107 protein-coding genes (2 of these 107 running past the window's edge) are annotated in these 115343 nt (G+C 42.5%); 22 read left to right on the top strand and 85 right to left on the bottom strand.

Annotation, left to right across the window (positions count from 1 at the left end; all coding sequences use genetic code 11):
* Nucleotides 1–823, top strand: the 3' portion of a protein-coding gene (brnQ, locus tag ZOBGAL_RS08670) for a branched-chain amino acid transport system II carrier protein (protein ID WP_013993192.1). The gene continues 464 nt to the left of window position 1, outside the view; the window shows 823 of its 1287 coding nt (coding positions 465–1287); its start codon lies beyond the left edge, outside the window; its stop codon occupies nt 821–823.
* A 43-nt stretch (nt 824–866) separates the two neighbouring features.
* Here the strand turns inward: brnQ and aqpZ are convergent, their stop codons facing one another.
* From aqpZ to ZOBGAL_RS08655, 4 genes are all read right to left on the bottom strand, one after another.
* Nucleotides 867–1556 (bottom strand): aquaporin Z, encoded by a 690-nt coding sequence (gene aqpZ / locus ZOBGAL_RS08665; RefSeq protein ID WP_013993191.1) that lies wholly within the window; start codon nt 1554–1556, stop codon nt 867–869.
* A gap of 157 nt (nt 1557–1713) precedes the next feature.
* Nucleotides 1714–1887 (bottom strand): hypothetical protein, encoded by a 174-nt coding sequence (locus tag ZOBGAL_RS23670; protein ID WP_013993190.1) that lies wholly within the window; start codon nt 1885–1887, stop codon nt 1714–1716.
* A 3-nt stretch (nt 1888–1890) separates the two neighbouring features.
* Nucleotides 1891–2661: an exodeoxyribonuclease III gene (locus tag ZOBGAL_RS08660; protein WP_013993189.1), complete on the bottom strand. Its 771-nt coding sequence runs from the start codon at nt 2659–2661 to the stop codon at nt 1891–1893.
* 9 nt (nt 2662–2670) lie between these two features.
* A complete protein-coding gene (locus ZOBGAL_RS08655; protein ID WP_046287833.1) occupies nt 2671–3963 on the bottom strand; it encodes an aminopeptidase P family protein in 1293 nt (430 codons plus the stop codon).
* Nucleotides 3964–4343: 380 nt separating this feature from the next.
* On the opposite strand from ZOBGAL_RS08655, the gene ZOBGAL_RS08650 reads away from it, so the two are divergent.
* The gene (locus tag ZOBGAL_RS08650; protein ID WP_013993187.1) at nt 4344–7232 is read left to right on the top strand and encodes a beta propeller repeat protein; all 2889 of its coding nucleotides are present in this window, start codon (nt 4344–4346) and stop codon (nt 7230–7232) included.
* A gap of 374 nt (nt 7233–7606) precedes the next feature.
* Here ZOBGAL_RS08650 and ZOBGAL_RS08645 read toward each other — a convergent pair whose 3' ends face one another.
* The 5 genes from ZOBGAL_RS08645 to ZOBGAL_RS08625 all read right to left on the bottom strand — a co-directional run bounded on the left by ZOBGAL_RS08645 (nt 7607) and on the right by ZOBGAL_RS08625 (nt 12231).
* On the bottom strand, nt 7607–8152 hold the full coding sequence (locus tag ZOBGAL_RS08645; RefSeq protein WP_013993186.1) for a type 1 glutamine amidotransferase domain-containing protein: 546 nt from the start codon (nt 8150–8152) through the stop codon (nt 7607–7609).
* 91 nt (nt 8153–8243) lie between these two features.
* The gene (locus ZOBGAL_RS08640; protein WP_013993185.1) at nt 8244–8714 is read right to left on the bottom strand and encodes a very short patch repair endonuclease; all 471 of its coding nucleotides are present in this window, start codon (nt 8712–8714) and stop codon (nt 8244–8246) included.
* Nucleotides 8715–8803: 89 nt separating this feature from the next.
* Nucleotides 8804–9550: a succinate dehydrogenase/fumarate reductase iron-sulfur subunit gene (locus tag ZOBGAL_RS08635; RefSeq protein WP_013993184.1), complete on the bottom strand. Its 747-nt coding sequence runs from the start codon at nt 9548–9550 to the stop codon at nt 8804–8806.
* Between the two features lie 6 nt (nt 9551–9556).
* Nucleotides 9557–11560: a fumarate reductase/succinate dehydrogenase flavoprotein subunit gene (locus tag ZOBGAL_RS08630; protein ID WP_013993183.1), complete on the bottom strand. Its 2004-nt coding sequence runs from the start codon at nt 11558–11560 to the stop codon at nt 9557–9559.
* A gap of 2 nt (nt 11561–11562) precedes the next feature.
* Nucleotides 11563–12231 carry a succinate dehydrogenase cytochrome b subunit gene (locus ZOBGAL_RS08625; RefSeq protein ID WP_013993182.1) on the bottom strand — a complete coding sequence of 223 codons (669 nt, stop codon included), beginning with the start codon at nt 12229–12231 and terminating at the stop codon, nt 11563–11565.
* Nucleotides 12232–12516: 285 nt separating this feature from the next.
* On the opposite strand from ZOBGAL_RS08625, the gene ZOBGAL_RS08620 reads away from it, so the two are divergent.
* The gene (locus tag ZOBGAL_RS08620) at nt 12517–13407 is read left to right on the top strand and encodes a RimK family alpha-L-glutamate ligase (RefSeq protein ID WP_046287413.1); all 891 of its coding nucleotides are present in this window, start codon (nt 12517–12519) and stop codon (nt 13405–13407) included.
* A 26-nt stretch (nt 13408–13433) separates the two neighbouring features.
* On the top strand, nt 13434–14414 hold the full coding sequence (locus ZOBGAL_RS08615; protein ID WP_013993179.1) for a succinylglutamate desuccinylase/aspartoacylase family protein: 981 nt from the start codon (nt 13434–13436) through the stop codon (nt 14412–14414).
* A gap of 194 nt (nt 14415–14608) precedes the next feature.
* Here the strand turns inward: ZOBGAL_RS08615 and ZOBGAL_RS08610 are convergent, their stop codons facing one another.
* The 5 genes from ZOBGAL_RS08610 to ZOBGAL_RS08590 form a co-directional block, all read right to left on the bottom strand.
* On the bottom strand, nt 14609–15409 hold the full coding sequence (locus tag ZOBGAL_RS08610; protein ID WP_013993178.1) for a hypothetical protein: 801 nt from the start codon (nt 15407–15409) through the stop codon (nt 14609–14611).
* Between the two features lie 122 nt (nt 15410–15531).
* Nucleotides 15532–16257, bottom strand: coding sequence for a hypothetical protein (locus tag ZOBGAL_RS08605; protein ID WP_148560698.1), 726 nt, complete (start codon nt 16255–16257; stop codon nt 15532–15534).
* 215 nt (nt 16258–16472) lie between these two features.
* Entirely contained in the window at nt 16473–17084 is a 612-nt protein-coding gene (locus ZOBGAL_RS23910) for a collagen-like protein (RefSeq protein WP_013993176.1), read from the bottom strand.
* A gap of 283 nt (nt 17085–17367) precedes the next feature.
* On the bottom strand, nt 17368–18030 hold the full coding sequence (locus tag ZOBGAL_RS08595) for a helix-turn-helix domain-containing protein (RefSeq protein ID WP_013993175.1): 663 nt from the start codon (nt 18028–18030) through the stop codon (nt 17368–17370).
* 417 nt (nt 18031–18447) lie between these two features.
* Nucleotides 18448–19425: a ThuA domain-containing protein gene (locus tag ZOBGAL_RS08590; protein WP_046287831.1), complete on the bottom strand. Its 978-nt coding sequence runs from the start codon at nt 19423–19425 to the stop codon at nt 18448–18450.
* Nucleotides 19426–19537: 112 nt separating this feature from the next.
* On the opposite strand from ZOBGAL_RS08590, the gene ZOBGAL_RS08585 reads away from it, so the two are divergent.
* Complete coding sequence (locus ZOBGAL_RS08585) at nt 19538–20695, top strand: methionine aminotransferase (protein WP_013993172.1); 1158 nt, start codon at nt 19538–19540, stop codon at nt 20693–20695.
* Between the two features lie 362 nt (nt 20696–21057).
* On the opposite strand, the gene ZOBGAL_RS08580 is transcribed toward ZOBGAL_RS08585, so the two are convergent.
* From ZOBGAL_RS08580 to ZOBGAL_RS08560, 5 genes are all read right to left on the bottom strand, one after another.
* Nucleotides 21058–21711, bottom strand: coding sequence for a CoA transferase subunit B (locus tag ZOBGAL_RS08580; protein WP_013993170.1), 654 nt, complete (start codon nt 21709–21711; stop codon nt 21058–21060).
* A 122-nt stretch (nt 21712–21833) separates the two neighbouring features.
* Complete coding sequence (locus tag ZOBGAL_RS08575; protein WP_013993169.1) at nt 21834–22532, bottom strand: CoA transferase subunit A; 699 nt, start codon at nt 22530–22532, stop codon at nt 21834–21836.
* Nucleotides 22533–22648: 116 nt separating this feature from the next.
* Nucleotides 22649–25000, bottom strand: coding sequence for a penicillin-binding protein 1A (locus tag ZOBGAL_RS08570; RefSeq protein WP_013993168.1), 2352 nt, complete (start codon nt 24998–25000; stop codon nt 22649–22651).
* Between the two features lie 3 nt (nt 25001–25003).
* Nucleotides 25004–25489 (bottom strand): gliding motility lipoprotein GldH, encoded by a 486-nt coding sequence (locus tag ZOBGAL_RS08565; protein ID WP_013993167.1) that lies wholly within the window; start codon nt 25487–25489, stop codon nt 25004–25006.
* Nucleotides 25482–26723, bottom strand: a complete 1242-nt coding sequence (locus ZOBGAL_RS08560) for a PSP1 domain-containing protein (RefSeq protein ID WP_013993166.1) — start codon at nt 26721–26723, stop codon at nt 25482–25484. The genes ZOBGAL_RS08565 and ZOBGAL_RS08560 overlap by 8 nt, the downstream gene beginning before the upstream one ends.
* A 175-nt stretch (nt 26724–26898) precedes the next feature.
* Here ZOBGAL_RS08560 and ZOBGAL_RS08555 point away from each other — a divergent pair, with 175 nt between their 5' ends.
* Entirely contained in the window at nt 26899–28068 is a 1170-nt protein-coding gene (locus ZOBGAL_RS08555; RefSeq protein ID WP_046287829.1) for an MFS transporter, read from the top strand.
* A gap of 9 nt (nt 28069–28077) precedes the next feature.
* Here the strand turns inward: ZOBGAL_RS08555 and trhO are convergent, their stop codons facing one another.
* The gene (gene trhO / locus ZOBGAL_RS08550; protein ID WP_013993164.1) at nt 28078–29109 is read right to left on the bottom strand and encodes an oxygen-dependent tRNA uridine(34) hydroxylase TrhO; all 1032 of its coding nucleotides are present in this window, start codon (nt 29107–29109) and stop codon (nt 28078–28080) included.
* A 526-nt stretch (nt 29110–29635) separates the two neighbouring features.
* Here trhO and recA point away from each other — a divergent pair.
* The 6 genes from recA (at nt 29636) to ZOBGAL_RS08520 (ending at nt 35493) form a co-directional block, all read left to right on the top strand.
* Entirely contained in the window at nt 29636–30643 is a 1008-nt protein-coding gene (recA, locus tag ZOBGAL_RS08545; protein ID WP_013993162.1) for a recombinase RecA, read from the top strand.
* Between the two features lie 153 nt (nt 30644–30796).
* A complete protein-coding gene (locus ZOBGAL_RS08540) occupies nt 30797–31231 on the top strand; it encodes a hypothetical protein (RefSeq protein ID WP_013993161.1) in 435 nt (144 codons plus the stop codon).
* 102 nt (nt 31232–31333) lie between these two features.
* Entirely contained in the window at nt 31334–31906 is a 573-nt protein-coding gene (locus tag ZOBGAL_RS08535; protein WP_013993159.1) for an RNA polymerase sigma factor, read from the top strand.
* Between the two features lie 55 nt (nt 31907–31961).
* Entirely contained in the window at nt 31962–33542 is a 1581-nt protein-coding gene (locus tag ZOBGAL_RS08530; RefSeq protein WP_013993158.1) for a hypothetical protein, read from the top strand.
* A 70-nt stretch (nt 33543–33612) separates the two neighbouring features.
* Nucleotides 33613–34497 carry a LysR family transcriptional regulator gene (locus ZOBGAL_RS08525; RefSeq protein ID WP_013993157.1) on the top strand — a complete coding sequence of 295 codons (885 nt, stop codon included), beginning with the start codon at nt 33613–33615 and terminating at the stop codon, nt 34495–34497.
* A 75-nt stretch (nt 34498–34572) separates the two neighbouring features.
* Nucleotides 34573–35493 (top strand): YeiH family protein, encoded by a 921-nt coding sequence (locus tag ZOBGAL_RS08520; RefSeq protein ID WP_013993156.1) that lies wholly within the window; start codon nt 34573–34575, stop codon nt 35491–35493.
* Between the two features lie 33 nt (nt 35494–35526).
* On the opposite strand, the gene ZOBGAL_RS08515 is transcribed toward ZOBGAL_RS08520, so the two are convergent.
* A complete protein-coding gene (locus tag ZOBGAL_RS08515; RefSeq protein ID WP_013993155.1) occupies nt 35527–36267 on the bottom strand; it encodes a lysophospholipid acyltransferase family protein in 741 nt (246 codons plus the stop codon).
* A gap of 72 nt (nt 36268–36339) precedes the next feature.
* Between ZOBGAL_RS08515 and trpS the strand changes: the two genes are divergently transcribed.
* Nucleotides 36340–37308, top strand: a complete 969-nt coding sequence (trpS, locus tag ZOBGAL_RS08510; protein WP_013993154.1) for a tryptophan--tRNA ligase — start codon at nt 36340–36342, stop codon at nt 37306–37308.
* A 182-nt stretch (nt 37309–37490) separates the two neighbouring features.
* Here the strand turns inward: trpS and dprA are convergent, their stop codons facing one another.
* A complete protein-coding gene (gene dprA / locus ZOBGAL_RS08505; RefSeq protein ID WP_013993153.1) occupies nt 37491–38594 on the bottom strand; it encodes a DNA-processing protein DprA in 1104 nt (367 codons plus the stop codon).
* Between the two features lie 105 nt (nt 38595–38699).
* Between dprA and ZOBGAL_RS08500 the strand changes: the two genes are divergently transcribed.
* The gene (locus ZOBGAL_RS08500) at nt 38700–39659 is read left to right on the top strand and encodes an HU domain-containing protein (protein WP_013993152.1); all 960 of its coding nucleotides are present in this window, start codon (nt 38700–38702) and stop codon (nt 39657–39659) included.
* Between the two features lie 128 nt (nt 39660–39787).
* Complete coding sequence (locus ZOBGAL_RS08495; protein ID WP_013993151.1) at nt 39788–40300, top strand: acyl-CoA thioesterase; 513 nt, start codon at nt 39788–39790, stop codon at nt 40298–40300.
* Between the two features lie 7 nt (nt 40301–40307).
* Here the strand turns inward: ZOBGAL_RS08495 and ZOBGAL_RS08490 are convergent, their stop codons facing one another.
* The 20 genes from ZOBGAL_RS08490 to ZOBGAL_RS08385 form a co-directional block, all read right to left on the bottom strand.
* A complete protein-coding gene (locus tag ZOBGAL_RS08490) occupies nt 40308–41150 on the bottom strand; it encodes an aldo/keto reductase (RefSeq protein ID WP_013993150.1) in 843 nt (280 codons plus the stop codon).
* A 7-nt stretch (nt 41151–41157) separates the two neighbouring features.
* Nucleotides 41158–42387, bottom strand: a complete 1230-nt coding sequence (locus tag ZOBGAL_RS08485) for a murein hydrolase activator EnvC family protein (RefSeq protein WP_013993149.1) — start codon at nt 42385–42387, stop codon at nt 41158–41160.
* Complete coding sequence (locus ZOBGAL_RS08480; RefSeq protein WP_013993148.1) at nt 42377–43171, bottom strand: DUF4292 domain-containing protein; 795 nt, start codon at nt 43169–43171, stop codon at nt 42377–42379. The genes ZOBGAL_RS08485 and ZOBGAL_RS08480 overlap by 11 nt, the downstream gene beginning before the upstream one ends.
* A gap of 15 nt (nt 43172–43186) precedes the next feature.
* Nucleotides 43187–44128: a tetratricopeptide repeat protein gene (locus tag ZOBGAL_RS08475; RefSeq protein WP_013993147.1), complete on the bottom strand. Its 942-nt coding sequence runs from the start codon at nt 44126–44128 to the stop codon at nt 43187–43189.
* Nucleotides 44129–44163: 35 nt separating this feature from the next.
* The gene (gene dut / locus ZOBGAL_RS08470) at nt 44164–44598 is read right to left on the bottom strand and encodes a dUTP diphosphatase (RefSeq protein ID WP_013993146.1); all 435 of its coding nucleotides are present in this window, start codon (nt 44596–44598) and stop codon (nt 44164–44166) included.
* A 72-nt stretch (nt 44599–44670) separates the two neighbouring features.
* The gene (locus tag ZOBGAL_RS08465; protein WP_046287411.1) at nt 44671–46137 is read right to left on the bottom strand and encodes a lipopolysaccharide biosynthesis protein; all 1467 of its coding nucleotides are present in this window, start codon (nt 46135–46137) and stop codon (nt 44671–44673) included.
* 375 nt (nt 46138–46512) lie between these two features.
* Nucleotides 46513–47373, bottom strand: coding sequence for an ATP synthase F1 subunit gamma (gene atpG / locus ZOBGAL_RS08455; RefSeq protein ID WP_013993143.1), 861 nt, complete (start codon nt 47371–47373; stop codon nt 46513–46515).
* A gap of 82 nt (nt 47374–47455) precedes the next feature.
* On the bottom strand, nt 47456–49036 hold the full coding sequence (atpA, locus tag ZOBGAL_RS08450) for a F0F1 ATP synthase subunit alpha (protein ID WP_013993142.1): 1581 nt from the start codon (nt 49034–49036) through the stop codon (nt 47456–47458).
* A gap of 55 nt (nt 49037–49091) precedes the next feature.
* Entirely contained in the window at nt 49092–49631 is a 540-nt protein-coding gene (atpH, locus tag ZOBGAL_RS08445; protein ID WP_013993141.1) for an ATP synthase F1 subunit delta, read from the bottom strand.
* A 66-nt stretch (nt 49632–49697) separates the two neighbouring features.
* Nucleotides 49698–50198, bottom strand: a complete 501-nt coding sequence (locus tag ZOBGAL_RS08440; RefSeq protein ID WP_013993140.1) for a F0F1 ATP synthase subunit B — start codon at nt 50196–50198, stop codon at nt 49698–49700.
* A gap of 89 nt (nt 50199–50287) precedes the next feature.
* A complete protein-coding gene (gene atpE / locus ZOBGAL_RS08435) occupies nt 50288–50476 on the bottom strand; it encodes an ATP synthase F0 subunit C (protein WP_013993139.1) in 189 nt (62 codons plus the stop codon).
* A 38-nt stretch (nt 50477–50514) separates the two neighbouring features.
* Entirely contained in the window at nt 50515–51693 is a 1179-nt protein-coding gene (atpB, locus tag ZOBGAL_RS08430) for a F0F1 ATP synthase subunit A (RefSeq protein ID WP_046287410.1), read from the bottom strand.
* Between the two features lie 95 nt (nt 51694–51788).
* Nucleotides 51789–52133 (bottom strand): DUF6168 family protein, encoded by a 345-nt coding sequence (locus tag ZOBGAL_RS24035; RefSeq protein ID WP_367998105.1) that lies wholly within the window; start codon nt 52131–52133, stop codon nt 51789–51791.
* 44 nt (nt 52134–52177) lie between these two features.
* Nucleotides 52178–52402: an AtpZ/AtpI family protein gene (locus ZOBGAL_RS08420; RefSeq protein ID WP_013993136.1), complete on the bottom strand. Its 225-nt coding sequence runs from the start codon at nt 52400–52402 to the stop codon at nt 52178–52180.
* The gene (locus ZOBGAL_RS08415; protein ID WP_013993135.1) at nt 52380–52820 is read right to left on the bottom strand and encodes a bactofilin family protein; all 441 of its coding nucleotides are present in this window, start codon (nt 52818–52820) and stop codon (nt 52380–52382) included. The genes ZOBGAL_RS08420 and ZOBGAL_RS08415 overlap by 23 nt, the downstream gene beginning before the upstream one ends.
* A 3-nt stretch (nt 52821–52823) precedes the next feature.
* Nucleotides 52824–55376 (bottom strand): type IX secretion system periplasmic lipoprotein PorW/SprE, encoded by a 2553-nt coding sequence (gene porW / locus ZOBGAL_RS08410; RefSeq protein ID WP_013993134.1) that lies wholly within the window; start codon nt 55374–55376, stop codon nt 52824–52826.
* Nucleotides 55377–55893: 517 nt separating this feature from the next.
* Nucleotides 55894–56622, bottom strand: coding sequence for an ABC transporter ATP-binding protein (locus ZOBGAL_RS08400; protein WP_013993132.1), 729 nt, complete (start codon nt 56620–56622; stop codon nt 55894–55896).
* A gap of 54 nt (nt 56623–56676) precedes the next feature.
* Nucleotides 56677–58146 (bottom strand): DUF5687 family protein, encoded by a 1470-nt coding sequence (locus tag ZOBGAL_RS08395; protein WP_013993131.1) that lies wholly within the window; start codon nt 58144–58146, stop codon nt 56677–56679.
* A 61-nt stretch (nt 58147–58207) separates the two neighbouring features.
* A complete protein-coding gene (locus ZOBGAL_RS08390) occupies nt 58208–58927 on the bottom strand; it encodes a hypothetical protein (RefSeq protein WP_148560697.1) in 720 nt (239 codons plus the stop codon).
* A gap of 64 nt (nt 58928–58991) precedes the next feature.
* Nucleotides 58992–59330, bottom strand: a complete 339-nt coding sequence (locus tag ZOBGAL_RS08385; RefSeq protein ID WP_046287827.1) for a PadR family transcriptional regulator — start codon at nt 59328–59330, stop codon at nt 58992–58994.
* Nucleotides 59331–59457: 127 nt separating this feature from the next.
* On the opposite strand from ZOBGAL_RS08385, the gene ZOBGAL_RS08380 reads away from it, so the two are divergent.
* Nucleotides 59458–60507 carry a ferredoxin--NADP reductase gene (locus ZOBGAL_RS08380; RefSeq protein ID WP_013993128.1) on the top strand — a complete coding sequence of 350 codons (1050 nt, stop codon included), beginning with the start codon at nt 59458–59460 and terminating at the stop codon, nt 60505–60507.
* 41 nt (nt 60508–60548) lie between these two features.
* Here ZOBGAL_RS08380 and ZOBGAL_RS08375 read toward each other — a convergent pair whose 3' ends face one another.
* From ZOBGAL_RS08375 to ZOBGAL_RS08335, 9 genes are all read right to left on the bottom strand, one after another.
* A complete protein-coding gene (locus ZOBGAL_RS08375) occupies nt 60549–61334 on the bottom strand; it encodes a patatin-like phospholipase family protein (protein ID WP_013993127.1) in 786 nt (261 codons plus the stop codon).
* A 34-nt stretch (nt 61335–61368) separates the two neighbouring features.
* Nucleotides 61369–62289: a nucleoside hydrolase gene (locus tag ZOBGAL_RS08370; RefSeq protein ID WP_013993126.1), complete on the bottom strand. Its 921-nt coding sequence runs from the start codon at nt 62287–62289 to the stop codon at nt 61369–61371.
* A gap of 49 nt (nt 62290–62338) precedes the next feature.
* Nucleotides 62339–63058: an ABC transporter ATP-binding protein gene (locus tag ZOBGAL_RS08365; RefSeq protein WP_013993125.1), complete on the bottom strand. Its 720-nt coding sequence runs from the start codon at nt 63056–63058 to the stop codon at nt 62339–62341.
* Complete coding sequence (locus ZOBGAL_RS08360) at nt 63058–63831, bottom strand: ABC transporter permease (RefSeq protein WP_013993124.1); 774 nt, start codon at nt 63829–63831, stop codon at nt 63058–63060. Before ZOBGAL_RS08360 ends, ZOBGAL_RS08365 begins: the two co-directional genes overlap by 1 nt.
* Nucleotides 63821–64675 carry an ABC transporter permease gene (locus tag ZOBGAL_RS08355; protein ID WP_013993123.1) on the bottom strand — a complete coding sequence of 285 codons (855 nt, stop codon included), beginning with the start codon at nt 64673–64675 and terminating at the stop codon, nt 63821–63823. Before ZOBGAL_RS08355 ends, ZOBGAL_RS08360 begins: the two co-directional genes overlap by 11 nt.
* Nucleotides 64665–65888: an ABC transporter substrate-binding protein gene (locus ZOBGAL_RS08350; protein WP_013993122.1), complete on the bottom strand. Its 1224-nt coding sequence runs from the start codon at nt 65886–65888 to the stop codon at nt 64665–64667. The genes ZOBGAL_RS08355 and ZOBGAL_RS08350 overlap by 11 nt, the downstream gene beginning before the upstream one ends.
* Before the next feature lie 79 nt (nt 65889–65967).
* Nucleotides 65968–67410, bottom strand: a complete 1443-nt coding sequence (locus ZOBGAL_RS08345) for a SusD/RagB family nutrient-binding outer membrane lipoprotein (RefSeq protein WP_046287826.1) — start codon at nt 67408–67410, stop codon at nt 65968–65970.
* Nucleotides 67411–67449: 39 nt separating this feature from the next.
* Complete coding sequence (locus tag ZOBGAL_RS08340) at nt 67450–70668, bottom strand: SusC/RagA family TonB-linked outer membrane protein (RefSeq protein WP_013993120.1); 3219 nt, start codon at nt 70666–70668, stop codon at nt 67450–67452.
* 94 nt (nt 70669–70762) lie between these two features.
* A complete protein-coding gene (locus tag ZOBGAL_RS08335) occupies nt 70763–71473 on the bottom strand; it encodes a TIGR04282 family arsenosugar biosynthesis glycosyltransferase (protein WP_013993119.1) in 711 nt (236 codons plus the stop codon).
* 367 nt (nt 71474–71840) lie between these two features.
* On the opposite strand from ZOBGAL_RS08335, the gene ZOBGAL_RS08330 reads away from it, so the two are divergent.
* Complete coding sequence (locus ZOBGAL_RS08330; RefSeq protein ID WP_046287825.1) at nt 71841–72458, top strand: TetR/AcrR family transcriptional regulator; 618 nt, start codon at nt 71841–71843, stop codon at nt 72456–72458.
* A gap of 6 nt (nt 72459–72464) precedes the next feature.
* Here ZOBGAL_RS08330 and ZOBGAL_RS08325 read toward each other — a convergent pair whose 3' ends face one another.
* From ZOBGAL_RS08325 to ZOBGAL_RS08315, 3 genes are read right to left on the bottom strand one after another with little or no spacing between them, the layout of a single operon-like run.
* On the bottom strand, nt 72465–73514 hold the full coding sequence (locus ZOBGAL_RS08325) for a glycosyltransferase family 9 protein (protein ID WP_316932905.1): 1050 nt from the start codon (nt 73512–73514) through the stop codon (nt 72465–72467).
* Nucleotides 73501–74103 (bottom strand): DUF4254 domain-containing protein, encoded by a 603-nt coding sequence (locus tag ZOBGAL_RS08320; RefSeq protein ID WP_013993116.1) that lies wholly within the window; start codon nt 74101–74103, stop codon nt 73501–73503. The genes ZOBGAL_RS08325 and ZOBGAL_RS08320 overlap by 14 nt, the downstream gene beginning before the upstream one ends.
* A 35-nt stretch (nt 74104–74138) precedes the next feature.
* Nucleotides 74139–75077, bottom strand: coding sequence for a hypothetical protein (locus ZOBGAL_RS08315; protein ID WP_013993115.1), 939 nt, complete (start codon nt 75075–75077; stop codon nt 74139–74141).
* A 191-nt stretch (nt 75078–75268) separates the two neighbouring features.
* Here ZOBGAL_RS08315 and ZOBGAL_RS08310 point away from each other — a divergent pair, with 191 nt between their 5' ends.
* Complete coding sequence (locus ZOBGAL_RS08310; protein ID WP_013993114.1) at nt 75269–75490, top strand: DUF6341 family protein; 222 nt, start codon at nt 75269–75271, stop codon at nt 75488–75490.
* A gap of 48 nt (nt 75491–75538) precedes the next feature.
* On the opposite strand, the gene purD is transcribed toward ZOBGAL_RS08310, so the two are convergent.
* From purD to ZOBGAL_RS08190, 23 genes are all read right to left on the bottom strand, one after another.
* Complete coding sequence (purD, locus tag ZOBGAL_RS08305) at nt 75539–76810, bottom strand: phosphoribosylamine--glycine ligase (RefSeq protein ID WP_013993113.1); 1272 nt, start codon at nt 76808–76810, stop codon at nt 75539–75541.
* Nucleotides 76811–76929: 119 nt separating this feature from the next.
* The gene (locus ZOBGAL_RS08300) at nt 76930–78297 is read right to left on the bottom strand and encodes a sugar transferase (RefSeq protein WP_013993112.1); all 1368 of its coding nucleotides are present in this window, start codon (nt 78295–78297) and stop codon (nt 76930–76932) included.
* A 17-nt stretch (nt 78298–78314) separates the two neighbouring features.
* Nucleotides 78315–79055: a glycosyltransferase family 2 protein gene (locus tag ZOBGAL_RS08295; protein WP_013993111.1), complete on the bottom strand. Its 741-nt coding sequence runs from the start codon at nt 79053–79055 to the stop codon at nt 78315–78317.
* 13 nt (nt 79056–79068) lie between these two features.
* Nucleotides 79069–80313: a hypothetical protein gene (locus tag ZOBGAL_RS08290; protein ID WP_013993110.1), complete on the bottom strand. Its 1245-nt coding sequence runs from the start codon at nt 80311–80313 to the stop codon at nt 79069–79071.
* A complete protein-coding gene (locus ZOBGAL_RS22655; RefSeq protein WP_013993109.1) occupies nt 80310–81107 on the bottom strand; it encodes a glycosyltransferase in 798 nt (265 codons plus the stop codon). Before ZOBGAL_RS22655 ends, ZOBGAL_RS08290 begins: the two co-directional genes overlap by 4 nt.
* Nucleotides 81094–82317, bottom strand: coding sequence for a hypothetical protein (locus ZOBGAL_RS08280; protein WP_013993108.1), 1224 nt, complete (start codon nt 82315–82317; stop codon nt 81094–81096). The genes ZOBGAL_RS22655 and ZOBGAL_RS08280 overlap by 14 nt, the downstream gene beginning before the upstream one ends.
* On the bottom strand, nt 82314–83552 hold the full coding sequence (locus ZOBGAL_RS08275; protein ID WP_013993107.1) for an O-antigen ligase family protein: 1239 nt from the start codon (nt 83550–83552) through the stop codon (nt 82314–82316). Before ZOBGAL_RS08275 ends, ZOBGAL_RS08280 begins: the two co-directional genes overlap by 4 nt.
* Nucleotides 83553–83618: 66 nt before the next feature.
* On the bottom strand, nt 83619–84749 hold the full coding sequence (locus tag ZOBGAL_RS08270) for a glycosyltransferase (RefSeq protein ID WP_013993106.1): 1131 nt from the start codon (nt 84747–84749) through the stop codon (nt 83619–83621).
* Between the two features lie 83 nt (nt 84750–84832).
* Complete coding sequence (locus ZOBGAL_RS08265; protein WP_013993105.1) at nt 84833–85390, bottom strand: acyltransferase; 558 nt, start codon at nt 85388–85390, stop codon at nt 84833–84835.
* Complete coding sequence (locus ZOBGAL_RS08260; RefSeq protein ID WP_013993104.1) at nt 85390–86961, bottom strand: asparagine synthase C-terminal domain-containing protein; 1572 nt, start codon at nt 86959–86961, stop codon at nt 85390–85392. Before ZOBGAL_RS08260 ends, ZOBGAL_RS08265 begins: the two co-directional genes overlap by 1 nt.
* A complete protein-coding gene (locus tag ZOBGAL_RS08255; RefSeq protein ID WP_013993103.1) occupies nt 86951–88252 on the bottom strand; it encodes an oligosaccharide flippase family protein in 1302 nt (433 codons plus the stop codon). Before ZOBGAL_RS08255 ends, ZOBGAL_RS08260 begins: the two co-directional genes overlap by 11 nt.
* An 8-nt stretch (nt 88253–88260) precedes the next feature.
* The gene (wecB, locus tag ZOBGAL_RS08250; protein ID WP_013993102.1) at nt 88261–89310 is read right to left on the bottom strand and encodes a non-hydrolyzing UDP-N-acetylglucosamine 2-epimerase; all 1050 of its coding nucleotides are present in this window, start codon (nt 89308–89310) and stop codon (nt 88261–88263) included.
* A 12-nt stretch (nt 89311–89322) separates the two neighbouring features.
* A complete protein-coding gene (locus ZOBGAL_RS08245; RefSeq protein ID WP_013993101.1) occupies nt 89323–90261 on the bottom strand; it encodes a Gfo/Idh/MocA family protein in 939 nt (312 codons plus the stop codon).
* Entirely contained in the window at nt 90258–91355 is a 1098-nt protein-coding gene (locus tag ZOBGAL_RS08240) for a DegT/DnrJ/EryC1/StrS family aminotransferase (RefSeq protein ID WP_013993100.1), read from the bottom strand. The genes ZOBGAL_RS08245 and ZOBGAL_RS08240 overlap by 4 nt, the downstream gene beginning before the upstream one ends.
* Before the next feature lie 20 nt (nt 91356–91375).
* Entirely contained in the window at nt 91376–91957 is a 582-nt protein-coding gene (locus ZOBGAL_RS08235; RefSeq protein WP_013993099.1) for an acyltransferase, read from the bottom strand.
* Between the two features lie 18 nt (nt 91958–91975).
* On the bottom strand, nt 91976–92752 hold the full coding sequence (rfbD, locus tag ZOBGAL_RS08230) for a dTDP-4-dehydrorhamnose reductase (RefSeq protein WP_013993098.1): 777 nt from the start codon (nt 92750–92752) through the stop codon (nt 91976–91978).
* A complete protein-coding gene (gene rfbC / locus ZOBGAL_RS08225) occupies nt 92749–93294 on the bottom strand; it encodes a dTDP-4-dehydrorhamnose 3,5-epimerase (RefSeq protein WP_013993097.1) in 546 nt (181 codons plus the stop codon). Before rfbC ends, rfbD begins: the two co-directional genes overlap by 4 nt.
* Before the next feature lie 18 nt (nt 93295–93312).
* Nucleotides 93313–94167: a glucose-1-phosphate thymidylyltransferase RfbA gene (gene rfbA / locus ZOBGAL_RS08220; RefSeq protein WP_013993096.1), complete on the bottom strand. Its 855-nt coding sequence runs from the start codon at nt 94165–94167 to the stop codon at nt 93313–93315.
* A gap of 3 nt (nt 94168–94170) precedes the next feature.
* Nucleotides 94171–95193 (bottom strand): dTDP-glucose 4,6-dehydratase, encoded by a 1023-nt coding sequence (gene rfbB, locus ZOBGAL_RS08215; protein ID WP_013993095.1) that lies wholly within the window; start codon nt 95191–95193, stop codon nt 94171–94173.
* A gap of 10 nt (nt 95194–95203) precedes the next feature.
* Nucleotides 95204–96211: a hypothetical protein gene (locus ZOBGAL_RS08210; protein WP_013993094.1), complete on the bottom strand. Its 1008-nt coding sequence runs from the start codon at nt 96209–96211 to the stop codon at nt 95204–95206.
* A gap of 3 nt (nt 96212–96214) precedes the next feature.
* Nucleotides 96215–97900: a DUF6909 family protein gene (locus ZOBGAL_RS08205; RefSeq protein WP_013993093.1), complete on the bottom strand. Its 1686-nt coding sequence runs from the start codon at nt 97898–97900 to the stop codon at nt 96215–96217.
* A 155-nt stretch (nt 97901–98055) separates the two neighbouring features.
* On the bottom strand, nt 98056–99552 hold the full coding sequence (locus ZOBGAL_RS08195; protein WP_013993091.1) for a GH3 auxin-responsive promoter family protein: 1497 nt from the start codon (nt 99550–99552) through the stop codon (nt 98056–98058).
* A 75-nt stretch (nt 99553–99627) separates the two neighbouring features.
* Nucleotides 99628–100494 (bottom strand): M23 family metallopeptidase, encoded by an 867-nt coding sequence (locus ZOBGAL_RS08190; RefSeq protein ID WP_013993090.1) that lies wholly within the window; start codon nt 100492–100494, stop codon nt 99628–99630.
* Between the two features lie 195 nt (nt 100495–100689).
* On the opposite strand from ZOBGAL_RS08190, the gene tatA reads away from it, so the two are divergent.
* Nucleotides 100690–100872, top strand: coding sequence for a twin-arginine translocase TatA/TatE family subunit (gene tatA, locus ZOBGAL_RS08185; RefSeq protein ID WP_013993089.1), 183 nt, complete (start codon nt 100690–100692; stop codon nt 100870–100872).
* Nucleotides 100873–101232: 360 nt separating this feature from the next.
* Nucleotides 101233–103767 (top strand): OmpA family protein, encoded by a 2535-nt coding sequence (locus ZOBGAL_RS08180; protein WP_013993088.1) that lies wholly within the window; start codon nt 101233–101235, stop codon nt 103765–103767.
* A 406-nt stretch (nt 103768–104173) separates the two neighbouring features.
* Here ZOBGAL_RS08180 and ZOBGAL_RS08175 read toward each other — a convergent pair whose 3' ends face one another.
* The 3 genes from ZOBGAL_RS08175 to ZOBGAL_RS08165 form a co-directional block, all read right to left on the bottom strand.
* The gene (locus ZOBGAL_RS08175; RefSeq protein WP_013993087.1) at nt 104174–105169 is read right to left on the bottom strand and encodes a DUF4837 family protein; all 996 of its coding nucleotides are present in this window, start codon (nt 105167–105169) and stop codon (nt 104174–104176) included.
* Nucleotides 105170–105182: 13 nt separating this feature from the next.
* Nucleotides 105183–106826 carry a lytic transglycosylase domain-containing protein gene (locus tag ZOBGAL_RS08170; RefSeq protein WP_013993086.1) on the bottom strand — a complete coding sequence of 548 codons (1644 nt, stop codon included), beginning with the start codon at nt 106824–106826 and terminating at the stop codon, nt 105183–105185.
* Nucleotides 106827–106980: 154 nt separating this feature from the next.
* Complete coding sequence (locus tag ZOBGAL_RS08165) at nt 106981–108171, bottom strand: phosphoglycerate kinase (protein ID WP_013993085.1); 1191 nt, start codon at nt 108169–108171, stop codon at nt 106981–106983.
* 142 nt (nt 108172–108313) lie between these two features.
* Here ZOBGAL_RS08165 and ZOBGAL_RS08160 point away from each other — a divergent pair, with 142 nt between their 5' ends.
* A complete protein-coding gene (locus ZOBGAL_RS08160; RefSeq protein ID WP_013993084.1) occupies nt 108314–109465 on the top strand; it encodes a DNA polymerase III subunit in 1152 nt (383 codons plus the stop codon).
* Between the two features lie 62 nt (nt 109466–109527).
* The gene (locus ZOBGAL_RS08155; RefSeq protein ID WP_013993083.1) at nt 109528–109926 is read left to right on the top strand and encodes a hypothetical protein; all 399 of its coding nucleotides are present in this window, start codon (nt 109528–109530) and stop codon (nt 109924–109926) included.
* Nucleotides 109927–109982: 56 nt separating this feature from the next.
* Here ZOBGAL_RS08155 and ZOBGAL_RS08150 read toward each other — a convergent pair whose 3' ends face one another.
* From ZOBGAL_RS08150 to ZOBGAL_RS08130, 5 genes are all read right to left on the bottom strand, one after another.
* A complete protein-coding gene (locus ZOBGAL_RS08150) occupies nt 109983–110492 on the bottom strand; it encodes an OmpH family outer membrane protein (protein ID WP_013993082.1) in 510 nt (169 codons plus the stop codon).
* 378 nt (nt 110493–110870) lie between these two features.
* Complete coding sequence (locus ZOBGAL_RS08145) at nt 110871–111701, bottom strand: class I SAM-dependent methyltransferase (RefSeq protein WP_013993081.1); 831 nt, start codon at nt 111699–111701, stop codon at nt 110871–110873.
* Nucleotides 111702–112498: 797 nt separating this feature from the next.
* Nucleotides 112499–114367 carry a tRNA uridine-5-carboxymethylaminomethyl(34) synthesis enzyme MnmG gene (gene mnmG, locus ZOBGAL_RS08140; protein WP_013993078.1) on the bottom strand — a complete coding sequence of 623 codons (1869 nt, stop codon included), beginning with the start codon at nt 114365–114367 and terminating at the stop codon, nt 112499–112501.
* Nucleotides 114368–114430: 63 nt separating this feature from the next.
* Nucleotides 114431–114850, bottom strand: a complete 420-nt coding sequence (ybeY, locus tag ZOBGAL_RS08135) for an rRNA maturation RNase YbeY (RefSeq protein ID WP_013993077.1) — start codon at nt 114848–114850, stop codon at nt 114431–114433.
* Nucleotides 114843–115343, bottom strand: the 3' end of a protein-coding gene (locus ZOBGAL_RS08130) for a cell envelope integrity protein TolA (protein ID WP_013993076.1). 2961 nt of this gene lie beyond the right edge of the window; only the last 501 of its 3462 coding nucleotides appear in the window; its start codon lies beyond the right edge, outside the window; it ends in the stop codon at nt 114843–114845. The genes ybeY and ZOBGAL_RS08130 overlap by 8 nt, the downstream gene beginning before the upstream one ends.

Here is a 115343-nt window from a genome sequence, read left to right as displayed (position 1 = left end):
TTTGTTCCTTATAATAGGTACGGCCATTTTTTCCTATAATTTTGCATTTGACGAAACCGTATTTCAAAATCCGTTTTCAGAAGGTATTCTTGAGGGCTATCAGACTTTTGACGCCATAGGTGCCGTAGTAGTGGGCGGCGTGATCATCATTTCGATCAACCTAAGGAAAAAAGAAGCCACCTATGAAGAAAAGAAAGTGCTCATCAGGCGCTCAGGCTGGTTGGCAGGCCTAAGCCTCTTTCTAATTTATGCCGGACTCATTGTTACCGGGGCGCTTATGCACGGTGAATTTAGTGCCGATATTTCACGTACCGCCTTATTGGGCGGAATCAGCACCAAAACCTTGGGCGGCACCGCCAATTGGTTTTTAAGTATTTTGGTCAGTCTTGCCTGCTTTACTACCGCTGTAGGTATAGTAACGGGAACGGCCGATTTTATCAAGTATCGTTTTCACGATTCCCAAACCGTATATTTAACTACGGCCATACTAGGTTGTATTTTAGGAATAGTGATGGGCCAATTTAATGTGGGCTATATAATTGCGGTAGCCCTCCCCGCCCTTATGTTCATCTACCCGATTACCATTGTGCTTATTCTTTTAAATATAGCGCCGGATAAATTGGCTTCCCAAAAAGTGTTTCGGGCAGTGGTACTTACCACCATTATCTTTAGCATTCCCGATTTCTTGGGAAGCATTGGCTTTGCCGAAGCCTTATCGTACGTACAAACGTTCATTCCTTTGAGCACCTATAGCCTAGGATGGGTATTACCGGCAGGGGCGGTTTTTGCAATGGTCAATGTGCTCGATAAAGAACAGACCTAAACTACCCCTGCCGGCTTCACCACTTAAACTATTTTCAGTAAGCTTATTCCGCGATCTCTGGGGAAAGCGCTTTGTAAACGAGTCCTGCCAGTGCGGCACCAACGATCGGGGCCACCCAAAACAACCACAGTTCACCCAAGGCCCAATCGCCCACGAATATCGCCTGGCTCGTACTACGGGCCGGGTTTACCGAAGTATTCGTGACCGGTATACTGATAAGGTGGATCAACGTCAAACAAAGACCGATGGCCAATCCCGCAAAACCTCTTGGCGCCTGTGTATAGGTAGAACCAAGAATTACGAACAAAAAGATAAAGGTCATTACCACCTCGCACACCAAGGCCGCCATCATACTATAGCCTCCCGGGGAGTGTTCGCCATAACCGTTCGCGGCAAAGCCGCCCAATTCAAATCCGGGTTGGCCGGAAGCAATAACATACAAGATACCTGCGCCGGCGATACCGCCCAATACCTGGGCTACGATATAAGGAACCAGGTCCTTTACATCAAAACGGCCACCGATCCAAAGACCAATGGATACCGCGGGATTCAAATGGCAGCCCGAAATATGGCCAATGGCGTAGGCCATGGTCACGACCGTTAGACCAAATGCAAGGGCCACGCCCACAAAGCCAATTCCCAATTCAGGAAAACCTGCAGCCAATACTGCGCTTCCACACCCCCCTAGAACCAACCAAAGGGTACCGATAAATTCTGCTACTAATTTCTTCATTTTGAAATATTTAGTTAATGGTTATACAAAAGTACAACCCTAAGGTAGCAAAATTTTAAGTTTATTTTTGTAAGTTAAAGATTACTTTTTTATTGAACGATTTACTTTTCCCACTTCAATAGAAATTGGATTATTGAGATAAAGGGTTCTCCCCTTCTTAGTCTTTTCTACTTTTTTTAGAGAAGTAGTAAAGGGCATAGGCCACCAAGGCCAAAACTACAAATGGAAGGTAGGTACCTATGGTCAAACCTATTTCATAGGCATTATCCGGGGCCGCTTCGATTTTCTTTTCGATTTCGGAAACATCTTGCCAAAATAGAAACATACCCATACCCTAAAATGATATTTCAAGACTAATAGGGCAATGGTCGCTTCCCATTACCTGATCGTGAATTTCAGCTGATTGAACCTTGGGCCAGATAGATTCACTGACCAAAAAATAATCGATACGCCAACCAACATTACGCCCACGGGCGCCTCCGCGCATACTCCAAAAAGTGTATTTATGAAAGGTGGTCGGGTGCAAGGTTCTAAAACTATCTACCAAGTTCAACTCTTTTAATATAGCATCAAAGCCATCTATCTCTACCTGTGTAAAGCCCGAGGTTTTATTGTAATTGGACTTAGGGTTGGCCAAATCGTTGGCGGTATGGGCCACATTGAAGTCCCCCGTAATTATCAAGGGTTTGCTCTCCGACAACTTTTTAAGATAGGCCGTAAAATCCTTGTCCCATATCGACCTATAATCCAATCGCTTTAGACCACTGCCACTATTGGGCACATATACATTGACCAAATGGAATTCTTCGTACTCTACATGGGTAATCCGCCCTTCGGTATCGTGTTCCTCTTTTCCCATATCGACGGTAAAGGTCAGTGGTTTTTTCTTGGAAAGGATTGCCGTACCGGAATAGCCTTTTTTTTCGGCACTGTTACAAAACAACTCGTAATCGGAAATCCCCGCCAAGGCTTCTTTAACCTGATCGTCTTGGGCCTTGGTTTCCTGAACACAGAACACATCCGCATCAAAACTTGATACAACTTCTTCAAAGCCCTTTTTCACCGAGGCCCTTATTCCATTAACATTCCACGATACTAATTTCATAATGCGGTATTATTGGTTCATCAATTCTTCAATTTCCTCGACTTCAATAGGAATATTGGCCATTAGGTTGAACGGTTCGCCACTCTCTTGGATTACCACATCATCTTCGATACGTATACCCATTTTTTCTTCAGGGATATAGATACCTGGCTCAACGGTAAAGACCATATTGGCTTTCATAGGGGCCTTTAGTTCGCCATAATCATGGGTATTCAATCCGATATGGTGACTGGTACCGTGCATAAAGTACTTTTTATAGGCGGGCCAATCTTTGTTTTCGTTCTGAACATCGGCCTTGTCCAATAGCCCCAAGCCTAAAAGTTCGGAGGTCATCAGTTTTCCGCATTCCACGTGATACTCGGCCCAAATAGTTCCCGGAACAAGCATTTTGGTAGCTTCGTTCTTAACGCGAAGAACCGCTTCGTATACCTCCTTTTGTCGTGGGGTAAACTTTCCGCTTACAGGTATGGTTCGGGTAAGGTCACTAGAATAATTGGCATACTCGGCGGCAACGTCCATTAAAATCAGGTCCCCGCTTTTGCACTGTTGGTTATTTTCAACATAGTGGAGTACATTCGCATTGTTTCCCGATGCGATAATAGGGGAATACGCAAAACCTTTTGAACGGTTTCGAATGAACTCATGCAGCAATTCGGCTTCTATTTCGTACTCCCAAACTCCGGGCTTTACAAACTCAAGCACACGACGGAAGCCTTTTTCCGTAATGTTGCAGGCCGTTTGCATCAACTCGATTTCTTCAGGTTCTTTTACCCCCCGTATCTTTTGTAAGATAGGATTACTTTTGGCCACCTTATGGGCCGGAAACTTGCGTTTACATTCTATAATAAACCGATCTTCGCGGGTTTGGGTCTCGACGGCCTGACGATAGTGCTCGTTGGTATTGAAGTAGATGGTTTCGGCCTCCGTCATTAAATCGAAGAACACTTTATCAAAGTCTTGTAGCCAATAAATGGTTTCAATTCCTGAAACTTCGGTCGCCTTCTCCTTGGTCAGCTTTTCGCCTTCCCAAATGGCTATATGTTCATTGGTTTCACGTACAAAGAGAATTTCACGATGCTTTTTTACCGTTGCATCGGGAAACAAGACCAAAATAGTCTCTTCTTGGTCGGCACCGCTTAGGTAAAAGATATCCCTATGCTGCTCAAAAGGTAAGGTGCTGTCGGCACTAATGGGATATATATCGTTAGAGTTGAAAACGGCAATGCTCTTCGCTTGCATTTCCGCCATGAATTTTTTCCTATTCTTTACAAATAGACTACTCTTTATTTGCTCGTACTTCATATCTATTTTGAATTTGATCAAAATTAATGATTTACGACAACTCTCAAATGGTAAGGCCCCAAAGGTTTGTTAAAACCTTTGGGGCCCCTAATTTAAGTTGGTTATGTTACTTATTTGAAAGTCATCCGTTTCTGTACGAAACTTTAAACCATCATATGAATTTGAAACTTAGGTTGATTATCGTTTCAATTCCTTATTTCCAATAAATTAACAAAATTTTAAGCTCTCCTGCAACAGTATCTCATTTTTTTAACGATTTATTGCCCAACTGATCATTATAAAACGTTTTAACAGATCTACATCTCAGATTTACCGTAAACGACCCTATTTTTATATTTGAGTTTTGCTAACTTTCCTAACTATAGCAAAACTGTTTGCCCATGAAATCGTTTTTCCTTTCCCTTCTCTTTATCTGCCCTTTAATAGGCCTATCTCAAATTACGGCTACCCCAGCGGAAACCAGGGCTCAAGCCTTGGAACTCAAGGCACGTATGGCCAACCGTTCCCTAGTTAAAAACCTTCCACTAAAGAGTATCGGTCCTTCAATAATGAGCGGTCGGGTAGTAGATGTAGACGTTAATCCCGACAATCCCATTGAATTTTACGTAGCCTATGCCAGTGGCGGACTGTGGTACACGAACAACAACGGAACCTCCTTCATTCCGGTAATGGACAGCTCACAAACCCAAAACATCGGTGATATTGCCGTGCATTGGAAAACGCGTACCCTATGGGTCGGCACAGGCGAAAACAACGCCTCAAGATCTTCCTATTCGGGCATCGGCATCTTAAAGTCGACCGACCAAGGCAAGACATGGCAAAATATGGGCCTGCGCGATTCGCACCATATCGGTCGCATCCTTATAAACAATAAAAACCCCGACGAAGTTTTAATCGGTGTTACCGGACACCTGTATTCGCCAAATACCGAAAGGGGCGTCTACAAAACGACCGATGGCGGCAAGACATGGAAGAAAACCCTTTTTATTAGCGATACGGCAGGAATCATCGATTTGGCCCAAGTACCGGGCAATTTCAATATACTGTTTGCGGCCGCATGGGAAAAAGATCGTAAAGCATGGGATTTTTTAGGAAGCGGTAACGACTCGGGCCTGTACAAAAGTATTGACGGAGGAAGCACTTGGACCAAAATATCAAACGAGGGAAGTGGATTCCCGACCGGTTTCGGCGTCGGCCGTATTGGTTTGGCGGTCTATGATGAAAATACAGTCTACGCCCTCCTCGACAATCAATACCACCGCGAGAAAACTGAAGTGCCGAAATCAAAGTCGAACGGACTCACAAAAGAGGACTTCAAATCGATGTCGGCAAACGATTTTGTAAAGCTCGATGACAAAAAACTCAACGCTTTTCTCAAAACCAATGGCTTTCAAGAAAAATACCGTGCCGAGAACATTAAGCAAATGGTACGCAGTGGTGTAGTCGCCCCAATAGATATTACCAAGTATCTGGAAAACGCCAACACTTCCCTTTTTGACACCCCCGTTATCGGTGCAGAGGTGTACAGAAGTGACAACGGAGGAAAAACATGGCAAAAACAGAATGAAGACTATATCGATGGCCTGCTTTATAGCTACGGTTACTATTTTGGTGAAATACGGGTAGCGGCCTATGATGCCAACAAAATATATTTGGGAGGAGTACCCCTTATCCGATCCGACGATGGCGGAAAAACCTATATATCCATTAATGGCGATAACGTTCATGCCGACCACCACGCCTTATGGGTGAACCCCAAAATGCCGGGCCATTTGATCAATGGCAACGATGGGGGCGTCAATATTTCTTATGACGACGGAGCCCATTGGACCAAGAACAACTCCCCTGCAGTAGGACAATTTTACGCCATTAACGTTGACGACCAAAAGCCTTATCACGTCTATGGAGGACTACAGGACAATGGGGTATGGGAAGGACCGCACAATGCCAAGGAAAATTCAAGATGGCACCAGACCGGCGACTACCCTTGGAAGTCCCTTATGGGAGGCGACGGCATGCAGATCCAGATCGACAAGCGCAATCCTAAAATCGTATATACGGGTTACCAATTCGGAAACTACTATCGTATTGACAAAAGTACAGGCAAGCGCCATTACATCCAGCCGAAACATGAATTGGGTGAAGCCCCCTACCGTTTTAATTGGCAAACCCCTATTTTGCTTTCACCACACAACCAAGACATCCTTTACCTAGGCGGCAACAAGCTTCATCGTTCCATGAACCAAGGCGACGATTGGGAAGCCATTTCGCCCGACCTTACCCGAGGCGGTAAAGGAGGCAATGTGGCCTACGGCACCCTAACGGCCCTATCAGAATCTCCCTTTAGCTTTGGATTGCTTTACACCGGAAGTGATGATGGCCTGGTTCACGTATCAAAAAATGCAGGGGGCAGTTGGGAAAACATTTCAAAGAACATCAATATCCCTGAATTCAAAAACCCAAAGCATATTGAAAAAGAGGCCCATCTTTGGGTAAGCCGCGTTATAGCCTCCAAACATAAAAAAGAGCGTGTCTACCTTACACTAAACGGCTACCGCTGGGACGATTTTACGCCTTATGTCTTCAAGAGTGATGATTATGGAAATACTTGGACCTCAATTTCCGGGGGAATTCCAGATGCGCCGGTAAACGTGATCATCGAAGACCCCGAAAACGAAAACCTTTTATTTGTGGGTACGGACAACGGGCTCTATGTTTCCTTTGACCAAGGAAGTTCTTGGGAAAACTTTCAAAACGGGATGCCCAACGTAGCCGTTCATGATCTTGCCATTCAACCCACGGCCAAACACCTTCTGGTGGCCACCCACGGCAGAAGCATTTACAAAGCGGACATTGCCCCTTTACAAAAAATGACGACCGAACTCTTAGCGAAAGACCTACATCTGTTTGAATTGGAAGATATCAAACACCTTAAAAACTGGGGCAACCCAAGCGGTGCATGGGCCAAGGCGAACACGCCCGGCCTAGATATCACCTTTTATAGTGCCCAGCCCCATACGTACGAAGCCATCATTAAAACGGAAGAAGGCTTAGTCGTCAGTGAGACGGAGCTTCAAGCGGACAAAGGATTGAATATTCTCTCCTACGACTTGGCCTTCTCGAAAACGGGTTTAGAGGCATACCTTAAAAAAAACAAAGCCAAAATTGAGGAAGCAAAAGACGGAAAGACCTATTTACCAAAAGGGAAATACACCGTACAGCTCAAAGGCAACCGCACCTCGGAAGAAGCAAGGTTTCAGATCAAATGACACAAATAAAAAAGCTCCGAATCGGAGCTTTTTTTTAAGTAGGTTTTGATTTTTCCGGTGGGGACCGGGATTTCTTGTAAGCTTGCGTAGGTTAAGTAGCGGACTTGGGATTCGTTACTTGTTGGGGTTAAGTTCAAGAATTGATTTGGGGTCGTTACTCTCACTTAATTACAATGTAAATCTACGCCAGTATAGGCTACTATCTAAATTATTGTTGTGAACCGGTCCATCCGTGTTGTGAAAAACACAAGCGGTCAATTTCTTCGACAAAACACCTCTTTATCAAAGCTTTAACTTCTCTATTTCCATAAAAAAAGTCCCTGCGCAAGGCAAGGACTTTATATTACTTTCTATATGCTTTGACCTAGAATCGATTAGGCATGTTGTTCCTCATGCTTACCTTCCTTGATCTCTTCTACCAACTTAGAATTGAAGGCAGGCAAATCGTCAGGGTTCCTACTGGTTACAAAACCTTGGTCTACTACGACCTCTTCATCAACCCAATGGGCACCGGCATTGACCAAATCGTCTTTTATAGAGTGGAAACTGGTCATTTTACGGCCTTTTACCACCTCGGCACTAATGAGCGTCCATGATGCATGACAAATCGCCGCTACGGGCTTCTCTTGCTTAAAAAAATCCCTTACAAAAGTCAATACTTTCCCTTCCCTTCTCAGTTTGTCGGGATTAATGACTCCCCCGGGCAACATCAAGGCATTGTAGTCTTTTGCCGCCACTTGGTCTATAGTCTTATCCACTTTATACGAATTGGACCAATTACCATCGGCCCATCCTTTGATTTCCCCAGATTCCAAGCTTACGATATCCACTTGAAAGCCTTCTTTCTCCATGGCCTCCTTGGGAGATTTCAATTCACTTTCTTCAAATCCATTTGTAGCTAATATGGCTATCCTCTTCATAGGTATAATTTTTAATGATTTATAATTCGTTATACCGCAATTTAGGTGTAAGCATAAGGATAGCTTGACGGAAAACAAATAGATGCTTGCTCTATTGAAGCGACCGTAAATGCTGAAGTACAGCACCCAGACATCTATCCAGTTCCTTTTTTATTTCGGTTTCCCAAAACCGGAATACTTTATACCCCAACCGTTCCAATTCAACATTGACCTCTTCGTCGCGTTGAATGTTCCGCTCTATTTTAGCAATCCAAAACTCACGGTTGGTCTTAACCTTGGGCTTTCGTTCTTCCCAATTATAGCCGTGCCAATATTCCCCATCTATAAATATGACCGTCTTATACTTTTTTAAGGCGATGTCGGGCTTACCGATAAGTTTCTTATAATCGATACGGTAGCGGTAGCCTGCTGCGTACAAGGCTTTACGAAAGGCCAGTTCGGGCTTGGTATTCTTTCCTTTGATCTTGCTCATGATCTTAGAGCGCTTGGCCGTCGTGTAGAAACCCGATTCCTCGTTGAAACGGGGCACTTTAATTCGTTCTTTGGGATAGTCTTTGGGCATGGTTTAAAATAACAAAAAATCCCAAACTCCATAAAGAGAAGTTTGGGATTTTATATTGTTTTAACGGTACCGGATAGGCACTCGTATTTTTATCCTTTTACGGACGCGCTTAAATATTCGCGGTTCATACGGGCGATGTTCTTCAAGGAAATTCCCTTAGGACATTCCACTTCGCACGCACCGGTATTGGTACAGTTTCCGAAACCTTCCAAGTCCATTTGGCGCACCATATTCTGCACACGGTCTACGGCCTCTACCCGTCCTTGGGGCAACAACGCAAACTGCGATACCTTGGCCGAAGTGAACAACATGGCACTTGCATTCTTACAAGCCGCCACACAAGCACCACAACCAATACAGGTTGCCGCATCCATGGCTTCATCGGCATCGTGCTTGTTAATAGGAATAGCATTGGCGTCTACGGTATTTCCTGAAGTGTTCACGGAAATATAGCCACCTGCTTGTTGAATTCTATCAAAAGCACTTCTATCTACCACTAAATCGGTGATTACCGGAAAGGCGGTTGCACGAAACGGTTCAATAACGATCGTATCGCCATCGTTGAATTTTCGCATATGCAATTGACAGGTGGTAACCAAACGGTCAGGCCCATGGGGCTCACCATTAATCTGTAATGAACATGCTCCACAGATACCTTCACGACAATCATGGTCGAATTGTACCGGCTCTTCTCCTTTATTGATCAATTGTTCGTTGAGCACGTCTAACATCTCAAGAAAAGACATATCGCCCTCTATACCTTTTAAGGTATAATCGACTAATTCACCTTTGGTCTTAGCATCTTTTTGACGCCATATTTTTAAATTAAGCTTCATAGCTATCTATTTATAACTTCTTGTCTTCAACTCGATATTTTCGTACACCAACTCTTCCTTGTGCAAGACGGCATCTTTAGGCTCGCCTTTGTACTCCCAAGCGGAAACGAACTTAAAGTTTTCATCGTCACGTAGCGCTTCACCTTCAGGGGTCTGGTATTCTTCCCTAAAGTGACCTCCACAAGATTCGTTTCTAGTAAGGGCATCTTTAGCGAAGAGTTCGCCTAGTTCTAGGAAATCGGCCACACGGCCCGCTTTTTCCAATTCTTGGTTCATTCCATCGGCCTTACCGGGTATTTTTACATTCTCCCAAAAATCGGCCCTTAGGGCGGCAATCTCTTCAATGGCCTCTTGAAGCCCTTTTGCGTTTCTTGCCATACCACATTTATCCCACATGATCTTTCCTAGTTTCTTGTGGTAATAATCTACGGAGTGCTGTCCACTACCCGACATCAATTTTTGCAAACGCTCTTTTACCGCAGCTTCTGTAGCTTCAAACTCGGGCAAGTCGGTAGGTATGGCACCAGTTCTAATATCTTTCGACAAATAATCGCCGATAGTATATGGCAATACGAAATAGCCGTCAGCAAGACCTTGCATCAGTGCCGAAGCCCCCAAACGGTTGGCCCCGTGATCACTAAAGTTCGCCTCGCCCGCACAGTAGCAACCCTCTATGGTAGTCTGTAGGTTATAATCGACCCATAGTCCGCCCATGGTATAGTGAACCGCTGGATATATCATCATTGGAGTTTCATACGGATTCTCGTCAACGATTTTTTCGTACATCTGAAAAAGGTTTCCGTATTTGGCCTCGATGACCTTTTTACCCAAGCGTGTTATTTCTTTCTCATCAGGATTCTTGATACCGTGAGTAAGGGCCTCTTCCTTACCGTAACGTTGAATGGCCGAAGCAAAATCCAAATAAACGGCCTCCCCGGTTTTATTCACTCCGAAACCGGCATCACAACGTTCTTTTGCTGCACGCGATGCCACATCACGAGGCACCAAGTTTCCGAATGCGGGATATCTTCGTTCTAGGTAGTAATCACGATCTTCTTCTTTTAGTTGGACTGGTTTTAACCGACCTTCCCGAATGGCAATGGCATCATCGATACGTTTTGGCACCCAAATCCGTCCATCGTTACGAAGTGATTCCGACATCAGGGTCAACTTAGATTGATGATCTCCGGAAACCGGAATACAGGTTGGGTGAATCTGCGTAAAACATGGGTTCGCGAAAAAGGCTCCCCTACGGTGTGCCCTCCAAGCCGCCATCACATTACTGCCCATAGCATTGGTAGACAAGAAGAATACGTTTCCATATCCCCCTGTAGCCAAAACTACGGCATGTGCCGAATGACGCTCAATTTCGCCGGTAACCAAATTACGGGCAATGATACCCCTTGCTTTTCCGTCGACAAGCACCAAATCCATCATTTCATGACGGTTATACGCTTTGATCTTACCGCGATTGATCTGTCTATTCATTGCGGCATAAGCCCCTAACAATAACTGTTGGCCGGTTTGTCCCTTGGCATAAAAGGTACGCGAAACGAGTACACCACCAAAAGAACGGTTGTCGAGCAATCCGCCGTATTCCCTGGCGAAGGGTACACCTTGTGCCACACATTGATCGATTATGTTGGCCGATTCTTCCGCTAAACGATATACGTTGGCTTCACGCGAACGATAATCGCCCCCTTTTATCGTATCATAAAAGAGTCTATAGGCACTATCGCCATCCCCTTGATAATTCTTCGCCGCATTGATCCCTCCTTGAGCAGCAATGGAGTGAGCCCTACGTGGGGAATCTTGATAACAAAAAGTTTTTACGTTATAGCCCAATTCCGCTAAAGTAGCAGCGGCGGAACCACCTGCAAGTCCGGTACCCACAACGATAATATCAATATTACGCTTGTTGGCGGGGTTTACAAGATTAATGTCGTTTTTATGTTGGGTCCATTTATTGGCCAATGGCCCTTTAGGAACTTTAGAATCCAATATGCCCATAATTAATGTGTTATTGGGTTAAAATGATGGTATAGCGCGATAAATATGAATCCCAAAGGAATAACTATCGCATATATTTTTGTAAAAGTCTGTATGCCGGCCGAATACTTGTTATTGACACCCATAGTTTGAAAAGACGAGGCAAAACCGTGCCATAGGTGTAATGACAAGAGTACAAATGAAATAACATAGATTATAGTACGCGCGAAAGGCTCGAACTTATGTACCGTTTCCTCAAGGTAACGGGTCGGGTCTTCAGGACCCACCTCTATATACTTATAGGTTATCTCATGTATCCAAAAGTCGTACAAGTGCAACCCGAGAAAGGCAAGTACGACCAAGCCCGTGATGATCATGTTTCTCGACATCCAAGAAGCATTGGCACTACCCTTGTATTGTTTGTACTTAATTGCCCTGGCCTTGTTGTTTTTTATCTCCAATGCAATACCCATGGCAAAATGCACTATAACCCCAGCAATCAAAACAGGCTGAAGAATGTACTGGACCAACCCGTTGTAACCCATGAAATGAGACCACTCGTTGAACGTGTCGGGTGCAATTACCGAAGTAATGTTGATAATAAAGTGTTGCAAAAGAAAAAAGACCAAAAAAAGACCCGATAGGGCCATGACCACTTTTCGGGCTATCGAAGATTTTGTCAATCCGCTCATTTTATAATAAGTTGGAGTTAGTTTAAAGACTGTTCACAAAATTAGGGCATAAGCTCGGCTTTAACAAACTTTTGGGCATTTAGTAAAGGTATTTAGAAACGTTTTAAGCAAGCCTTCCCTACCCATGTGCCAAGGCCCGCATAGTCTTTGAACACTATCGGGCCACGCCATGACGTCAGCTACAAAAAAGAAGTCGCCCCTATATTTTTTTCCTTGTCCTTCGTCTTATTGCAATTTTTGACCGATATTCAAGTCGCAAACGACCACTAACCTTCTCTTTTAATTATGGATATTGGCCTACTATCAATGAGTATGAACGTCTATTCAACCCGGCGAATAGCGGATGAAGCCAAAAAGCTGGGACATTATATCGAATGGGTCGACCATACCAAATGCGCCATAAAGATAGGAGCCCACCCGCCCCAGATTATCTTTCGCCAGGAAAACATCATCGATGCCTTTGATGCCATCATACCCCGTATCGGAACAAAGGTCACCCGACATGGGGTCGCCGTTGTCAAACAATTTGAGATGAACCGTGTTTTCAGTACGGCGCACTCCTTGGGCATTTCTAGGGCGCGAAACAAGGCAAGGGCCCTTCAAATCGTAGCCCATAATAAAATTGCCGTACCCGATACCCTATTCTCTATCGACCCCGAAAATATCTCGGCACAAATCGACGCTTTAGGAGGTGCCCCGGTAGTCATCAAATTACAGGAAGGCACCCAAGGTTTAGGGGTGATACTCGCCGAAACCAAAAAATCGGCAAAATCGATCATCGACACCTTCTACAAAATGGAAACCCATATTCTTGTTCAAGAATACATCAAAGAAAGCAATGGCGAAGACATTCGCGTCTTTGTAGTTGGCGATAAGATTGTTGCCGCCATGAAACGCAGCTGTGAGCTCGATGATTTTCGGTCGAACCTACACCGCGGTGGCACCACGCAAACGGTTAAGCTTTCTTCCAAAGAACAGGACATGGCACTAAATGCCGCCAAATACATCGGTCTAGGGGTGGCAGGGGTTGACCTGATCCGCTCAAAAAAAGGCCCTTTACTATTGGAAGTGAACGCCTCTCCCGGATTACAGGGCATTGAATCGGTATCGGGGGTAAACGTTGCCAAAGAAATCATTTTGTTCGTTGAACGTAGTTGCCGCAAAAGAAAACGATAGCCTATATAAAAAGTTACTAGTACCCTATGCACAAAAATAAAACCATAACCATTGGAGGTGAAAGCGTAAAGCCCGGTGAAAACAAGTTGCTGAAAATTCCTATCGACCGTTTGCCCACCGGAACCTTGATCGATATACCTGCATATGTTTTCAATGCCAAAAAACCAGGGCCGACCCTTTTGGTCCAGGCCGGACTACACGGAGACGAGATCAACGGAATTGAAATCGTAAGGCGCATGTTGGCCGAAAAACTATTCCATATTAGTGCAGGCGCCATTATAGCGGTGCCGGTATTGAATATTTTTGGTTTTATCCACTTTTCAAGGGATGTTCCTGACGGGAAGGATGTCAACCGTAGCTTTCCAGGCACCAAATCGGGTTCTATGGCCGGACGTATCGCCTATCATTATATGACTTCCATCCTTAACCAAATCGACTACGGTATCGACCTACATACCGGAGGAAGCCAAAGACACAATTTTCCACAGGTACGCTATACCGAAAAGGATGAAGAGAGCGCAAAACTGGCGGAAATTTTCAATGCCCCAATTTCCTTCCCTTCAAAGTTGATAAAAGGTTCTTTTAGAAATGCCGCCTTCTTGATGAAAAAACCCACTATCGTTTATGAAGCCGGGGAGAGTATGCGGCTTGACGATTACTCCATTCTCGAAGGAATGCAAGGCATTTTAAATATTATGAGCCACTTCGGCATGGCACAGCCCATAGCCCCTCCTTACGTACAACGCAGCAAAACCGCCCATATAGATATCCGGAAATGGCTCAGGGCCCCAACTGCAGGTATGTTCATACCCAAAATATCGAATGGCAGTGAAGTTCACAAAGGACAGATATTGGGCATCGTTTCCGATACCTACGCCAAACATACAAAAACCATCAAGGCACCTTTTGACGGACTCATATTTTGCATCAACCATCAGGCCGTGGTTAACCAAGGAGAGGCTCTTTTTCATGTCGGAAAAAAAACCGTAGAACTTAAACGCCGGTAGCCCTAACCCAGACCCCTTGGTCCAATAAACTTTTAAAAGTCCCAAAACCTACATGCTTTGCGTCTTTGGTCGGTAAAGGCAAACCATTTGCCTGTCGAAACCAAATTTTTACAAAAAAAACGAAAAGAAAAACCGACCTCAAGGTCGGTTAATGGGGAACACGTTTTAAAACAACACCCAAATCCTGTTCTGCATCAATCATAGTCTATGCTATAGTCAACGGGCGGAACGCCTTCAGAATCGGATACAACCGAAAAACTCACCAGTTGCCCATTTTCGTTCCTGACCTCATTTTCATAAGTAAAACCATACTCCCCATATCCGTAGGATATGATGTTCTTCTTGTTTAAAAAGTACAGTTCCGAAGGGTTCAAGTAGTAGGTATTGGCATACCAAAGCAACATGGTCGTAGAAATATCGGCTTCGTGGAAAAGACCTTTTTCCGAATTACTGGTTACAAGTTCCAGCTGGGTTTCGCCAACACCAACTTCCCCTATATTCATATCGGAATCAAAGCCAAGGGTTATAGAAAGGCCCATATCGTAGTTAAGTCGGTATCTATGGTTCGGCACATCGTGCAAGAATTCGGTGTCTTGCTGCGACCCGCCATAAAATACGGCCACGTCGGAAAGAGTATCCGCTCCCGTATAGGTAAAGAACATTTCATACCCAGTCCCATTGGGTACATCTTCAAAAAAAACCGCCATTAGGTTTCCATTCGCATCGTACTGAAATTCAGAAAAAGTATGGTATCTATCACCCCCGGAGTCTCGATACATTTCCAATGTAAGTATCTGTTTTGCCCCGTTATAGGCTATTGTATACGCTACGGTTTGATCGTCGTTGTAATCTATGGTTATCTGGTGCGGAAGTCCGGTCTCCTTTTCGACCCCAGCTTCTTCAATTTTCGATTTATCGTTCTCTTTTGAACACCCTACGATCCAAAATATCAACACGTAAACTAGAAGGGACTTATTTGTATGTAGCTGTTTCATTTTAAATTATTAGTACGACACAGGGTTATTTCGAAAGGCAGAATTATACGGCCGCCCGAAACCTGTACCATGTCCTATTCGACAGTGACCCGGGGCAATAATAGGCGGGTGGGCCCATTTTATTAATCGTAATTTGCATTTGATATTCTACCTCCGAACTGCCCCCATAGGGTCGATGAATCGGGGTCGAACCGTATTATATACCACTGTCCCTGAATACTCGCCCCATCACTGCCATAATTGACCAAGGTTCCTGAATAGAAAGAATGTTCATCATAAGTCGGAACCTCCAATGAATCTGCGACTTCACAAGAAAAGCAAACATGCATTTCAAAAAGATTCCCGTTCAGGGACCACACCCCAACACCTAAGGAACCCTCTTCGTTAATGATCTTTACTTGCAAGGTGCCGTCGGAATTTAGTTTGAGTTGACGGGAAATCACTATGAGTTGGTGAGCATCGCCTTCTTTGTCATTGTTTCGGCCGAAGAGCCAATACGATTCCGACAAGGTACTCTCTACGGTCAAAGAAATTTCAACCCGGTCATTTCCGTTCTCGACCACAACCACTATGGGGGTAGCTCCTACCGCCAAGGCATTGTTCCAAGAAATAATGCCGGAATTTGCGTCGATTGCAATCCCTTCAACCTCATTTTTTAGTGAGAATACACCTGCGTCACCATTCCATTTCACATAGGGTGCCGGGGTTTCGCCCTCGGACCTAAAATCGACATCGAGCGTCTGAAGTCCATAAGAAACATCGATTTGGTGCGAAGCTTCCTTGCTACAGGCCGATAAAAGGAAAAGCGACATTATCAAAAAAAATCCTGTAATCGTTTTTAGTATCATATCTGTACATTTTACTGGTTCGATAACTTCAAAAACCGTCACCAAGGGGTATTGAAGTCCATTGACCGGCATGCTTGTTACCTAATATTGATTTCCCTTAGCCCTGCCCAAGGTCCATCTTGATCAAACCCACCGTTGTAACAAAGGGGGTAAGTGGTTTGCCCGGTCGTATCGAAACTCCCGGGCAATACCGGCCTACCTCCTTGCCGACTATCTTATTTGGGAATACCGAAGTAATCCACGACTTCGTCGTAAGACATTTTAGAATAATCAACAGCGGCCGCTTTTGTAGTGACCCCGCCAATTCCATCGCTCGCTTCCGTCCCTCCGGGGATTAAAACATACCGATAGGTAGAAAATAGGGGCGAACCAATATCAGAAGTCCCATCGGCCGTTGCCAGTCGTATATTGATTTCCTCCAAATCGAAATAGTAATAGTAACTGACCCCTTGATTTCCAAGGTATGGCAAGGCATAGACAGTCCCGTTCGCCGCAACCTTACCGTATACCAAAACGGTTCCATAGTCGACGATTTCTTGACTAAGTCCCGCCACTTCCATAGAGGCGTTTGCGGTAGGAGACATAATGTTATTGTTTACAAAGGGCGAGTCGACCCAACCGGAATAAATAACGTTGGCCGTACCCGGGTCTCCTTTTTCGCCCTGTTCCCCTGTGTCACCCTGTTCACCGGTGTCACCCTGCTCTCCTTGAATACCCTGTTCTCCTTGTGGGCCCTGTGGACCAACGGCTCCATCTTCCCCATCCTTGGAACAGGCGATAATAGATAAGGTCGCCACAAAAACACATAATAATTTAGTTTTCATCATATTATTTTTTAATTAGTTCCACAAAACTAGATTTCACACAAATTCAAGTGTCCTATATTTTACAAATCGCAAAAAACAGGACTCCAAAAAATGTATTGACTATCAGTTATTTACATGTTTTTATTACTAATTGTAATCGATATATGACCTATTGTGTGCCATTTGAAACCATTTATACAAAATATTCCAAAGGAGCATTTTTGAAGGTTTTTTTAAGAGGAGAGAACCCCTATATATGCCATTGGAATACCGAATCACGGATAAGACAAAGAAATTATGATCTTCAGTGCTTTACGCCAACGCCTTTTTTAGCCTTCCCATCCCCCTTTCTGAACCCTGTTGGGGTAAGTCCAGTGTGCTTTTTAAAAACGGAGTAAAAAGTGGACTTAGAATTGAAGCCTGCTTCCAGGCCGATGGAAAGAATGGTATAATCATTATATTTTCGGTCGGCAAGCATATCTTTTGCGTCAAGTACCCAATAATGGTTTATGTGGTCGGAAAAGTTATGTCCGCCCAACTTACTGACCAAATGTGAGAGATAGGTATCACTAATATTTAAAACGTCGGCCATGGCGCCCAGACTCAAGTTGGAATCACGATGTACCCTTTCTTGCGTCAAAAGTCGCACCCACTGCCCAGAATAAACCACCCCGTTGATCAATGGTTTATAATTCTGACTGCTTATACGCTCTAATTTTATGCCCGTGAGCTTGGCTATAAGTTGAAAAATAAGCACATGGCTTTCGGTAAAAAAGTTCTTTTCCGAATGTTCAAAATCAAGAACCCCCAATAAGTCGCCCGATCTCATTATAGGAACGGCCAATTCGGAAAACCTTCTTTTATCGTCCAATATATACCTCGACTCCATAGAAGTATCCGAGAGCAATATGGGCTGTTTGATTTGAGCGACCCGCCCCACAATACCATCGCCCACTTTAATTTTCAAGGGACTCAATATTTGCCGTCCGCAGTATTTTCATTTCTTAATCTCCCAACACGAACGTTCTTGACCGCAAAAAAAGAAAAGACCACTAGAATAGCGACAATTACGATGTGGTAGACGGTCAATCCCATAAGCTTGTATTGAACAATGCGTTTAAAAAAACCGACCGAACAGTTTGCCCATCCCCCGTCAAAAGGATTGGAACCCCTAGTTTTGGCAGTTTATCGATAATCGGCCCATAGAAAACGGGATTGTAATCTGGCGGTCTGTACCACTTACAACCTAGGAACCGACCCAAGGGTCGGTTCCTATAATTTTGCACAGAAAAGGGAAAGCTATCAGATTTTGCCTCAAATGTCAGTGGATTCAAGACTCAAAAAAAGCCTTTTGAACGCGGTCTGCCTACCCAGTATTGAAAACCTATTTAGTGAACTTTCGTGAACTGGTCTGCCCGGCGGTAGGAAAATCGGCAGGAATAGGCTGGCTTACCGCGCCTGTGGCCGCCCATTCGGCTCCTCTAAGCATACTGGTCAAAAAGCCGACACATTCTACCGAATAATCGACATGACCCATGATGTTATGAAAGATACGGCCCTTACCGTACTCTAGGCTCATAAGCGCAGGTTCGTGTCTACCTGTACCCTTGTTTTCCGGATCTGAATACGCGGTTGCCAAAACCTCCATATTCTCCGCAGGGCCACGAAGACTATTATACAACTCATCTTTGGTATGCAACCACACTTTGGGCATACCCTTGGTAATCGGATGGTCTTCATTTCTTATTTGAACCTGATATTCGCTTTGCGGACCATGGGAACCGGCATTTCCAGGACTATTATCCCTAATAAGCTCACCTGCATCATTGTAATACACATAAGGTCCGTCTTTTTCGGTACGATCGCCCCAACCGCCTAAACCGATCATTTGGTTATAGGCTTCCCATTCAGGAAAAGAATTGTCCGCAGCATGGAAAACGACCAATCCGCCTCCTTTTTTTATATACTTTTCAAACTTCTTCTGGGTCTTTTCGGGCCATGGTGCAGCGTTCCATCCAAAATTACAGATGACCACATCGTATTTTGAAAAATCGGGACTATAGTTCGCGTCGGCCACGGGCTTTTCCTTTGCCTCCGTTTTAGGTAAATCTTTTATTGGAAATTCAGCGATAAAGTTATCTCCTTTCCAAGTATATGCCGAACGGGCGACCTCTACGGTAAACAATCCGGTGTTCTCCATTTCCGTTTTCAACATATACGTAATCTTCGGCCATTGATCGTGATTGTTTTGACCATCAACAATAAGTGTTCTTATTTTTTTGGATGAAGCCGTTTGTGAAAAAAGGGTATTTATGGTAAAAACCATGGAAAAAACTAAAACTAGAGTTCGAAAATTGCGCATATCATATGTTTTGGATGCATAAATATAAGGGATCACAATTAAGTTTATTAAAAAAAGAAAAAGTATATGCCCCATAAAGTTGTAAATTGAAATCTTAATTGAACAGTACCGAATGACTTCCTCTAATTTGAGATTTTCATCTAAACTCCCCAAGGCAAAAACCACCATTTTCACTACGGTGGGCAACTTGGCACGAAAGAATAAGGCCATAGACCTTTCCCAAGGCTTTCCAAATTTTGAAATAGACCCCAAACTGAAGGAGTTGGTCACAGATGCCATGGAAAACGGCCATAACCAATATGCCGCCATGCAAGGCTATTATGGTTTAAGGGAAATTATTTCAGAAAAAATAGAAAAACTGCATAAAAGGCTTTACGATCCCGAAAGCGAAATTACCGTTACCGTAGGCGCAACACAGGCCTTGTTTACGGCAATTACCGCCTTCGTAAACCAAGGGGACGAGGTCATTGTAATAAAGCCTGCCTATGATTGTTATGAACCGGCCATACTATTGAACGGGGGAATTCCCGTTTATGTACAACTCGACGCCAATGGCTACGAGATCGACTGGCAAGCCTTGAAAAGCAAGATTTCCGAAAAGACGCGTATGGTCATCATAAATACGCCTCACAACCCGAGCGGACGTATATTTTCAAGGGAAGACATGCTGCAGTTACAGGAAATCCTTAGGCCCACCAATTGCATCTTGGTGAGCGACGAGGTATATGAACATATTATTTTCGATGGAAAGGAACATCAAAGTGCTTCCCGCTTCGACGATTTGGCCCAGCGCAGCTTTGTATGTGCCTCTTTCGGCAAAACTTTTCACGTCACCGGATGGAAAATCGGCTATTGCGCCGCACCTGCCGAATTAATGCAAGAATTTAGGAAAACACACCAATTTGCCGTGTTTTGTGTGGACCACCCCGTGCAAAGGGCAATGGCTTCCTACCTTAAAAACGAGCAAAACTATTTGGGCCTTCCTTCATTTTATCAAGAAAAACGAGATTTGTTCCTAGAAGGATTAAAAGGCTCCAGATTCAAGTACAGACCCTCGGAGGGCACCTACTTTCAACTTTTGGATTACACGCAAATCACGGAAGAAGACGATGAAGCTTTTGCCATACGATTGATCCTTGAGCACAAATTGGCCAGTATACCTATATCGTCCTTTAATGTCGGCAATCGGCAAGACGGTGTATTGCGGTTCTGCTTTGCCAAGAAAAATGAGACCTTAGAAGAGGCCGTTCGCATTCTGCGTTCACTCTAGCAAGCACTATTTCGGCCCGAGACCAAAATATAGCGCATAAAAAAAGCGGCCTTTGGGTGAGCCGCTCTTTTAATTTCTTTTTCAAAACATTTTACAACATAAACAACTTCTTGGTCAGCATTACGATTCCGCTGAAAAAGTCATTTTTATAAACTTGTATTTCTTCTTGTGTGTGATTGATTTGAGCTTCCATAGGTTTTTTATTTGGGCAAAATCGGATTTGGGATGCGATTTTCGATTAATAACAATATAAATATACGAATCACTCTTTAAACGGTAAAAAACTTGTTGTGAAGTGTTCCCACATTGTTGTGAAAGCCAATTTTTATACGCCCTACAACGGAGAAACCCCTTCCTTTAGCCTAAATCGGCATTTCAGGAACAGTGCCTTCCACGATCAAACGGCCTTCGGTAGCCGCCTTAATTTCATCTACGGTCACTCCGGGGGCCCTTTCTACAAGCTTAAAACCAGCGGGCGTTACTTCAAGAACGGCGAGGTTGGTGACAATCTTGGTAACACACCCCACGCCCGTAAGGGGTAGGCTACACCTTTTTAAGAGCTTAGATTCGCCGGCCCTATTGGTATGCATCATGGCTACGATAATATTTTCCGCCGAGGCCACCAAATCCATGGCGCCGCCCATTCCCTTGACCATTTTTCCAGGTATTTTCCAATTGGCAATATCCCCGTTTTCGGCAACTTCCATAGCCCCCAAAATGGTGAGGTCTACATGTTGCCCACGGATCATACCGAAACTCGTGGCCGAATCAAAAAAAGAGGCTCCCGGCAAGGTGGTAATGGTCTGTTTTCCGGCATTGATAATATCGGCATCCTCTTCCCCTTCAAAAGGGAAAGGCCCCATTCCCAAGACGCCGTTCTCACTTTGAAACTCTACATTGATATCATCCCTGACAAAATTTGCGACCAAGGTAGGTATACCAATACCCAAGTTTACGTAGTAACCGTCTTTTACCTCTTGTGCTATTCGCTTGGCGATTCCGTTTTTATCTAACATAACAGTTAATTTGAAATGTGTCAATTTGAAAATTGAACAATTACGATTTTTTACTTGTTGATATAATTTTCGAAACGATCAAAGTCACAGAATTTAAATGAAGTAATTTTCAAAGGGTATACTTATCGCTTCCTAACCGTTCGTTGTTCTATACGCTTTTCATAGTTGCTCCCTTGAAAAATACGTTGTACGAAAATGCCCGGTATGTGAATCTGATTGGGATCTAGCTCACCTGCGGGAACCAACTCCTCCACTTCGGCGACCGTGATCTTCGCGGCCCCGCACATACAAGGATTGAAATTTCGGGCCGTACCTTTAAAGATCAGGTTTCCGGCTTCATCGCCCTTCCAGGCCTTAACAAAGGAAAAATCAGCTTTAAAGGCTTCCTCAAGCACATACATTTTTCCGTTAAATTCTCGGGTTTCCTTGCCTTCGGCGACTTCGGTACCATAGCCGGCTGGGGTATAAAATGCCGGGAAACCAGCTTGCGCGGCACGGCATTTTTCCGCCAAAGTTCCTTGGGGCGTAAGCTCTACTTCGAGTTCACCACTGAGCATCTGACGTTCAAATTCTTCGTTCTCGCCTACGTAAGACGATATCATTTTTTTAATCTGGTGCTTGTGAAGTAAAAGTCCCAATCCAAAATCGTCTACACCGGCATTATTGGAAATACAGGTGATATCCTTGATATTGGAAGCGACCAATTCGGCAATGGCGTTTTCCGGAATCCCGCAGAGACCAAAACCGCCCAACATAAATGTCATGCCGTCTTGAACACCATCTAAGGCTTCTTTAACACTTGCTACTTTCTTAGAGATCATATAATAAGGAATAAAAGATTTCTATTGCAGTCAAGTTACAATTTTTAAACGAAAATTGCCCGTGACTTCTATTGAAAGTCACGGGCAATTTATAAGCTCTAATTTACTTTTATCCTTTAGAAATCTAAATCATCTAAGTCATCGTCTAAACCTCCATCATCGTCGTTTTTTTCACTGTCATCTACCACTTTAGTACAATCAACATTAATAGACATGTTTTCCGGTTTTTCAAAGGCTCCGTCGGAGATACCCAAGTCTTTATTCTCATAATTCTTTTTCATGTACAGTCCCCAAATCGGCAACGCCATAGAGGCACCTTGGCCATAGGCGATCGATTTAAAATGTATAGAACGCTCTTCACCGCCGACCCAAACACCGGTGACAAGGTTTGGTACCATACCCATAAACCAACCATCACTTTGGTTTTGTGTCGTACCCGTTTTACCGGCAATGGGGTTTGTAAACCCGTAAGGATAGCCCGTGATAACCTTTTTGTACACCGTAGAGTTCTTTGCCCCTGAATGTCTTAGACGCGTTCCTGACCCACCATGGGTAACGCCCTCCATAAGGTTTACCATAGCGTAGGCCACATCTTTACTCAACACATCCTTGGTCTCGGGCACATATTCATAAAGCACCGTACCATTCTTATCTTCAATACGGGTTACCATAACCGGTTTAACATACACACCTTGATTTGCGAAAGCACCATATGCCCCAACCATTTCATAAACGTTGGACTCCGGAGTACCCAATGCAATAGAGGGTACTTCTAGGATATCCCCTTTTAGTCCCAAGTTTTTAATAATAGAAACTACCGATCGCGGACCTACCCTATCGATTAATCGCGCCGTTACCGAGTTTATCGAATTTGCTAAAGCATCTTTTAAGGTCATATCCTCACCGGAGAACTTACCATCTGAATTATCTGGGCACCAAGCTTCCATATTTCCATGTTTTCCCGCCTCAATACAATATTGAGTATCCGGTAAGGTTTCACAAGGAGAAAGTCTCAATTGATCTATGGCAGCTGCATACACAAATGGTTTAAAAGTAGAGCCTGCTTGACGCATACCTTGAATAACATTGTCATATTGGAAATGTCTGTAGTCAATACCCCCGACCCATGCCTTAACATGACCTGTTTGCGGTTCCATAGACATCATAGCCGCTCTTAAAAATGTTTTATAATATCTAATGGAATCCAACGGAGTCATGATAGTATCTCGCTCACGACCATCACTATTCCAGTCAAAAACGGTCATCTCCGTTTTTTTGGTGAACGACGCCCGAATATCTTCTTCAGATTTCCCTTCGGCCTTCATCATGCGCCATCTAGAAGAGTTTTTCATGGCTCGCTCTAGAATACGATTAATTTGGGCCTTATCTAGATCCAAAAACGGAGCTGTAGGGTTTCTATCCGGTGTATTTTGATTAAAAAATTCATCCTGAAGATTGGCCATATGCTTCCGTACAGCGTCTTCGGCATTCGCCTGCATACGTGAGTCTATGGTGGTATAAATCTTAAGGCCGTCCAAATAAAGGTTCCATTTGTCCCGACCGCCTTCTAAAGCTGGCTTGGGGTTTTTGGATATCCAATCGTTCATGAAGCCTTGTAAGTACATTCTAAAATAAGTAGCCAAGCCTTCCTTATGCGATTCTGGATTAAAGTTGATATCCATTTTCAGGGCCTGTAACGAATCTTTTTCCTTTTCAGTGATATAACCGTACTTCGCCATTTGGCCTAGCACGGTATTTCTGCGGTTGGCCACCAATTCTTCCCTTCTTATAGGGTTGAAGTATGAGGAGTTTTTAAGCATTCCGACCAAAACGGCAGATTCTTCGACCTTTAGCTCTTGTGGTTCTTTACCAAAGTATATTTTCGCCGCTGATCGAATACCATCGGCATTATTCAAAAAGTCGTACTGGTTCAAGTACATAGCAATAATCTCTTGCTTGGTGTACTGCCTTTCCAATCGAGTGGCCAAGACCCATTCCATCACTTTCTGCTTTATGGTCTCAAACTTGTTCTTTGACCTGACCCCCACAAAAAGCTGTCGTGCCAATTGTTGGGTAATGGTACTAGCCCCCCCTTTTTTTCCTAAATAGACAAAGGCCCTTAGGGTTCCTCGGGCATCGATTCCCGAGTGGTCAAAAAAGCGGGCATCTTCGGTAGCTACCAGGGCATCTACCAAGTTTTGTGGAAGACTGTCATAAGGCACCGGGGTTCTGTTATCGTCTAAATAGAACTTGCCCAATGTTTTTCCGTCTGAAGAAATAATCTCGGTAGCCAGATTGGTCTGGGGATTTTCGAGATATTCATATTCGGGCATGTCGCCCAAAAGGCCCCATGAAGCCGACAAAAATATTAATGCAACCAATAGAATACCTGAAACAACCAGGATCCAGAACCATTTGATATATTTAAAATACCCGGCAGGCTTTTTCTTTTTAACAACTTTGGACATAAGTTATTCGTTACTTTTTTCTATTTCAAATCCAACATCGGTGATTCCTTTCAAATCTTCAATACCGTTTACGCTTCCATTTTTGCGCATGGCGTGCCAAACGCGTAGATTATATACGCCCGAAGAGGGAAAAACGATGTTTTCTTTGTACCATAATTTATTTTCTTTGATACTTCCGTACCCTTTACCCAACCACGAACCATCGGGCAAGGCCATTTCGTACTCCAACGTATCTTTAACGGTTTCTCCCGAGGGAAATTCAAGTTCGGTAATCAAGAATAGGTTATTGTATGGAAAAGTGGCATCGTTACGGACCGTAATGAACATATTGTGCCTTTGCATGGTATCGATTTCAGAGAATGAAAAGTGAATGCTGTCGGTTTTGTTCCAGACGCCGCCTTTTGTGGCCTGAAATTCAGATTTCACCAAATTATCGTTACACGAAACGAGCCCTACGGCAAGGGCCAAAGCTAGCAAGACCCTAGCCATTTTTTTGCTGCCTTTTTTGATTGTTGTTCCTACGACCTCTTTTCTTTTGGGGGTTCGCGTTGTTTCCGCTATTGTTGTTATTGTTCTTCCCACTATTGCTCTTCGCCTTGTTTCTCTTACGGTTTCTGTTCCTAGGTCTTTTCGGCTTATCAAAACGGGTAAGGCTATCTTGGCCCACCACGTTCTCAAACACCTTTTCTTCCTTAACGAAATTATCTACCGTATATTCCTCTAGACTGGCAACTTTTTCTTTCTTTTTATTTTTTTCCAGAATTTCCTGCACTTGTTCCTTGGTCAGGGTATGCCAATTGGAAGGGTCTTCCTTGTATGAAAACCACAACATTCCCTTAAAAATATCGGTCTTTTGGCAGAAGGCGAGTCCTTTTTCGGTGAAAAGTTTGGTGTCTTGTGAAGGAAAATCTTTTAAGGCCTCCAAGTACATATCAAGCTCATAGTTCAGGCAACATTTGAGCTTTCCGCATTGTCCTGCCAATTTTTGGGGATTCAATGACAGTTGTTGATACCGTGCAGCGGAAGTACTGACCGACCTAAAATCGGTCAACCATGTAGAACAACAGAGTTCACGCCCGCACGAACCAATTCCGCCCAAACGTTGGGCCTCTTGGCGGTATCCGATTTGGCGCATCTCGATCCTAATACCGAAGGCTTTCGCCATATCTTTGATCAACTGTCTAAAGTCGACCCGATCTTCCGCCGTATAATAAAACGTGGCCTTTGAACCATCACCTTGAAATTCTACATCGGAGATCTTCATTTGAAGCTTTAGGATGATAGCTATTTCTCGAGCACGTTTTTTTATTTCCTCTTCGCGGTCACGGCATTTTTGCCATTTATCGATATCGTTCTGCGTAGCCTTTCGGTGTATCTTAGGCAGGTCTTTATCTTTATAGTCAACCTTTTTGCGCTTCATTTGCACCTTGACGAGCTCGCCCGTTAAGGTTACCATGCCCACATCGTGGCCCGATGATGCCTGTGTTGCCACAATATCACCAATGGAAAGCGTAAGGTTTTCCGTGTTTCTGAAGAATTCTTTTCTACTGTTCTTAAATCGAACTTCGACGCAATCGAACGGCTTTTCCCCATTGGGAAGCGACATGTTGGAAAGCCAATCAAAGACCGTTAATTTATTACAACCATCGGTACCACAAGTTCCGTTGTTCTTGCAACCACGAGGTTGTCCGTCCTTACCGGTCGAACAACTGCTACAGCCCATATATTATATCTTGGTTTGGCCCAAACGGGGGTTTACGGCCAAATAGGGTTCGTACTAATTTTATATGTAAAGGTACTAATTTTTTAATGTGAACGAAAGTTATCTCAACTTACACGGCTTCTTCGTTTCTTTGCACGACATATGCATATGTTTAAAAAACAGGGAGACGGTCTTTATGGAAAAACCCAGAACACTAAGTAACGCGGTTCTCTACCTCATGAGTATCTCGGCAGGCCTGGTTGCTGCCAACCTCTACTACAACCAACCTTTGTTACACTTGATTTCCATGAGTTTTGAGGTAAGCGAATCGGCGGTGAGCAATGTGGCCCTAGCTACCCAGTTGGGCTATGCCTTCGGTTTACTTTTCGTAGTTCCGCTTGGTGACATGGTAAACAACCATAAAATCTTGAAATTGGATTTTATTTTAATGTTGCTCTCCCTTGTGGCCGCAGGCTTTGCCCCCTCACTATGGTTTCTGGTCATTGCCAGTTTCTTTATAGGATGCACTTCTGCCCTGCCCCAATTATTCGTACCTATGGCCGCCCAATTATCGAATGCCGAAAACAGGGGGCGGGCCATTGGCATCGTTATGAGCGGTTTGCTCATAGGTATTTTGGGAAGCCGTACCATAAGTGGTTTTGTAGGGGAACAGTTCGGATGGCGCAGTATGTATTTTGTGGCGACCCTTATCATGCTCATTCTTTTTATCGTCCTCAAATTTAAACTTCCGAAAATAGAACCGATCTACAAGGGCAATTATGCCGACCTTATGACATCCCTCCTACACTATTTCAAGTCGGAACCCCCGTTGCGACTAGCCGCAGTGCGAGGCGGACTCTCATTTGCCGGACTAAGTGCTTTTTGGACCACCTTGGTCTTTTTGATGGAAGACAACTTCGGTTATGGCAGTGGTATCACCGGAACTTTCGGACTCATTGGGGTAGTTGGGGCCTTGGCAGCCAGTATCGTCGGCAAATTAAGCGATAGGATAAGCAAGAACCTCATCATTATAACTTCTACCGTAATCTTGATCCTTTCTTGGTCGATTTTTATGATTTCGGCACATTCGATCATAGGAATCGTTCTCGGGGTCGTATTTGTCGACCTCGGGCAACAATCGCTTCACATTGCCAATCAGAACATTATATTCTCTAGAAACGAAAGTGCCCGAAACCGGATCAATACTATTTATATGGTCATTTTTTTTCTTGGAGGTGCCTTGGGCACTACCCTAGGAGCCTATGCATGGCAACATTACCAATGGATAGGAGTATCGGTGCTAGGCCTTAGCCTTTCGATACTTAGCCTTATCGCACATTTGATCTATGGTGACAAAAAAATGTAAAGTGAGCCTTTAACGCTTAAACTTCAACACCTCTGAACGGCCTTTTTTAAAGATTTTATTGCTAGCTCCCTTACCCTTACGCAGCTTTTTCTGTTCTTCGTAAGGCAATGCGTGTATTTCTTTACACTTATCGGAACAACAATCATCCATCTTTTTGGCACATTCCTCGCATTGTATAAATAAGAGGTGGCAGGCTTCGTTGGCACAGTTTACATGGGTATCGCAAGGTTTTCCGCATTGGTGGCAATTTGCAATTACATCATCGGTAATGCGTTCACTACGTCGATGGTCAAAAACGAAATTTTTTCCCAAGAACTTATTTTCGAGTTTTTTCTCTTCAACCTGTCGGGCATAGTCGATAATACCGCCCTCCAGCTGATAGACCTGCTTAAAACCTTTGTGCTTGTAATAGGCACTCGCCTTTTCACATCGTATACCGCCTGTGCAGTACATGACCAGCTTTTTGTCTTCCTTATAATCGGCCAGGTCTTTTTCTATAATATCCAAAGAGTCACGAAACGTATCGACGTCAGGAGTTATGGCATTCTTAAAGTGGCCTATCTCGCTTTCGTAGTGGTTTCGCATATCGACCAAAATGGTGTTGGGGTCCTCAATAAGTTCATTGAACTTTTCGGCACCTACGTGAACCCCTTTGTTGGTCACATCAAAGGTACTGTCGTTCAAGCCATCGGCTAGGATTTTCTTTCTAACCTTAATCTTCAGTTTTAAAAACGAAAGGTTGTCTTGTTCAATGGCGATATTAAGCCTTACGTTCTCTAAAAACGTTATGCTATCCAAGTGCTTTTTAAAAGCCTCGAAATTCTCGGCAGGAACCGATAATTGGGCATTTATACCTTCGTGGGCTACGTAAATACGCCCTAGAACCTCAAGTTCGTTCCAGTGTATAAAGAGATGGTTCCTAAAGAGTTGTGGGTTGCCGATTTGTGCATATTTGTAGAAAGAGATCGTCAAGCGCTCTTGTCCGGCTTCCTTAATAAGGGCCGCTCTTTCTTTTGCACTTAAATTATTGTACAGTTGCATTCTATACTAATGTTTTAAGTTTATAAAGATTTTCTAAGGCGGCAAAGATAAGAAATAATGTCAAGTTGTTATGACCCCATACGCCCCGATTAAGTCGGCATGGTAACATCACAAATAAAAAAGAGCCCTGATGTGATATCAAGGCTCTTTATTGGCCACTCCATTTTTTTTCTTTTTCATAGCATCTTTTCAAGTACAAAAAAGGAAATGACCACCAACACTCCTCAACACTTAAACTAGAGAAGTCTATCAAGTATACGTACTTGGTTATGACCATAGACACTATTTCATACAATAGATGCAAAAACAGCTTTTCGGTTGCGTAACACCAAGTACCATAAATCTTTATCGCATAGGCTTAGTCGGCATAACCTATTCAAACTTACACGATTTCAATAAAAATTTTCAAACTTTCACTTCGTCAAAAAAAGCCTTGCGAGTTAATTTTTCTTTTTATAAAATGCAGGCTTTAACTGGCATTATGATAAAAGAAATGCTAATTTAGCATCCCTTAAAAAAAGAAAATATGAGCGCGGAAAAAGAAGCAAAACTAAAAGCCCTTAAATTAACCTTAGATAAATTGGACAAGACTTACGGTAAAGGTGCCGTAATGAAAATGGGCGATAGTGTGGTGGCAGATGTAGAAGTCATTCCTTCAGGCTCATTAGGTCTAGATATAGCTCTCGGCGTTGGCGGATACCCACGCGGAAGGGTCATTGAAATATACGGTCCTGAATCTTCAGGTAAAACGACCTTAACCCTTCATGCCATTGCCGAAGCACAAAAAAACGGTGGTATTGCCGCCTTTATCGATGCGGAACATGCCTTTGACCGTTTCTACGCACAGAAATTAGGTGTCGACATAGACAACTTGATTATATCGCAACCCGATAACGGGGAGCAGGCCTTAGAGATTGCCGATAACCTTATCCGTTCAGGTGCCATCGATATCGTAATCGTGGATTCCGTTGCCGCATTGACTCCAAAAAGTGAAATCGAGGGAGAAATGGGAGACTCTAAAATGGGGCTCCATGCAAGATTGATGTCACAGGCCTTGCGTAAACTGACCGGTTCGATCAGCAAGACCAACTGTACCGTTGTTTTTATCAACCAGTTGCGTGAGAAAATTGGCGTGATGTTCGGAAACCCAGAAACCACTACCGGTGGTAACGCCTTAAAATTCTATGCCTCCGTTAGGTTAGACATTAGAAGGTCTACCCAAATCAAAGATACCGACGGCAGCGTTCAAGGAAACAAGACACGGGTAAAAGTGGTCAAAAACAAAGTAGCCCCGCCATTTAGGACTGCTGAATTCGACATTATGTACGGTGAAGGAATCTCCAAAGTAGGAGAGATCATCGACTTAGGCGTTGAATATGAAATCATCAAGAAGAGCGGATCTTGGTTCAGCTATGGCGACACCAAGTTAGGACAAGGGCGAGATGCGGTTAAATCGTTATTGCTCGACAATCCCGAACTTTTTGAAGAGCTGGATGAAAAAATTCGTGCCGCTATTAATGCCCTTAAGAAATAATTTAGGCCATTAGCCTATTCCCGTTTTACAATTTACGCCTTAAAGAATGGTTGTCAACCCTTTCTTTAAGGCGTATTCTTTTTCAGCCTTTATGTGGTAAACTACGCAACCCTAGCGCCCTTTTTTCATCTTATATGTAAAAATCAAAACCACATGAAGAGAATATATCTAAAGCTACTTACCATAGCTTTCACCCTAGCGATTGCCTCCTGCAGTCTTGACGACGACGGGACCAACTTTCAGTACGCCCCCTTGGAAATAACGGGCGCCAGCTTGCCGGACACTTTTGAACTCGGGCGTGTATACAGCATAGATGTCAAAATCTTAAGACCTGACGATTGTACCTTGGTCGACCGTTTTGACGTAAGCCGTTCGTTTACCGATTCGACCCAGATCAGAACCGTCTCGGCAGTAGGTATTATTTTAGACAAAGAAAAATGCAATACGGTAGATGACGAAGTTCAAGATTCGTTTCAATTTGAAGTGCTTTATGACAAACCCTATGTTTTTAAGTTCTACAAGGGGAACGATGATCAAGGTGAACCTGAATTTTTAGAAATAGAAGTGCCTGTAAGCCAGAAACCTTAATTATCTTTAACCTAAGGAACCGTATGTGCTTTGCACAAAACCCATAAAATCGGTTTTAAAGGCATGTATAACCCCAAGAACACCTTGTAAAATGATGCGACCTTGAGTCTTGAAGAACTCATACATAACTGTAAAAAAGGAAACAGACAGGCACAGGAACAATTGTACCGTGATTATTCACGGGTATTGTTCGGTATCTGCCTGAAGTATTCGCGTAACCGTACAGAAGCCGAAGACAACCTGCATGACAGTTTTATGGTCATCTATGAAAAAATCGGCCAATTCAAGAATAAAGGCTCTTTTGAAGGATGGCTTAAGCGCGTTACCGTAAATACCGTTTTACAAAAATACCGAAAAGAAGAACCCCTTTCCTTGGTGACGGAATACGCCGAGAAAATCGATACGGACGATGAAAACGACTATGAAAGCCTAAGCTTGGACACCTTGCTGAAACACATACAAGAACTGCCGGATAAATACCGGTTAACATTTAACCTTTATGTCCTCGACGGATATACCCATAAAGAAATAAGTGAGCTCTTAGGTACCTCGCCAGGCACATCAAAAAGTAACCTGGCCCGTGCCCGCAACCTACTTAGAGAAAAAATAGCCACGTCTAAAAATAAAGCCATCATTGGAATGTTGCTTCCCTTGCTATTGCAAATATGCACCTGACCGATGAAAAACTATTACATCAAAAGAAAAAACCTTGTACCTAAGGCATTGAATAATGAATAAAAAAAATATAGACGAACTGTTCCAAGAGAAGTTTCGAGACTTCGGCGAAGTGCCGGACAAAAAAGTCTGGAATACCATCGAAGCTTCCTTGAACAAGAAAAAGAAGAAAAGGGTCATTCCCATCTGGTGGAAACTGGGTGGAGCGGCAGCCATCTTAACCGGTGTAGTGCTGGCAATAAACCTCTTTTCCACCCCGACCGATGCCGAAGGCAGTATCACCGACACCAAAACCCACGACAACAAACAGACCGAAGGAATAAAACAAGGTGAAGACAAGGACTTTCAGGAATCGTCCATCAGCAATGAAAATGCGATAACCCATACACAAAACGATTCCGGTTCGGAAGAAGGCGACGTAGAAAACACCGCCCATGATCAGGATGTAGAACACAAGTTAAACACCCTTCCCAAAGAAAATACCAATCGTTCTAAAAATTCAAAAACCAATAGAATTGCCCCTTCGGAACTAACCGAGGCCGGAAACCCAAGTAAAGACAAAACACAGGAGCCCTACAACGCCAAGAAGGAAGCTAGCGACAATAACCTAATAAACCCCGAAGCGGAAAATGCCCTTGCAGGCAGCCCCTCTACCGGTCAGGATACATACGCTTCGGACGATGGAAAAGAAGGGGCAACATCCCCTATCGACCAAGACCAAGAAAAACATCCAGATCCTATTGGTCTTAAACCCTCCGAAGGCATAGTACAGAATGCTATCGAAGACGAATCGCCGAACATCCCCGAAAATCAAGAAGACATTACTGAAAAGAAGTCCATTTTTGATGAAATCGACCCTGAAGAGGAAATTGCAAACAACGACGGGGAAAGCCGCTGGTCCCTTGGGCCGAATATAGCCCCAGTGTACTATGACGCCTTAGGCAACGGATCGCCCGTAAACGCCATTTTCAGCTCCAATTCAAAATCGGGCAGCACCAATATGAGCTACGGCCTCTCAATAGCCTATGCCGTCAACGACAAGCTAAGGGTCCGTTCCGGCGTCAACAAGGTCGATTACGGTTACGACACCCAGGGCGTGGAATTTTCCGGCACCCTACAGGCCGTCGCCTCAGACTTATTGAAAAACATATCATATTCCGGCACTTCGAAAAACGTAGTCTTACAAAGCGAGACTGCCAACATTAAAAATTATGAGGTTTCCGACAATTCCTTTGCTCCTTCCCCAGGGCTCACGGAAAAGCCCGGAGGTCTACGCAACGGGTCGATGGCGCAGCAATTCGGGTATCTGGAGGTGCCCTTAGAGCTAGAGTACGCCCTAATCGACCGAAAGCTAGGACTAAACCTATTGGGCGGTGTAAGTTCGTTGTTTTTGATCGACAATTCAATCTCGCTTTCCTCAGGAGACCTCACCACCGAAATCGGTGAAGCCAACAACGTAAACTCGGTCAATTTCAGCACCAATGTGGGTTTTGGGGTAAACTATAAATTCACTCCCAAAATACGATTGAACATCGAACCCGTTTTCAAATACCAATTGAACACGTTTTCGAATGTTTCCGGAGATTTCAGACCCTTCTCGGTAGGGGTTTACAGCGGCCTGAATTTTATGTTTTAATTCCGCTCATCGACAGGAAGGAAACGTAAAGCCTTTCGCACTAGAACAGCATCAAAAATTTGAACGACTGATGAAGCAAAAATTCCAAATTTTCAAGGCAGCAGCGAACCATCTGAGCTTTACAAAGGCCTCTGAACAATTGTTCATATCGCAACCAGCGGTTTCAAAAGCCATTCGCAGTATTGAAGAAGAGTACAAAACCACCCTTTTTCTTCGCAAGCGGAATTCCATAGAACTCACCGAAGAAGGCAAGGCCTTTTTATTGTATACCAATAGAATATTGGACATACATGCGGAAATGGAGAATCAATTTCTCTATCAAAAGGAACACATCCCCGAAATGATCCAGTTTGGCGCCAGTACTACTTTGGTCAATCATATCGTTCCCAAAATAATTGCCCGCTTCAGAACACAGCACCCACGTACCAATTTTGATATTAAAAGCGGCAACTCTGAAGAAATAGAGGAATATATCTTAAACCAACAATTGGATTTTGGGATTACCGAAGGAAATAACACCAATCGTAAACTACACTATAAAAAGTTTATAAAAGACGAAATCGTACTTGTCACGAACGCCAAGAACAACGGCATCAAACAAAGTGCCATAAGCGTAGACACCTTAGAACAACTACCGATCATAGAACGCGAAATGGGTTCGGGAACACGAGAGATTATTTATGATGCCTTAAAGTCGGTCTATATCAAAAAACTGAACAATGTAGTGACCCTGAACAGCACGGAAGCCATAAAAAACTACCTCAACAACTCCGATGCCTTCGCCTTGCTTTCCATTAGCGCCATTCACGAAGACCTGGTCACCAACAAACTTAAGATCATAGATATTAAAAACCTTACCATAGAACGCTGGTTCTACTTTGTTTCCAGAACCGGTTACCAGTCTCAGGTAATGGACTATTTTGAAAAGTTCGCCCGAAGCAATTATAACTTTTAGTTATTTCACATAGTATTTTAAATTGCTTAAAAGTAATTTGCTGACCCTACTTTTGTATCGTAAAAGAAAAATGATATGAAAGATAGAATCGCGAAAATTACGTTTCTCCTAATGGCCCTTATCGTTTTTAGTGGGTGGGTCAATAGTCCAACCGCCCTACTGCTCGGTTTCGGGTTTACCCTGTTTTTCAACAATCCGTTCAAGGCATACTGCCACAAGGCCATTCACTCGTTTCTCAAGGTTTCGGTAGTTGGGCTCGGTTTTGGCATGTTCATCAAAGAGACCCTAGAAACGGGCAAGGAAGGTTTTATGCTGACTTTTTTATCGATCACCTTGACGGTAGGCCTCGGCTTCCTGCTGACGAAAGCACTAAAACTAGACAAAAAATTAGGCCACCTTATCACATCAGGAACCTCAGTTTGCGGTGGTAGCGCCATTGCGGCCATCTCACCGGTGATCAATGCCAAAAGCAAGGCCATTAGCATTGCATTGGCCGTTGTATTCCTACTTAACTCCATAGCCCTTTTCGTCTTTCCGGCCATAGGCCACTATCTTCACCTGAGCCAACATCAATTCGGACTATGGTGTGCCGTAGCCATTCACGATACGAGTTCGGTTATCGGTGCTTCCATAGGCTACGGTGACGAGGCATTGCGGACCGCCACAACCGTTAAGCTCTCCCGTATGCTCTGGATCGTACCTTTATCCATATTGTCTATGCTCGTTTTTAAGACCAAGGGTGAAAAAGTAAAAATGCCTTACTTCATCTTGCTTTTTATAGGGGCTATAATCGTAAACAGTTATCAGCTTATTCCGGCCATGGCAAGTTTGACCATCGTCTCCATTTCCAAAAAACTTTTGATACTAACCCTGTTTTTAGTAGGCTCTACCCTTTCTATTGAAGATTTACGCGCCACGGGAACAAGGCCTATGGTCTTGGCCGTATTACTCTGGGTCTTCATTTCGGCACTCTCATTGCTCTATATCCTATATTAAAGGCAAGAGGGGCGATATTACAGGCTATAACGGTTATCTTGTTTGCAGTTCTTTCAAGATAACCGTTCGTACTTTCTCCCTTAGGCCCGCCTTGTCGTCTTCGGAAAGGTTCTCGGTTTTGTAAAATGAGTGCACTTTGGCACGGATTCTTCCCGGTCCTCCACTGAAAAAAGAGAAAGAAAATCGCTTTTTGTTATCGTAGAAGGTCATCGGAACGACAGGAATCGTATGGGCTATGGCCATTTTAAAGGCCCCATCCTTAAAGTTGTCCAATAGGACACTTTCATCATCGGGCACTCCCCCTTCAGGAAAAATACAGATGCTCAAGCCTTGGTTCAACCTCTTTTGTGCCCGTCGATAAACGGCGGTTCTGCTCCTCGCATCGCCCCGATCTACCATAATACAGACCCGCTTATAGAAAAACCCGAAAACTGGAATTTTCGCCAGCTCTTTCTTCCCCACAAAAACAAAAGGGTTTTTACTGATGTAAAGCATCAGCATAATATCTAACATACTGGTATGGTTGGCAACGAGCATATAACTCTTTCCCCGCTCCAATCTTTCATCCCAATATACTTTTGGCGGGCAACCCATACCGTACAAAATGGGCAAGGCCCACAGGTTTCTGGCCAACCAAAAAAAGTACGGATACCATTTTTGCGACAAGGTGGTCAACAATAAAAAAGGAAAAAACAAGAAGATGGGTAGGGCTACCAAAATATAGAACCAAATACGGTACAAGGTGTAGCCAATTTTTTTAACTAATCTGGGCATAAAATCAAAAGTAACAATTTTATCAGGTATAATCGATTTCTTTTATCTTTGTGCTCCTTTGAAAATCGACAAATGGCTAGAATCTTAACAGGAATACAGAGTACGGGCATTCCGCACCTAGGAAACATTTTGGGCGCTATTATGCCCGCAATAGACATGGCGCAGGACCCAAAGAACGAATCGTTTTTGTTCATTGCGGACCTACATTCGCTCACACAGATCAAAAATGCGGAAGAACTTCGAAAAAACACCTATGCCATAGCTTCTACTTGGCTGGCTTTCGGACTGGATATTGAAAAGACCGTTTTTTACCGTCAGAGCGATGTCCCACAGACCACCGAGCTCTCTTGGTACCTAAGCTGTTTCTTTCCATATCAACGATTGACCTTGGCACATTCGTTCAAAGACAAGGCGGACCGCCTAGAGGATGTCAATGCCGGACTCTTTACCTATCCGATGTTGATGGCCGCCGATATTCTTCTGTACGATGCCAATATCGTTCCGGTAGGAAAAGACCAAATGCAGCATATTGAAATTACCCGCGACGTGGCTTCGCGTTTTCATGCCCAATTGGGAGAAACCTTCGTACTTCCTGAAGGAAAGGTACAAGAGACCACCATGTACGTTCCTGGAACCGACGGAGAAAAAATGAGCAAGAGCAGGGGCAACTTGATCAACCTTTTCCAGACCGATAAAAAGCTGAGGAAACAGATCATGGGCATACAGACCGACAGCACCCCCATGGAAGACCCAAAAGACCCAACGAAAGACAATGTATTCGCCCTGTACAAATTACTGGCCACTCAAGAACAAATTGAAGAAATGAGTGCCAACTACCTTGCGGGGAACTACGGGTACGGCCATGCCAAACAAGCGCTTTACGAAGTCATTGTCAACAAATTTGGCGATGCCCGGGAAAAATACGAGTACTACATGAACAACACCCAAGAAGTAGACGAAGCATTGGCGATCGGCGCGGAAAAAGCCGGCAAAGTAGCCGATGGGGTACTTCAAAGAGTACGTGAAAAACTAGGATACTAAAATTTAACAAAACCGACCTCAGGGTCGGTTTTGTTTTTATACGGTCTTCCCCATATTCATAAACCTTTCGTCTTGGGGAGGTTTTTTATCGATAACCGTCATTTATACCGATACAGCACCGGCATACACCAACTTTACAGACTCGTTGGTCGGTTGACCCATCATCACAGCTTCCGGTTTTGTTAAATCGCTTCGAACAATTTTCCGGGCAAAGGACGCACAACGCCCTTCATTTCCATATTTAACAAAGTAGAAGAAGCCTTAAAGACAGGTAAGCGACATTCCAAGGCAATACTATCGAGCAATTGCTTTCCATTCTTTTGTAAATAATCATATATCGATTGTTCGTCAGGCTCAAGATCCACGAAGAGCTGTTTTTGAACGGGCTTGGTTTCTTTCTCGGCCACATCCCATCCTAGGAGATATACCAAATCGGCAGCGGAAGTGAGTATATGTGCCTTTTGCTGTTTTATAAGATTGTTACAACCCGAACTGTACTTGTCCTGCGCCCTTCCCGGTACGGCAAAGACCTCGCGATTATAACTGTTGGCAATATCGGCCGTGACCAAACTCCCCCCTCTTTCGGCCGATTCAATGACCACCGTAGCTTCCGTCATACCGGCGATAATGCGGTTTCGTTTTAAAAAATTCTCCCTATCGGGCCGGGTCGTACTGCGAAATTCGGTGTAAAACCCTCCATTCTTCTCTACATCACTGACATACTTGCTATGGGCTTCGGGATAGATTTGGTTGAGGCCATGGGCCAGACATCCTATGGTTTGCAAACCATGTTTGATGGCGGCCTTTTGCGCGGTAATATCCACCCCGTAGGCAAAACCACTTACGATAACGGGATTCAAGGGCGCTATTTCCTCAATAAACTTTTCACAGAAGGCAGTGCCATAACTTGTAATCTTACGAGTGCCCACAATACTGATAAGCCTTCGGCCCTCCAAATTAATATTACCTCTTTTGTAGAGCAATACCGGACTATCGATACAGTGCTTTAGATAGCTGGGATAATCGGCATCTTTAAAATACGAAAAACCAATCTGGTTCTTTTGGATATAACCATATTCGCGTTCTGCGGCTTCTTGATGTTCCCCATCGTGCAAACCTTTTAAGATATGTGTGCCAATACCATCGATCTTTAAGAGATGGTGTCGTTTTTCCTCAAAAACGGCTTGGGCACTACCACAATGCTCAATAAGCTTTTTAATGGTTACATCTCCAATTTTCGGAACACTTTGTAAGCGCAAAATCGCAAGCAATTCATCTGTAATCATTTATACTAGCATCAAAGTTATCCACAAAATACACAAATTATAATGTTAATAAAAAGTGAGGTGGACTCTAGTCTTACCCTATAATTTTTTCCATATTTGCGTCATATGGGATTAGAACGCTATATATCTGAGTTAATGTACAGGTACAACTGTGTAGTTGTGCCAGGCTTCGGTGCTTTTTTAACCGAACAGAAATCTGCTGTCATACATGAGAGCACCAATACTTTTTACCCTCCAGTAAAAACCGTTTCATTCAACCAACAGTTATTGTCTAATGACGGCCTTTTGGTTTCATACGCTGCCGAGGCACAAAATATTTCCTTTGAGGAAATGCTCGGGCAGGTCAACGAAATTGTGACCGAGTGGAAAGCGGAATTAAAAAAAGGCGGTCAATTGCAATTGGCCGATATCGGAACCCTTTGGTTCAGCTCAGAAAATAAAATACAGTTTCAACCCTCCGGAAATGTCAACTACCTGACCTCTTCCTTCGGAATGTCCTCTTTTGTTTCCGCACCGGTAACCCGAGAGGTCTTAAAAGAAGAAGTGTCTCAGTTGGAGGAAAGCATTCCTTTGGCATTTACACCGGAAAAGCGGGAAACCCTGACCCTTCGCCCATACTTAAAGTATGCTGCGGTCGCTTTGATTGCCTTAACATTGGGCGTTACAGGATTTCAGTTTTACAAATCTAACGCGAACAACCAACAGTTAGCTCGCGAAGAAGCCCAAGAACAGGTTTCAAAACGCATTCAAGAAGCCACATTCTTTGATGCACAACCATTAGAACTACCCACGATTACGCTTAAAACTTCCAAAAAAGAAGCGGCCGATAAAGCGGAGAAACGCATGCACCACATTATTGCCGGGGCATTCCGATACCGTACCAACGCCGACAGAAAAATAGAGGAATTAAAGCAGAAGGGATACAATCCATCTTATATAGGAACGAATCCGTTCGGCCTGTACTTGGTGGCCTACGACAGCTTTACCGACCCGAACAAAGCGTTAATGGCCCTTCGTGAAATCAAGCTTACCCAAAAGGATGCTTGGTTAAAATCAAGCCACTAACATTCCTTTAGACTTACGGTTTTACGCCTAAAACGTTCAATAGTCCATCTTTTTTTCAACTTGCCCAAGGCGAAAAGGTTCTGCTATGGAGCCCATTAAAAAAAGTATCTTTGACAAAAAATTGATTTATGCAGGCTAAAAATCCCAGCGATTCTAGAACGATACTGACCGATATGGTACTCCCCAGTGAGACCAACCCCCTTAACAATCTCTTTGGAGGCGAATTATTGGCCCGAATGGACCGTGCCGCAAGTATAGCCGCTCGTCGCCATAGCCGTCGTATTACGGTTACCGCTTCGGTGAACCATGTAGCCTTTAACCAATCCGTGCCCGTAGGAAGCGTTCTCACGGTAGAAGCAGCAGTTTCACGGGCTTTTAAGACCTCTATGGAGGTTTATATCGATGTGTGGATGGAAGATCGTTTTACAGGTGAAAAATCAAAGGCAAACGAAGCCATATACACCTTTGTAGCCGTTGACGATACCGGAAGGCCTACGGTAGTGCCCCCTTTACAACCCGAGACCCAGCTCGAGCAAGAACGCTACGATGGCGCTTTGCGCAGAAAGCAATTAAGCCTTGTCTTGGCTGGAAAAATGAAACCTCACGATGCCACCGAACTAAAGGCATTGTTCATGGAATAACCCTTCTTTAAAAATCGAAATTGTCGGGATCGGGTCCGGTGCGCTCACCTTTATCGAGACTATCTAGATAGTTGATATCCGAATGAGTAAGTTCAAAGTCGAAAATATCGGCATTGGACTTGATCCTATTTTCATGTATCGATTTCGGAATTACCACTATGCCCTTCTGTAGATTGTAGCGCAAAATAATCTGTGCAATGGATTTATTGTATTTGCCGGTCAGCCCATCAAAGACATCGGACTTTGCATCAAAGACCTTTCCGTGCATAAAAGGCGACCAAGATTCGTACTGAACCCCCTTGTCATTGCAAAAATCGATCAGGTCTTGTTGCACCAAATATGGATGGAATTCCATTTGATTGACCATTGGGACAATTTCGGCCGTTTCAAGCAAGTCTTCTAGGTGATGTCGTAAAAAGTTGCTCACACCGATCGCCCGAATACGCTTTTCGCGGTACAACTTCTCCATGGCACGCCAAGTATCCTTGTATTTTCCGGCCACTGGCCAATGAATTAGATACAAATCGAGGTATTCTACCCCCAGACGCTCCAAACTCGCCTCAAAAGCCTTTAAAGTGCTTTCATAGCCCTGATCGGCATTCCATACCTTAGACACCAAGAACACCTCTTCGCGCGCGACATTACTTTGCCGAATTCCCTTGCCAACCCCCTCTTCATTTTTATATATTGCGGCAGTATCAATATGTCTATAACCCAGGTTCAAAGCCGTTTTAACCGCATCAACCACATCTTGGTCATTATCGGCCAAATACGTTCCCAAGCCTAAATAAGGGATTTCTACCCCATTGTTTAATGCAAATGTGCCCTGTAAGTCTGTTATCTTCTTCATATCATTCCTATAATTGATACACCCACTCCTCTGGATTGAGCTTGGAAGTGTTCTGGTGTAAGTAAAACTTCAATTTGGTCTGTCCGTTAGACCGATTGGTATAAATCTCGCCCAATTCGGTTTTGGCTTCAACGCGATCTCCCTTCTTAACATAGAGTTTGGAAAGGTTATAATAGGTACTGATAAAGTTACCATGCTTCAATTGCACGGCCTTATTCCCCCCCGGTATAGACAGAATGGCTATAACCTCTCCCCTAAAAATAGCCCTCGCCTTCGCCCCTTGGTCGGTAGTTATGATGACCCCGTTACTCTGGTGTTTTATTCCCGGGTAAATGGCATCGGCATAAACACCGAAACCTTGGCTCTTAAACCCTTTCTCCACCGGCCATATCAAACGGCCCTTATTGGCGGTAAAACTATTGGCAACAATAGCGGCCTCCGGCGTCAATAAGAATTTACTCGGATCATCACTTTTCTTTCCGCTGTCTTTGTTCGACGCGGCGATGGCCTCACGGATCAAACGTTCGATTTGACGATCGATTTGCTTGGCTTGATTTTGTTTATCGCGTATTTGGGCCGCATATTTGGTCTCACTCTTACGAATAGACCCCAAAAGTTCTTGGTGGGCCTTCTTTTCGGCAGTCATGGCCTTCTTTGCCTTCAAGTTCTCGGCCACCAAACGTTCCTTTTCTTTTCGTTGTATGGTAAGTCCCGCATTAAGCTTGCCCAACTCTTCGGTCTTGACCACAATTTTCTCCCCCTGTTTACGCCTAAACTCGGTGTATTGCTTGATATACTGCATCCGCTTAAAGGCTTGATAAAAATTTTCGGAGGAAAGAAGGAACATTAATTTACTCTGCTGGATCTTACTCTGATACCCCTTTTGTATCATCATGGCGTAATCATCCTTGAGCGCTTCCAATTCTTCCCTCAATTTGGTAATGACACGAATATTATCATTGATTTTCTTGTTCAGCAAATTCGATTGTTGATTGGTAACATCGATAAGCTTTTGGCGCACCTTTATCTTATTGTCAAGGGCTTCCATTTGATCGAGAACATTGCCTTTTTTCTTCTTTTGGTCAAAAAGCAAGTAATTGATCTGCTCTATTTCCTTTTGCAACTGTTCGCGTTTGGCCTCTAAGGCCTCCTGCTCTTCGCTTTGGGCACAAAGCGTGCTCCATCCAAATAAACAGAAACCAAGAAAAATAACAAGAAAGTACTTATTACCGCGCATCGTCAGTTAGTGTGATTTCTTTAAAACCTTTCGGTATTTTATATGGAAAGTTCATGGGTTGGTCAAATTCGATATTGCGATATTCGATATCTACCGTATTTCGGTCGGCACCCTCTATGGCCGCAACGGCAATACGTTGGGGAAGAATATATTTTCCTATTTTTTGATAATCGGTATAGTTGACCTGCAGCAATCTTTTCTTTAAGGGTTGCGAGAGCTGTTGTGAGGCCATCTTAAAGTTTTTCGGTTCTATCTGAAAAACGACCTTGAACAATTCCATGGCTTTTTTAGGCTTCAACTGATAATCACCATTAACCACGGTAGCATCGTACTTTGCTTCTTTAAGGTTAAAAAGGGCCTGGCCCATTAGAAGGTTCTGCACCTGCTCAAAATCGAGTTCAGTACCTAAGAACTTGCTCAAATAAGCAAAATCACCATCAAAATACTCGTTCTGCAGTTTGTTGTAGAAAGTAACCCTTCCCGGGGTAATATAAGCCTTGACCATGCCCAAGGGGGCACTCATCCAAATGGCCTTGTCCTTTTCCATACGCAAGCTAACCGAAACCCCTTGTGTCGATTCACCGTCGGAATAATCAATACGCATTTTACCGCTCAAGGTATTGAAATCGGTAGTATTGGCATAATGGTTTTTAACTATGGCCTTCGCCGAAAGATTGCCATCGACCTTTCCATCTGCCAAAACCTTGTTCGACTTACAGGAAAGAGAAAGGGATAGTACAACAAGCGCCATCAAGCGCAAGACAATTCGCAATGGTAAGGCCATAATTTTTGTAACAGTTTAAAACCCGGATTTTATCTTACGAAGATACATATTTGCCTTGACTGAATTGTTAATGGAATTATAAGCATCGGACAGCTCTTGATAAAATTTGTTGGCCAGGGAGATATCGCCCACCAAGTAATCAAGTCCCGCTTCAAGCGTTTCAATGGCTTCGCGTGCCCTTCCTTTCCTGTTTAGGGCAAGTCCTTGGGCGTAATAAAAATAAGGTTGCGAAGGATAACTTTCCAAGGCTTCGGCCGCAACCCGGTCTAAGGCGAGGTAATTCTTGGTTTGAAGCATTCCTTGAATACGGCTTCTATATTGCTCAAAAGACCCCGATTCAGAACCGCCGTCATTGGAGAAGGTAAAGGAACTTTTGCTGGCCGCGGCTTCCTGTGCCTCGATTAAATCGGCCACTTTTATGGAAAGCTGTTGGGTAAAACTAGACTTAGGTGTTTCCTTTAAAACGGACTGTGCCTCCTTGGCCCTTCCCTTCCTGAAGAAAATCAGGGCGAGGTTTTCCTTAAATTTTACATTGTCAAAAGGCAATTGCTCCCTTGAGGAATCTACGGATTTTTGCTGCTTCAACGCGATATCAACGTAAGTATCGACATACCAAGGATTGTCGGGCCGGGCCAAAAGTGCGGCCAAGGCATACTCTTCGGCCACAGGATATTGTTTTTCCTTTAAATAGAGCTTTGCGAGCTCATGGTCTACCACATCGTTTTCGGCGTCGAGCTGTTTGCACTCGAGCATGAGATTAATGGCCCTATCATAGTTCTCGATACCCTTTTGCTTCAGGGCTTCAAAAAATTTCTCTTGAAAGTCGTCCGAATAATCCTCCAAAAAAACTTCGGCACTCTGGTTTTCATCTATAGTGGGCGTTTCTTGGGCATACGCCAATAGGGAGACCCAAAAAAATCCCCCTACAAATAGCAATATAAGCTGTCTCGTTTTCATTTGATACCCAAGGTAAATACTATGTTAGCCCTTGCCTATTTAACACCGGTACTTCCGAATCCACCCTCACCTCTGGCGGTTTCCGATAATTCTTTTACTTCCTCCCATTCGGCGCGTTCGTGTTTGGCAATTACCAATTGCGCGATACGTTCACCATTTTCCACGGTAAAGCTTTCGTTGGAAAGGTTGACCAAGATCACACCAATTTCACCACGATAGTCGGCATCTACCGTGCCCGGGGCATTCAATACGGTAATTCCTTTTTTAGCGGCCAAGCCACTCCTTGGCCTCACTTGGGCCTCAAAACCGACCGGAAGCTCTATAAATAGTCCCGTTTTAATAATGGCGCGCCCTAGAGGTTGTAACGTTACCGATTCGGAAATATTGGCTCTTAGGTCCATTCCCGCAGACGCTCCCGTTTCGTAATGGGGAAGTTCGTGCTGCGATTTGTTGATGATCTTTATTTGCATACTGTGTTTTTGAATGTCAACTATTGGTCTTATCCGCCCATTGCCATCTACGTCCGATGCCTGAAGGCAGATTTAATTCTTCTGTCTAAGGAAAATCTGTGTCAATGTATCCTTTTCAAGCTTATACACCAACCCCAGGAACAACAAAAATAAGATACTCCCCACAATTAAGTTCCTATCGAAAATATAAAAGGACAGTATAGAAAAGAGAATGGAAACCCCCAGATAGAAAACAATTTTTCTAAAATTGTACGGCACCGGATAGCGCGATTTTCCCAAATAGTACGATAGCACCATCATACTACCATAGGCCATGAGCGTTGCAATGGCACTGGCCATATAACCGATATAAGGGATAAAAATATAGTTTACGACGATGGTTATAAGTGCCCCGAAAACAGAAATAAACGCTCCGTAGCGTGTTTTATCGGTCACCTTGTACCAAACCGATAGGTTGTGGTAGATTCCAAGAAAGAAACTGGCCAAAAGTATGATAGGCACGACGGACATGGCTTCCCAATACGCCGGGTTTTTAACAAAAAGCACCTTGAGTACATCGGCGAAAACGACGACCCCCAATAAGATCACACTACCCAATACCACAAAATAATTGGTGATCTGCGCATAGGCCTTTTGCGGGTTTGCCGTACCCGCATGACTAAAAAAGAACGGCTCTATCCCCATACGGAAGGCAGTAGAAAACAAGGTCATGAACAAGGCTAGCTTTACACAGGCGTTGTACATGCCCACCTCTTTATTGGCAATTTCCTCAGGCAAGAGCGCTTCGAGCATTACCCTATCAAAAACTTCGTTAATGGTGAAGGCCACGCCCGCAATCAGTACGGGAATCGCATATTTCATCATTTGCTTCCAAAGCTTGTCATCAAAAGTATAGCGACTGATCAAATAGGGTTTCAGCATCAATAAGAGCGTAACGCCACTGGCGCAAAGGTTGGCTATGATGATATACGAAATTTGAAAATTGGGCCTGTACAAGGCGGCTAGAAGTCCATCTGGATTACTTGCGGCAATACCCGGTAACAGCAGTAAGAAGAACACATTGAGCCCAAAATTGATGACCACGTTCAAAATCTTGACCACGGCATACCTTAACGGCCTTTCATTGGCCCTCAACCACGCAAAGGGTATAATGACCAAGGCATCTAAAGAAAGGATGAACACCACGTACTTAATGTACTTTGGATCTATGCTCAAAAGCCGGGCCATTCCGTCTTGAAAAATCAGGGAAACCACCATAAAGAGCATAGTGGAGGCCAAAATAGAAATCAAGGAGGTAGAAATTACCGTCTCTTTATCGTCCGATTTGCTGTAAAACCTAAAAAACGCCGTTTCCATTCCATAGGCCAAGACCACATTGAACATGGCGAAATAGGCAAAAATCACTGCTAGCTCGCCATATATTTCCGGGGGCATGGCATCGGTATGCACCCTGACCAAAAAGAAGGAAATCATTCTGGGCAATACAGTGGCCAGACCGTAGATAGCCGTTTGCTTGAACAATTTTTTAAGCGGATTCAATAGAGCTGCATTTATATCCAAAAGTACCTATTTAAAGGCATCTAGCAAAGTGAAGTTAAACACGGATGGATTTCTTTTTAACAACGGCGGCTTTTTTTGGTTGAAAGGGAGGCGAAATAAACCAAAAGGGGGCCGTATCCCGCCCTTTAACAAGCTCTGCACAACCAAGCCCCATGCAATGAAAAAAGAACCCGTTTGGTCTTTAAAATAGATATTAGATGGAATATTACAGGGCTCTAAACCGTAACGAACGACACCGCAGTTTCACGTGGCGAGTTCGCTACGGCCCCATATAAAAAAAGAACCCCCACATGACTGTGGGGGTTCTTCTTATATCTATCATTTACTCCGACGAGGTCAAAGCAATGGTTAAGCCTAATTGTTCAAGGCTTCCGCACCACCTACGATCTCTAAGATCTCGTTGGTAATGGCAGCCTGTCTAGCCTTATTATAAGTTAATTTCAATTGGTCCCTCAATTCCGTAGCGTTATCGGTAGCCTTGTGCATTGCTGTCATTCGGGCCCCGTGCTCACTGGCAAAGGAATCACGAATACCTTTGTACAATTGTGTCTTTAACGACTTAGGTATCAACTGCTCTACGATTTCCATTTTTGATGGCTCAAAAACGTAGTCGGTGCTCAAGTTTTCCGCACCGGCCATAGGAACGATCGGCAAAAACTGCTCGGTCATTACAATCTGCGTAGCGGCATTCTTGAATTTGTTATATACGATATCGATACGATCATAATTACCTGAAGTGAATTGCTCCATTAAATCTTCGGCAATAACCGATACCTTATCGAATGTCAAATCTTCGTAAAGGCTACTATGATTGGCAATTACTTTAGATCTTTTGGTCAGGAAATCGTTGGCCTTCTTACCAATGGCAACAAAATCAACCTCTTTACCGGCATAGGTTTCGTTAATCAAAACCGTACACTGTTTTAAGATATTAGAGTTAAAGGCACCGGCCAAGCCCCTATTGGAAGTAATAGCTACTACCAAAACTTTCTTCACCTCTCTATTATCGGCATATTTACTACCAGAATCGGCATCTAAACTTGCACTTAGACCTTGTAACAACTCGGTAAGCTTATCGGCATAAGGTCGCATTGCAGTAATGGCGTCTTGTGCTTTCTTCAACTTTGCAGCCGATACCATTTTCATGGCACTGGTAATCTGCATGGTCGATGATACCGATGCTATTCTGTTTCGTATTTCCTTTAAGTTCGCCATTTGATTCAGTATTTAGTAAGCGGTACAAAGTGTTATTTTGAGGATAACACTTTGTGCCTGCCACTCAGTACTCAGTACTTATTTAACTCTTATATTTACCAGAAAGGTCTTTGGCCACAGCAGTCAAGGTATCGGTTACCTCATCGGTAAGTTTACCGGACTTTAAGGTATCCAATACATCCCTGTGCTTAGCGTTCAAGAATTCCAAATAATCCCTTTCGAATTCCTTTACCTTTTCTACGGGAACATCACGTAACAAGTTTTTAGAACCTGCATAGATGATCGCGATTTGGTTTTCAACGGTATAAGGATCGTTTTGGGCCTGCTTCAAGATCTCAACGTTACGACGTCCTTTTTCAATAACGTTCAACGTAGCGGCGTCCAAATCGGAACCGAACTTGGCAAAAGCTTCCAATTCACGGAACTGGGCTTGATCCAATTTCAATGTACCTGCCACCTTTTTCATTGATTTGATCTGCGCATTACCACCCACACGAGATACCGAAATACCCACGTTGATCGCTGGTCTTACCCCTTGGTTGAATAAATCTTGCTCCAAGAAAATCTGTCCGTCGGTAATCGAGATTACATTCGTAGGAATATAGGCAGAAACGTCACCTGCCTGGGTTTCGATAATAGGAAGGGCCGTTAAAGAACCACCACCTTTTACCATGGGCTTCAACACATCAGGTAAATCGTTCATGTTCTGCGCGATCTTATCATCGTTGATGACCTTAGCGGCACGCTCCAACAATCTAGAGTGAAGGTAGAAAACGTCACCTGGGTAAGCCTCACGTCCTGGTGGTCTTCTCAAAAGAAGGGATACCTCACGGTAGGCTACGGCCTGTTTTGACAAATCATCATAGATGATCAAAGCAGGACGGCCAGTGTCACGGAAATACTCACCGATAGATGCACCTGCAAAAGGAGCATAAACCTGCATTGGCGCAGGGTCGGAAGCATTCGCGGCAACAATGGTAGTATATGCCATGGCCCCTTTATCTTCTAAAGTTTGCGCAATTGCAGCAACGGTAGAAGCTTTTTGGCCAATAGCAACATAGATACAATATACTGGTTCACCAGCATCGTAAAATTCTTTTTGGTTCAAAATGGTATCGATACAAACGGTAGTCTTACCTGTTTGACGGTCACCAATTACAAGCTCCCTTTGACCACGTCCCACAGGGATCATGGCATCGATTGCCTTAATACCGGATTGCATAGGCTCGGTTACCGGCTCCCTAAAGATAACACCGGGTGCCTTACGCTCCAATGGCATTTCGTAAGTTTCACCAGCGATAGGTCCCTTACCGTCTATAGGAGTACCTAGGGTATCTACCACACGGCCAACGATACCTTCACCTACTTTGATAGAAGCAATTCGTTGTGTACGTTTTACGGTAGCACCTTCTCCAATAGCCTTGGAGTGTCCTAAGAGCACCACACCAACGTTATCTTCTTCAAGGTTAAGAACAATTCCTTCAAGGCCGCCTTCGAATTCCACCAATTCGCCGTATTGGGCGTTTGATAGACCGTAGACCCTGGCGATACCATCACCAACCTGTAGTACTGTTCCCACCTCGTCCAATGTGGCGGTGGCTTCAAATCCTGATAATTGTTTCTTTAAAATTGCTGATACCTCAGCGGCTTTTACTCCTGCCATTTTTATAGATATAAGACATGGAACTTAAGAAATTCACCTCAAGTCCTAGTTATTATTATAAACTACTTGAAAACTCTCTTTTTAAATTATTCAATTTATTAGAAATGCTGGCATCATACTGCAAATCGCCAACACGTAAAACAAATCCTCCAATAATACTTTCATCGATTTTGTTTTCGATGGTTACCTCATTACCGGTAATCTGAGCTAATTGCTTAAGCACCTTCTTCTCAAGGTCGGCGCTTAAAGGAACGGCTGTGGTAACATACGCAACACCCTCACCTTTTAAATCTTCGTTAAGAATGATGTACTTTAAGGCAACCTCGTTCAAAATAGATATCCGTTTGTTCGCGGCAAGTGTATTGATCAAACCCAAGGTAATCTGGTCACTACCGTCGAACACGGCCGCCAAGGCTTTCTTTTTGGTCTCCCCGTTCACTACAGGGCTGGCCAACATGGCTCTCAACTCTTTACTATCGGCAATCGTTGCCACAACCGAACGCATGTCTTTCTCGACTGCATCCGTGGCCTTGTTCTGTACCGCTAGGTCTAAAACCGCCTTTGCGTAACGTATTGCTGCTCTAGAATCGCTCATTTTTTATTTTGTTTTATTGTTCTGTCGGCAGACCTTCATCGGCACAACAAAAAGCAATATAGCTACTTAATTCAATTTAACATCGCCCAACATACTTTCCACCAATTTCAATTGCTGGTCTTTGTTGGATAGTTGCTCTTTCAACACCTTCTCTGCAATCTCTACAGAAAGTTCGGCCACTTGGTTTTTGATGTCGGCTACAGCGGCTTTCTTCTCACTCTCGATAGCGGCTTGGGCCTGCTTCAACATTTTGTCGCCTTCCACCTTGGCCTGCTCCTTAGAATCCGCGATCATTTTCTCTTTAATCTCACGGGCTTCCTTCAACATTGCCTCGCGCTCCGCACGGGCTTCCTTCAACAACTTATCGTTATCGGCCTGAAGGTTCTGCATTTCGGCACGGGCTTTTTCAGCGGCGTCCAATGCACCCTTGATTCCTTCTTCACGTTCGTTCAATGAAGTCAAAATCGGTTTCCAGGCAAATTTCACCAATAGGAATATCAAACCTAATAATAATATCGTCTGAACTACGAAAAGGCCTGGTGAGAAATCGTTTATTAAAGTTTCCATATATAATATTACTTTAAAATTCTAAACTAGATTAAAAACATTTCCTGCAACCAACCGTTGCAGGAGAATGTCTTTTGGTTTTGTAGTTCTTATTTTCCTAAGAACAAGGCACCGAATGCCAAACCTTCTAAAAGTGCAGCAATGATAATCATCGCAGTTTGTATTTTTCCGGTTGCTTCTGGCTGACGGGCAATACCTTCCATTGCTTTACCACCAATTTGACCAAGACCGATACCTGCTCCGATTACGATTAAACCAGCTCCAATTAAGTTGTACATAGTAATTGATTTATATAATTAAATTAAAAAACTCTCTTTTAGATGAAATCCCCTCGAACGTCTTCCGCGTCTGGAATCTCATGTCCTGTAGCATCGTGCTCATGATCGTGATCGTGCTCAGCAACGGCCATACCAATAAACAAGGCTGACAACATAGTAAAAATATAGGCCTGTAAAAAGGCGACCAATACTTCAATAAGCGTAATGAAAAACGACAACACCAATGATAGCCCTGTTGCCCCGACTACACCTAAGCTTTCCTTAAGCGTAAACATGATGGCGATCAAACTCATTACTACAATGTGACCTGCAGATATGTTCGCGAACAAACGTACCAACAATGAAAACGGCTTGATCAAAAAAGCACCGGCCAGTTCTATAATCGCAAGAACCGGTCTGATCAAAACAGGAACCCCTGGCATCCACAACATGTGCATCCAGTAATCCTTGTTTCCGCTAAAGGTATAAATGACCAAAGTAAAAATTGCCAAGGCAGCGGTTACGGCCAACTGGCCCGTTACGTTAAAACCTAATGGCGTCAAACCTAAAAGGTTCAAGATCCATATAAAGAAAAACACGGTCAACAGGTAACCTGTGAATTTGCGATATTTTTTCTCGCCGATGTTCGGCTTGGCGATCTCATCCCTAACATAGATTACCAATGGCTCCAATACCCTACCAAAACCGGTAGGTACTTTTTTACTGGCGTATTGTTTTGCCAATGAAGAGAATCCCCAAAGCATAAGAAGACCCACCAACAATATTCCAAAAACACTTTTGGTTATTGAAAAGTCAAGGACTTTGGCGGCATTTTTCGCATGGTGATGCTCATCAAACTGAACTTCGGAAGCTCCTGGGTTCAGTTCATATATTTTACTGTGAAGTTTTACAAATTTAGAACCACCTTTCTCGACAACGACCTTACCGGCATCGTCATGATGAAATTCAGAAGACATGAAAGTTACCAATCCGTTGCTCGACCAAAGGATGACCGGCAAAGGAAAACCAACGTGCTTACGCTCCCCATTATCACTTGTGTATGAAAACAAGTGAAAGTCATGAGCGTCTTTAATGTGGTGTTGGATATATTCACCTACCTCATCTTTTGTGTCTACCGCTCCTTGATCACCTCCCTCGGAGAATGCAAAACCCTGAAGAGAAATGCATAGTGTACAAAGTAATACTAGTGTTCTGATCATTTTTGAAACTTCCTTCATTATTTTTTATCAAAAAATTATGCTCCTGAAATTTTGCGCAAAAGTAGGTAATCTTGCCGTAATACAAACCATTTTTGTCCTTTAAAATTTTGAAACTATTCGCGTTGCAAAATTTTTGAAACAAAAAAGACCTCTAGGCACAAAAAAACAAACACTGGAATCAAAAGTGAAGCTCTATAAAATCTGGGTAAATGCTCATCTCCCATCAGTTGCGGGTAGCACATTGCAGTATATGCGGCAATTTTAAAAACCAAAAGGCCGATATAAACAAAACCCAATTGAACGAAGATTTTTTCGCTTTTGGAGAGTAGACGAAAGGCTATAATCACCGATAAAGAGAAAATGAAATGAAAAATATAGGCTTTTTGAAGCAGGGTATTGAAACCCGAATTGTCATCTGCCAATAAAAATTGATGAAGAAAAAAAGAAGCCGTGCCCACCAAAATGAACACGACTATATATTGTACTAATTGTTTGACCAATGCTACTTATTTAATGTCATCACTTTTTTGATGACGATATACATCGACAAAAATACGGCAAGTAAAGTAATTGTATCTTCTAAAAACGTTTTTTCAAACTTTACATCTAACCAGGCCCCCAAAAGATTGCCTAAATAGATGGTTGCCCCCATTTGTATGGCAATGCCCGAAAAACCGGCCGCTGTTCGTATTAAATTGGAATTATCACGAGGCTTTTGCTGCTTCATTGTTTTTGCTTAGCGGCGACTTAAACCCAGAGGAAGTACTACTGTTCAAGCTCCCCCCTTTACCTTTCATGGTACAAGACGCGTTAAAAGTAGCACCGGGCTCTACCGCCAACTTGGTTACCGACACTGTACCTTCTATTACTGCCGAAGACTTAAGCGACAATAGGTCCGACACCAAAAGCTCTCCGTTGAAGCTTCCCTCTATGTCGGCATTGACACACTCTACCTTACCATGGATGTAGCCATCTTTACCAATAACAACCTTACCTGTTGTCTTTACGTTGCCGTCTAATTTACCGTCAATTCTAAAATCAGCTTCAGATTCGATATCCCCTTTAATTTTTGTGTGCTTGGAGATCCTATTGGGTTGTGCGCCTATTTCGTTCATAGTTCTTGGTTTTTTGTTATCAGAAAACATTGTTTATGGTTTTGGGGTTAAAATTTGACTTTTATACTCTTGTAAGTTTTTATGTACTTGAATAATTTTATAATTGGTAGATAAAATTACAAAATTCTCATTCTCAATACGGTAATCCTTGTTAAATTTTATAAGCTCGGCAAAACCGAGGGCGTAATCTTTAGATTTAAAGCCATGTACGACGACGAATTGGTCTTCTAAAGTATAAATATCTTTTGAAACCTTGTTCTTGTACCTCAAATCGATAATGGCGTCTTCTAATTCTTTCTTTACCCTTTTGGCTATTTCATCATTACTTCTTCTAAAGGGAAATACCACTTTCCAATTACCCGTTCCGGTTGAACCTAGTTCGGTAGAAAATTCCTTTACCGCTAGTTTAGGAAGTTGTTCGGCTACCATGGTCTCCGCTTTTTTCCCTTCCGGATTGTTAGGATAGGTCAATGCCACATAGTTGAGGGCCTCTTCAAACGCCTTAAAACCGTTAAGCCTTCCGATGGCGTTGGCCTTCAACATTTCGAACTTGGGAACTATGGGGTCTCCCGTGTACTTTTCTATATTCTCTTCGGCTCCCGTAATGGTCTTCAAGTATTCTTGCTGTCGATATAGGCGATATAGGGCCGCATAACGTGCCTCTGGGCTATCGGCATCGTCTTCGAGCACCGCTCTCGGGTTTAATATGATTTCGGCATAGCGCGAATCACCATGGTTTTGGAGAATATCTTGTTTCATGGAGGCCAAAAGCGGACTCCCCTCTTCTTCGTATATCTTATACAGGTTGTATTTGGAAGGAAGCACTAAACGCTCCTCAGGATCGGCATCCAAAACCTTTTCGAGTTTTTCGGCCGCCAATAGATTTTCCTTGAACTTCTCCTTGTAGATCAATCCGAGTTGATAATTGGCAAAATTTCGTTCGCCCTTAAGACTATCTATCACTGCTACATCCGTAGGCACTCGGTCCAAATAATAGTCCACAGAAAAGTTTTCCTCATCGGTAACCGTTCCCAAACTATCGTTCGAAACCGTGGCATTACCCGCTACTTCTTGTGGCAAGACTCGTCTTTTATCGCTCCAACGCCAGTCGTCTTCAAGCGTTCTCTTGCCCCATCTCTGAACAAAGTCGTTTTTACCATAGCCCAAACTGGTCAGGTTGTAGAAATAGAATTTTCCCTTGTTCTCTTTTCCGCCTTTGCTCTTTGCAAACTGGGCAAAACCGGCCGCCAATCTTCTTTCCTCTTTCTTGGCCGCAGCCTCTTTTGCCGCCTTGAGCTTCGCGATATGCTCTTCAAAATAAGCCGTACGCTCGGCTAGGGGAAGGTTGTACAAGCTTATGATACTGTCGGTACGATGTGCAATATCCTCATACTTGATAACGTCTTCAAGGTTATCGAGCTTTTTCTTGGTCCTCCTATATCTTTTTGTGTTTTCCTCTAAATTACTAACGACACTGTCGTAGTAGGCCCCCGCCAATTTATATTCGTTTCTATCAAAGTGGTAGACGGCCAGGTTTTCGTAATTGAGCGCGTTCAACTTCGGTTCGTTCTGTGTGGCGCGTAGCGACTTGTTGAAATAGACTACGGCCAAACTATCGTTTTCACGATCGAGGTAGTACTCCGCCATCTGGCGATAAATTTTATCCAAGAACGGGCGGTTCTCACGATTTTCCTGAAGGTCGGTCAGGTATTCCAATATTTCCTCGCTGTTCTCCGAAGTAATTTCGGTATTTCTCAACTTCTGTATTTCGGCATTGATCATATAGACCCTTGGTGACCTACGGTTTAGCTCAATTACCTTATTGAATGCGTAATTGGCACTGTCTTTATGGCCCAACCGATTGTACAATTGTCCTATAATGTAGTAATAACGCCCTTTTTCTGGGTTTTTCTTAGTGTAGTGCGATGCGATCTTTAAGTTTTGAACGGCAGTGTCAAGTACCTTTTCATTGATGTAGGCTTGGGCGATCATAGCCCGTGTATCGGCATATTCTTGGTCGCTGAGCTGTTCATATTTCAAAAGCCGCTTTAGGTTTTTAATGGCCAGTTCCTCGTTTTCGAGGCGAATGTTGACCTTCTCGCGCCAGATATGGGCCTCGTTCAGTTTATCACTGTAGTTGTATTTCTTTATAATGTAGTTGAAGGCCTCAAGTGCCGGCATATAGCGTTGATCAAAATAACGCGCCTTGCCCAAAAGTAAAAAGGCCTCGTCGGTTTGTGGGTTGCGCTCCACATCCTTAATATCCATACTGTGCTTTTGTATGGCCTTGGTCGCCTTTTCTTCGGCAATGATAAAGTTGGGGTTGTTATCTTCGGAATCTAACTTGATATCTTCGGTAACCTCCAAACGTTCAATAGGAAGTATTTCCCAATAGTCATCTTTATAGTTCAGGTTGAGTTCTTCCCTACCTTCATCAAAGGCAATATTGCCATTGTACAAGGTGTTGTACTTGGTATTGAGCGCGTGCCAATTTCGGTTCACGAACGCGTCTTTTTTGGTGGAACACGAATTTAACGCGATACCTCCTAGAACCGTACATAAGATGAGTTTAATGTGAAGTTTCATCTGCTCAAGTCAATCATTGTTTATGGTCAGATGCAATTTGCCCCAAACTGTTTTCATACTTTTTCCGTGTGTAAATGGCAGATTTTTATAATGTTCACCTGCTTACTTAACTCTAACTAAAAAAGAACCGGATTATTATGCAGTTGGTCGATAAAAAGTTAATTGTTCGGACCTTGCGTTGCCCAAAAAAAATAAAATCAGCCACAACCCAAATTCTATTTTCAAGGGATTATCCGCCGCTAACCGCCACTTTCTATTCTCGATTTCGATTTACCGCTTCAAATTGGGCCCTTATTTACTTGCTTTTTGCGCAAAATACGTGAAGTTAAAAAAAAGTGGAAGAAGTCGCTTTTATTTTTTACCGACCCAGTGGTCTGTGATTGCCCTTTTTAAAGATCAGGAGCCCGTTTTATACACTTTAGACGGCAATAGGCAACAACTTATCGATGCATTTGCCTAAGTGCCGAATCGCCAAAAAAACAAGAACCGACCCAAGGGTCGGTTTACGGGTGTAGCATCATAGCGCAGATATTTCATCATGCGGAGCTTCGCTTCCCCCAAAAAACGACTCCAATTCCTTTAAGGTAGCCTCTGAAGTCTCTATATCTTTGACAATTTCCCCTTTGTTCAACACGACAATGCGTTCGCATACCTCCGTCACATGGATTAGGTCATGGCTAGAGACCAGTACGGTGACCCCTTGCTTAGATGCCAAGTCTTTAATTATACCTTTTAATCGTATTTGGGTCGTGGGGTCGAGATTGGCAAAAGGCTCATCTAAGATTACCACATCGGGATTGCCTATAAACGAGGCGACGATTCCGGCTTTCTTTTGATTCCCTTTAGAAAGGTCGCGCAAGTACTTTTTCTGGTTTAGGATCTCGCCGTGAAAGAAATCGTCAAAATTCATCAATAGCGTATCCACATCGGCCTTATTTTGGTTACGCAATTCGCCGATAAAATAAAAGTATTCCTCAGGGGTCAGGTAACCGATCAAAAAGCTCTCATCTATAAAAGCCGAGGTAAAAGGCTTCCATGCTTCGCTCTGGTCTACTTGCATCCCATGGTTTACTATATGTCCCGTAGTGGGTTGGATCAGATCTAATAAAAGGCTGAAAAAAGTAGTCTTGCCAGCACCGTTGTTCCCTACAAGTCCAAAACTCTGTCCTTTGGGTATATCAAGCTGTTCGATATTCAATACGGTTTTACCAAGATACTTCTTGGTGAGATTCTGTACGGTAAGCATAGATTCGATATAAAGTTCCTGTTTCGTTTAAAGCGTCATAAAGTAAATTGGGATTTAGCTGTTCCGCTCCTTAAAGCCGGCAATCATCACATATTTTTTCTTCCTGTAGGCCCTAGTAATTTGGTCCAGCAATATATTTCTTAGGGAAAAACCTATAATTCCAAGGAGACAAAGGGCAATTATGGCCGCTTCAAAGGAGACGAAAAAGGACAATAGCCCATAAATCGCCATAGGCATTCCAAATAGCGGGAGGGCTACCAAAAACTGGGTTGCACTCGTTCCCTGCATATTACTAAGGGCACTTTTGGTCAAATCGATACGCTTTTTGTTCATAGACCCAAAGAAAAGGATCACCGGAACGTTGACACCTAGATTGTACAAGGCACAACTAAGATTTATGGCCAAGGAGTCCCACCCAAAATAAACATAGGGAATAGAGAGCAAAAACATAATTCCGATACTAACCGAAATCAGGGCCGCCTTAGACTCCAGGTATTTTCTTAGGGGAATGTTCTGCGACATCATCATACTGTAATAAGCGCTGTCCCAAGCCGGAATAAACTGCCCGAAGTTCATTAAAAACACCCCGGTCATAAAAATGCCGACAAAAACCAACATTCCAGACTGCATACCAAAGTCTTCCATAGTATAGAAGACCAATCCGTAAAAGGCCATTCCCAATGACACAAAGACCTGTGACCTCGTCCGCTTGTTTCGCCAAATGAGTTTTAGGTCCAACTGCAAAAAGGGCGCTATGGCTCCGAAACGGCGGGTCCATGCCAACTCCGAAGAACTTGCCTCTGCCATTTCCTTTTTTAGGGAGACATCTAAAAAAATGCGTTTCCTTAGATAGGAATAATTGATAAAATAGGACAATGCCGCAAGACCCAAGGGAAGCATGGCATAAAACGGATTTTCATAAAGGGCGTAAAATAATCCTCCGCCATAGGCCCTTATGGGGAGGAGTTGAAAATAATCCAAACCGTAGCAAGCCAACAAAAGCGTGCCGACCACGATCAAAGCCTTATCACTCTTATTTATGATAAAATTGATGTAGTTGACACTCAACACGATTCCTATAATCCCCAGCATCCAAAACGAAACGTTCAGAAGGGCATAGCCTTTTATAAGAAGGACCACCCCAAAGGGCACAAAGAAAAACAGGGCTAAAAAATTATAGAAAGAAACCGCCGAACGGCCTAGAATGTAATGTGCAATACTGCTTTTTTTTATAGGAATGACCAGAAACGGCTTGATATCCATAACCGGAAGCTTTTGCATAAAATACCGTAGAAACAGTTCGGCGAGTACCCAATACACTAGATATTGGCTTAAGATGGCAAGCGGATCCGTATCGGGAAAGATCTTTTCTAAAGCAAAGAACAATGTGGACCCCAAGACGGACAACATACCCAAAAAGTACAGCGCGAAAAAGCCCATCATTATTTTCACCCCAAGGCTTTTGCCTAAAGATGAAGACCTAAAGAAGGATTTCCACTGCAGCCAACTGAAACTTTTAAACATAAGAAAGGGGTTACCTGTTCGGTAAGTTAGTATTTAAAGCGATAGGGTTTGTTACAAGCCATTACAATAATTTATATTCAGGATAAGTCTTCCCTAGCAATTCATCAGCCTTTGATGGAATAACGAAAATGGTAACATAAGAAAGAATAAGGGTAAGAACAATGCCTAGGGCAAAAGCCATTAGCACCCAAAAATTATCCATGGGAACCCTATCTCTTATATAACCCATATTAAGGGTTAGGGGTAGAAGGTTTATCATATGGATTAAATTTCCATAGGAATAGATTACGTCTTTAAGCATCCATTTTTTACCATATTTTTTCGCTTCCAATTCATTATCCCTTCTGCTTTTGAAAGCCGAGTAAAAGACGGTCAGAACTATTAGAAAAAAAATCGCTATTACCGCGTTATACCGAAACACAAGCGGAATAAAAAGAAGTAAGGTCGTTATGAACAAGACCAAACCAAATATGAGTCCTATTTTAGGCCATCTGAAGAACTCTTTATAAAACCCCCATAGGATATGGCGGTATTTTTTTCGTATGGCTTGGCCCTTTTTATCTATGACATCTTGAAAACCGGCGACCCCAAACTTTTTAAATTCTAAACAACAGGCCTCGTTAAAACTGAGTTTCGGGTGACGTTTCCACTGCTCTTCTATACCATTGGCCAAGTGGTCGACCAATTCGGTCTGCAGATCGTAGTGCTCTACAAAATGTATCCGGGTAAACTTATAGAGTTCTTGTATTTGATTTTGGGTCAGGCCTACCATAACACTCAATTATTGTATAATTTGCTTTCGTAAACAGACGAAGCATCGCTTATTATGTTTTGAATTTAAAGCATCAATCAATGCTCCAATTCGGATTCACTAATTGCTGCATACTACGGATAAACTCCTCCAGTTCGGCCAAACGGTTTACGGTTTCCTTTTCTCCTGCTTCGGTCAGTTTATAATATTTGCGCAAACGGTTGTCGACCTTGGCCACTTCAACATCGAGCAGGCCTTCCGCCTCAAGCTTGTGAAGCGCCGGGTAAAGCGCCCCTTCGGTTATGTGAAGTTCGCCCTTGGTAAGGGCCTTCACTTTTTGGGTAATTTCATAACCATACATTTTTCCCTGTTCTTCCAACAGTTTTAAAATAATGGTGTTCAGACTTCCTTTATAAAGTTTTGAATTTGCCATTACTTCAAATATATACATAAATACCTTATGCATAAGATATTTATGTATTCTTTTTTTCATCTTTTCCGTTTCAATTGGCTATTTCAATGCTTATTTTCGCGTTTACATTAGACCCAAAAAATTAATAATGGTGCATTTTCATTCCTTGACCGTAAAACATATCAAACCGCTCACGCCTAGTTCCGTGGCCATAACTTTTAGCTTACCTAAAGATCTTATACAAGCCTTCGATTTTATTCCCGGGCAGTATATTACCATTAAAACCGAGCTGAAGGGAAAAGAAATTAGAAGAGCCTATTCGCTATGCTCTTCGCCCAAAAGCGATTCTATCACCATTGGGGTCAAAAAAGTAGACAAGGGCGGATTCTCAGATTATGCGAATACCAAACTTAAGGTCGGCGATATACTTGAGGTCATGCCTCCCGAAGGTAGATTTACCTTTCAACCTACCGGGAAGCCCAAGAATATAGCCGCTTTTGCAGCCGGTAGCGGTATTACCCCGATCATGAGCATTGCCAAGGCGGTATTGGCCGACAACCCCAACAATAAGTTCGTGCTGGTATATGGAAACAAGTCGTATAAAGAGACCATGTTCTATACCGATTTGGCAAAACTGGAATTGGACTATGCAGGCCGATTCAATGTATATTTCATTACCAGCCAGACCCAAGAGGACGACTCCCTTTTCGGACGCATTGATGTCTCAACCGTTAACTATGCCCTTAAGAACAAGCATAAGGATGTAAATTTTGACGGCTATTACCTTTGTGGCCCCGAGGCCATGATCCATTTGGTTTCAGATACCTTGCAAGAAAATAAGGTTCCAAAAGACAAAATACACTTTGAACTTTTTACCTCCACCGAAATTTTAGATGAAATGCCGGTGCAGGCCGAAGGCAAAACCGAGGTTTCCGTAGTGGTCGATGACGAAGAGTTCACCTTGACCATGGATAAAAAGGAAATCGTTCTCGATGCCGTTCTAAAACAGAATATCGATGCCCCCTACTCTTGTCAGGGCGGTGTTTGTAGTAGCTGTATAGCACGAGTGACCGAAGGCAAGGCCGAAATGGTAAAAAATCAGATCCTTACCGATGGGGAAATCGCCGACGGCCTAATTTTAACCTGTCAGGCACACCCAACAACACCAACTTTAAAAATCGATTATGACGATGTTTAAAAAATACATCGCCTAAAAATAAACCGAGCCACAAGCGTACCTTACACTTGTGGCTTTTTCAGTAGTTCCTCTAACCTGCGACAGGTGTTTTCATATCCTACGAGATAGGCCTTCTCTATTCCTTTACGGTCTAATACACCGATTTTTTCGAGTTCCTTGAACTCCATCAACAGATTACAAGCATTGAGTTTTTTGCGGTTGATGGCATAGATCATGAGTCCTGTTACCCTTCCGGTCAATTGCAAGGAATTCTTCAAGGCGTTTTTATTCAGTTCGCCCACCACCGATACATTGCTACCAATGATATAATCCGCTTGGCCCATTATGGGTTCCAAGGGGAAGTTGTTCATGATGCCGCCATCGGCATAAAGTTGCCCTTCCATCTCTACGGGACTAAAAACCGGAGGCAGGGCAGCAGAGGCCAATAGGGGCCGGATCAGTTCACCTTCGGAAAAATATTCAAGATCTCCCTTTTGAAGGTTCGTGGCCACCACGTGCAATTTCTTTTCGAGGGTATCAAAGCTGTTCTGGGGGAAATAGGTCTTGAATACATCAAAATACCTATCGGTATCAATGAAGCCCGGTTTGGCTATGGTCAAGAAATTGTATCGAAACAAGGGAGTTTCCTTAAAAAAGGCCATCATATCCAAAACAGAATTCCCATTAGCGTACAAGGCCCCTACCAAGGCTCCCACGCTACTACCTCCTACTACCTGTGCCGAAAGGCCAAACTCGTTCATCGCTTGTATAAGGCCAATATGCGCCATACCGCGCACCCCTCCGCCCGAAAGCACAAGACCAATTGATTTTGTTTGTATATCGTTCATTGTAGTTTGTCTGAAAGTCGCACTACGAAGGTATTTATTTCAACAGACTATCCATTAATTTTTTATGATAACCCGAAACTACATCATAGCAGTACTTCACGGGGAATCCTTCGCTTTTATCGCAGAGCAGATAGGCTTTAAAAACCTGTTTGTCGTTTTCCCGAACGGTATCGTCTTGGTGTATTTCAAGCCGCGCGTTCAGTTCTTCGCATACAATATCTTCCGGGGCGATGATATAGTGACTTGCCAGTACGTCAAAGGGGTTGAAACCCTCAGCGCCTTGGTCGAGCCATTGTTGCAACCATGCCCTAGAAGCCTTGGCCAACCATTGGTTGCCCTTGTCCCCTTGCTCCAAAAGATCTAAATCTTCGGCTTTTAACCACACCTTGCTCGAAATTTCGAAGGGACAAAGGGTTACCGGCACACCGTGTTCGAACATTACCCGAAAGGCAACATTATCCAAATCAAAATTAAGGTCTTGTGCATGATTGCCCTTATTGCCGATCTTAAAATAATCTTGGGGGGTTCTACGGCCGGCGACAAGCACGACCTCCAAAATTCGGGATTTCAACTCAGGATATTTTAAAAGCAAGAGCCCTATGTTCGTGGCCGGACCGATGGCCATGATGACCATAGGCTGTTTTTTTAGCGCTTCTGCCAAGGCTTCTACCGCTTCGTTACTCTTTACCTCGTTCAAATCTATAGCTTCACCAGCCCCTTTAAAAACCGGTATTTCACCCAAGGCAAAATCTGAAATCATTTGTTGGCTCAGCGGATAGGAGTTTTCGATAAGGGTATTTCCAAAAACGGCACTGATACCACATATTTCAACATTTTCGGCCTTCATCAATTGTAAAACGGCATATCCATCGTCTACATCACAGTAGCCTTCACGCTTATGTCTTGTCATACCTACGGAAAGATCGGTGTCTATCCATACCATTTTCTTCGTCATCACTATCTAATTTTACTATTGTCTTTTAACTCAACTTTTTTAGGGATTATTATCTTAGGCCTCCCCAAAATTCTATTTCATTTTGAACTCCTGTTTGCGGGTCTTGAATAAAATCTTTCTTGTCGTTATAAACGGTTAAGAGCCCGTTTTGCATAAAACCGATTTGGTCGCCCATCAATACGGCCTCCTTTAGGTCGTGGGTCACAAAAAGGGACGTAATATCATATTCCGCGGTCAGTTTTTTGAACAGTTCTTGCATCCGTTGCCTTGTGCCCGTATCTAAACTACCAAAGGGTTCATCCAAGAGTAAAAGGGAGGGATTAGTACTAATGGCCCGCCCAAAGGAAACACGCTGCCGTTGGCCGCCCGAGAGCTGGGTCGGCATTTTTTCGCCCTGCCCCTCAAGTTCAAGGCTATGCAGCATATGCCCTACCTTTTCCTTAATTAAACCTTCCGGTATTTTTTTCAGCCTTAATCCGAAAGCAATATTTTCGTATGCGTTCAAATGTGGAAACAATAAGTCTTCCTGATATAAATAAACGATGTTGCGCTTCTCGGGTCGGGTCTCCGTAATATCCTCACCATCCAACAGGATCTTTCCCGAATCGGGCGATATAAGCCCCCCTATGGTCTTGAGCATGGTGGTCTTGCCACAGCCCGATTTCCCCAAAATACTCAAGGTCTGCTTGGCCCGCAGCGAAAAACTCAGGTCTTTGACCACTTTTTCGGCACCGAAACTTTTTACAATATGCTGAACCTCAAGAAACATCAAACCAATTTTTTAAACACATAACGTTTGTTAAAATACAATAAAACCACGGGTGGAAAAATCAATAGGCAACAACTTAAGGCCCCATAATAATAATTGGCTTCCTTAATGAACATGAACACCTTGATGGTCAGGGTCTGCACTTTTCCGATACCAATGATCGAGGTGAGTCCGTATTCGAACCAAGAAATAAGAAAGGTCTGAAAAAAGCAGATCATCAAAAGGCCTTTGGCCAAGGGCAATACTACTTTTGTATAGGTCTGCCACTTGTTGCCGCCCAAGGTAGCCACCAAATCTTCATAACTCTTTACCTTTTCATTCCAAAAACTACTGAAAAACAGCAGTGCATATGGAAAGGCGATGATAAACTGAGCCACCACTACACCGGTCATATTGCCGAACAGGCCCATCTTTAAAAAGAAAAAACTCAAACACGCCGCAAACACGACCGGCGCCAAGATGTACGGGAAATAAGCCAATAGCGTTAAGGTTCTTTTCTTGGGATGGTAAAAAACCGCTTTACTGATCATAAACCCGGAAGCCGTAGAAAACACCGCCACGGAAAGCGAAATCAATAAGGATGAGAAAAAACTCTCTAGCAGTCCCGTTTCCGAACCAAAAACAGTGACCCAGTTCTTCAATCCAAGGTATGAAGGCCATACTTCGGGAAAGCGCCACTCTGAAGCCAATGATAAAAATACCAGGTACACGAAGGGAAATAGGATCAACAGCACTACCAGGCTCAATACAAAAGGTTTCCAATTAACTCGCATAGGCTCTTTTTCTTTTAGGGAGAAACAAGGCAAGGGCCGCTACCGACACCAATAAGGTGTATAATACGGCCACCACATATCCTTCTGAAATCTTATCCAGGTCATATTGTTTGATTTCCTGAATAATAAGCACCGATAGCATTTGTGGTGATTCTTGTCCTAAAATTAAAGGGACTTCATAGGCGCCCAATAGAAAGATAAAATAGAGCACGATAAGCACCCATGTCTTTCGAATAAGGATAGGAAGAAACACGCGCCGCACCACTTGTCGGCTATTGGCCCCGAGGGATTGTGCCAGTATTGAAAGTTCTTCTATCCGTTCGTTCTTGTACACATTCAAAAAGAGCAGTACAAAAAAGGGCATGACCATAGTAATAAAAGAAAGTATGATTCCGACGGCCAGGCCATCATTGACCAAATCGGGAAACTGCGAAGCCTCGGTAATAAAACCGAGTTTATGACTTATCCGAGCAAAAAAACCGCCCTTGGAAAAAAGTTGAAAGGTAAAGAAGCCCGTAACAATGCCCGGTATGGCCAAGGGCAAATAAATGACGAACGACAAGATCCGTTTTTCCAACTGCCTTCTAAACTTGAGGGTTATCCATAGGGCCCCTCCTACGGAAAGGCTTACGGCCACCAACGCAATTACAACACTATAGCCCAACGATTTAAAAAATGTGCCCGAAGCCAACACCGACTTCCAGAACTGCAGGGTAAAACCGTTGTTCGCCACGCCTATTATACCAAAGCTATACAATAGCGCGTATACAAAGGCTGCAGCAAATGGCAGCACACCAATGACGACAAACAATACTATTCCTATGTTCGGTTTTTTAGTTTTCAATCACCTTTTTTCTAAAATCTTCGTACAAACGTATCATATATTCGGGGGCGGGTTCGGCAATGGCATTGGCCTCCAGTTCCTCTAAGATAGGCCCATATTGGCGTTTACGTGCTTCCAAGAACTTATCTTTCCATTCGAGTTCAAGCTTATCCATGGCCAAAACGGTATTGGAATCCATTCCATTTGCATCTGCCTTTTTAAATTGCGCCTCAGGGGAAAGCAAAAAATTAATGACCTGCATGGCCCCCGCTTTTTGCGGTGAATTATAAAGAATCCCCAAGTAATTTGAGTTTCTTATGGTGCCGTTTTCCCAGGCGTATCCTTTTGTGGTTTTAGGATAGAGACCGTTCAGTACTTTATCTTCTATTCCCCCTTCACTAAATCCATAGGCAATAAGCAATTCCCCGTTGGCGTAAAGCTGGTTCATTTTAGATTGTTCCTTGGGAAAAGTACGTCCTTCCTTCCAAAAATACCGTTTGTTATCGTTGATGAATTTCCAAAGTTTTTCAGATAGCTCCTTGTATTTTTTTTCATCGAACGGGCCATTTAATGCATTCGGACTTCCACCCAATTCTGCCAATAAACTCTTTAAAAGGGTCATTCCTGTAAAATCGTTCGATATGGTAAATGTACCAGGGTGCTCTTTGATGAAATTTTCAAGTTCGGGAATGCTTTTGGGCGGGTTCGGCACCTTCTTATAATCGTATACGATTGCAAATTGATTTATGCTCCACGGGGCTTCCATGCCATTTATAGGCTGCTGAAAATCGGTACTGATGAAACGGTCTTCAAAATTGATCAAAGCGGAGTTGGGAAGCTGTTCTACGAATGGCCCCCATAGGCCGTTTATCTTTCTTAATTGAAAAAAGGTCTCCCCATTGATCCACACCATGTCTACTTGGCCCTCTTCTCTATCGGCTTGTTTTTCGCCCATGACCAACTGCACAATTTCCGGACCTTGCCCTCCGCTGATCTGCAAGTCGATATCATATTTTTCCTTTACGGTAGGAACCACATAATTATTGATATAATCATTAATGGCGGTACTGCCCTGCCACATCATAAAATTGACCGTGGTTCCACGCGCCTCGGACGCAATAGATTCCCAGGTCGCCGTTTTGAGCCGCTCATCGTTCTTTGAGGCTTTCTCCCCGCAGGAAAGCAGTATCGCCCCCAATAATAAACCGACTAGTATATAATTGATTTTCCTCATTTTTTAAACTTCATGGTTATCTGTGGCCCTTAGTCGCTTAATCCGCTGAACCTTTAAAAAACTTCGCTATCATCTTTAATTAATCTTTTTCCCACCAGGATGGGCTGTTGATATTATCCCCGCCGATACGTTCTGCCGCAGCCTTGTAATTGACACTATTGGTCGCTTGCTCGGATTCCGGATATAAATACCGAACGGGATATTTATTGTCATTCAAATTGTCCGGCCCGGGCTTCAGCTTGGGAATGCCCGTTCTGCGTACGTTAAACCACGCTTCATGACCATTGGAAATAAGACTGAGCCACTTTTGGGTCATAATCTTGGTCAAGTTATCGCTACCGTTGAGGGTCACTGCCTCTTGGTCTAGGTACCCTTCTGGAAGCCCCACCTTATAATATTCGAAACTGGCCGCAATACCCGCTCTGTAATAAGCTTCAACATCACCGGTAATATATCCTCTTTCCGCAGCTTCCGCCAAGGCGAATTGAACCTCTGAATACTGCATAAATTGGGCATCTACCGCGTCGGGTACATCCCTAAAAATGGCACCGAACAAAGAAATATCATTTAGGTCGATTCCCTTTTCCGCGATGGTTTCGCGGTCTTGGCCGTTACGCAACCCTTTATATTCAGGTGTGCCCGCATTAACACTGGCCTGTGTTGGTTTGTATAGCACCTCTACCCTTGGGTCGTTCCACAGGGTCAATACCGAATCTACGGTAGTTGTCATACGGTGCTCTTGGTATAATCCCAAAGACGACAAGGCCATAGGGTATTGGTTCGGGGCGGAATTTAAATAGGGCAATACCGCATTGTCGGCATTCGACTGCATCAGTTTGCCAGAACTGGCCAAAGCCTGTATCTCCGAATAATCGCTTAAGCGTTTACTAATGCGCATAAGGTACCTTAAACGCAATGAATTGGCAAAACGTACCCATTTGTTCAGGTCTCCGTTGAACAACACGTCACCATTTATAGTCGCATTGGAATTTTCCAAGGTAGTCGCGGCACGCTCCAAAACGGCGAGAATTCCTCTTTCCGGGTCGGTATAAATACTTTCCTGGGTGTCGTAGGCAGGTGTAAACTGCCCGTCGAGGGCCTTTACGGCTTCGGTGTAGGGCACATCTCCCCATAAATCGGTGAGTTGAGAGAATAAAAAGCTCTGCATAATATCGCCTACGGCATTGTAAGCTTCGTTAGTTCCCGGTAGTTCGCGCATCGATTTGATATCGCTCAGCAATTGAAAAATGATATTCCAATATTCACTGTTCGTTCCCATTTCATAGCGGTCGATCCGTTCAAATTCGACACTGGCGGCAAACTGCTCGATATAATTTGCCAAACGAAACCCTTGATAGAAGGCATTTTGATCCGCTTCAACTGAAATAACGTTCGCCAATAAAAACTGTGGATCTACGTTTTCCGGGGCGTTGGGATTTTCATTGAGTTCCTCGAAATCATCGGTACAAGCACCCAGCAGTCCGATACACCCTATAAAACCCAGTATATATAATTTGTTCATTGTTTTAATTTTTTGATTTCCGCTCATTGTTCCTTCCCTTTAAAAATCAGTTTTAACACTAAAGCCGAAACTTCTTGTGGACGGATATGAAAAGTCTTCCACCCCATAAACGATCCGCTGTTCTTGTAGCGCATTCAGTTCTGGGTCGAAATGCGGGTTTTCGGTAAATAGCAATAAATTACTACCTACCAAGCCCAATTTAATGTTCTGAAAACCGATAGATTTCGACACTTTTTCAGGAAGGTTGTAATACAGGCCAACTTGGCGCAACTTCACATAGGAAGCACTGTAGAGGGCGCTGTCTTCATTTCCTCGATCATAAAAATTATTGTAAAACTGGCTGGCAGGTACAGAAGTGGTATTCGGTACATATTGCGGGTTTTCTACCGTGCCCACGTTCACGACCCCATCGCCGATAATGCCCTCTTCACGGCCGACCAAGGTTTCTTTTAAAACACCGGAAGTACTCCCTAACGCCTTAATACGGGAAACAATGGTTCCGCCCTTTCGCCAATCGAAAAGCACGGTCAAATCGATATTTTTATAGGAAAACCTATTATTGAAACCTAGGGTAAAATCAGGATTGTAATTGCCCAAAAGCCTTAAGTTTCCATCTTGGATCGGAAGTCCGTTGGCACCGTACAGGGTTTTTCCATCGACCTCAACAAAGCCGGTACCGTACATATCGCCTACACGACCATTTTCCCTAGCGATATAAAAAACGGTATTGGAGCCTCCCCCACCGGAAAAAATATCGGCCGTGCCCGTTACAAACTGATCGACCCCATCGGGCAACTTGGTGACTTCACTGCGGTAGGTTGAGAAATTCACCGATGATTGCCACCCGAAATCTTCAGAACGTACCAAGGCGGCACTCGCCAAGGCTTCAAAACCACGGGTTCTCACCTCTCCCCCGTTTACGTTAAAGTTCGCGAAACCACTGGTCTGTGATATGGGCCGTGAGATGATCTGGTCGATACTGGTGTTTTGATACCCGGCCAGGTCCAATTGAAGCTTTCCGTCTAAAAACCAAGCTTCTACACCCGCTTCCAAGGCATTCAAGCGCTCGGGCCTTAGATTGGCATTTTTCAAGACCGTTTCATTGGTCACCCTAAAACTAGAGCCGTAATTTTGGTTGAACACAAAATTCTGCACGTTCTGGTAGGGGTCGGTGTCATTACCTACACTGGCCGCGCTGAACCTCAGGTTTAGATACGATATGGCTTCGGGCAAGGTAAACATGTTGCTCACCACATAACTGAGTCCCGCTGAATAATAGCCAAATGAATTGCTATCATTTGGCAGTGTACTACTCCAGTCGTTTCGGAAAGTGGCATCAAAATAAAGGGAGTTTTTATAAGACAGGTTGCCGCTCGCATACACACTGTTAATGCGTTTACGGAATTTCTGACTGTCGCCCTTTAAAGGAGTCCGTGAATTGGCCAAGGTATAAATGCCCGGAATGGCCAATTGTGAGGCTTCGGAATATTTGTATTGAATATCTTGATCGAAACGATTGCCTCCTACCGATAGGTTGTATTTTACATCTTCATTGATCTTATCGGAATAAGAAAGAAGAAAATCGGTATTCAACTCCCGAAAACGTACATCGTCTTCGCGGTAGGTACCCAAGGGATTCTGGTTGGTACTGACCGCTCGGCGAAACTCCCTTTTATCATCGTAGGTATCGATACCTGCCCGAAGGCTTAAGCGCAATTTATCGGAGATATCGTACGTAGCGGACGCATTACCTAAAATCCGGTTTTTGTTGAAGCTATTGGTGTTCTCAAAAACGGTCAGGTACGGATTGGTCAGCCACAGGTAGTTAAAGTCAAAATGTTGTATTCCCTCTTGACCGGCCTGCCAGTAGTCGCGCAACGATTCGATATTGGTCTGGCGGCCCGTCCAGTTGAACCCATATAGCGGATTTTCATATCCATAGCCCAAATTAGGACGGTTGCCACTACGCGTATTGATATAGTTAAGGAAGGCCTTGACCTTGAGTTTCCCATGTAGCTTTTGGTCGACGCTAATGGCGAGACCGTTTCGTTTTAGGTCCGTATTGGGAACGATGCCGTCGTTCTTCAGGTTACTGTACGACAAGCGTGCACTCCCTTTTTCGCCGCCCGTGCTGATCGAAATATTGTTTTGATAGGTTACGCCCGTTTCAAAGAAATTGCGAACGTTATCGGGCCTTGATACCCAAGGTGTCGGGGTAATCTCGGTAAACGAGCCGTCGGACCGTGTCCTTGAGATGACATCGCCCGCACGAACGGGGTTTCCTTCAATATCAACGGAAGGGCTATCGAACTGGGCGATCAATTGTCCTTGATCCAAACGCGGACCATAACTACTGATTCCCCCGTCGTTTATACCGGCCCCTATTCCATTCTGAAAGGCATACTCGCCATTCGACCCTCCACCGTATTCATTTTGATAATCAGGTAAGGTCAACAAAGTCTCTACGGTCAATGTGCTGTTAATACTTATGCCAAGACCTTTCTTCTTTCTGCCCCTTTTGGTCGTGATGACGACGACACCATTGGCCGCCCGCGCCCCATACAAGGCCGCCGAACCTGCTCCCTTTAAAATGGAAATGGAAGCAATGTCATCAGGACTGATATCGGCGCCCCCATTACCAAAGTCCACTTCTTGAAGTGCACCATCGTTTACTAGGTCACTCGTAATCTGCTCGTTGCTAATGGGCACCCCATCAACCACGAATAAGGGCTGGTTGCTTCCGCCCAAAGAATTCTCGCCACGGATAACGATACGTGAGGAAGACCCCACACCCGATGAGCCATTCGTAATCTGAACACCGGCGACACGACCCGCCAGACTGTTTACCATATTGGTAAGGGGTACTTCGGTAAGCTGTTCGGCCTTAACGGTCGTTACGGCGGAGACCAGTGATTGTTTCTCGCGTTCAATTCCCAAAGCCGTTACCACGATTTCATCGAGCTGTTCTGAAGACAGTTCAAGGATAATTCGGTCGGGCAGGCTTCCGTTGACCGTTTTTATTTCTTTCGTTGTGTAGCCTATAGAGGCAATACTAATGGTAAAATCAGTGGCATCGGTCCGAAGGGTAAAAAAACCCGATTCATCGGTGACTACATAATTATTGGTTCCAAGTTCGTTTACCGTTGCATAGGGTACGGGCAAATTCTCGGTATCCACTAACTTTGCAGTATATGAATTGGCCTGGCCAAAAGCCAAGACCGCACATAGCTGCATAAGCGCTATCATAGCTGTTTTCATTAAAAATCTTATAAGGAAGTTGTTATTTGCTTTTCGAGAGGGAAACCGCCACATTATGGCCGTCTTCTCCCCTTAACCTAAAAATAGGTTTCAACTAGGCTGCTATGAAGGATGCAGGAGGGCCTCTTAAATAAGAAGAAAGCGAATGTTCGTTGGCATATAGCAAAACCGCCCCCTTAAAGGTCCGGTCAGTATAAACAAGCAAATGGGTTAAAATAAAGTCTACGAGGACTGCGTCTTCAGAACTATAGGCAAATTGAAGCAGTTGACGTACGGTATCAATATCCGAAAGTTCCTCAAGGCAATAGGCTCGGGCCCCTTTCGAAAAAGAGCCGTTTAGCATTGTCTTCAACAGATCCGATTGCAACCAAGGTAGGGCCTTGAATTTATCAAGCTCGAAGAATTCGCGGTGCATTCCCAGTAAATAGACCCCTCCATCGGACGAAGGCCCGACGAGCAAATCGTTTTGCTGCATCCGTTCAATGGCCTCAGCAAGAATATCGGAGGTTAAATCGGGCGTATCGTTCCCTATGGATATGACCTTGTCATAGCCTTGATTAAAAAGTCCTTGAAAGGCATTGGCATATCGCTCGCCAAAACTTCGGCCTTTTTGTTGATGCTCATCCACCACAACCACATCGGCGCCGGTTCGGCTGGCCGTAGTCTTGGTAAGTTCGATGAGCATATCAAAAAAACTTTCGGTGGTCTTTTTGCCCCGTTTGCCAAAAAGCGTTTTACGCTCTGCTTCCCGACGTGCGGAAAGAGAGAATATCAATATGGCGGTATTCGTTTTGGCTTGCCCCATTTGCGGAACTTGGTCGTAAAAGTTGAAGAACCTTACTTGAATTCGCCTGCAAGATAGTAAAGAAGTGATGATACTTCTTTTCCGCGTGTGTATTTTCTCACATTATATGGGTTATGAAGTCCAAAACATATCCATTGCTCGACAAAAAGCAAATTTTAAAAGGCCTCGAATGGATTTTCACTCGGCAATCGGCATCAATTTTCCGACTAGCCGGTTTGTAAGCAACTCGATGAATGACCACTTATGCAACGATTTTTACCTTTCATCGAAAAAAATGGTAAAACATCCCCCCATTTCTCACATAGCCCTAATGCCGAAGGTTCTTTGTATGAGACCAATCGGTCGGTTTAACCCAAATCGTGAAATTATGACCAAGAGTTTAAAACGCATGGCTACCATGCAAAGAATGCAAGTAACAGGACTGGAGCTTTTTTACAGAAACGGTTATTACAACACTAGTATTGATGACATATTAAAAGAATTGTCATTGTCAAAAGGAGCTTTCTATTATCATTTTGAATCAAAGGAAGACTTCTTTATTCAAATCATAGAAAATCTTTTGGTCAGAAAAATGTACAGTATGCTCATAGAACCTATCGAAGGGCACGAAAACACCCTGGACCTTATTACGCAGTGTTTTGAGGAAGCTTTGGAAACCGCTGTACACAACGAATTCGACTTTGGATTTGTACTGAGCAATTTTATCAGCGAATTCAATGGCAAGAATGAAACCATAATGAAGCACTTGAACGATATCTTGCGTATTTGGGAAGTGAACTTGGTATCTGCGGTACAACGCGGAAAATTCAACGGATATATAGATAGACACGTAGACAGTGAAGGCGTTGCGGTGTACCTTATGAGCTCGTATATCGGTGTTAGGACCCTAATGGTGGAAACGGCCCCAAGTGCCCGTAAATATCGTTTTATGTCGCAATTACGCCAATACTTTAAATCATTGGAACCTAAAGCGACTACAGCGTAAAACGGTTCAGTCCCTATCTAAAATGAGTTGGAGTTTATCTACAACGGTTTTGGGTAGTATAGTATGCATGGCCTTTTCGTATCCTTCCGGCATTTTATTACCATAGACCGATGTCGGAATCAGGGGATAAGTATTGCGATCGGAACATAGGGCGTTATCCAGATCTTGACCAAAGGGGGAAAAACCGGCGAACGGATGGGTAACCCCCCAAAGCGTAACCACGGGAACGCCATACATGGCGGCAAGGTGCGCATTTCCGCTATCCATTGATAACATGAGGTCTAAATTTGAAATCAGGGCGAGTTCTTCACCAAAAGACAGTTTCCCGACCAGGTTCAAGCAGTTTTTGAACTTCTTCTTAAAGCCTTCAAGCGTTCGCTCTTGATCGGCCCCTCCTCCAAATAGGAAAATAGTATACTTTTCACTTTCATTAAGTTCGGAAACGACTTCCTCCATTAATTCCAAGGGATAGGTTTTACCTTCAAATGCCGCAAAAGGGGCAATACCGATCCATTTTTTTGAATTCGCCCCGATCAGCCCCAGGGTTTTTTCGGATAAGCGCTGTTTAGACAACACCTGTTTTTTCGATACGTCTACGGGAAGTCCCGATTTTACGAATACATCGATGTATCGCTGATGCGTGGTCTTAAGCGGTTTAAAAAATTTTGGATTACCCGATGTCAGGGCCTTCTTTTCAGCCCGGCCCTTATCGATTTGAACAACGGGAATTCCCCCGAACTGAAAATACCTCTTCAAGACCTTGCTCCGCAACACATTGTGCAAGTCGGCAACAGCATCGATTTTCAATTGAAGGAGCTCTTTGTAGAGTTTCCAAAGTCCGAAGACCCCTTTATGCCTTCCCTTTACATCGGCCTCGTACACACTAAGGTTCGGTATGCTTTCGAACATCGGGGCAAAGAACTTTCGGGTAAGTACCGTCACCTTCAGTTTGGGGTGCTGCTGGGTCAAAGCAATAAGCACAGGCACTGTCATGGCCACATCGCCCATGGCAGATAGCCGAATGACCAATATATGTCCCGGTTTATTTTTGACCACGTAGGATAGGGTTCATCTCATCGTCATTGTACATCTTCATCTGCTTGTATACCTTCATGTATTTATCCCCGGCCTCGATATCGGCCAACAATTGGTCGATTGCCATGGAAAGGTCTTTACGCTGTTCGAGCAGTATGTTCAGTTTTTGGGTACATTTTTCAATGTGTTCGGAAGAAGCATCGGTGCGGCCGACCTCTTCTTGCATATGGTAAACTTTCAATGCCAGGATGGATAGACGATCTATGGCCCAAGCCGGACTTTCGGTGTTGATCGTTGCACCCTCCTTCACCTCAACATCTTTGTACTTGTTAAGGAAATAACTATCTATAAATTCGACCAAGTCGGTTCGGTCTTGATTGCTCGCATCAATTTTTCTTTTTAGGACCAAGGCATCGGCAGGAGCGATGTCGGGGTCGCGAATAATATCTTCGTAATGCCATTGTACGGTATCTATCCAGTTCTTACGATAGAGCAAGTGTGCAATATCATCTTTGGGATAAGGGTTTTCGAAAGGTTGATAAACATCGTCTATGACGTGGTACTTTTGAATACTTTCTTCAAAAATTGAGTAGGCGAACTTACTGAACATCTCTTTATAGCTTTAAAGGCAAAGTTATTCATAAATTATTTGATGGCAATGCCCGTTGCCAATACCAAAAAAGGAATTACTACGGCGGCCATAAGTACGATTTCGCGCATGTTCGCCTTTCTGAGCGACTCGACATATTTGGTCATGAACACTACGGATGGAAAAAAGGTGATCATCACCGGATACACGTTATCGGTCAACATAAATACGTTCAGTACAAGGCCTATAACAAAGGAGAAAGCTATTAAACGCATGGTAACCACCTTGCCAAAGCCCGCCTTTCCCAGTTTTAAAAAAGCCAGTAGCCCCGCAACAAAGGTAGCCAAGGCGAAAAGTATCAACTTGAAACTATGCCCCCAATAGGAAAAATAATTTACATCAAATGAAGCCTGAAACGTATAATGATCCACAAAAAATTGTTGATTATTGGCCAGCACAAGCACGCATTCGGTTATCATAACCACGGTAAAAACCCCGGCCAAGGGCACAAGCCAGTTCCTGATATTTTTCGGTTCATAAAAATAGATGGCGGCAAAAACGAGGATCATGTACAACAAGGCCCAATCATAAAAAAGGCTGGCCGCCAGGATCCAAATGGTGGCATCAAAAATCTTAAACTTTATATTTTTCAGGGAACGCAAGCTAATAAGCCTACGTATGGCCAGTAAAAGAAAGAAACTACAGAAGACCGCATTGGAATCGATCAGGGTCTCAGGAAAAATAACGACCAAAAGACCGTAGAAAAGGATGGCATAGGAGTTTAGCCCGGTAACCTTGTTTCGCTTCACTATAAAATTGACGAGAAAAACACTGAAAAACAGTACCGCCAAAATAAAAACATGCCATATCAGGTCAAAGGGTTCGTAAACTCTTTGGAAAAGATAGTAATGGGCGAACCAATAGAAAACAAAAAGAAACGAATAAACGATTATAAAATTTATTGGCTTTGTCTTGCCAAAAATGATTGATATCATCTGAAAACTATCTATTTATAAATGAGACGGCCTGAATATTGCCGGTACGAGCTTACCCTAAAACTTTCCGAAATACCTCTTAAACACTACGACCAACGACAGGTAAAAGAGGGAGCTGCCCGATAGCAACGATTAAAATTTAGAAAGTTTCTCAGCTTTTTTATACTTTTGCACACGTAAATATAGCTAAGATGACATCATTTTTTAAAGGAATAGAGGATTTGTTCGTAAACCACTTGTTTTGGCCACTTGATCAATTGCGTCACATGCACAGCTGGTGGGGCGCCAATACATTGAATTGGATCCTTATGGCCATTTGTTTTGCCGCATTTGTTTATTGGATGCTGCAATTGAAACAATACAGTGACAATGATGAAGAAGACAAATCGATTTCTTCCCATTCATACCTATAAATCCTAGTACCTTATTAGCTTAGGATTTTAAAGACATTGGATTCTTTCTTAAAGATCGAACCCAATGTCTTTTCTATAATTCATCTTATCGAACTTGATTTTTTCGATGTTCTTGTAGGATGTAGCCAAGGCTTCCTTAAAATCGTTGCCATAGGAAGTAATCGCCATTACCCTACCCCCGCTGGTAACCACCTTGCCGTCTTTCAATTGTGTACCTGCATGAAAGACCAATGAATCCTCTACTCCTTCAAAGCCTTTGATCTCTATCCCCTTGGTATATGCTTCGGGATAACCGCCCGAAACCAACATTACGGTCGATGCCGTACGCGGATCGAGCTCTAGATCTATTTCATTGAGCCTTCCTTGGGCCACGGCTTCCAAAACTTCAACCAAGTCATTTTTGATACGCGGGATTACGACTTCGGTCTCGGGATCGCCCATCCGAACATTGTACTCGATAACCTTTGGATCCTCGCCCACCTTGATCAGACCGATAAAGATAAAGCCCTTATACGGCAAATTATCCTTTTTAAGCCCCTCTACGGTCGGTTTTACGATTCGCTCGTGTATCTTATCCATAAAGCTGTCATCTGCGAAAGGAACAGGGGATATGGCCCCCATACCGCCTGTATTCAATCCGGTATCGCCTTCACCTATGCGTTTATAGTCTTTGGCCGTAGGCAAAACCTTGTACCCTTCCCCATCGGTCAAGACAAAGACGCTAAGTTCGATTCCCGATAAAAACTCTTCAATGACCACTGTGGTACTTGCTGCGCCGAATTTAGCATCGACAAGCATGGTCTTTAGTTCTTTCTTGGCCTCTTCAATATCTTCGAGAATGACCACTCCCTTACCCGCTGCCAATCCATCTGCCTTTAGCACATATGGCGCTTGTAGGGTTTCGAGAAAATCATACCCTTGCCGTAAGGTTTCAGAAGTAAAGCTTTGGTAGGCCGCCGTAGGTATGTTATGGCGCATCATGAACTTTTTGGCGAACTCTTTACTGCCTTCAAGTTCGGCACCGGCCTTTTGCGGACCGATAACCGGTATATGCCGAATAGCGGCATCGTTTAAAAAGAAATCATGAACCCCGTTTACCAACGGGTCTTCGGGGCCGACCACGACCAAATCGATATCATTTTCCAAGACCGCTTCCTTAATGGCCTCAAAATCGTTTACCCCAATTGGCAAATTGGTAGCGACTTCGCGTGTACCGGCGTTTCCGGGTGCGACAAAAAGATGGTTCAATTTGGAACTTTGGCTAAGCTTCCATGCCAAGGTGTGCTCACGACCTCCGGCACCTAAAATAAGAATATTCATGTTCTAAGGTTTGCGCAAAAATACGTTTTGAAGTGGAATTAGCACTAAAATGCACAAAATATTCATTTGTTGTGCCAGCTCTATAGAACCTGGCAATGGCAGCCCTAGGAATCACCAGGTTAAACGCCCCTGGAAAACAGAACTGTGGTCACGGTTTTGAACAATATTCGAAAATCGAGTGTTATGGATTTGTTCTTGACATAATACAGGTCGTACTCAAGCTTACGGATCGAGTCTTCAAGGTTTTCCCCGTATTTATATTTTACTTGGGCCCATCCGGTAATTCCCGGTTTGATCAAGTGCCGAACCCCGTAATAAGGTATCATTTCGTTCAATTGGTCTACAAACACCTTACGCTCGGGTCTCGGACCGATAAATTGCATATCGCCATTGATTATGGAAATGATCTGTGGCAACTCGTCAATTCGGAACAACCTCAATATTTTTCCAAAGGGGGTAATTCGCGCATCATTGGCCTTGGCCATGGCCGCACCACTTTTCTCGGCATCGACGACCATTGACCTGAACTTATATATCTTGAATTCCTTACCGTGTAAGCCGACCCGCTTTTGGGTGTAAAATAAGGGGCCCTTATTGAAAAAAAGGTTTAAGAACCAAACTATGGGGATACAAAAGACACAAATGAGCCCCACTACAATAGAGAGTATAAAATTTACACTGAAGGTAAAGATTCTACCTAGGTATCGTATTTTTCGGTTTCTCAACTGCAATATCTCGTAAAAGCTATCATTTCGAGATCTAATGGGCAAAGCTTCGTAAGTATTCTCGTAGAACGAAGTAAATGTTACCACTTCCCTTCCCAACAAAATAGCCCTTAAGAGCATTTTCTCTAAATCTTTGGGCAAGTCGTCATAGCTTCGGAGGTTTATAATGTAGGCATCAATTTTATCGGCTGCCGACATAAACGATGGCTTATTAAAGTAATTGGCGTCATCTAAGGGGTAGGTCAGCTTAACCTTGTAAAAGGTCTTCATCTCATCCCCGTTGATTAATCCGATGTCGTCCTTTACCGTGCCCATTGCATGCCCGTCGTAGATATAAAGCACATTCTTAGTAACGGGAATCACGCTAAATATATTTCTAAAGAACAATCGCCAAAGACCGATCTCTATAGGGGTAAGTACCAAAAAATACAATAAGGGCATTCGCCAAAAACTGACATCGTAAACGATGACCAAGAAGAGGAAGACCGCCAAAACATATAATCCGCTTATATAGAGCGATTGCGAAAAAACCTTCTTGCGATTCGATACTTTCTCAAGATTATAAAATTCTAGAATATACGCTAATACCAAGTAACTAGTTATTCCGAATGAAAAAACAATTACTTTAATGCCCATTAGGATATACTTGGCATCAATAGCATTATTGACAAGTACATTCAACGATGCCAAAATAATAATTAAGTCACCTACAAACAGTATAAACTTTCGTTCTACAGAATTTAAAATGGAAGGCCTAGGCATTTCTTAATAATTTTGAACTACCAAATGTAGCTTTTCAATTTTAAAATGATTGCGGAAACGGTATAAAATATAGATTGTAAGAGGGATAAGCCTTCTACTTCTCGGTAAATTCGCCATTCATATTTAATCAATTTAAACTTATTGGAAGATATTGATTCATTGCCTATTCTGTAAGTAGATAATATCTTGTCTAAGCCATAGGCGTCGGTTTTCTTCAATAATTTCAGCCAAAGTGCATAATCTTGGCGCTTACGAATCTCCGGCATATATTGTTTCCCAAAAAAATCTACATCATACATTGCGGTCAAACAGCCAATAGGGTTTTTGAATAAAGCAGAACGGTAGGTGGTTTTAGATTTTACATTTACAGGTTGATTCAGAGATTCACCCAATTCATTCATTTTGTCATAGGCCGTATACGTAAAATAATAGTTGTTATCCTGCATAAAGGATACTTGCGTCTTTAACTTTTGGGGAAGCCAAGCATCATCACTGTCCAAAAAGGCTATATAACGCCCTTTGGCGGCTTCTATGGCCGTATTTCTTGCTATACCCGCACCACTATTACTCTCTAATTGCAAAAGACGAATTCGTGTGTCGTTTTTCGCATACTCAGATATTATTGCAATACTCTTATCTGTAGAACAGTCATCAACAAGAATATGCTCCCAATTACCGTAGGTTTGGGCGAGTACAGACTCAATACAATGAGTAATATACTTTTCTGAGTTATAGACGGGTGTTATTATACTAACCATTAAAAAAAATTAATTATTCCCCCTTCAGCTTCATCACACAAATTGACCTTACACCGGTATGGACAGAATCAAAACAGATCATATTCCCCAATCTATCCCATCTTGGATGCAAATCACACCTGTAGGTTTCCTTATATTTTAATGGCGAAAAAAAGGAGCCTAACACTTTTTTCTCTTGCTCAGCGACATCCAAGAGAAATAATTGTTGCATCCTGGACCTGTTAGGATAGGTGTCAGATACTATCAACCCGTTATTATTACAAAACTGAGGGTGACCATCTGAGTTAAATTCATCAGGATTTAGAATCGCAACATCTTCCGACTTATCCGTAAAAATAGTGTAAGCATCACCATATTTTTTTGTTGAAGCATAGGCTAAAATCTTATTCCCCCCAAACCACGTTAAGTGAGAGACCATCCCATTGCTATTGAGGAGATAAAGGTCTTTCCCTTCCAAATCACTTGTCAGTAGCCTGGTATTAACCCTTTTACTAGAACCTTCTTGCCACCTATGTAGAAATAAAAATCTTTTTGAATCTGGTGAAAATTGTGTGTGGGTCAAAAAGTGATACGCTCCATCCATTGATTCTTCCCTCTTATAATTGGCAATAGTCTTTACAGAAAATAACATCTTAAAGGTGTCCCCTTTGTAATCATAAAGGTAGATTCCACTATCCTCAGGTTCCTGAATAGAAACGTCTTCACCCCTGTCTACATGTTCATACCCATATCCCGGCATTCCAACACCAAGTCGATTGAATGAAAATGAAAGGGCAAACTGTCCACAATTGGAAACTACGCTAACCGGATAGTTAAGGTTTCTGATAACCTTTCCCGTCAAATCAATTATTCTAGCTCCATTGCCCTTTCCGTCCCAAACATTAAAAATAATCTCTTCACTATTTACCCACTGCAACATACTTCCCTGTTGCCAATTCCAAGATGAGGTTACCCCTAATGGCTCGAACGTTTCTAAATCTTCATGGAAATACCCAATTTCAATTTCCCCTTCACTATTGATTGAATTTACATTTTTGATTCGGTGTGCCAAAAGCTTAGAATTGTCATAAGACCATGGAATTTTATCATGAAATCCAAAAAAAAAGCCTTCTCGCTCAATAACATTATTGTCTGTTACTTTCTTGCTTTTAGGAGGAGAGACCATAACCATTATGCCCTGATAGACATCACGAACAAATGATTTCAAAAATGGAAATTTCTTAACCGTATTGTAAACGACCTTCTCGAACTTATTCATTTATTTCTATATTTAAAAAAGCCTTTAATTCCTGAAGAAATACCATTCATAAAGTTGAGCCCAGAATCCTTCATTTCTTTTCTTTTCTTAATACAAAAAACAATAATTATCGCTAATCCTTTTAAACCAAACATCCTTCTAAATACCGCTCCCTTTGCAAAAAGGTGTCCTGCATTTAGCACTCGTCCGGAATTTTCAAAAGGGTGAATTACGATTGTTTCGGGAACATACCCCATTAGCAGTCCTTTTCTATGAGCGTCGAAAAGAAAGATATTGTTCTCACCCGTATTATACTTGGCACCCAGACCGAACTGTTCATCAAATTTTACGTCAGAATTCAACTCACTAACATTCAACACCATATCAATCGACGAAACCTTTAGAAGACTCCTTGCATTATGCTCAAAAGCTTCACTAGCATAATCCTTGAAAAATCCGCCCTCGGGTGTTTCGATCCTAAATGTAAGTATAGCTCGCTTTTTGAACTTTTGAAAAGCCTGTCTTATTCTTTCTTCAAATCCATCAACATATACCACATCATCGTCAGCTACGATTGCATACCCGGACCTAACCTCGTTCAATGCCAAATTCCTACTGACGGACAATCCTTTTGTCTTACTGTTTATGATTTTACAGTGATCTCTCTGAATAGATAACGGCACATCGTTCTTTATCATTTGATTTACGATTACCATATTCAAACTAGTTGAAAGAGGCATGTTTAAAAGGGTGTCGTTCCGTAATATTCCACCGTCAACCGTTGATACCAAGATTGTAATTTTAGTCTCTGACATAGAGCTTATTTAATTTGATATTGACCATAATGTAAGAGACAAGAGGAATCAGAAAAAAAACAGCACTAATTCTATGTCTATAAGCTCCGGAAATATTTGTTTCAAATAAAGCCGGAACAACTAAGAAAATCAAAAACAGCAATAACCAACCCTTCATATATTTTTTATAAAACAGCAGAATCGGTGTAATTAGCACAAAAATAATATAGAATGAATCAATTAATGGAATTAATTTATTCATGGTTACCGTTGGGGAAACCAAAATAGGTAGAGGAGACAGTAAATATTGTAAAACTAAAAACATAACATTCTTAACGTAGTCAAAAGGTCCTGACCAGTTCATCGTAGAATAGCCTTCCGTTCCAAACCTTGCATTGGAAGCGTCACGATAAGATATAAGCCAAGCCATATTAAAGTCCAACTGGTATAAATTTGAAACCACTGTCTTTATACTAAAATTCACAATTACAATTATTACGGCCAACCAAATAAAGTTCTTTAAGGAATAGAGTTTGTTCTTATAACAATACCCCAAGAAAAGGGCGATTACCGAACACACCCCAGTTAGTGGCCTAGTTACAAAAACAAGGGTTAAAACAAAAAGGGCCATTAGCATCGTGCCTTTTTGGGTTACGATATATCTAATCAACAAATAACTAAATATAGCCAAGAACATAAGAGCCATAGACTCCCGTAAAATACTGGCATTAATAATGACTGTGATTGGATAAAACGAAGACAAAACGACAAGTATAGCATAAAACTTTCGCTTATCCACTATTTTGTTGTGGTAAACAAGAAAGGTCTTAAATGCCTTATAAACAAATAGAACGGCAACCTGATAATAGAAAATGTTAAAGACAACAAAAACAAAGGGCCTTTTAAAACAAAGTTGATACTGAAGGAAATTAAGGATAGAATACCCTTTTACACCAAACGAGTAAAAATTGAAATAAGTGCCAAAATCTTGTATTATACTTGCGTATACCACGCTATCAGGTGGGGTTGATTTGAAATTTACCACCTCATTTACAATGAAGAAAAAAAGGGGCCACAAAAAAGAAGCCATAACCAATATACAAACGACAAGGGAATTAAGTTTTTCTCTTTTTAGCAAAACAAAAAACAGTGCAAACAAGAAACAGGAATATACCCCCATCAAGAGCAATCCCAGAGCATCTAAAGCGAAAACCTTATCTAATTCAATCATCTAACCGGTTTTTTCAAATTCAACAAATGCAGTTGAAAAATAAATGCCATATATATTACCCCCATTTCCCGAACTAAGGTGCTTTCGGTCAGGGAAAATAACAGAAAGATTAAAAGTACGCCCAAGAAAAGGAAATCTTTGTATTTAATAAAGAAATAAAAACAAACTAGAACGAATAAAAACAAGACAATTATCCCCAATACTCCGTATCGCAGACCGAACTCGAGAAAATTATTGTGTGCGTTTTTTTCGACTAATTCTTCCTTGTTCGTTTTATCAAGTCGAGACCATATTTGTTCTTTGGTGTCCATACAGAAACGGCCAAAAGGGTTCTCTTCAATAAGCGTAATACTGGTACGCCAAATATGAATTCGCTCAGAAGCGGGACTGTTATTGTCTAAAACAAAATTTTTAGAAGCAAAGGTGCGATAATCTACGGTAATCCTATCTTTAATTGACGGTAAGGTATGGTACAACACGGATATCAGAACAACAAACACAAATAAAATACCTCCAACCCATTTCAATTTATTCGCTACAATTAGCCTAACTACAAATAGAACGAATAAAACAACTAAAATTAAATATGCCATCTTAGATGATAACAGCACAAGAAAAGTGAGGTTCAAAGCAAATACCGCTAATGACAGCCCACTAACTTTATTCTCCAATATGCTCCTATACAATCGCTCTAAATTTCCATTAATGGCAACCAAAACGAGCATTGAAACATAACTTGGGTGAAGGTTCAAAACAGATACCAAGGACCGGTGGACAAACAAATTCCACCAATATTTAGGAACATTATGGCTTAAGTCCAAAATAACATCCCCTAAGCATAATACAAATACAATTGCGATAATAACATTCAACGATTCGTACAAAAAGTGAATCGTTCTATTTTCGGAGAAACTCTTTGAACCAAATATGAAGAAAAATAAGGGAACAATAATATTAAGAACTACTACTTGGCCGCTACAATAGTTAACAAGAAAAAAAAGTAACGGCAAAACAAATAAAAACTGCAGAAGAAAAGAGGATGCCTTAAAAGAAACATCTCTTTTTTGTGAAACATAATCAAATATTGAAAAAAGCAGCATTCCCCCAAGGGCTATTCTATTGGGCACTAAGGTTCGCTCCAATAAAAATATGGATAGCACATACAGAAATACGAATAAACGAACGAATCCCTTCCTTAATCCTGGTGTATAGTATTTTTTAAGTTCCGTTTTCAAAAAGAAGGTCTATTCTAATTAATTACTTTGACGAAGAGCGTAATGACGCAAAAAATCAATATTTTACTATTTTGTTTTTAAGAAAAAATCAAGTCTTCTTTTCTCGAGAAAAGACACATCTATATATTGTAGAACATCTTCTTGCTTAATATCAAATGTGGCACACTGCATTAAGAACTTTTCTATTTTCGACGCATTCTCGGCTATCGAATAATTCTGAAAATCAACATTCAAAACCCATTCCGGGTAGCCACTAATTTCAAATGCCGTATCCTTATAAGGGAGGATCAGCGGTAGACAACAAGCCATATATTCCCTAACCTTTAAAGGGCAAGCCTCTTCCATTTTTTTTCTGTTAAGGGCCAACGTTCCTATTGCTGCCGTTGACTTCAATATAATCTTAAGGTACTCTTCCTTGTCTAAAAAGCCGTGTAAAATTACATTTGGGGAAACATCTTTCACATCCCCTTCCTTATAACCTATTAGATTAAAATCAACATGAGGGAGCTCTTTTGCTAGATCCCTTAATATATCAATGCCATGCCATGCCATGCCAGGGGTGCCCAAAAAAACAATACTGGTTTTTTTTGATCCGACAGGAACTTCACTCAATTCATAATTAGATACTTTTAGAGAGTTCGGCACCACTGCCACGGGTAGGCCTTTATATTTTTGGGCGATTTCAGTGGTCACAGCAACTACACCTGAAACACTTTTTAAAAATAAAGAGTCTGTGCACTTAAAATATAGAAACCTAAGATACCTTTTAAGGTTTTCTTTTCGTATCAGATAGTACTCCGATGCAAGATCTGTGTTAATTTCAACTATGAGCTTAAATTTTTCGCCAATCCTACGGTAAAAAGGTTGAAACATACTGTATCTAGCATAAACTACATCAGGATGATAATCATCAAGGACCTTGCGTGCTTTTTTAAAAGATGAAGGTAAGCCTAACCAATCACCAATAACATCCGTAGGAAGCAAGCCTAAACTCTTAACCTTGAACAGTTTTACCATGCCGCTTTTAGCCAATGAAGAAAACGAGGTGCTATCTAGGTCTACTTCACTATCCCCTGTCATTATAATTAGCTTTACTTCATGTCCCATTGACTGCCAAGCTTCAACTTGATTTCTAATTTTATTGATAACCCCATTGTTTTTATAAAGGTTAATTTGAGCGAAATAAGCAATTTTCATATTGAACGGTTTTAGAAGTAGGCACTTTTGGATTAGGACTTGAATTACCTTAATACCCCATTAAGGGAATTTGGGCTAGGTTTTCACTCAATTGATTTAATAATCTTCGCAGGGTTCCCCGCTATGACCAAACGTCCCTGAGGGAAGCTTTTTGTAACAACAGAACCCGCTCCTACAACGGTATGATCTCCAAGGTGGACACCTGGCAATAAAACGGCATTCATACCTATCCAACACTTTTTACCTAAAACAATATCCTTACCTTCTAAATGCTTGTCTAAATCGTTTAAATCGTGGTTCGTTGTTATCAGGCCAACGTTAGGAGCGATATAGCAGCCTTTTCCTAAAATAATTTTGGCCGAAAAATTTTGAAAATAGCAGCCTGGTGATTGAAAATTATTCAAATCGTCTACATGGAAATCTATATTTCTCCAGTTTGAAAGCGTTGAAGTATGGTTCATTGGCCAAGGCACCGATTTATTGAATCTTAGAATTTTTTGCCTCCACATAGCTTGTATCGCCCACTTCCAACCGGTTACATTATTTTCAAAATATCGCCCTTTCAAAAATTTCTTTTTAAAAAATAAAAATATAATAGGTTTTAAGATTACAATAAGAACCTGTATCAACTTGCGCTTCATTAATCAATAGTTTTAATTTTATTGATATACCATGCTGAAATAACGCTATTGATTTTATCCGAAGAACGGTCTTCTTTCTTCATTTCCAATAATAATGGGCGTTTTACCAAGTTCGTTCTATTTATATCCTTTCGGCGCACCTCTTTTAAAACCCCTACAGCTTCAGCTGGTACCAAACGTCTCAAAATATTCTTAGCTTTAGTTTTCAAGCTAGTTTTATTCTTCTCTACTTTATAAAATGAAACATTGAATAGGTTGAAGTATTTTTCAAAAATAGTTTGATTATAAAGTACAGTATTTATCTTATAATTAACAGGTACCGACTTAAAAAATTCTTCGAGACTTCTATCCCATAAAGGCAAATAGTGTTCAAAACCGAAATATTCATAAACTCTAACAGAATTTACAATAAATTTGGCTTGTCGTTCTTTTAATCCCCAATTATCGTCGACCGCATATTCATAATTACAATCTACATTCTTTATGTAATTTAAGTGAGACGGCGTTAATTTTGTTTTTCTGTCAAGTATACAATGTTTCGCAAAAATTCGCTCTATTGTTTTACTCCTATCCTTATTGTTTTCATCAAATTTAGACAAGTGGCTTCCTGCCAGAAAATCCCCAGAATGCCCTGGGATGATTATACTGTCTTCTGAAATTATATTCTTTTCTTTCAGTTCCTTAATCGCAAAAAAGTCTTGCAACAAAAATACTGAAGAGTAATTGGCCGCATAAGAATGATAGCGTTCAAATGCAAGGGAACTTGTATAATCCTTTGGGATAACCTCTTGTGTGTATTCGATAAAGTGCCATTTGTAGCCAAGTTCCTTTGCTACTTTCTTACTAATTAAAACTTCCGGGCTGTATTGTGCACCGTATGTAAAACAAATTACATTTTCAACCCCCCTGCTTTTTAACAAACATGCTATTAACCTAGAATCGTATCCTCCGCTTAAGGGTAAAACCACTTGTTTCTTGCCTATATACAACATCATCCTATCGACAAGCTTTTCCAAAATATTTACTAAGGTACTTTGAAGCTCGGAAAAAGTGGGAGCTAAAAAAACCTCTTTTGTTAAGTAGTCTGTGTAAAATGTTTTCTCAAGTTTTTTATCGGATACAGAATATTTCAAAAACTCACCCGCTTGCACTTGAAAAACATTTTTTAGAAGAGTTTTCTCTCTTATACAATACCCAAAACCCAAAAATTCCCCTTCCGCCCGAGTATCAATACCACTTCCATATTTCTTTTTCAAAACTTCACATGAATCGGAAACATGAAAGGTATTCTCTTCTTGAGTATAAAATACCGGAAACGTCCGGACGGCATCAGTCACAATAAAAAGATCGTCTCCTACATGTAAGATAATAGTATAAGTACCTGTACAAGAAAAAATCTTTTCCCTTAAAGAATTTTCGTCTGTTACTTCAGAACAATAATTCAAGAAATCGATTCCTCTGAGAAGCCTACCCTCCTTAGTAAAAACATACCCTTTGACGTGTACATTACCGCGAGCGGAGGTCTGCCATTCATAGGTTAAATTGTATACTAAATCAATTTTAAGTGACATTTATCGTTGTGACTTTTTTTGAATAAAATAATATCATCCAAGATAGAAAGATATTAAAGATTACACTAACTATTACAAAGTTGACGATACAAGAAAAACCATCAAGTCCGAAAACATAACTTAAAACAATTGCCAAAACTCTAAACAATAGCAGAAAAATTTCTCTAAAAAAGTTCTCCTTTTGTTTCTCTACAATATCAAAAATTACAGAAAGAGGAGAATTACCTATTAACAAAAAGTACCAAGGACACAATAATTGAACATACTTATAAGTTGAGTTCCAATTATCTCCTAGAAACATAGGAATCAAATATGGAGAGAGAACAAATAAAAAGAAAAAAATAAAGGCCGACGCCGTATGGGAGTATACCATTATTTTCTTTGTTACATGGTAGAATCTATCTCTTGAATCTTGATACGTTTTTGCCAACTTGTTTATATATACCGATCTTAAAGAAGCAATTATAAAAGACACGGGCATTGCTACGATTTTAATCGCCATGCTGTATTCTCCCGCGATCTCCTCACCGTAAAACTCCAAGAGCAAAATTATCGGTAGAGCACTAGATATAGCATTCATTAACATATTAGGCATCGAAAAATAAATGAATTTTTGATACCTATTAAAGACACTTTTTATCTCACTCAATTTTAACCGCAAGAAGTCAACTTTGTAAAACCTAAATAGTAATAATGCTATTAGGCCAAAAGAAATAGTATTTCCTATAATCAAGCTTAAATCATGTGTTTTAAATAAACTATATGCGATATAAGTTGTTATTCCATAGGCCAAGGAACTAAATATTTTCGTGAGAGATAATAGCTTGAAATTTCCCAAGAGAGAAATACGTGTTTCATAAACAAACATCACAGTTCTAGAAAAAAGAGCTATAGGAAATAGCAAAGAAATTAAATAGCCATCAACTTTAAAAATAAGAAGCCCTAAGTTTAGTTGAAGCAAATATGACAGCCCTAAGAATATCATAATAACTAAACTTATACACAAGGCGCACAATAAAACCACCCTAAGTATTTTATCGACTTCTTTTTGCTTTTTCGGAACGGCCATTGCGGAGGATAGCCCCATAGACGCAACGACAAATACAATGTTCAGAATTGACAAAAAATTGCCTTGCAGAGCATACGCTTCTTGAGCAAAAATTCTAGCAAATATGGGAATATAAATGAGGTTCAGGAGTTGTGATACAACAACTCCCAAACTCATTTTAAGGGTATTTTTAAAAAAGGCAGAAGAAATTAAACCTTTAATTATTGTTTTAATTTTTCCCAAGCTCCGGTTTATTGCAAAAATTGAATAATCTTATCAATCATTTTTGATCCACTAGCGCCATCACCGTACAAGGTTTCATCCCATTTTTTCGGGAGTTTTTGCAATTCTTCTTTAATTTTCAACAAATCCGTAAATACAAGAACATTTGCGTTGTCTTCCAAGGTTTCCCTCCACTCTGTCTCTTTTCGTATGGTCACGCATTTCTTTTTGAGCCAAAAAGCTTCTTTTTGCATGCCCCCACTATCTGTAATAAGACCATCCGAGTTTTGAAGGTACCCCAGGTTGGAGAAATAGGATTGTGGTTCTATAAAATTGATGTTGGTATAGTCTTCTAGATTTAAACCATAGCTGGAAGCCAAGTTTTTCGTTCTTGGATGAAGTGAAAAAACAACTTTTTTATCCAGTTGTTCAAGAACGTCCAACACATGTTTTAGTCGATCTTTTTCATCGGTGTTATAGGGCCTATGTATGGTTGCATAATAAAAGTTCCTTTCTTTTGGAACATGCTCCCTCAATAAATCGTTTTGGGTTACATATTGCACTAAATCCTTCATTATATCCCCAACTACATGTACTCCTTTTCGAACCCCTTCGTTTTCAAGGTTCTGTACAGAAATAGCACTAGGTACGAACAGTAAGTCTGAAATATGATCGGTAAGCACGCGATTCACCTCTTCGGGCATTTTTTTATTAAAGCTTCTCAAACCCGCTTCGATATGAAACAAAGGAATATGCATTTTTGATGCCACCAATGCACCAGCTAGAGTTGAATTGGTATCGCCATAAACAACCACCCCATTTGGCTTCGTCTCTTCTATGATTTTTTCTATCTCGATCATCATCTTCCCCGTTTGCTCACCGTGGGCACCACTTCCAACATGTAGCGTATAATCGGGCTGGGTCATTTTCAGTTGATTGAAAAAAACCTCACTCATATTTGCATCATAATGTTGCCCCGTATGAATCGTTACCAGTTCAACCTTCCCCTTACAGGCCAGTTCAAATGGAAAATGTTTGATAAACTGGGGCCTCGCTCCAATTATGGCTACTATTTTCATAAAATTTATTTACTATTTCAAAAAACTGTGATACTCCCCCTTCAAACCCACAGGCTTCGAGTTTCGAATATCATGAACAATCTCAATAGCCGTTCGGGCCGCATCTACGCCATAACCCTTGCCCGCGAGTATATCTTTATACACCATGGTGTGAAGGTCCGTAAAACCGCCGCTAAATTCCAATTCCTCGCCATTTATGGTAATAGACCTAAAGGTAGTCTGCCCTTTTTCCTTAATTTCTTTCGGCAAGTACTTTGAACTGATCGAAAGAAACCATTTTACCCTGGCGTTCTCGAACTCCAAATAACCCGCAGCACGGTCGTTTTCGTGCACGTGTACGATATTTTGCTGTACATCTCCGAATATCCAAGAGAGCATGTCATAAAAATGCACCCCTATGTTGGTAGCTATACCCCCTGACTTTGTCTTGTCTCCTTTCCATGAGGTATGGTACCAGTGTCCCCTAGAGGTAAGATAGGTAAGGTCTACTTCAAATTTTGTATCCTTCTTGGCGTTCTTTACTTTCTCCCTCAAGGCAATAATACTGGGGTGTACCCTTAACTGTAAAATGTTGTATATTTTCTTGCCCGTCTTTTCCTCAACATGCTGCAACTTATCTACATTCCAAGGGTTGAGTACCAAGGGTTTTTCACAAATGGCATCGGCACCACTACGCAATGCGAACCGAATATGCGCATCATGAAGATAATTGGGCGAACAGATACTTACATAGTCTAAGTAAGTATCCTTTTCATATTTCAACTTTTCTATATGGCGATCAAAACGCTCGAATTCGACGAAAAAGTCCGCATTGGGAAAATAAGAATCGATTACTCCCACACTATCGCCTTTATCGAAAGCCGTAAGTAAGTTGTTTCCTGTATCCTTAATGGCTTTCATGTGCCTGGGCGCTATATAGCCTGCTGCGCCAATTAGTGCGAAGTTTTTCATCTAAAAGAGTTTATTATGTTTGATGTTATATATTCTATTTCGTCGGTGGTTAAATACGGATTCATGGGAAGGCTCATGACCTCTGAAGCACAAGTCTCGCTAATGGGAAAATCACCCTTTTTGTGTTCTAAATAAGCAAAACATTCTTGTAAATGCATGGGTATCGGATAGTGTACCGCGGTAGGAATACCAGCTTCCTTCAGTTTAGACTGGAGTTCTTCCCGGTTTTTGATTCTAATGGTATACTGTGCCCAGACCGAAGTTCGGTCTTCTTTTATGCTCGGTGTCAATACATGGCCCTTGAGCAATTCGGTGTATTGCTTGGCAACCTGCTGCCTTCTTTCAATATCTTTCCCGTAATGTCGAAGCTTTACGTTCAGGATAGCGGCCTGAAGGTTGTCCAATCGTCCGCCCATACCGATATATTTGTGGGTATAGCGCTTTACCTGTCCGTGTACGCGCATCGCTTTCATTTTCTCGTAAAGCTCCCGGTCTTGTGTAAAGACCGCTCCCCCGTCACCAAAGCATCCCAATGGTTTTGCGGGAAAGAAACTGGTACAGCCAATGGTTGAGGCCGAACAACTTCGTTTTCCCTTGTAAAGGGCCCCAAAGCTCTGTGCGGCATCCTCGATCACCACCAAGTTATGTTTAGCAGCAATGGCGTTGATTTCGTCCATATCGGCCATTTGCCCATATAGCGATACCGGCATAATAGCCTTGGTCTTGTCGGTTATGGCTTTCTCGATTTGAGAAACGTCTATATTGAAGGTTTCTTCATCTATATCGACAAAAACCGGTTTTGCTCCCAAACAGGCAATGGTCTCGGCCGTAGCTATAAAGGTAAAAGGCGTGGTTATGACTTCATCCCCTCCTCGTATGCCCAATGCCATCATACTTAATAACAACGCATCGGTGCCCGATGAGACCCCTAAAGCATAATCGCTTTTTACATATTCTCGCAAAGATGTTTCAAGCTCTTCCGTTTCCTTGCCCAAAATATACCTGGCCGATGACATCACATCTAAAGATACCTGCTCAAATTCGGCGCTATGTTCGTCATACGCCTTGGTCAGGTTGGCAAAATCGATTTTCATATAGGGTCTATGATTTAGTATTATTTTATTCGTATTACACTATTGCCCTCTAACTTGTATTCTTGTCCACTTTCTGGGCATATGGCCAAATGGTCCTCGTTAAATTTTAGACGGTGGCCGTACTCGCTTACCCAACCTATCTGCCTCCCGGGGTTTCCGACAATAAGCGCATAATCGGGTACTTCCTTGGTCACTACCGCACCGGCACCAATAAGACAAAACCTTCCTAAGGCATTGCCACAGACAATGGTAGCATTGGCACCGACCGAAGCTCCTTCCTTTACGAGTGTCTCCTGATAACTATCGCGACGGATAATGGCACTTCTAGGATTGATGATATTCGTAAAGACCATGGATGGCCCTAGAAAAACATCATCCTCACAGATAACGCCCGTGTATATCGATACATTGTTTTGAACTTTAACATTGTTACCGAGCACTACCTGGGGCGAGACTACGACGTTCTGCCCAATATTACACCTTTCCCCTATTTTGCAATCGGACATGATGTGGGAAAAGTGCCATATTTTAGTACCTTCTCCAATGGTACAACCTTCATCGACAACGGCGGTTTCATGGGCAAAAAATGTAGGGGTAGACATATTGGGAAATTTATTCTATTATTTTTTTAAGACACTATACTTAGGCCTTCTAGCAAAAGTACGATAATTCTTCGCTTTCTCAAGCCGCACCTTATCCGCCAGATTATTTTCACTTAGTATTTTTTGTGCGAAACCGTACCAACTTAAACTTTCTTCATCCGTAAAATGGTGAATGCCATAAGTTTCACGGTCTTCTACGACTAAATCCAATACATATCTGGCCAAATTTTCTGCATGGGTCGGGCAACCGACCTGCTCATCGGTCACACTAAGATCAGCTCCTTCTTTGGCTTTTTGAAGAATCGTCTTATAGAAGTTTTTTCCATACTCCGAATAGAGCCAAGACGTTCTTACAATAAAATAGGCACTCATCAAATTTTGAATATGCTGTTCCCCTTCCAACTTAGATGCCCCATAGACATTGATGGGATTCGTTGTATCGGTCACCAAGTATGGAGAACCTTTCTCCCCGTCAAAAACATAGTCCGTTGAAATATGGATCAGTACCGTTTGTTGTTCTTGACAAAGCAACGCCAAGTTCCTAACGCCCTGTGAATTGACTTTAAACGCCTTCTCAGGCTCTTTTTCAGAGTTTTCTACATTGGTATAGGCAGCACAATTGATACAATGGCTAAAGGCCTTATTCGAAAGTTTTTCCGCAATGGATTTTGGATCCGTAATATCTAAATCTTTGGAATCAGCGAATGTAAAGTGTAATTGTGGGTAGTCAGAAGCGATTTTCTGAATACTTTTCCCCAACTGCCCCTTGGCCCCGGTAACGAGTACGGACTTCATTGAAAAAATTCTTTAAAGGTAGGAAGTAACTTGTCTTTTTCAGAAATAATGGGCGACTCTACCGGGCCCTCCCAATCAATTTTTAAATCCTCGTCATTATAGATTATACCACTTTCGGAAGCCAAGTTGTAAAAAGCATCGCACTTATACATAAAGGTGGCCTCTTCGCTCAAGGTCAAAAAACCATGGGCCATACCTTTTGGTATAAAAATAGAGGTTCTATTTTCACTTGACAATATTTGCTTAAAATGCTGTCCGAAAGTAGGACTTTCAGGCCTTAAGTCGACTACCACATCCAATACTTCCCCATGGGCTACCTGCACCAATTTGGCCTGGGCATGAAGCCCTGTCTGCAAATGAAGCCCTCTAAGTACTCCTTTTTTCGATACCGAGATATTATCTTGGACAAATTGGACTTCTTTCCCGATAGCGCTTTCGAATTTTTTCTGTTGATACGATTCAAAAAAGAGACCTCTCTCATCTCTAAATAATCTCGGTTGTATTATAAAACAGCCTTTTAAGCTGGTTTCCGTTATTTTCATATTGCGGTTTTCCGTCGATTATAACTCTAACAAATAGCTGCCGTAACCACTTTTTACCAGCGGTTTGGCCAATTTATGTAGTTGTTCCCGAGAAATATATCCCATCGTATAGGCCACCTCTTCAATGGCTCCCACCTTTAGCCCCTGACGCTCTTCAATTACCTCAACAAATTGCGAGGCCTGCATAAGGGAACTGAAGGTTCCGGTATCTAACCAGGCCGTACCGCGATCTAAGATACTCACCGTCAATTTTTCCTTAGCGAGATACTCTTTATTGATATCGGTAATTTCCAATTCGCCCCTAGGGCTGGGTTTAATGCGCTTTGCTATTTCCAATACCTCATTATCGTAGAAGTAGATGCCTGGAACCGCATAATTAGATTTAGGGTTCTGGGGTTTTTCCTCTATGGAAATTGCCTTTCCGTCCTTATCAAACTCCACTACACCGTAGCGCTTCGGGTCTTGTACGTGATAGCCATAAATAATACCACCATCAGGGTCGTTGTTCGCCTGGAGTAACTTTGCAAGGCCAGAGCCATAAAAAATATTATCGCCTAAAATAAGGGCAACTTTATCGTTCCCTATAAAATCAGCTCCTATAATGAAAGCTTCTGCCAATCCGTTCGGGTTCTCTTGTACGGCATATTGAAAATCACAGCCCAATTGGCTTCCGTCTCCCAATAATTTTTGAAAAAGGCCAATATCCTGTGGGGTCGTTATGATCAAAATTTCTTGAATACCTGCGGACAAAAGGGTGGCCAATGGGTAATATATCATCGGCTTGTCGTAAATGGGCATAAGCTGCTTGCTTACGGCCAATGTAAGGGGATGTAAGCGCGTTCCTGACCCTCCTGCTAAAATGATACCCTTCATACGCTAAACCTTCTGATATTTGTTTATATACCACGAAACCGTCTCCCGAAGTCCGGAATCAAAATCCGATTTCGGTCTCCAATCGAGTTCCGTCTTAATCTTGGTCGCATCTATGGCATATCTGAAATCATGTCCCAAACGATCTTTAACAAAGGTTATCTGTTCCTTATAGCTTCCTCCCTGCCTCGGATGTACTTCGTCTAAAATAGCACATATTTTTTGGGCAATGAAAATATTGTTGTGTTCATTATTCCCTCCAATAACATAGGTTTCTCCTGCTTTCCCTTGGGTAAAGGCGGCATTTATACCCGTACAGTGGTCCAGTACATATAACCAATCCCTAACATTCTTCCCATCTCCATAAATGGGGATTTCCTCTCCCACCAAGGCCTTTCGGATAATGGTCGGAATCAATTTTTCATCGTGCTGTTTAGGCCCGTAATTATTAGAACAATTGCTGGTAACCACATTAAGTCCATAGGTATGAAAATAACTTCTCACCAAAAAATCGGAAGCCGCCTTCGAAGCGCTATAAGGACTATTGGGGGCGTATGCGGTATTTTCATCAAAAAATCCCGATTCCCCTAAACTACCATAGACCTCATCCGTAGAAATATGGTGAAAACGCGAGGTTTCAAAACCGGCCTTCGCACGATTCGCCTTATCCAGCCAATGTTTCCGCGCAGCTTCCAGCAAGGTAAAGGTTCCGTTGATATTGGTCCTAATAAATGCCTCGGGGCCTTCTATTGAATTGTCTACATGAGACTCTGCCGCAAAGTGAATAACATCCGTAATGCGGTCGTTGTTAAAAATTGACCCCACCAAACCGGCATCGCAAATATCGCCCTGAACAAACTTATACCGTTCGTTATTTCTAACTTCTTCGAGATGGTCAAGGTTTCCCGCATAGGTAAGTTTGTCAAGGTTCACGATGGAAACATTGCGATGTTCCTCCAAGAAAAACGGAATGAAGTTGCTTCCTATGAAACCCGCCCCACCTGTTATAAGAATTGTTCTATTAGGCATTTTTGCTTTTCTATAACTGCAACTCTTTAGCTCTCCTGTTCAAGAACCGAATAAAGGATATCACAAAAAACAAAACCACCAAGGCCATAGGCACCAAGAAGAACTTATCGTTAAAAAAAGGCTTTTTAAAGACTTGGGGGTTTCCCATGTTGATAATACTAAGGATTTCTCCTTGATTCGTAAGTTCCGCTTTCTTTTCCTCTATTTCCTTTAAAAAATCGTTCTTTAGGGTCAATAGGGAAGCTATGTTCAAGGCACTTTCGTTTTCCATATAAACCGAACCATTTGCCTTTTCGGAACCCTCCCTCAATAAGGTTTTGGAGTAGTTCTCCAAAAGCTGATCAATTTGAGCAATAAGCCCGGTATTTTTGTCGATCCGCATTTGAGCATTTTCCTTAAATGTCTTTATAACTTTATCATAATAGGCATTGCCGTTAATATAATCCAATATTTTCCGGGCCGCTTCGGTTCCCTTGTCAGCATCGATATACGTAAAGGTCACACGGTGGGCCAAAATACTCTTTTTGGTAAGTTCTGAACGTACAATATCGACGACAAAGCTCTCCTCCTTAAAACTCTCTAAAAGCTCCAGATAACGCAGTTCCTGCTCTTCCTTCTCCTTAGCCTCCTCTAGGTCTGAAATAGGTTGAATATCAATTCGAAACCCTTTTAAGTCTTGTACCGAAATCCCCATTTTTTGAAAGAAGGCCGTGTCTTGACTGTAAATGTTGGACTGTATTTCCGCAATGGCATCGTACACATAATCCGTACTGTCAAAATTGGGTCTTACGATGGTCTCCGATTTCAATTTTTCATTCCCCAGCATGCTCAATACAAAACTAATGACCACGCCCAGCACAATCAGACCGATTAATATGAGTGCATTCCTCTTAAGGTATAAAAACACACGTAAAAAAGCGATTCCCACACGGTTAAAGCCATTCGCAATCATCTTGAGCAACTGCCCCAAATCGATTTCATCAGAGGAAGTAGTACTGTTTGGTTTGTTATCGGTCATCTATTATGAATTAAAAATTTGTTCCAATATTTTCTCGGTTATGAGATAGGTAGGCTTTACCCCTGTAGTTCCTAGGCCGCCCGAGGCCAAGGTACTTCCGGTTTCCAATGGGTTATCGGAGGCATAGTACGCATATCGTACTTTAACATTATCCTGTATGCTTTTACGAATCTTGGAGGCTGATTGTATGGCCTTTTGATAATGAACCCCTTCCATTTCAAGGCCTACCACGTTCCATGTACTTTGGTGAAAAAACTCGAGCACATCCTTGTTTTGAAGGGAAGTACCCAAAACAGTTACCATGGTACCTTCAAAAACCTTAAGTCCGTGTCCTTTAAAATCGTCGGCACACAGTTCGTTTTTGAACGGATAATTGTCTGCCGTACCTTCAAAGATATGGGCCGAAGGAATCATCAAATCTCCTTTTCCTCCTTCAAGAATACCCGCCTTTCCCATCACGGAAATAGAAGCTACATTCAGAAAAACCGGTTCTTTGCCCGGTTCCTTATAAGGCTTCAAGAGTTCATCAATGGTTTCATAGGCTTGTTCGCCAAAGGCATAATCCATTACAAAGATTACCGGCTTTTCCTCTTCTTTTATCCCTTTGGGCAAAGCATAACCACAAGCGTCCGCACTCATTTTTGCCGTATCGAACAACTGTACGTCTATGTTGGTACCTGAAAAATCATCAATAGCGATCATCCCGTTCTTTTTGGCCACTACCGTAACCTTGGCTCTCAGTTCTTCATTTAAGGAAGAGCTTAAGGCTTCATAGATTTTTAAGGATTCCTTTCCGGAAAATTCCTTTTTTAAGGCATTTTTGGCGAATAAGGTATTCATTACACTGTGCATATTCGCACTGATGATATGAATCGGCCGATGTAAGAGTCCGTTCTTTCGCAAGGTTTCCTTAATGGTGTCCGCCCAACGTTCCCCGTGGATATGGTGGCCCAAACGCTCGCGCAATAGCGAACTGAAGGTTATCGCCCTTTTATTACCGGTAATTTCTTCTTCTATGGCCAATTTGCCCAACCAATAAACAATTTCCAAAAAGCGATCGGGTTGTTCTTCGGTGGCAAATTGCTCATGAACCTCCATAATTTCAATGAAGGAGCGGCCTAAGATATTTGCGGTATGTATAACGGCCACCTCTCTTTCTGCCAAACTAAGTTCATCCTTATTGACGGCCTCTTCCAATTTAGACCAATCACGTATCGTACGATCGGTATCTTCGATCAACACCCTTTTACAGATTTTCTCCGACTCAATGAACAGAAACGTAAGGTGGGTCAAAATATCGTAGATATCTGAGCGTCCACGGGTAATTTCGATGTTCATTTGTTCGTCATCGATACGATAACAATTTCTTCGCCGTTTGGGAGGTACTATAGGTACAAAGTGGGATTTGCTATACCCTTCATCTGAGGTCAAATTGATAAATCGGCATTGTTCGATGCCCTTTGGCAAGCGTTCAAGAACATAAATGAGTCCGCTCAACTCGGCCTTTTCTTCAGCTATGGATCCGTATATTTCAGGTCGAAGTTGCAGCAATGCGTTTTTCAACGATTCACCCGATACGCCCGTAGGTTTATAGAAACCACGGTTGAACAGATGGCGCATTGTGATATAGAGGCGTTCAATGGCATTTGTAGATTCTTGAGCCCTCGTATTGTTAGTTGTATTTCCCATAACTAATTTCGTTCAAAATTACAATATTTTTCCCGGTATCGAGAACAAGGTAAATGTTGGTTTTTTCTTTGCTCGATATCCGTCTTCAATTGTTCTTAAGATTAAAAATATGGCAACTATTGCGCCCTACCAAAAAGAAAATATTCTTCTTCGTATTATTTCTTGAAAGAAACCAATCCATCCGCCACTTTACGGTCGTTGGCCAAACGTTGAACCTTGTTCTGCCCCCCCAGTTTTCCAATCGATTTCATATAAGCGTTGAAACCGCCTTCCTTTATTGGTGTGACCTTTAGGGTCTGCAAGATTTTCCCATCGATCAGGTCAAAATAATAACTGTTCTGCTTTTGTAAGGAAACATCTAGAATTTCTATGAACTTCGCCATATCGGTGGGTTCCTTTTCAAATTCCACCAACCATTCGTGATAGGGCAATTGATTGCCCTCGGGAGTAATTTGGGGTGCTACCGTAAACTCGTTTATACTGGCCCCGGTTTCGTTCACCGCCAATTGCATGGCTTCTTCCACTTCTTTCGCGATTACGTGTTCACCAAAGGCCGAGATAAAATGTTTGATTCGCCCAGAAACAATGATTTTATAGGGCTTTAAAGAAATAAACTGAACGGTATCCCCTAAGTTATAGGCCCAAAGACCGGCATCTGTGGAAATAATCATCACGTAGTTCACGTGCAGCTCTACATCTTTGATGGTAATCCGTTCGGGATTCTCATCAAAGAATTCATCGGCCTTAACAAACTCATAGAATATTCCCGAATCCAACAACAAAAGCATCCCCTTTTCATTTTGGGCATCTTGATAGGCAAAGAAGCCTTCACTTGCCGGAAAGAGCTCTATACTATCTACCTTTTTGCCGATCAAACCTTCAAATTTGGCCCGATACGGTTCGTAATTGACCCCTCCGTAAATAAAGAGTTGAAAGTTTTTGAAGAGGTCCCCTATTTTCTGTCCCGACTTACTTTCCAACTTTTCAAAATACATCTGAACCCAAGAGGGTATGCCCGCAATAACGGTCATATCTTCGTTCATGGTCTCTTCGACAATGGTATTTACCTTGGTCTCCCAATCTTCAATACAATTGGTCTCCCAACTGGGGAGGCGGTTTTTCTGGAGATAGTTGGGCACATAGTGAGCCGAAATGCCTGAGAGCCGACCCAATTTGATTCCGTTTTTTTCATCCAGTTCGGGACTCCCTTGTAAAAAAATCATCTTCCCGGTAACAAAATCGGCATTTCCGGTTTCGTCAATATAATTGAGAATGGCATTACGCGATGCGTTTACCTGATGTTTGATGGAAGTATCGGTAATGGGGATATATTTCGCCCCTGAAGTCGTTCCCGAGGTTTTGGCAAAATAAATGGGTTTGCCCGGCCAAAGGATATTTTCCTTGCCTTCTACAACTTCTTGTACATAAGGTTTTAAGGCCTCATAATCACGTATGGGCACCTTTTTCTTAAAATCTTCGTGCGATTTTATGTGCTCAAAACCATGGTCGACACCGAATTTGGTACGCTTCGCCTTTTGAATCAATTCACGAAAGACGGCTTCTTGGGTCGCTACAGGGTTATCTCTCCACTTCGCCGTTTGCTTGGCGATGCGTTTTGCGAAAATTTTTGCTGCAAGTGATTTTATCGACATATGTAAGAATCAAATATCCAGGTTTAGGTGAGCACATCGGCCACGGCACTTCCGTAATTAATTAGGGGTATAAGCTTAAAAATCTATGTAGTCTAAGGGGTTTACCGCATTACCGTTGCTCCATAATTCAAAGTGTAGATGAGGTCCGGTGGTGAATTCGCCGGTATTGCCTACGGAGGCAATCACTTCTCCGGCCCTGACCACTTCGCCTTGCCTTTTATTGAGTGAACCATTGTGCTTGTAAACACTTATGAGTCCGTCTTTATGCTCTAGAATAATGACATAACCTGTATCGGCCGTCCATTCGGAGAAAATTACGGTACCGTTGGCAACTGCTTTTATAGGGGTGTCTTTAGGGGCCGTTACATCAACCGCGTAGTGTTGTTTTTCGGGATCGTAAGCGTTTGATATTTCACCGCTCAAGGGAGGAAATAGTTCGATTTCGGCCCCTGTGGCATTACGCTCGAACAAATTGTATTTATCTTCCAGGGCCACCTCGGCCCTTAATAGCGAATCTTCCTTTATTGGGGTAAGGTCTATACTCGATGGGTCAATTTTAAAACGTTCGCGCAATGAATCCAAATTCACTTCCTGTGATGCCACATCCCCTCGTAAGACCATACGTATACTCTCTAAATATCGATTCGTATTATGTAGGGACGCCACCAAAGAATCGGTTTTATAGGTCAGATCAGTAGCCTGTTTCTTAAGTTTGGTACTCGAGTAGCCCGGTATATATTCCCGCAGCGGCGTAAAGGCAATCAGCAGGGTGGTGAGTGCGATAAGACCAATGGTACAGAGCGAACCCGTAACAAAAACGTTCAGGCGACTCAGCTTGAAAGAGATTTTCTCTTCAAAGGTAGACTCATTAAGAATGACCAAACGGTACTTGTGCAGTAGCTTGCGTTTGATTTCTTTTCTCTTTTTGACTTTTTTCGCCATAAAGCAAATATAAAGGATGGAATCGGATTCTTATACGGTTGCCCGAAATTAATGATTCTTTGAAATACCACGGTCTAGCTTATAATACATTTAAGAAAACTCGGGCATATCTGTTAAAATAATTGCGTTGCCACTACATTTACGGTGATCGGAGTAACTTTTTTAGTATCTTTGAATCTGTTTAAAAACAAAACTATGACAACTTTACAGATATTTTTGGCGATAGGACCATGGCAAATAGCCATCGTCGTGTTGGTGGTTCTTTTATTGTTTGGAGGAAAAAAGATTCCTGAATTGATGCGCGGACTTGGTAGTGGTATAAAAGAATTCAAAGATGCTTCTAAAGAAGACGAGCCCCTAGAAGAAAAGAAAGACTAATTTATTACGACATAATTTTAGTTAGAAACCTTTGCCCAAAGCAGAGGTTTTTTTTGTTCCACAAATATACCATTTAGTATATTTATATTGCAGATTACGGGGAATCACTTGTTCCCTTCGACCTCCCAGACTTGAGAAGGCCTACTCTTCAGGCATCGTTCGTATAGGGTTTCATGCCTCAAAACCAGCATTTCACAACAAAAGAAAGCTCGCGTATAACCTTCACCTGAAATTTACGTTATCAAAGAATAATAGTTAAGGTATCCCCCTATCCAAAATAGCCTTAGCACCTACGTTTTTTAAAAACCCTACATGCCGTATCTTATGGATCGGCAAATTTTTTTTTCAACATACCAAATCATGAAAAAACTAATCGCCGCCTATATTTTTCTAGTGTCGTTCACCTGTATGGCCCAAGAGTTTCAGAATATCGACTCGGAAGAAATCGCACCCCCTTCCGAAACCCCAAGTGTTGATTTTACCCCAGTCTCGGAAGAAAGCTTTTCCGTCACCGAAACGTTTGAAGCGGCTGCCGATCGGCACGGTATTCCCAACCGAACCTTCAGCGACCTTGAAGGTGTTGAAAACGGCTATTACCTCATTTCCGGGGTTTTCACCGATTCTAAAACACTTGACAAAACCGTCAAAAAGTTAAAAAGAAAAGGCTTTGAATCGGCCAACTATATCAAAAACACAAACAATGACCTCAATTACCTCTATATAGCTTATTATCCTTTTGGACTAGAGGCCGTAGATGCATGGGTTTCAAAACTAGACGGTACATACAAAAATGATCTTTGGATATTGGAAATTGAAAACAGTGAAGCTATTGGTGGTGAAGGTATAATGTTCGACGACGAAGCCAAAACTATTGAAAGTGGCATAGCCTCTCTCAAAGACCAACCGGCCATGCCTGTCATTGAAACACGTGAAGACGGGATGTCCGCCGTTACTGAAACCACACCAAAGCGCGGCATCAGTGAATCTTCCGACAAGACCAAACTCATTCAAAGAGCCGATCATTTCTTTGATAAAATGTGGTATGCCGAAGCCGCCGAACTATACGAACAGGCATTGGAAAAAGGTGATAAATACCGATCAAAAGATGTCATCCAAAAAGCGGCCGACGCCTATTATTTCAACACCAATATGGAAAAGGCATACGAATGGTACAACGTACTTTATGAAAACTATGGCGAAGAGATGTCTTCCGAGAATATTTTTAAGTACGCCCATTCCCTAAAAGGCACCGGAAAATTTGCCCGATCCAAACGCCTTATGCGCCTCTACAACAAAAAAGTTAAGGATACCCCTAACGACGCATTGGCGAACAGGGCCCAAGCGAATGAGACCACTTTGGACAACATCCTAAGTTCCAAAAGCGATTTAGAACTCAAAAATTTGGCCATAAATACCCAGTACTCCGATTTTTCCCCAATGTTCCTTGATTCAAATCAGGTGGTTTTTTCCTCCGCCAAAGACTCCTCTATATTTACCTCCCGTAAGTACAAGTGGAACAACCAGCCTTACCTCGACCTGTACGTGGCCAAAATAAACGAAGAGACGAACGACCTAAAGGAAGCCTTAAAGCTTTCCAAAAAAATTAATACCAAATACCATGAAGCCTCGGTTACGTTTTCACCCGATAACAAGACCATGTATTTTACCCGCAACAACTACGGTAAAAAACTCAAGAGGGATAAGAAGGGCATAAACCATTTGAAAATCTACAAATCGATCAAAGTGGACACCGAATGGACCGAAGCGACGGAAGTCTCTTTCAATAGCGATAATTACTCCACGGGCCACCCCGCATTGAGTCCTGACGGCAAGCAGCTTTATTTTGTTTCAGATATGCCAGGTAGCTTGGGCAAAACCGACATCTTTGTTGTAGACGTGCTTGATGACGGCAGTTTCTCCGAGCCCAGAAACTTGGGTCCGAGCATCAATACGGAACAACGCGAAATGTTCCCTTTCTTTAATGGGGAAAAGCTATATTTTTCTTCGGATGGATTAACCGGTCTTGGAGGATTGGACATCTATGAGAGCGCTTACGATCCCGAAAACGGTTTTCAAGAAGTAAAAAATCTCGGACAACCGATAAACAGCAATAAGGATGACTTTTCATATATCGTGAACGAAGCCAACCAACAGGGATATTTTGCCTCGAACCGTGAAGGCGGCAAAGGCGATGACGATATTTATTCGTTCAAACGTTTGACCCTAGAGGAAACACCTGCCAACCATAATGCCATTGCCGGTGTTGTCACCGAACTGGTAACGGGTGAAGTAATGCCCCAGGCCTTGGTCGAGCTTTTAGATGAAAACGGGATAAAACTTAAAGAAACGATTGCCGATGACGAAGGGAATTTCATTTTCGAGGACCTCGACAGCTCAACCAAATACCTTCTTAAAACGGTTGAAGACAAATTTGTAGATAACGAAAGATTGATAGAAACGACGAAAAACGATACCGTAAAAGTCGATATCGCCATGAAACGTCTTGAAGAAATGATTGCCATTGAAGATGGTATCAAGAAAATCAAGACCGAAATGATCTATTTCAATTTTGACAAGTCGCACATCAGACCTGATGCCGCCAAAGAATTGGATAAGCTCGTCAATGTAATGAAGGAATACCCGAGCATGGTCATCAAAATTGAATCGCACACCGATTCAAGGGGTAGCAAAGTATACAACGAATACCTATCCGATAAAAGGGCCAAATCCACTAGGGACTATATCATTTCCCAAGGTATCTCCCCTGAACGTATAGAGAGTGCCATCGGTTACGGTGAGAGCAAGCTTCTTAACGAATGTGACGGATCTACGCCTTGTTCGGAAGCGGACCACGTACTCAACCGAAGATCTGAGTTCATCATTACACATATGTAAAAACCAAAAAATATGGAAAAAGAAACCGCTGCCCTACCAACAGCGGTTTTTTTATGTCTTAAAGACACGGTATACTTTCAACATTAAGAGAAGTTTTTAAGTGACCCTACCCTCATTTACAGATGATAACACCCTAGGTACAGCGACTGTAAAAAGAGTTTGTTAGAATCCTTATGGCTACCCCAAAAACGATTAGTTAAAATAGGTTTTGACATGGAAGCCAAATGTGTCAATACTTGTTTTAAGCGTATTTAAAAGTCGTTTCCTCCCTAATCGAGGTTCTTCTACTATGTCCGGGCGAAAAGACTAGGCAAAAGCCCCTATTTGCCCAAATAAAGCGTTTAGGCACCAAACAAATACGGCCATCTTTGAAGATGGCCGTATTTGCTGTTTTATGTGAGTAAAATCAGTTTTTGACTCCCTCTATTTTAAATGTCTTCAAGATTGCCTCCAATTCAAACAGATCGTTTCTTTTTTCGGTTGCCGGGGCAAATACAAAGCCTTCCAACACCAGTTTCCGATTGTTTTCCTTATCGTTTAAGATGTAGGTAAGAAAGGGTCCTGCCATAGGGAAGTTCTTAATATCCCAAAGGCCTCTTACTTCAACTCCTTTTAAACCACCGATTTCGGCAGGATAAACATAGGGAGCAAATGCAGGCTCGGTGCGCATATGGGTGATCTTGTTGGGCACATCGGGTCCGGGAATGTATAGGGCCCCTATAGAATCACGCATGGCCACAATATCCTTTACCAAGGTAGAATCGTTCGAAAAACTATCGCCGGGCATTTCATATACGGTGATATTGGCGGTGCCTCTTTGTATCTCTCTATCGATCCAAACAAAATTGTCTTCTTGCTTTCCCACCTTGTAAATAGAGGGTATGTTCAGGGAAATACCGAACTTGTCTTTCAATACGGTCTCTTTGCTCAATGAGCGTTCAAACCGTTTTTGGGCCGCCTCGATTTCCATATCCTTAAAAGCGGTGATGATATCATCGGCCTTGGCCTTTACGTTTTCTATTATCTCGTCCTTGCTCGTACCCTTAATAACACCAACACGCTGCGGTGAGGCGTACATATCGGTTTTTACGTGGGCCAGGTTCAGAGAGTCTTCCATCACGTAAAGAATAGATCGTGTATTTCGAATTGATCCCGTGAAAAATTTTGGGGCGACCTGATCAATAGTGAACAAAGGCTCGTCCATAGGCATTCCGACCACGGGAGCCGCAAAGTGTCGCCTTATGGTATCACCCACGCTCCCCTTCCATAGTTCGTTATCTATAACAACGACCATAGAATTGATCGCGCCAACTGAAGATGGCAGGTATTTTTTGCTTTTTGATTCTTTACAAGAAGAAAATAAGAGGGTTAAGAGTAAAAATAATGTTCCAGCTTGTTTCATTTTAAGTTTAGGTTTACGATGAACATTCGCACAATTTCAATTTTGTGCCCGGTTTTAGGTTTTTACCACTAATACCGTTCCATTGTCGTAAATTTTCAACAGAAATTCCTGGATATTTTTTCGAGATGGTCCAGAGTGAGTCCCCGCTCCTTACTGTATGGGTCTTTGTCCCAGATGCGTAGTTTTTTGAAGAAGTCGATGTTTTGGTCGACGCCACCGTTGAACCTGGCATTCTTCTCGGGTAAATGGTAAGGCGCTGGCCAATTCTAAGATTGTTGCTTCTAAGACCGTTCCATTGTTTGATCTGGCTTACGCGCACCCCATAGAGTTCTGCGATACGTCCGAGAAAATCGCCGCTGCGTACCTTGTAGCGAATACGGTTTTCCTCTGCCTCCTTCACCAATTTCGGCAGGGGACTCTCCTCGCTCTCCAATTCTTTTTTTACATGGGCATAAATGGCCTCTTCGTTATGTACAAAACTGCCAATAGCATATTTCGGTAAGCGCAAAACGTGTTTTTTTCCCTCAACATAAGGGATAACGTTCAACTTGTACGAAGGGTTCAAAACGATGAGCTCTTCTTTTCCAACACCCGTAAGTTCGGCTAGCTGATCAAAGGTAATAAGGCTCTTTACATGAACGGTATCGGTTTCAAAATAGGCCCTTTCTACCTGTTGCCCCTTTAGACCGTGCTCTTCGGCATATTCAAACAAGTACATTGTAGCCAAAAAAGCCGGTACGTAACCTGCTGTTTCACGTGGAAGATAGCGACGAATGTTCCAGTAGTTCTTATAGCCCCCTGACCTTCTTATCGCCTTGTTCACGTTACCCGGACCGGAATTGTATGCGGCCAAGGCCAAATCCCAATCCCCATAAATATCATATAATTTCGCTAAGAACTGGCATGCGGCGGTGGTCGATTTAATAGGGTCGCTCCGTTCATCCACAAAACTGTTCACGTTCAGATTATACTGTTTTCCGGTACCGTACATAAATTGCCAAAGACCGGTAGCACCTACACGTGACCTTGCCCGCGGGTTCAATGCGGATTCAACAATGGAAAGGTATTTCATTTCCAAAGGAATATCGTAATTGTCAAGCTCTTGTTCAAACAAAGGAAAGTAGAACTGGCTTACCGTTAGCATGCGTTCCATTAGATCCCTTTTTCTAAAAAGAAAAGATTTGATGACATTTTCCAACGAAGGGTTATAGGCAATATTGAACGGAGTCTTTTGGTTCAATCGCTCCAAACGGGCTTTGAGGGTATCAGTAGGCAATGAGGTCGGATAGGACTTGTCGTAATCCAGCTTTTCAACCTCGTTGAACATCTCTTGTGAGAGGCTTGCGTTGGCGTAAAGTTCCTTCATCCACAGACTATCGTACTTAGCGGCTTCCGGCAAATCACGCAATTTCACTTTTAAGCCGGTACTGTCCTTTAAAAGCACAATGGGACTGTCGTTCAATGCGATACTGTCATGGGCCATTTGCTCCATTTGTTCAATACCGTTCAAATCCATCGCCAAGGTATCGGATACCATACCGACCGTTTCGTCTTGAGGGCCTGTAACAGAATCTCTTTCCTGTTCTTGGGCCACTATAGGCAAAGCCAATACCAGACTTGAGAATATCGTGAGAAAATGTTTTCTGTTCTTTGTCATCAAATGTGTTTATAAAACAAGGCGAATTTATTTATACAAATAGGGTTACAGCATGCCGTAACCCTACTAAAATCGTTCTTTTTTATTGAATAATAAAATTTTTAACCAATAAAGCGGTGGCGCACAGCCTCCCCGTTTATCGATAACGCCTTTACTAGCCCTTTATTGCAGCAATACCGGGTAGTGTTTTTCCTTCTAGGCTTTCTAACATGGCACCTCCACCGGTAGACACATAACTTACCTTGTTCTCAAAACCGAACTGTTTTACGGCCGCAACCGAATCACCTCCACCTACAAGTGAAAATGCCCCATTTTTAGTGGCCTCATCAATAAAATTCCCTACGGCTATGGTTCCTTTTGCAAAACTCTCCATTTCAAAAACACCGATAGGTCCGTTCCACAAAATGGTCTTTGACTTCAAAATGACTTCCTTGAAGATTTCCAAGGTTTTTGGACCGGCGTCCAATCCTTGCCATCCGTCAGGTATTTTAGTGACATCGACTATTTGGGTATTGGCATCATTGGCAAAATCGTCAGCTGCCAAAACATCAACAGGAATATGAACTTCAACGTTCTTTTCCTTGGCCTGCTTTAGAATATCCATTGCCAAGTCCATTTTATCGTCTTCGCAAATGGAGTCCCCAACGTGTCCTCCCTGGGCCTTGATGAAAGTATAGGTCATTCCCCCACCGATAATCAAGTGGTCAACCTTGTCCAAAATATTCTCGATAATGGTAATCTTTGACGAAACCTTAGCTCCCCCTAAAATTGCAAGAACCGGTTTTTCACCCGTTTGCATCACTTTATCGATAGCTTCGATTTCCTTGGCCAATAGTAGTCCAAAACATTTCTCTTCCGGAAAGAACTTGGCTATAATAGTGGTCGATGCGTGGGCCCTGTGTGCCGTACCGAATGCATCGTTGATATAAATGTCTCCCAACTTTGAAAGTTGCTCGGCAAAGGCTTCATCGCCCTTTTCTTCCTCAGCATGAAACCTTAGGTTTTCCAATAACAAAATTTCGCCCGGCTTCAAGTCGGCAACGGCCTTTTCGGCCACCTCACCAACACAGTCGGCTACGAATTTTACGGTTACGCCAATAACATCGGAAACCGTACTGCAGATATGCTGTAAAGACAGATCCGGATTGCTTTGTCCCTTTGGCCTTCCTAAATGGCTCATCAAAACAGCGCTACCGCCATCTTCAAGAACCTTGATAATAGTAGGTTTGGCCGCTTGAATCCGGTTGGAATCGGTCACATTGAAATGCTCGTCCAACGGAACGTTGAAGTCAACGCGAATTAGGGCTTTCTTATTTTCAAAATTAAAGTCGTTTACAGTTTTCATATCATGCAGTTTTAGAGAGTCGCAAATGTAATAAAAAGGATGTTAGACTGGTAACCGAAAACCATTAGACTTATAGATATTAACCATATTTAAGAAGTGGCCCACCTAAGAATGTATGTATTAAAAAAGTTATCTTTGGGCCATGCTGTTCAACACTATTTTAGGGCTATCGCACATTAAGAACCATTTGGCCACTAGCGCAGATGCTGGCCGAATTCCACATGCCCAATTATTCGTAGGGCCCGAAGGCTCGGGAACCTTGCCCATGGCCATTGCCTACGCCCAGTACATCATCTGCGGAAACTCAGGAGGGGAAAACGACGGAAGCAACGAAAGTTGCAACCTAAAATTCGGTTCGCTTTCGCATCCCGATATGCACTTCGCCTTTCCGGTATCGAATTCCGACAAGATAAAGAGCCATGCCGTGAGCGATCATTATATGGAAGAGTGGCGCAAATTCGTAAAAGAACAGCCCTATGGCAACCTTTTCGATTGGTACCAATTGATCGGTATAGAAAAAAAACAAGGCCAGATCGGGGTTGACGAAGCCCAAGATGTGGTTAAAAAGCTCGCCTTGAAATCGTACGAAGGTGGGTACAAGGTCATGTTGATCTGGATGGCCGAAAAAATGAATACCGCGGCCGCCAACAAACTCTTAAAATTAATAGAGGAACCCCCCAATAAAACGGTTTTTATATTGATTGCCGAAGACGAAGAACAAATTATACAGACCATACGTTCACGCTGTCAAGTATTACATTTTCCCCCACTGGCCGAAGAGGCAATGGCCAATGCCCTAGTCGAAAAAGGCGCCCTAAGGGAAGAAGCCTTGCGTATTGCCCATGAGGCAAACGGCAACTTTAACAAGGCCCTTGACCTCATGAACTCCGACTCAGAAGATTTGGTATTTGAAAAATGGTTCGTGCAATGGGTACGTAGCGCCTTTAAGGCGAAGGGCAACAAAAGTGCCATTCAAGACCTGATCATGTGGAGCGAGGAAGTGGCAAAGACCGGGCGCGAGACCCAAAAGAAATTTCTACTCTATTGCCTTGCGGTAATGCGACAGGCCATGCTTATTAATTTCAATGCCGATGAGCTTGCCTTTATGAAGGTTCACGTAGATGGTTTTAGCCTTGAAAAATTTGCTCCCTTTATTCACGAAAACAATATCATCACTATTACACAGGAGTTGGAAGACGCCATATATCATATTGAACGCAACGGAAATTCCAAGATTATCCTTACCGACCTATCGATAAAATTGACACGTCTTTTACACAGAAAAGCGGCCTAGTCTGTGCTATACTACGGAATTTTTGGTAACTTAATAGCAACCAACCGTATAACCAAGCCAGTATGGACACTTTTTTTCACTTTATTACCGAAATATTGATATTGATTTTTCTGATTATCGTCTTTATTCAAAGCGGTATCGACAAAGTATTTGATTGGAAGGGAAACCTCACATGGCTACAAGAGCATTTTTCTGATACACCTCTTCAAAAACTGGTTCCGATCTTATTGGGCACCTTACTCCTAATGGAAATGGCCTCGGGCATCCTCTGCGCCGTTGGCTTATACCAAATGCTAATTATGGGGGAAAGCCACGTTGCCCTATACGGAGGCATATTATCGTGCATAACCTTGCTGATGCTGATGTTCGGTCAGCGTTTGGCCAAGGACTATGAAGGAGCGAAGACCATAGCCGTGTATTTTGTCCCTGCCATCTTTCTGGTATACATCTTACAGAAATAAAAAAAGCGTGCTTAGGGCTATTCCTAAGCACGCTTTTAAGACCCTGAAAGGCCTTATTATTTTTTCTTGTACTTCTCGTTCAGTAAGCTAACAATTTCGCTCGTTAGGTCGTTTGCATCTTTTCCATAAAGCACTGAACCGCCATCGCCGCCACCAAGTATGTAGCTATAGCCATTGGCTTTTCCGTACGCCTTGACTTCTTTCTTTACCTTGCTGATGATACTATCCATCTCGGTCTGCCCTTCTAATTGCAATTGTTGGTCTTCTTGCTGCAATTGCTGCCCGATCATCTGACCTTTTTGCTGCATCAAACCGTACTCTTCTTGCGCCTTTTGCTGCGATAGTTTTTGAGCCTTTATTTGGAAAGCCTGGGCTTCTTGCTGAAAAGCTTGGGAAATACTGTCTCTTTTCTTGGCTAAAGCATCGGCCTTAACTTTAAAATTGGCTTCAACGTCAATCTTTTCTTGATACTCTTCCATCAACTTTACGTTGTCTACAAATCCGATCTTTTCTTGTTGGCAAGAGGCCAATACCAAAATCGCCAATACCCATACTACGTTTTTCATAATTCTGTTTTATTTAAAATCTGCTTTGGTTGCTTCAAACCTGAAATCGAAAAAATTATTTGTGATGAAAGTTTATCGACCCATTCGAAGTTGGGCAAAAATAGAAAAGCTTTTCTAATTCACGAGAACTATTTTTTTTATGTGGACCCAAGACATGGTTCTCCATAAAATCCCTTCCCATCATCAAAATTACAGCAAAAATAGCAGCATAAACAATTCCTATGACATCTACAAGTGAGTATCAGAAAAAGCTATAAAAAACAAGCTTCTCAAATGCGCTCATTTAAACGATTAAAAATGAATCGACCCAATACACGTCAATTGGGTCAAAACGCCATTAAATCGCTCGATAATCAATTCTAACCTTGATTTTAAGGTCTAAGCCTCCTTTTTTAGAATGTATATCAATGAAGATGCCTGTCCGTTGAACAAGGCGAGGATATTCGACCACAGGCCAACACAAAACGCCCTAATAAAGTTTTGCTTGCCTGTTTTATATTTTTCGGAAAGCATGGATACATAGAACGAATCGAACCACATCGGTTTGGTCTTTATCAATTTCATTTGATGCGAAGCAAACTTACCTTCGATAGCTTCACGCGAAAAATGCCACAAATGTCTGGGCACATCATAAGCCGCCCAAAACCCTTTATAGAACTTTGCGTCCTTGGATTTAAAATTTGGAACCGCAACAACAAGAACCCCGTCCGTTTCCAAAAGTGACAATATGGTCTTTATTTGATTATCGAGATCGGGTAAATGTTCAAGGACATGCCAAAGTGTAATGACCTGAAATTTGTTTCCGGCGACAAAAGACAGATCGGAAACCAGTTCCATTTTTTTTTCGCGCGATCTCATGCGCGCATCAAGACTGGGTTCTACCCCATCAACGGACCACCCCCTACTTTGGGCATGCAATAAAAAATCGCCCGTACCGGCACCCACATCTAATAACGTTTTGTTCTTTTTTGCATAACGGCCGATCAGGTTTACTTTATTCCATAAACTAAACTTTTTGACCGCATGGTACATCTTATCCAGAGTAGACTTTCTGGAATCGGTGTGTGAGATATAGGCATCACTCTCATAATATTTTTGAAGATCTTTCGGCTGCGGTTGGGTCACCAACATTTGTAGATCTTCATCTAAAAGCAATTCAAATTCTTCACCGCTAACGGAGAAATCTTTAGTTCTTAAAAATGGTTTCATTTTAGTTCTGCGTGGTAAGATATTCTTTCTTGAGGTAACGAAGATAATTTAAAACAATGGCTCTGGAAAACGATTTTCTACAAAGACCATCCTTGACCAAATTTGGGTATACTTCCATGGCCGTATATCAATTTTCATTTCGAACATTTGTATCACAATCCTGTAAAATTTCATCAGCATTTTTCAAAAACCAAATCTAACCGACATTGTTTTTCGTCGGAACAAAGTTTAAGGCTCCATTCGATTTCCCTACTCCATAAAGTGGAAAAAAATCAATTCTCCCCCCTCCTCTTCAAATGAAACATCGTTATAAGCATTTTCATAATTCAACTCAAACTTGGCACCTACATAATCACAAAATTACTTCTCTTTTTGTTTCGCCAAGGATGAACCTATTCTGTTTTGAAAGCGACCGTTTAAATTCTTTCGCACCGATGACTTGATGTATTTTTTAAGGATGGCCCCATTCGAACAGGAACCCAGGAGGGAAATAAAAGCAGACAAGAAATCCCCCCAAAAAGTAATTTCATTGCTGCAATTTTCAATCTAGTTTTTATCGCCACAAAAATAAAATTCAACACAATTTTCGGCCTAAGAAAAACGTTCATAATACAAGGCCGCCTGGTTTTTAAAACCGCTCGACCCAATAATAGATTTCTCTGGTTCTATTTATTTGTTTTAAAGGCCTTAAATAAAAAACCTCGCCCGATTAAGGCAAGGCCATCTATATCCTCCAACCGATTTTCATTGGTGTCCGGAGGAAACCATCATTGTTCCACGTGGAACAATCAAGAAAATTATCTCCCCAAATACACCAAGAGAACACTTATATCGGAAGGGTTAACCCCACTCACCCGAGCCGCTTGTGCAATGGTAACCGGCTGTATAGAGTTGAGCTTTTCGCGTGCTTCGTACGACAAGGATTTCAACTTTGAATAGTCAAAATTCTTGGGGATTTTTACGCCTTCCAAACGCAATAATTTATCGGCATTATGTTTTTCCTTCTCGATATATCCTGAATATTTCACTTGAATCTCGGCCTGCTCCATCACTTCCCTATCTAGATTATGTTCTTCTACAAACCCGGAAACAGCATCTAATTGAAGCATGTGCTCCATCGTAACTTTGGGTCTAGAAAACACCTTGAACATCTTATCGGATTGTTTCACTAAAGCGGAATTCACACTGTCCAAAATGGGATTAATTTCTTCGGGGCGTACACTTGTTTCCTTAAAAAAACTCACAAAGGCATCGGACTTTTTCTCCTTCTCCTCCATTCGCTTTAAGCGATTTTCCTTCGCCAAACCAATCTCAAAACTACGGGGTGTCAATCTCAAATCGGCATTATCTTGACGCAACAGCGTTCGATATTCAGCCCTGGAAGTAAACATTCGATAAGGCTCTTCGGTACCCTTTGTAATCAAATCATCGATAAGAACCCCGATATAGGCCTCATCCCTTTGTAGTATAAAATCTTCCTTTTCATTGATTTTAAGATGGGCATTTATACCCGCCATCAAGCCTTGGGAAGCTGCCTCTTCATAACCAGTTGTACCGTTAATCTGTCCGGCAAAATATAAATTCTGAACAAGCTTCGTCTCTAGCGTATGCTTCAATTGCGTAGGCGGAAAATAATCGTATTCTATCGCATAGCCCGGTCTAAAGAATTTTACATTCTCGAAGCCTTTTACCGATCGTAAGGCTTTGTATTGAACATCTTCAGGAAGGGATGTAGAAAATCCATTTACGTAGACTTCTACCGTATTCCAACCCTCTGGCTCTACAAAAATTTGATGGCTATCCTTATCCGCAAAACGATTGATTTTATCTTCGATGGAGGGACAATATCTCGGTCCGATACTTTTAATTCTACCATTGAACATGGGAGAACGATCAAAACCTTCACGCAATAAATCGTGAACCAAAGCACTGGTATGCGTCATATGACAATCACGCTGTGTTGTAAGAACCGGTGTATCTAAATAGGAAAATTTTTCAGGAACCACATCTCCTGGTTGGGGTATCATCACCGAATGATCTAAAGAACGGCCATCGACCCTAGGTGGAGTTCCCGTCTTCATTCGACCACTTTCAAAGCCTAAATCAACCAATTGTTCGGTAATACCGGTAGCAGCTTTCTCTCCTGCCCTACCACCTCCAAATTGCTTTTCCCCGATATGGATCAAACCATTTAGAAAAGTTCCATTGGTCAACACCACGGCTTTGGAGCGAATATCTATGCCAAGCGACGTCTTTACCCCGACCACCTTATCCTTTTCAATAAGTAGTCCGCCAACCATTTCCTGATAGAAATCTACATTAGGCGTACGCTCCAATGCCAATCGCCATTCCTCTGCAAATCGCATTCGGTCGTTTTGCGCCCTTGGACTCCACATAGCAGGGCCCTTGGATTTGTTCAGCATCTTAAACTGAATGGCCGATTTATCGGTAATTATTCCGCTATATCCACCCAAGGCATCAATCTCACGTACAATCTGCCCCTTGGCAATACCGCCCATGGCAGGATTACAGGACATCTGCCCAATAGTTTGCAAGTTCATGGTCACCAACAAGGTTTTTGAACCCATATTGGCTGCAGCGGCAGCAGCCTCTGCTCCGGCATGACCTCCACCAACAACAATTACATCATATTCTTCTCCAAACATTCTACACTCTCTTAATTACATGAAACCATGTCAATCCGTTAGAAACGGACGGGCATATTCTTCCTATTGTTCCACGTGGAACATTGCCATTTTTTCTTCTTCCTTAGTACGCATCAAACTGGCTTCCTCATCCGTCTTATCCTTATAGCCGAACAGATGCAACACGCCATGTGCCATAACCCGGCGCAACTCTTCTTCAAATTCGGTGTTTAAATCCTGGGCATTGTCCCTGACCCTATCGACCGAAATAAAAATGTCACCCGCTATGGCTTTATCCTCAGTATAATCAAACGTCAAAATATCGGTATACGTATCGTGCGAAAGATATTTTTGATTCATATCCAAGAGCTCTTCATCAGAACAAAAAATATAATCCAATTGCTCTAAGGAACCCTGTTCGGATTCAATAAGCTGTTCTAACCAACGGCTATATTTTTCTGGGTTCTCCAAAGAAAAATCAGTATTAAAATGAAACTCAATCATTGCTCTTAAAATATTCTTTTACCTTATTTTGAAAATTGTGGCGCAAAGGTAGTGCTTGTCGGTTTAAAATCTCAATTTCATCCCGATAATTCTCTAATACTGAAGGCTTGGAGGTGATAGGATTTTTAAACTGATTGGTATTGGTGTTGCTCTCCCTTTCGGACTTCTTCCCTTGCTTCAAGGTAGCATTCTCCAATTTCAACATTTCGTACTGAATGTTATTTATTTTCGAAAGACTTCGCTGGGTCACCCCGTTTTCCAACAGGTCATTTTCAAAATCTTCCATTTGCTTCACCAGCTTCTGGCCCAACTTCCTGTCGCCGGAATTCATCATATCCTTCAACTGCTGCTCCAACTTCTCCCGCAACATTTGCTGTGTTTTATAAATTTCGTAAATCTCTTTAAGTTCTTCTTCCGAAACTTGGTTAGAGTTCCCGCTCCCCTGTCCACCATTGGCTCCGGACTTCCCACCGTTCTCTCCTTCTCCATTCTT

The organism is Zobellia galactanivorans (genome assembly GCF_000973105.1).
Lineage (GTDB): Bacteria > Bacteroidota > Bacteroidia > Flavobacteriales > Flavobacteriaceae > Zobellia > Zobellia galactanivorans.
Note: the sequence above shows the minus strand (reverse complement) of the source record. Positions and strands in the feature narration are given on the sequence as shown.

Bases quoted from the DNA above. Each gene is read 5' to 3' on its own strand.
- ZOBGAL_RS08400 (WP_013993132.1), bottom strand. From the start codon at position 56,622: ATGCTTACCGTACAGAATCTCACCAAGAAGTATCTTGGTAAAACCGTA.
- ZOBGAL_RS08165 (WP_013993085.1), bottom strand. From the start codon at position 108,171: ATGAAAACTGTAAACGACTTTAATTTTGAAAATAAGAAAGCCCTAATT.
- ZOBGAL_RS08365 (WP_013993125.1), bottom strand. From the start codon at position 63,058: ATGTTTCTTGAGGTTCAGCATATTGTAAAAAGTTTCGGTGCCGAAAAA.
- trhO (WP_013993164.1), bottom strand. From the start codon at position 29,109: ATGCAACTGTACAATAATTTAAGTGCAAAAGAAAGAGCGGCCCTTATT.
- mnmG (WP_013993078.1), bottom strand. From the start codon at position 114,367: ATGTTTGGAGAAGAATATGATGTAATTGTTGTTGGTGGAGGTCATGCC.
- aqpZ (WP_013993191.1), bottom strand. From the start codon at position 1,556: ATGAAGAAATTAGTAGCAGAATTTATCGGTACCCTTTGGTTGGTTCTA.
- ZOBGAL_RS08485 (WP_013993149.1), bottom strand. From the start codon at position 42,387: ATGCGCGGTAATAAGTACTTTCTTGTTATTTTTCTTGGTTTCTGTTTA.
- ZOBGAL_RS08480 (WP_013993148.1), bottom strand. From the start codon at position 43,171: ATGGCCTTACCATTGCGAATTGTCTTGCGCTTGATGGCGCTTGTTGTA.
- atpA (WP_013993142.1), bottom strand. From the start codon at position 49,036: ATGGCAGGAGTAAAAGCCGCTGAGGTATCAGCAATTTTAAAGAAACAA.
- ZOBGAL_RS08645 (WP_013993186.1), bottom strand. From the start codon at position 8,152: ATGAAGAGGATAGCCATATTAGCTACAAATGGATTTGAAGAAAGTGAA.
- purD (WP_013993113.1), bottom strand. From the start codon at position 76,810: ATGAATATTCTTATTTTAGGTGCCGGAGGTCGTGAGCACACCTTGGCA.
- ZOBGAL_RS08180 (WP_013993088.1), top strand. From the start codon at position 101,233: ATGAAAAAACTAATCGCCGCCTATATTTTTCTAGTGTCGTTCACCTGT.
- ZOBGAL_RS08290 (WP_013993110.1), bottom strand. From the start codon at position 80,313: ATGAATAAGTTCGAGAAGGTCGTTTACAATACGGTTAAGAAATTTCCA.
- ZOBGAL_RS08610 (WP_013993178.1), bottom strand. From the start codon at position 15,409: ATGAAACAGCTACATACAAATAAGTCCCTTCTAGTTTACGTGTTGATA.
- ZOBGAL_RS08530 (WP_013993158.1), top strand. From the start codon at position 31,962: ATGAATAAAAAAAATATAGACGAACTGTTCCAAGAGAAGTTTCGAGAC.
- rfbC (WP_013993097.1), bottom strand. From the start codon at position 93,294: ATGAAAATAACGGAAACCAGCTTAAAAGGCTGTTTTATAATACAACCG.
- ZOBGAL_RS08340 (WP_013993120.1), bottom strand. From the start codon at position 70,668: ATGAAAACAGCTATGATAGCGCTTATGCAGCTATGTGCGGTCTTGGCT.
- ZOBGAL_RS08540 (WP_013993161.1), top strand. From the start codon at position 30,797: ATGAAGAGAATATATCTAAAGCTACTTACCATAGCTTTCACCCTAGCG.
- ZOBGAL_RS08565 (WP_013993167.1), bottom strand. From the start codon at position 25,489: ATGGCTAGGGTCTTGCTAGCTTTGGCCCTTGCCGTAGGGCTCGTTTCG.
- ZOBGAL_RS08655 (WP_046287833.1), bottom strand. From the start codon at position 3,963: ATGAAGTACGAGCAAATAAAGAGTAGTCTATTTGTAAAGAATAGGAAA.
- wecB (WP_013993102.1), bottom strand. From the start codon at position 89,310: ATGAAAATAGTAGCCATAATTGGAGCGAGGCCCCAGTTTATCAAACAT.
- ZOBGAL_RS08160 (WP_013993084.1), top strand. From the start codon at position 108,314: ATGCTGTTCAACACTATTTTAGGGCTATCGCACATTAAGAACCATTTG.
- ZOBGAL_RS08560 (WP_013993166.1), bottom strand. From the start codon at position 26,723: ATGGGCTGTAGCAGTTGTTCGACCGGTAAGGACGGACAACCTCGTGGT.
- ZOBGAL_RS08580 (WP_013993170.1), bottom strand. From the start codon at position 21,711: ATGTTAGATAAAAACGGAATCGCCAAGCGAATAGCACAAGAGGTAAAA.
- ZOBGAL_RS08320 (WP_013993116.1), bottom strand. From the start codon at position 74,103: ATGTTCAGTAAGTTCGCCTACTCAATTTTTGAAGAAAGTATTCAAAAG.
- ZOBGAL_RS08280 (WP_013993108.1), bottom strand. From the start codon at position 82,317: ATGATTGAATTAGATAAGGTTTTCGCTTTAGATGCTCTGGGATTGCTC.
- ZOBGAL_RS08520 (WP_013993156.1), top strand. From the start codon at position 34,573: ATGAAAGATAGAATCGCGAAAATTACGTTTCTCCTAATGGCCCTTATC.
- ZOBGAL_RS08240 (WP_013993100.1), bottom strand. From the start codon at position 91,355: ATGAAAATCGATTTTGCCAACCTGACCAAGGCGTATGACGAACATAGC.
- ZOBGAL_RS08570 (WP_013993168.1), bottom strand. From the start codon at position 25,000: ATGTCCAAAGTTGTTAAAAAGAAAAAGCCTGCCGGGTATTTTAAATAT.
- ZOBGAL_RS08375 (WP_013993127.1), bottom strand. From the start codon at position 61,334: ATGAACGATATACAAACAAAATCAATTGGTCTTGTGCTTTCGGGCGGA.
- ZOBGAL_RS08630 (WP_013993183.1), bottom strand. From the start codon at position 11,560: ATGGGCATATTGGATTCTAAAGTTCCTAAAGGGCCATTGGCCAATAAA.
- ZOBGAL_RS08525 (WP_013993157.1), top strand. From the start codon at position 33,613: ATGAAGCAAAAATTCCAAATTTTCAAGGCAGCAGCGAACCATCTGAGC.
- ZOBGAL_RS08625 (WP_013993182.1), bottom strand. From the start codon at position 12,231: ATGAGCGGATTGACAAAATCTTCGATAGCCCGAAAAGTGGTCATGGCC.
- ZOBGAL_RS08175 (WP_013993087.1), bottom strand. From the start codon at position 105,169: ATGAAACAAGCTGGAACATTATTTTTACTCTTAACCCTCTTATTTTCT.
- tatA (WP_013993089.1), top strand. From the start codon at position 100,690: ATGACAACTTTACAGATATTTTTGGCGATAGGACCATGGCAAATAGCC.
- ZOBGAL_RS22655 (WP_013993109.1), bottom strand. From the start codon at position 81,107: ATGTCAGAGACTAAAATTACAATCTTGGTATCAACGGTTGACGGTGGA.
- ZOBGAL_RS08385 (WP_046287827.1), bottom strand. From the start codon at position 59,330: ATGGCAAATTCAAAACTTTATAAAGGAAGTCTGAACACCATTATTTTA.
- ZOBGAL_RS08335 (WP_013993119.1), bottom strand. From the start codon at position 71,473: ATGGGGCAAGCCAAAACGAATACCGCCATATTGATATTCTCTCTTTCC.
- ZOBGAL_RS08300 (WP_013993112.1), bottom strand. From the start codon at position 78,297: ATGCCTAGGCCTTCCATTTTAAATTCTGTAGAACGAAAGTTTATACTG.
- ZOBGAL_RS08265 (WP_013993105.1), bottom strand. From the start codon at position 85,390: ATGAAGCGCAAGTTGATACAGGTTCTTATTGTAATCTTAAAACCTATT.
- ZOBGAL_RS08295 (WP_013993111.1), bottom strand. From the start codon at position 79,055: ATGGTTAGTATAATAACACCCGTCTATAACTCAGAAAAGTATATTACT.
- ZOBGAL_RS08635 (WP_013993184.1), bottom strand. From the start codon at position 9,550: ATGAAGCTTAATTTAAAAATATGGCGTCAAAAAGATGCTAAGACCAAA.
- ZOBGAL_RS08270 (WP_013993106.1), bottom strand. From the start codon at position 84,749: ATGAAAATTGCTTATTTCGCTCAAATTAACCTTTATAAAAACAATGGG.
- ZOBGAL_RS08490 (WP_013993150.1), bottom strand. From the start codon at position 41,150: ATGAAGAAGATAACAGACTTACAGGGCACATTTGCATTAAACAATGGG.
- ZOBGAL_RS08415 (WP_013993135.1), bottom strand. From the start codon at position 52,820: ATGTTTTCTGATAACAAAAAACCAAGAACTATGAACGAAATAGGCGCA.
- ZOBGAL_RS08585 (WP_013993172.1), top strand. From the start codon at position 19,538: ATGACTTCCTCTAATTTGAGATTTTCATCTAAACTCCCCAAGGCAAAA.
- atpH (WP_013993141.1), bottom strand. From the start codon at position 49,631: ATGAGCGATTCTAGAGCAGCAATACGTTACGCAAAGGCGGTTTTAGAC.
- ZOBGAL_RS08515 (WP_013993155.1), bottom strand. From the start codon at position 36,267: ATGCCCAGATTAGTTAAAAAAATTGGCTACACCTTGTACCGTATTTGG.
- ZOBGAL_RS08590 (WP_046287831.1), bottom strand. From the start codon at position 19,425: ATGCGCAATTTTCGAACTCTAGTTTTAGTTTTTTCCATGGTTTTTACC.
- ZOBGAL_RS08195 (WP_013993091.1), bottom strand. From the start codon at position 99,552: ATGTCGATAAAATCACTTGCAGCAAAAATTTTCGCAAAACGCATCGCC.
- rfbD (WP_013993098.1), bottom strand. From the start codon at position 92,752: ATGAAGTCCGTACTCGTTACCGGGGCCAAGGGGCAGTTGGGGAAAAGT.
- ZOBGAL_RS08605 (WP_148560698.1), bottom strand. From the start codon at position 16,257: ATGATACTAAAAACGATTACAGGATTTTTTTTGATAATGTCGCTTTTC.
- ZOBGAL_RS08350 (WP_013993122.1), bottom strand. From the start codon at position 65,888: ATGAGGAAAATCAATTATATACTAGTCGGTTTATTATTGGGGGCGATA.
- recA (WP_013993162.1), top strand. From the start codon at position 29,636: ATGAGCGCGGAAAAAGAAGCAAAACTAAAAGCCCTTAAATTAACCTTA.
- atpB (WP_046287410.1), bottom strand. From the start codon at position 51,693: ATGAAGGAAGTTTCAAAAATGATCAGAACACTAGTATTACTTTGTACA.
- atpG (WP_013993143.1), bottom strand. From the start codon at position 47,373: ATGGCGAACTTAAAGGAAATACGAAACAGAATAGCATCGGTATCATCG.
- ZOBGAL_RS08170 (WP_013993086.1), bottom strand. From the start codon at position 106,826: ATGACAAAGAACAGAAAACATTTTCTCACGATATTCTCAAGTCTGGTA.
- ZOBGAL_RS08475 (WP_013993147.1), bottom strand. From the start codon at position 44,128: ATGAAAACGAGACAGCTTATATTGCTATTTGTAGGGGGATTTTTTTGG.
- rfbA (WP_013993096.1), bottom strand. From the start codon at position 94,167: ATGAAGGGTATCATTTTAGCAGGAGGGTCAGGAACGCGCTTACATCCC.
- atpE (WP_013993139.1), bottom strand. From the start codon at position 50,476: ATGTACAACTTAATTGGAGCTGGTTTAATCGTAATCGGAGCAGGTATC.
- ZOBGAL_RS08245 (WP_013993101.1), bottom strand. From the start codon at position 90,261: ATGAAAAACTTCGCACTAATTGGCGCAGCAGGCTATATAGCGCCCAGG.
- ZOBGAL_RS23670 (WP_013993190.1), bottom strand. From the start codon at position 1,887: ATGGGTATGTTTCTATTTTGGCAAGATGTTTCCGAAATCGAAAAGAAA.
- ZOBGAL_RS23910 (WP_013993176.1), bottom strand. From the start codon at position 17,084: ATGATGAAAACTAAATTATTATGTGTTTTTGTGGCGACCTTATCTATT.
- ZOBGAL_RS08440 (WP_013993140.1), bottom strand. From the start codon at position 50,198: ATGGAAACTTTAATAAACGATTTCTCACCAGGCCTTTTCGTAGTTCAG.
- ZOBGAL_RS08555 (WP_046287829.1), top strand. From the start codon at position 26,899: ATGGAAAAACCCAGAACACTAAGTAACGCGGTTCTCTACCTCATGAGT.
- ZOBGAL_RS08345 (WP_046287826.1), bottom strand. From the start codon at position 67,410: ATGAACAAATTATATATACTGGGTTTTATAGGGTGTATCGGACTGCTG.
- ZOBGAL_RS08380 (WP_013993128.1), top strand. From the start codon at position 59,458: ATGGTGCATTTTCATTCCTTGACCGTAAAACATATCAAACCGCTCACG.
- ZOBGAL_RS08640 (WP_013993185.1), bottom strand. From the start codon at position 8,714: ATGCCCAAAGACTATCCCAAAGAACGAATTAAAGTGCCCCGTTTCAAC.
- porW (WP_013993134.1), bottom strand. From the start codon at position 55,376: ATGAAACTTCACATTAAACTCATCTTATGTACGGTTCTAGGAGGTATC.
- ZOBGAL_RS08190 (WP_013993090.1), bottom strand. From the start codon at position 100,494: ATGGCGAAAAAAGTCAAAAAGAGAAAAGAAATCAAACGCAAGCTACTG.
- ZOBGAL_RS08205 (WP_013993093.1), bottom strand. From the start codon at position 97,900: ATGGGAAATACAACTAACAATACGAGGGCTCAAGAATCTACAAATGCC.
- ZOBGAL_RS08145 (WP_013993081.1), bottom strand. From the start codon at position 111,701: ATGAAACCATTTTTAAGAACTAAAGATTTCTCCGTTAGCGGTGAAGAA.
- dut (WP_013993146.1), bottom strand. From the start codon at position 44,598: ATGCAAATAAAGATCATCAACAAATCGCAGCACGAACTTCCCCATTAC.
- ZOBGAL_RS08260 (WP_013993104.1), bottom strand. From the start codon at position 86,961: ATGTCACTTAAAATTGATTTAGTATACAATTTAACCTATGAATGGCAG.
- ZOBGAL_RS08155 (WP_013993083.1), top strand. From the start codon at position 109,528: ATGGACACTTTTTTTCACTTTATTACCGAAATATTGATATTGATTTTT.
- rfbB (WP_013993095.1), bottom strand. From the start codon at position 95,193: ATGCCTAATAGAACAATTCTTATAACAGGTGGGGCGGGTTTCATAGGA.
- ZOBGAL_RS08310 (WP_013993114.1), top strand. From the start codon at position 75,269: ATGACATCATTTTTTAAAGGAATAGAGGATTTGTTCGTAAACCACTTG.
- ZOBGAL_RS08620 (WP_046287413.1), top strand. From the start codon at position 12,517: ATGGATATTGGCCTACTATCAATGAGTATGAACGTCTATTCAACCCGG.
- ZOBGAL_RS08500 (WP_013993152.1), top strand. From the start codon at position 38,700: ATGGGATTAGAACGCTATATATCTGAGTTAATGTACAGGTACAACTGT.
- ZOBGAL_RS08495 (WP_013993151.1), top strand. From the start codon at position 39,788: ATGCAGGCTAAAAATCCCAGCGATTCTAGAACGATACTGACCGATATG.
- ZOBGAL_RS08370 (WP_013993126.1), bottom strand. From the start codon at position 62,289: ATGACGAAGAAAATGGTATGGATAGACACCGATCTTTCCGTAGGTATG.
- trpS (WP_013993154.1), top strand. From the start codon at position 36,340: ATGGCTAGAATCTTAACAGGAATACAGAGTACGGGCATTCCGCACCTA.
- ZOBGAL_RS08315 (WP_013993115.1), bottom strand. From the start codon at position 75,077: ATGATATCAATCATTTTTGGCAAGACAAAGCCAATAAATTTTATAATC.
- ZOBGAL_RS08650 (WP_013993187.1), top strand. From the start codon at position 4,344: ATGAAATCGTTTTTCCTTTCCCTTCTCTTTATCTGCCCTTTAATAGGC.
- ZOBGAL_RS08420 (WP_013993136.1), bottom strand. From the start codon at position 52,402: ATGAAGCAGCAAAAGCCTCGTGATAATTCCAATTTAATACGAACAGCG.
- ZOBGAL_RS08235 (WP_013993099.1), bottom strand. From the start codon at position 91,957: ATGTCTACCCCTACATTTTTTGCCCATGAAACCGCCGTTGTCGATGAA.
- ZOBGAL_RS08575 (WP_013993169.1), bottom strand. From the start codon at position 22,532: ATGATCTCTAAGAAAGTAGCAAGTGTTAAAGAAGCCTTAGATGGTGTT.
- ZOBGAL_RS08615 (WP_013993179.1), top strand. From the start codon at position 13,434: ATGCACAAAAATAAAACCATAACCATTGGAGGTGAAAGCGTAAAGCCC.
- dprA (WP_013993153.1), bottom strand. From the start codon at position 38,594: ATGATTACAGATGAATTGCTTGCGATTTTGCGCTTACAAAGTGTTCCG.
- ZOBGAL_RS08330 (WP_046287825.1), top strand. From the start codon at position 71,841: ATGACCAAGAGTTTAAAACGCATGGCTACCATGCAAAGAATGCAAGTA.
- ZOBGAL_RS08210 (WP_013993094.1), bottom strand. From the start codon at position 96,211: ATGACCGATAACAAACCAAACAGTACTACTTCCTCTGATGAAATCGAT.
- ZOBGAL_RS08150 (WP_013993082.1), bottom strand. From the start codon at position 110,492: ATGAAAAACGTAGTATGGGTATTGGCGATTTTGGTATTGGCCTCTTGC.
- ZOBGAL_RS08395 (WP_013993131.1), bottom strand. From the start codon at position 58,146: ATGTTTAAAAGTTTCAGTTGGCTGCAGTGGAAATCCTTCTTTAGGTCT.
- ZOBGAL_RS08660 (WP_013993189.1), bottom strand. From the start codon at position 2,661: ATGAAATTAGTATCGTGGAATGTTAATGGAATAAGGGCCTCGGTGAAA.
- ybeY (WP_013993077.1), bottom strand. From the start codon at position 114,850: ATGATTGAGTTTCATTTTAATACTGATTTTTCTTTGGAGAACCCAGAA.
- ZOBGAL_RS08360 (WP_013993124.1), bottom strand. From the start codon at position 63,831: ATGCGAGTTAATTGGAAACCTTTTGTATTGAGCCTGGTAGTGCTGTTG.